Raw genomic sequence first — 112,424 nt, forward strand, 5'->3', positions numbered from 1 at the left:
TTTCAGGTTTCAGGTTTCAGGTTTCAGGTTTCAGGTTTCAGGTTTCAGGTTTCAGGTTTCAGGCGGCGCTTCAGCGCGCTGCGGGCCGGCTTTGCCGGGGTACGCTCGGTGGAGCTTCGGAGTGCACGGCGAACAGCTTGTCGGCAACGAGACACCGGCTTCGCCAGGCGCTCCTGAAACCTGAAACCTGAACCCTGAAACCTCTTCCCATTCAGCCCAATCCGTGACGCGCTTCACGGAAACGGCGGGGCGCTTTCGGCTAGAGTAATGGCTCGCATCCGGATTGCCGCTTATGGACAGCAATGCCGGGGGGACCATGCGCGACGCCGTTCAGGGGAGCGGTGATCGCATCTTTTCCGACCGCTTCGAGGACGGCTCGAGCGCAGCTTCCGATTTTGCGCTGCGCGTGCTCGAGCGCGCCACCTACGGCGCGCGGCCCGGAGACCTCGAGCATTTCCTGTCCCTGGGGTCCAACGACCAGCAGCGCCTGGGCGCCTGGCTGGACGAGCAGCTGGACTGGCAGGCCCTCGACGACAGCGAGCTCGAGCAGCGCCTGGCTGCCGCCGGCTACCTGACCCTGGGCAAGTCGATTACCGAGCTGTGGGCCGACCACGTCCAGGGTGACGGGGATCGCTACCTGCCCGTCGCCGAGACCGAGGCCGCGCGCATCCTGCGGGCCGTGTATTCGCGTCGTCAGGTCTACGAGGTGATGACCGAGTTCTGGCACGATCACTTCAGCGTCGCCGGCTGGGACTTCAGCATCGCCCCGGTGTTCGTGCAGTACGATCGGGATGTGATCCGGCCGCATGCGCTGGGCAACTTCCGCGAGATGCTCGAAGCGGTGGCGCGCTCGACGGCAATGCTCATCTACCTGGACAACAAGGACAACCGTGCCGGGGGGTACAACGAGAACTGGGCGCGGGAACTGATGGAATTGCACACGCTCGGCTCCGATGCCTACTACCCGGGCGCTGCGCACGGCGAAATTCCGATCGGCGACGACGACCTTGCGATCGGCTACAGCGATGCGGACGTCTACGACGTGGCGCGCTGCTTCACCGGGTGGACCATTCGGAACGGGCACTGGGAGTTTCCCGACACGCCTGACTACGACAACGGGGATTTCCTCTTCTTCATCAACTGGCACGAGGGCGGCAACAAGTACGTCCTGGGCAACTTCATCTTCGGTCCGACCGACCAGATGGAGGCCGAGCTCGCCATGGACTACCTGTGCATGCACCGGCAGACGGCCAGGCACCTGTGCGAGAAGATCTGCCGTCGTCTGATCGACGACGAGCCGCCCCGGTCCCTGGTCGATTCGGCGGCCCAGGTCTGGCACGACAACTGGCAGGCCGACGACCAGATCGCGCAGGTCGTGCGGCATATTCTCTCCTCGGAAGACTTCGTCGCCGGGACCGGGGCGAAGGTTCGCCGTCCCTTCGAATTGATGTGTGCCGCGTTTCGCAAGACCGCGGCCGAGATCGAGCCTCAGCCGATCGGCGGCTGGGATCCCTGGGGCGATTTGCTCTACCGCTTTCGCCAGACCGGCCACGGCTGTTTTCGCTGGCCCTCGCCGGATGGCTATCCCGACACGGCCGATCGCTGGACCTCGGCCTCGGTGATGGGCCAGACCTGGCGATTGCTCAGCCGCATGGTCGAGCTGCGAGACGACAGCGATCAGTTCCTGCTGCGCATCCAGCAGGAGACGGTCGCCGGACTGCCCGATCCCGCCCAGCGCAGCGCCGAAGGCCTGGTGGATTTCTGGCTCCAACGCCTGGTGGGCCGACCCGTGGCGTCGGGTCGTCGCTCCGAATTGATCGACTTCATGCGGCAGAACGCCGCGGCCGGCACGCCGCTCGACATCACCAGCGGGCTACCCCACGGCAAATGGAAATCGGGCAATCTCAGCGCCCACTACACGCCGTCGCGGCTGCGCGCGGCCGTGGCGCTGATCATGATGCTGCCGGAGTTCTACCAGCGATGAGGCGCAGAGCCTTTCTCCAGGGATGCTGCGCCGCGGCGCTGGCCGGGGCAGTGCCGCTGACCACCTTCTGGCGTCCCGCGGCCGCGGCGGGGCGCACCAGCAACGACGTGATCGTCTATGTCTTCCTGCGCGGCGGGATCGACGGGCTGCATCTTGTCGTGCCTTATGCCGGCGTGGAGCGCGGCCACTACGAGCTGCTGCGCGACAACATGGCCATACCGGAGTCCAACCTGCGTGCTCTCGCGGGCACGAATTGGGCCTTGCACCCGCGCGCCGGCGGTGGGCCCGGCGACGGCGTCGGCAGCCCGCCGAAGTGGCTGCACCGGCTGTGGGACGAAGGCCGCCTGGCCATCGTCCAGGGTTCGGGCATGCCCCAGCACCTCTCGCGCAGCCACTTCGACGCCCAGGCCTGGATCGACCTCGGCACGCCCGGCGACAAGAGCACGCCCGACGGCTGGCTGACGCGCTACCTGGCCGCCGCCGACGGACTGCCGAGCGCCGACATCGCGCCCGTTTTCGGTTTCTCCGACACGCGTCCGATGTCGCTGATGGGGTCGACCGCGGCGCTCACCGTCGCCTCGCCCGAGTCCTTCCGGATCGACGGGTTCCACTGGTCCTGGAACGAGACCAACCCGGACCTGGCCGGACACCAGGCCGCGCACCGGCGGCTCGACGCGCTGTGGAGCGGCGGGGGCGCCAGCCCGCTGCTGCAGGCGGGTCGCGATACCGCCGACGCCCTGGAGCAGATGCGCGAGATGGATTTCGACGGCTACTTGCCCGAAGGCGGCGCAGCCTATCCCGGCGGGACGCTGGGCGATCAGTTCCGAAGCCTGGCCCAGCTGATCAAACAGGACATGGGCATCGTCGCCGCCACCGTGGATTACGGCGGCTGGGACACGCACGCGGGGCAGGGCATGCCGCAGCCGGGCAATGCCAATCACTACGACTACTACGGCATCCGCGTCGAGGAACTTTCGCGGGCGCTCGACGCGTTCTACACCGACCTTTCGGCCTCGTCCCAGGGCAACCTGATGAACCGCGTCAACGTGGTCGTTCTCAGCGAGTTCGGCCGTAAGGTGCGACCCAACGATGCCGGCGGCACCGATCACGGTCACGGCAACGTGATGCTGGCCCTTGGGGGACGCGTCAACGGCGGCATGCACGGCAACTTCCCCGGGCTGGATGCGGGTTCGCTGTTCGAGGGCCAGGACCTGGCGACCACGACCGATTACCGGCAGGTCCTGGCCGAGGTCCTGGTGCGGCGGATGGGGCTGGCGCCGGGGCAGCTGGAGGCAGTGTTCCCCGAATTCGGCAGCTATTCGCCGCTGGGGGTCTTCTCAACGGCCTGATCGCCTGGAGTCTCCTCTCGGGATGCGCCGGCCAGGCCGCGTGCCTCGATCAGGTACCGAATCTCGGGCGGGCGGCCGCGGAAGGCCCGCCAGGAAGCCATCGGCGCGCGCGAATTGCCGCGTGCCAGGATCTCGGCGCGGAAGCGCTCCGCCAGTTCCCGATCGACTATCCCGTTCTCCTCGAAGGCCGTGAAAGCGTCACTGGCGAGCAGTTCCGACCACAGGGTTCGGAAGTCGCCGCCGTGGCGCCGGCGGGCAAACACGCTGGCCAGGCCGCCGCCGTGGTGGCGGGCCGACACCAGGGCCGGAAGACGGAGTTCGTCGCGAATCCGCTTTTCGGCGTCTTCGAGTTCCGGCACCCGTCCCCGGGGTGCGCCGTGCAGCGCGAGATCGAGCTCGATGGCCGCGATCAGTTCCAGGGTTTCCAGGCCGGGGGTGGGGCGATCCGCCCGGGCGAGACGCTGTGCGGTATCCCGATCGAGCGTCCCGCCGCCGGGGTGGTGGCGCGCATAGTCCAGGACGATCTCGGGCGCCAGCGACCAGCGCTCGAACATCAGGGCCGGGAACTCGACGAAGTCGGTCGGCACGTTGGTGCCAGCCAGCGCCGCGTATTCCACGTCGGAGAGCAGGCCGTGGAGGGCATGCCCGAACTCGTGAAACAGCGTGCGCACCTGGTCGACCGACAGCAGAACGGGCCTGTCGCCCGAGGGGGGCGGCAGGTTGGCGACCACCGCAAGCACCGGCAACGTTCGCCGGCCGTCCTCGACGCCCTGGACCCGGTACTGGGAGGTCCAGGCACCGCCGCGTTTGCCGCGCCGGTGGACCGGATCGAGATAGACGATGCCCAGCGCATCGCCCTTGCCGTCGAGCACCTCGTAGGCCTTCATGTCCGGGTGCCAGGCCGGCAGGTCCTCGCGGGGACGGAAGCGCAGTCCCCAGAGCTCCGACGCCAGGCCGAAGGCGCCTTCGACCGCCGCCTCGAGCGGCAGCCATGGGCCCGGCTCCCCGCCGGGCCCGTCCTCCAGAAGGCGCTGGCGGTAGTACCACCAGTCCCAGGGCTGAAGCTCGCCCTCGATGCCGTCGGCCCGGGCGAGCGACCGGAGTCGTTCCAGCTCGGCCCCGGCGCGGACCCCGGCCGCGGCGGCGAGCCGTTCGAGCAGGTGATCCAGGGCCTGGCGGTCCGGCAGGCTGGCGTCGTCCAGCAACGCGTCCAGGTGGCTGTCGAATCCGAGCAGCGCCGCTCTCTCGGCCCGCAAACGGGCCAGGCGGTCGATGATCCGGCCCAGGTCCTCGTCGCTCCGGAGGACGTCGCGGTAGCGGGTCATCCAGGCCTCGTAGAGCCGCCGGCGTTCGGTGCGCCCCGGAAAGTGACGCATGAATGGATAGAAGCTGTGGGCGTGAAGCGTGAACGCCCAGCCGGAATCATGGCCGCGATCGCGCGCCGTCTGCCGGGCCTGTTCGACGAGCGACGCTGGCAGTCCCGCCAGGCGGTCGGGGTCATCGAACAGCAGTTCGTGGCGGTGCGTGGCGCCCCGCCGCTCCCGCTGATACTGCTCGTCGAGCCGTTCGATTCGCCGGTCGATGTCGGCCAGCGCTTCGAGTTGGTCGTCGTCGAGATGCGCTCCCGCTCGCCGGAAGCGGCGCCAGGTCTCCGCGACGAGACGTCGTTGCTGCGGCGACAGGCCGCGAGCGACTGCTTCGGCGTGGAGCCGGTCGATGCGCTCGAACAGCGCCCGGTCGTGCAGCACCCGCCGTTCGTGCTCGCCGAGCAGTCGAGAGAACGCCTCGCCGACGGCCCTGATTTCCGGACTGTCCTCGATGGCCGCGAGGCCGTACCAGAGCCTGGCGATCCGGGCGACTTCTCCGCCTGACCTGTGCAGGGCGCCAACGGTGTTGTCGAAACTCGGTGGTTGGGGATTGCCGGCGATGTCGGCAATGCGGGCGTCGGCGCGCTCGGTTGCCGCCCGCATGGCGGGCAGGAAGTGGCCGGGTTCGATCCGGTCGAACGGCGGCACGGGATCGTCCGAAATGCAGCCCGGGCCGAGCGGGCCGGTGCAGGCGCTCGAGGCCTCGGGCGCCTCGCCCGTGGTGTCCGTAGCCGGGCCGCAGGCTGACAGCAGGATCGTTGCCAGGGCCAGTCCGATCGGGTTCAGGCAGCTTGCGGCCGGGAAGAAGAAGGCGGGTTTCATCGCGACGCCATTGTATTACAGCAGGCCCGCCGTCCCCGCGTGTCGGCGTTTGCCAGGATTGGTATGCTTTCCCCGGACAGCAACGGAGCGGCTTGCATGAATATCGAGAAACTTCTGGTCTTCGGTGCCACGGGCACGCAGGGTCACCCGGTCGTGGAAGCCGCGCTGGAGGCCGGCCTGGCAGTTCGGGCGGCCACGCGCGATCTCGACGAGGCCGAGGAGAAACTGCCCGGTCGCGTGGAGATGGTTCGCGCCGACCTCACCGATGCAGAAGATGTGCGGGAAGCGGCCGAAGGCGTCGATGCCATCTTCTTTCATCTGACTGCGATGCCCGACGAGCCCGAAGCCACCAGGGCCGTCGATCACGTACTCGCCGCGGCTGCTTCAGCAGGCGTTGCGCGGATCGTTTTCACGACCGGGGGCTATTGCGGCGACGACATGCCGCCGGGCCCCTTCGTCGACGGTCTCAGGCGAATTTCGGACCGGATTCTCTCGGCCGATGTTCCGGCCGTGGTCCTGCGGCCCACGCTCTACCTGGCGAACCTGGTATGGCCGCACATCATTCGCGAGATCCGCGATTACGGGCGACTGGTCTATCCGCCGCTCGACGCCGGCCAGCGACTGAACTGGACTTCGACCGAGGACCAGGGACGGATCGCGGTCGCCTGCATGAGCGCCGACGTGGCCGGAGAGGTGATCGACGTGGCGAGCCCCGAGCCGGTGACCGGTCCCGAACTGTGCCGCCTGCTTGCCGAAGTCTACGGGCGCGAGGTCCATTTCGCGCCGCAGAGCATCGACGGTTTCGCCGACGGCATGAGCCATCTATCGGGCAGCGCCCACGTCGGGCAGCTTCTGGCCGGGCTCTACGAGGGCTACGCGAGCCTCGACGAGGGTCCGCTGGTGGACACCGACGAGCTCGAACGTCGCCTGGACGTGCGACTCACGCCGGTCAGCGGCTGGGTGCGCGATCGACTGGGCTACCTGCTTTCGCTCTACGGTTGATTGCCCGGAATGGTCCGGGCAGCGTGGCATGAAGCCTGCCTAGTCTTCCCAGTCCTCGTCGAGGAAGGACTCGTAGTCGGGCAGGCCGTTCTCGCCGTTGGCGATCGCGTGGGAGCGGCGCTGCATCCAGCCGTCGCGCATGAAGGTGTACGGGTCGTAGGCGGCCCGGATGTCCTCGTCGAGCGGCAGCATGGCGTGGCGGACCTGGATGACGTTGAGCCCGACCAGCCCGTAGGTGGTTTCGTCCAGGGTCCAGCGCCAGACGACATCGGCGTAGCCGTCGGGCACGCGACCGAGGCCGTCGCGCACGGTCGACGGTCCGAGCAGCGGGAGGATGAAGAAACGGCTGTCCTCCCAGCCCCACACCGCCAGGGTCTGGCCGAAATCTTCCTCGTATTCCTCGACGTCCGCCCTTGTGGCCATGTCGAACACCCCGCCCAGACCGAAGGTCGAGTTGACCAGGAAGCGCGTCAGCTCGGTGCCCGCGGCGCCGGGCCGGCCCTGCAGCAGCAGGTTGACCTGGTCGACCGGCGAGCGGATGTTGGTGAAGAAGTTGCGGATGCCGCGACGTGCCGGTGCCGGCGTGATCTTGCCGTAGCCGACCGCCAGCGGCCGGATGACGGCACGATCGACGGCCGTGTTGAACCGGAACATGTTGCGGTTGTACGGCTCCCAGGGATCGCGCGGGTGGCGCTCGTCCGGCGGCGGCGCCGTCGTGGCGCAGCCGGCCAGGAGGGCGGCGGCCAGGAGCGTGCTCATTACTGCCTTCATCGTCGTTCCTTCGCGGGTTCCGCGTTGCTGTCCTCGTCCGCCCAGCCCAGCAGCGGGGCGACGCCGGTCAGACGCGCGATCACGCGCAGGCTTTCCGGCGGTTTTTCGAAGCGAATCCTCTCAGCCGCCCGGGACTGCCATTCCAGCAGCAGGGCCAGGGCGCTGGAGTCGCCGCTTTCGACATCCGCCAGGTCGACCGCTGCCGGCGGATTGGCGCCGTCGAAGCGGTCGCTGTAGCGGCGCTCCAGTTCGGCGACCTCGCGCGCCGTGAGGACGCCCTCGAGCCGGACGATGTCGTCGTCACTCATCGACGCTGACTTCGTACTGGCCGCTTTCAAGGCGCTCGAGCATGTCCTCGAAGCTGGATTGGCGAATCTCCTGGTCGATCTGCGAGCGGAACGTCGCCACATAGGAGATGCCCTCGACGATCACGTCGAAGACCTGCCAGCCGTCGTCGGTCTTGCGCATCACGTAGTCGACCGGTGCGCGCTCGCCGTTGTCGAGCATGACCCGCGTGCGCACGCGCGTTTGCCGTTCCGTGTTCTCGCCGGCCAGGGGCAGGATCTCGACCCGGTCGTTGAGGTCGTAGTCCAGCAGGGCGGTGGCGTATCGATTCAGGAGCTGGTTGGCCAGCGCTTCGGCGAAGGCGTCGATCTGCTCGCCGCTCTTGCCGCGGCCGTGACGCCCCAGGACGAGCCGTGCCGAGTAGGTCTGGTCGATGGTCGGCAGCAGGATCTCCTTGACGTCGGCTCTGAGTGTCTGCGGGTCATCGCGGTAGGTCGATCGTTTCTCGTCGATCAGCTGCGAGAGCTCCTCGGTCGTGGTTTCGATGATGCTCACCGGGTCGTCCGCGGCCACGGCCTGGTTGCCGGCGAGCAGCAGGATTGCCAGTATCACGGTGCGCATTACTCTTCTCCTTGTCCGTCTTCGCTGTTGAACATGTAGCGGCTGATGAGTTGTTCGAGCACCATCGCTGAACTGGTGATCAGGATGCGGTCGCCGTCCTGAAGCACCTCCGGCGATCCGCCGGGTTCGAGCCCGACGTACTGATCCCCCAGGATGCCGCTGGTGAGAATCGACGCCGAGGTGTCGTCGGGCAGGTTGTCGTACGCGCGGCTGATGCGCATCGTCACCCTGGCCTCGAAGGTTTCCGGGTCGAGCTCGATGGCCTCGACCATGCCGATGGCCACACCGCCCATGCTGACCGTCGCGCGCGGCGTCAATCCGCCGACGTTCGAAAAGCGGGCGGTGACTTCGTAGCTCTCCCCGGACACCACGCCCCGGTCGGTGGCGTGCAGGGCCAAAAAGACCAGCGCGGCGATGGCTAGCAGCAGGAAGATGCCCGCGGTCAGTTCGATCTGGTGAGAAGATTTCATGGCGATCCTAGTCTTCAGAGCATGAATGCCGAGAGAATGAAGTCGAGCACGAGCACGGCGATGGCCGTGGCGATCACGGTCTGGGTCGTGGCCAGGGCCACGCCCTCGCTGGTCGGGCGCGCCGACCAGCCGAACCAGACGGCCAGCCAGGCGGCGACGAAGCCGAAGCAGACCGACTTGAACATGCCGCCGCCGAAGTCGCGCATCAATTCGACTGAGGACTGCATGTTCGCCCAGAAGCTGATCGGGTCGCTGCCCATCAGGAAGACGGCGAAGAAGATGCCGCCGACGATGGCCGTGAGGTTGAAGATCAGCACGAGCGCGGGCAGGGCGATCAATCCGGCCAGCAGGCGCGGTTGCACGATGCGCTCCATCGGGTCGATGGCCATCAGGTCGAGCGCGTCGAGCTGCTCGGTCGCGCGCATCAGGCCGATCTCGGCCGTGATCGAGGTGCCGGCCCGTCCGGCGAAAAGCAGCGCGGCCAGTACCGGGCCGAGTTCGCGAAAGAGCGAAAGCGCCAGTACGGTCGATACCGCGTCGGCGGCGCCGAAGCGCGTGAGCGTGTCGTAGGTCTGCAGGGTCAGCACCAGGCCGACGAAAAAACCGCAGATGACGATGATCACCAGCGAGCGCACGCCCGCGAAATAGACCTGGCGCAGGATCTCGGCCAGCTGCCGCGGCCCGAAACGCATGCGCGAGAAGGCGGTGAGCAGGAACAATCCGGCCCGGCCCAGTTCCCTGAGCGGTGCCGTCATCCCGGTGTGCGATGTCGCGTTGCTCATCGGCCTTCTCCCCGCCGCATCAGCTCTTCGTCGAGGGCTCGTGCCGGGTAGTGGAAGGGTACGGGCCCGTCCGGCTCGCCCTGCATGAACTGCCGGACCAGCGGGTCGGCGCTGGCGGCGAGTTCGTCGGGCGTGCCCGTGGCGACCAGCTTGCGATCTGCAATGATGCAGGCGTGGTCGGCCAGCTTCGCGACTTCGCGCACATCGTGGGTGATGACCACGCTTGTGGTGCCCAGCGCGGCGTTGATATCGCGGATCAGGCGCAGCGAAACCCCCAGAGAAATCGGGTCGAGCCCGGCGAAGGGTTCGTCATAGAACATGATGCCGGGGTCCAGTGCCATCGCTCGTGCTGTCGCCACGCGGCGCTTCATGCCGCCCGACAGTTCCGAGGGGTAGAGCTGGGCCGCGCCGCGCAGACCGACCATCTCGAGCTTCATCAGAACAATCCGGCGAATCAGGGATTCCGAAAGCCTGGTGTGCTCGCGCAGGGGCAGGGCGACGTTGTCGAAGCTGGTCAGGTCGGTGAACAGGGCGCCGTTCTGAAGCAGCACGCCGATGTTGCGCCTGAGCCGCCCGAGCGCCTTGCCGCCCAGTTGGTCGACCCGGGTCTCGCCGATCCAGACCTCGCCGGAGTCGGGCTTGAGTTGCCCGGTGACCAGGCGCAGCACGGTGGTCTTTCCCGCGCCGCTGGGGCCCATGACGGCCGTGACCTGCCCGGCGGGGATGTCGAGATCGAGATCCTCGAGAATCGTTCGCCCGCCCAGACGCACGGTCACGCGCTTGAGCGATATGGCTATGTCGGATGATTCGGTCATCTTGTTCGTATTGTCCCGACCCGTCCGTGATCCGACCGCGAAGAGGTCCGTAAGTTTTCCGGCAGTTGCACACAGCCACCGTCGAGTGGCCGGGGCGGGCGCACGGCGCGCCCGCGTCGTCGCTCAACGCCAGGGCCTACAGGATATAACGGCTCAGATCCTCGTTTCCTGCCAGGTCCTTGAGGGAACGATCGACGAAATCGGCGTCGACCACCACCTTTTCGCTCGAGCGATCCGGCGCCGAGTACGAGACATCCTCGAGCAGCCGTTCCATGACGGTGTGCAGGCGGCGTGCCCCGATGTTCTCGGTCGACTCGTTGACCGAGAAGCTGATCTCGGCCAGGCGCGTGATCGCCTCGTCGGTGAACTGGAGGTCGACGCCCTCGGTGGCGAGCAGCGCGGTGTATTGTTCGGTCAGGCAGGCGTCCGGTTCGGTCAGGATGCGCTTGAAGTCATCGACCGCCAGGGCACGCAATTCGACGCGGATGGGCAGGCGGCCCTGGAGTTCCGGCACCAGGTCGGAAGGCTTCGAAACATGGAAGGCGCCCGAGGCGATGAACAGCATGTGATCGGTGCTCACCGGTCCGTAGCGGGTATTGACCGTTGCGCCTTCGACGAGGGGCAGCAGGTCGCGCTGCACGCCCTCGCGCGAGACTTCTCCGGAGCCGCCCCCTTCGGCGCGACGAGCGACCTTGTCGATCTCGTCGATGAACACGATGCCGTGCTGCTCGGCCATGGTGAGTGCCTGCTGCTTGACCTCTTCGTCGTTGATCATGCGGGCGGCCTCTTCTTCCACCAGCAGCGGAATGGCGTCCTTGACCTTCATGCGGCGCTTCTGCTTGCGCTGGCCCGACATGTTGGAAAACATCTGCTGGAGCTGGTTGGTCATTTCCTCCATGCCCGGCGGCGCCATGATTTCGACGCCGAGATTCATGTCGAGGTCGATCTCGATCTCGCGCTCGTTGAAGTCACCGTCGAGCAGCTTGCGCATCATCTTCCGGCGCGTCTCCGAAGAACCGTCGGCCGGCTCCTCCGGCGCGTTGGAGAATCCGGAACTCTGCTGGCGCGGCAGCATGATGTCGAGCACGCGCTCGACCGCGGCGTCCTCGGCGCGCGAGCGCACCTTCGCCATGGCCTCGTCGCGCGCCAGCTTGTAGGCCACTTCGGTGAGGTCACGGACGATGGACTCGACGTCCTTGCCCACGTAGCCCACTTCGGTGAACTTGGTCGCTTCGACCTTGATGAACGGCGCCTTGGCCAGGGTAGCCAGGCGTCGCGCGATCTCCGTCTTGCCCACGCCGGTCGGACCGATCATCAGGATGTTCTTGGGCGTGATTTCCGGCTGCAGCTTCTCGTCCACCTGCATGCGGCGCCAGCGGTTTCTCAGGGCGATGGCCACGGCGCGCTTGGCCTCGGCCTGGCCGATGATGTGGCGGTCCAGTTCCTGGACGATTTCGCGGGGAGTCATCTGCGTCATGGCTTACTGGCCTTCGGCTGTATCGGATTCGAGGGTTTCGACAGTGAAGTTGTGGTTGGTGTAGATGCACACCTCACCGGCAATGGTCAGGGCTTCGCGGCAGATCGTTTCCGCGTCGAGCTCGGTATGGCGCTGAAGGGCACGCGCCGCCGATTGCGCGAACGGCCCGCCGGAGCCGATGGCGATCAGTCCTTCCTCGGGTTCGATCACGTCGCCGTTGCCCGAGATGATCAGCGAGGCTTCATGGTCGGCGACCGCGAGCAGGGCCTCGAGGCGACGCAGCAACCGATCCGTGCGCCAGTCCTTGGCCAGCTCGACGGCCGCGCGCGTGAGGTGGCCGGAGTGCATTTCCAGCTTGCTCTCGAAGCGTTCGAACAGGGTGAAGGCGTCGGCCGTGGCGCCGGCGAAACCGGCCAGGACCCGGCCCTTGTAAAGCCGCCGGACCTTGCGCGCGTTGGATTTCATGATGGTGTTGCCGAGGGTGACCTGGCCGTCGCCGGCAATCACCACCTGGTCGCCGCGCCGCACCGAGACGATGGTCGTGCCGCGATATTGTTCCATGCTTTCTCGCTGCCATTGGGTGAGGGGGAGAACATGGGGTCGGCTTGGCGGGAGGACAATCTTGGGGTCAGGTTTCAGGTTTCAGGTTTCAGGTTTCAGGTTTCAGGGAAACCTGGGGTTCGGGGTTCCGGGTTCGGGGTTCCGGAAAACAAGTGGGTGGGCCATCGGGGGATCGGGGCCGGCTGCGCCGGGCTGGCTTTCCTGAAACCTGAACCCTGAAAACTGAAACCTTTCTTTTCCCGAACCCCGAACCCGACTCTAGGATTTTTTCTTCGCCCGCGGATGCGTCTCGTCATAGACCTTCGCCAGGTGCTGGAAGTCCAGGTGGGTGTAGATCTGGGTGGTGGTCAGGTTGGCATGGCCGAGGAGTTCCTGGACGGCGCGCAGGTCCCCGGAAGACTCCAGGATGTGCGAGGCGAAGCTGTGCCGGAGTTGGTGGGGGTGAACGTTCTGGTCGAGCCCCTGCCGCTGCGACCAGTAGGCGACGCGCTTCTGGATGGCGCGGACGCCCAGCGGGCGTCCCTTGAGGCTGGTGAATATCCCGGCCTGGTCGGTCCCGGCCGTGCTGGCGTGAATGCCGCGCCATCGCTCCAGGGCGCGCACGGCGTGCCGGCCCACCGGCACCACGCGCTCGCGACGACCCTTGCCGAGCACCCGGACGAGTCCCTCGGAGAGGTCGAGACGATCCCAGGTCAGTCCGGCCAGTTCACTAACGCGCAGGCCCGAGGCGTAAAACAGCTCCAGCATGGCGCGATCACGCGTGGCCAGCTCGTCTTCCTCGGGGATGTTGAGCAGGGCCAGCACCTGGTCGATGTCGAGCACTTCGGGAAGCTTGCGTCGGACCTTGGGGGCGCGCACGCCCTGGCTGGGGTCGCCGGCGATGACGCGTTCGCGCCGGAGATAGCGAAAGAAACGGCGCAGGCCCGAGAGGCGGCGCTGGACGCTGCGCGGGCTCAGCCCCCGCCGGTGCTCGCCGGCCGCAAAGCTGCGGACGTCTGCCGTGGACAGTGTTTCGATTTCCTCGACGTCGTGTTCGCCGCACCAGGCTGCAAATCGCTCGAGATCACGCCGGTACGCGTCGATGGTCGCCGGGCTCAAGCCCGCTTCGTCGGCGGCGTGGTCGAGGAAGGCGGTGACGGCCGATTCGATCAGCACCGCCGTTGGCCCCGCCTCATTCAGGCGCGCTTGCGTTCGTCGCCGCGGTCCTGTTCGAGGCGGTGACGAATCGTGGTGCCGAGGAGCTCCAGGAACAGGGTGCCCATCCCGGGGTGGAATCGCTCGGGCGATTCCGAACCGATCGCGAGCAGGCCCACGCCGGCAATCGGCACCAGGGCGGCCGAGCCGATGTCCTCGTGCTGCCTGGGGAACAGGGTTTCGAGTTTCGCCCGGGTGAAGCGGCCGAATTCGATGTTGCCCTGCTCGAGCAGTTTCTCGAACCACTCGGGAACGCCGGTATCGTGTGTGGTGACCGCGGCGACTTCCCCGAGGGCGTCGTGCTTTTCGAGAAGGTGAAGCCGGACGCTTCGAGCGTCGAAGTCGCTCGCGAGGCGCCCGATAAGGCGTTCGATGAATTCTCCTGCCGAGCGCGTGGTCATCACCTCCAGCGTGAGCTGGTGGAGCCGCTGCATCAGTCTTTCGTTCTCGCCGGCGATACCGGCCAGGGTCTCGAGTTGCGCGCGAAGCTGGTGATTCTCCCGTCTCAGGCGCGTCACCTGGACTTCGATGAGCGAATGCGCGCCCGTTTCGTGGGGCAGCTTCAGCCACTCGAGCAGTTCGGGGTGGCGTTCGAAAAAGTCGGCGTTGGACGTCAGCCACTCGATGACGTCTTCTTCGTTCAGCCTGCTTGGGTCCGGCATCGGATGACTCCTTCAAACACGAGGCGGGCGGGCCCGGTGGTGGTCAGCACCTGACCCCTTCCCGGCCAATTTACCACAAGCGTTCCACCCGGCTGAATGACTTCCACGGGCGCTTCGACGCGGCCCAGCCGCAGCAGGATAGCGGCCGCGGCGCTCGCCCCGCTGCCGCAGGCCAGCGTAGGGCCGGCGCCGCGCTCGAACACGCGCAGGCGAACGCGATGCGGCGACTCGACGACTGCCAGTCCCACGTTGGCGCCGTGCGCCAGATCGGCGTGCCCGCCGAGCGTTCTGCCGACGATGTCGAGACGCCGTGGCCCGGGTTCCTCGTCCTCGATCACCAGGAGGTGGGGATTGCCCATGGACGCGCCGTGGACATCCAGTTCTTCGCCGTCGACGGTGAAGCGGCGCGGAAAGGTCGGTGTGTCGGCGAGCCCAACGGCGCGCGGATCGAAGTCCGGCACCCCCAGCGTCGCGCTGATTTCGTCGTCGGAGCGATAGCGGGTCTCGACGCTGCCGCCGGCAGTCTCCAGGTGAAGCTCGTGGCGTGCTCCCTCGTGGCGCGACAGCCAGAGCGCCACGGCCCGCATGCCGTTGCCGCACTGCTCGGCCCGGCTGCCGTCGGCGTTGTGGATTTCGACGCGGCAGTGATGTCCCGGCCGGTCGCTCGGGCGCAGCACCAGCAGTTGATCGAAGCCCACGCCGCGGCGCCGGTCGGCCCACTGCCTGACTTGTCCAGGCCCGGGCTCGAAGTCGCGCTGCCGGGCGTCGACGAGCATGAAGTCGTTGCCCAGGGCCTCGAGCTTGAAGAACGCCAGCGCGTCGTTGCGTTCCTCGGGCATCGGATCAGGCTTCCGAATCTCCGGTCGTGGATTCTTCGCGCTCGTCTTCGTTCGGTTCCGGGGCCGGTGCCGTCGCCTCGTCGCCGGGCAGGTACAGGTCGCCCTTGAGGCCGCAACCGGAAACCGACAGCGCTGCCAGGGACAACAGGACGGCAGCGAGGGCGGTTAAACTTGAGCGCATGAACGACTCCAGTGATCAGAAACTTGAACGCGTGATGCTCGAGACCGGGGACGCCCCGCGGCATGCCGTCATCTGGCTGCACGGGCTCGGCGCCGACGGGCATGACTTCGAACCGATTGTACCGCAGCTGGCCAGCGCCTCTCGGCGTCCGGTGCGCTTCGTATTTCCGCATGCGCCGGTCCGCCCGGTGACCATCAACGGGGGCATGGCCATGCGCGCCTGGTACGACATCCTGGGCGTCGACATCGATCGCGACCAGGACATGGCCGGAATCCGGGCGTCCATCCAGGCCGTCGACGGCCTGATCGACGAGCAGGAAGCCGACGGCATCGCGCCGGGTAACATCGTTCTGGCCGGATTCTCGCAGGGCGGCGCCATCGCGCTTCGCTGCGGCCTGGCCCGATCCGAGCCCCTGGCCGGCCTGATCGGCTTGTCGACCTACCTGGTCGAAGCCGACGGCCTGCCGGACTGGGCCGGCCCTGACGCCCGCGCCATGCCGCTGTTCATCGGCCACGGAACCCAGGACCCGATCGTGCCGGTCGGCCTCGGGGAAGCCAGTGCGCGCCGCCTGCGGTCGGCCGGCTTCGATGTCGAGTGGCAGACCTGGCCCATGCCGCACGCGGTCTGCGCCGAGGAGGTCCAGGCGATCGACGGCTGGCTGGAGAAGCGACTTTCGTGAGCGATCTGCGCGCTCTCATCGTCGATGACGAAAAGCCGGCAGCGGACCGGCTGGCGCGTCTTCTCGAAGACCAGTCCTGCGTCGAATCCTGCGGCGTGGTCATGCAGGCCGATCGCGTGCTCGAGCGATGCCGTGAGCTGTTGCCCGACGTCGTCCTTCTGGACGTGGAGATGCCCGGCCTGGACGGCATCGAAGTGGCGCGGGAGTTGCGTCGACTGGAGAGCGCGCCTGCGGTCATCTTCGTAACGGCCTACGAGCAGTACGCGGTCGATGCCTTCGAGTTGGCTGCCGTGGACTACCTGGTCAAGCCGGTGCGCAGCGATCGGCTGGGGCGCGCACTCGAACGGGCCCGCAACCGGCCGATCGACCCTCGGGCCACGCTGCGCACGCGCCTGGGCGACCGGGTGCTCTCCATCCCGGTGGTCGACATCCGCGCACTGGTCGCCGAAGACAAGTACACCGTCGTGCACTTCGACAAGGGCGAGGCCCTGGTCGATGACTCCCTGGTCAGCCTCGAGCAGCGCTTCGCCCGGCAGTTCATTCGCATCCACCGCAAGGCGCTCGTGGCCCGGCGATATCTCAGGGGACTGTTCCGCGACGAACAGGGGCAGGAGCGCGTCGAGCTCGAGGGCAGCCATTGCCATCCACCGGTCAGCCGGCGCAACCTGGCATTGGTCCGCCAGGTGCTGGACGGCCGAGAACACGGAGATTCCTGAAAGAATGAAGAAGCTCAGAATCGCGACCCGCAAGTCCAAGCTGGCGCTTTGGCAGACCGAGCATGTCGCGCAGCGAATTCGCGACCATCATCCCGACGTGGAGGTCACGCTGGTGCCGCTCAGCACGCGCGGCGACGAAGTGCTGGATCGATCCCTGGCGGAAATCGGCGGAAAGGGCCTGTTCCTGAAGGAACTCGAGCGCGCCATTCTCGACGGCGAGGCCGACATCGCCGTGCACTCGCTCAAGGATGTGCCGGCAGAACCCTCGGAGGACTTCGACCTGGCGGCCTTCCTGCCGCGGGCCGACTGGCGCGACTGGTGGATCACTCGCGACGGGGCCACGCCGGAAGACCTGCCGCCCGGCTCCAGGGTTGGCACCGCCAGCCTCAGGCGCCAGAGTCAGCTGCTCGCCCGCTTTCCCCACCTGGAGGTCGTGACCGTGCGCGGCAACGTGCAGACGCGCCTGGCCAAGCTCGATTCCGGGGAGGTGGATGCCCTGATCCTGGCCGCGGCAGGGCTGCAGCGGCTGGAAATCGATCGTGAGCACACGCTGCCGCTCGAGCCGCCCACGTTCCTGCCCTCGGCAGGGCAGGGCGTGATCGTGGTTCAGTGCCGCGCCGGGGAGTCCCGCACGCTGGAAATGCTCCAGTCGCTCAACTGTCGGGATACCTTCGACATCATGTGCGCAGAGCGGGCGGTCGTGGCCGAGCTGGGCGGCGACTGCCGCATGCCGCTGGCGGCGTTCGCCCGCCTGGACGGGGATCGCATTCTGCTCGAAGCCCGCCTGGCCAGCCCCGACGGCGGCGAGGTGCTCGACGCGCGCGTCGAGGGCGATCGTTCCGAGGCCGAGAATCTGGGGCGAAAAGCGGCGCGCTCGCTCCTTGAACAGGGTGGAACGAGAATCCTGTCACAGATTTGAAGATCGCCTTGATTTTGTGCCTGCTCGGTATGGACATCGAGCGGTAGTTGTGTCAGAGTTGCCCAAAAGGTGGAAACAGGGGCCGAGACGATTTGCTTTCCGGGCGTCACCCACGGTTCAGTTTGCTGAGGTGCGTCCCCCTACTGCCAACGCCAACACGCAAGCCCCCAGCACTTTGGCAAGTTGCGCCAGACGCCCGGAATTTTCTCCAGAAAGCCTGCCTCTCCGGCAGGCTTTTCTTTTTTCAGCGATCGGAGATAGGGTGACCCCATGCCAGAGCAGACACTGGTTCTGATTACGCGGACACGGCCCGCCGCCGAAAAGCTGGCCGAGCGTGTCGGTGAGCTCGGCCTGGAACCCCTCGAGTGTGCGCCGTTCCAGCTCGAGCCACCCGAGAATCCCGCCGCCGTGGCCGACGATCTCGCCACCACGCTACCGGCCGATCGCGTCATCCTCACCAGCCATGAAGCCGTTCGCCAGGCGGTCAGCCTGGTCGGTACCGAGTTGCTCAATCGAGCATTGATCGTCGTTCCGGGAGAGGGGACGGCCTCGATTGCCCGAGAACTGGGTCTCGACAACGTCATCTTTCCAGAGCGCCACGGCACCAGCGAGGCCATGCTGGCGATGCCGGAGTTGCGCGACGTCGAGGGACTGGAGATCCTGATCCTGGCCGCGGCCGGCGGGCGCAGCCTGATGGGCGAAGTGCTCGAACGCCGCGGCGCAGTGGTCGAGCGGATTCACGTCTATCGACGCGTCGCCAGCGACCTGCCGGCGGACGCTGCCGATCGGATCGCCGCGGCCGATTCGCTGGTGACCCTGGGCGCAAGTCTCGAGGCGGTGACCGGCCTGCTCGAAAAGCTGCCGCGACAGGCGGCCGACCGTGTACGCAGCGAACCGTTGATCGTGCCGTCCCGGCGTGTTGCCGAGTATGCGGCCAGGATGGGTTGCCGTCGTTGCGTGGAGGCCGGAGGTGCTTCCGATGAGGTCATGCTGTCGGCGCTCGAGCGACTCTGACACGCCTGACCCTGCGCGTTGCACCAAGCGCAGGGTCAACACCGTGGCGCTGTTTTGCGTTAATCTCGAAAGCCGTTTGCATGCGGGCTGCGTTCCCCCGATTACCCGATGAGCGAGCACAAGGAAGAGCAAGAGAATCAGGAGCCCGGGCCCGAGCCTGAAGAGGCGCCTGCGCAGGAATCCGAGTCCGAAGCCGAGCCGGCTCGGGCCACGTCGGAACCTGCGACGGTCGATCGGTCCGAGCCCCCTGCTCGTGGCGGCAATGCGCTGGCCTGGCTGGCCCTGTTGCTGGCGCTGGCTGCCGGCGGCCTGGCCGGCTGGCAATGGTGGAGCGCCCGGCAGAGTGACGACGCCACTGCGCTCGGTGTGCGAGTCGAAGAGCAGGCGTCCGCCGTCGAATCCCAATCCCGGTCGCTCGGCGATCTCGGGCAGAGAGTCGAGAGCCTGGAATCGAGTCTCGAGGAGCTGGCAAAGCGACTGGACGAGCGCGATTTCGATCCGGCGGCGCTCCGCGAAAGCCTGCAGGACCAGTCCGACGCCATTGCGGATCTGCGGCAGCAGCTCGAAGGCGCTACCGGACGCTTCGAGCGGACCGTTTCCGAGCTCAGGTCGAGCATCGAGGAAGCAGGCGCCGATCGCGCCGACCGGATCGACGAATCCCTGGCCGATGCCCGCTTCCGTCTGGCGCTCGTCGAGGTCGCCGGTCTGCTGCGGATCGGCCAGTCGCGTGCCGAACTCGCGGCCGATTCCGCCGGGGCCGTGGTGGCCTACCGGCAGGCCCGATCAAGGCTCGAGCGTCTGGAAGACGGGCGCGTGGAGCGGCTGCGGCAGCTGGTTGCCCGGGAGCTGGAGTCCCTTCGCGCGGTGGAAACCACCGACTGGGCCGGCCTGACGGGGCGCCTGTCAGCCCTGGAACAACAGTCGGCCGCGTGGCCGCTCGCCGGGCGGGATACGCAGTCTGTCGAGTCGGCCGATTCGTCCGGATCCGGAGACGAGGCCGATGGCGGCTGGTGGTCGGATATCCGGAGAGGTCTGGGCGGGCTGGTCCGAATCTCGTCGCGTGAAGCCGCACCGCTGACCCCCGCTGCGGTCGAGAGCGTGCGCGAGCGGCTCCGGTTGCATCTCGCGGCGGCCCAGTCGGCCGCGGCCCGCCGAAATACCGAAGAGATGAAGTTTCAGCTGGTTGCGGCCGCGCAACTGCTCGAAGACCATTTCGATAACTCCGCGGAGCCGGTCAAGCGGGCCCTGGAAAGCATCGAGTCGGCCGCGTCCGTCGAAGCGCCGTCTCTGCCCGACCTGGGTGACGCCCTGGCCGAAGCCGAGAATCGCCTGGACGCCTCGTGAAGCGACTGCTGGTCATTCTTCTGGTGGTTGCAGCGCTGGTGATCACAGCGCTCGTCGCCCCGTATCTCGCCGAGGATCCCGGCCACGTCCAGCTCGATATCGGGCAGTGGCGCCTGGAGATGTCGGTGCTTGTGCTCGTCGGCGGCATACTGCTCATCTGGATCGCGCTTTCCCTGCTGGTCGGTCTCGTCCGCTTGCCGACACGACTGATCCGAAAGGCGCGCGAACGCCGGTCCCGCCGACAGCTCGAAAAAGGGTTCCTGGCCCTGACCGAGGGCGACTGGCCGGCCGCCGAGCGGGCACTTCAGAAGTCCCTGAGCTACCGCGACTCCACCGCGGGTTACCTGGCCGCGGCCCGCGCGGCGCAGGGCCGGGGCGACCAGCCCGGGCGCGACCGCTGGCTCGAACAGGCCGACAGCCCGTTCGGCCGTCGCCACTTCGTCACCGGCCTGGCGCGCGCCCGGCTGCTGGCAGCCGAGGGCAGGGGCGACGAGGCCACGGCGCTTCTCGAGACGCTGCACCTGAAGAAGCCACGCCACGCCGGCGTATTGCGGCTGCTGCTGGAGAACTACCAGGAGCTGGGTCGCTGGCGCGATCTGCGCCTGCTCACCCCTGCGCTCCGGCGCGCCGGCGTGGTCGACCGCGACCGCGCGACGGAACTGGCCGCGCTCGCAGCGCAGCGTGAGCTGGACGCAAGCTTCGACATCGACCGCCTCGAGTCGGGCTGGAAGGAGTTGCCGCGCAAGATGCGCCAGCGCCGCGAACTTGTCGCCGCGTACGCGCGCCGCGCGTCTGAACTTGGACGGACCGCCCGCGCCTCCGGCCTGCTCGAGCGCCATCTCTCGGGCGAACCGGATGACGAACTGCTTGCCCTCTATGCTGCCGCCGGCGATGAAGGCGAGAGAACGCACCGGATCAGGCAGTGCGAGAAGTGGCTGGAGTCGCATCCCGAACATGTCGGCCTGCAGGAAACGCTGGGCCTGCTCTATCTCGAGGACCGCCAGTACGATCGCGCGCAGGCTTGCCTGGAACGGGTCGTCAGGGAAAGGCCCAACAGTCGGGCCTACGCTGCGCTCGGCCGCGTTCTCGACCGCGCCGGCAAGCTCGAGGCGGCGGCGCAGTGCTACCGTAATGCGCTGCGCCTGCGCGACGGCCGCGGCGCCGAGCCGCTACCTCCCCCCGCGTAACTCGGGACGCGGCGGCTGTCGCTCACGCGCTCCTTCGTTCACTCGTTCCGGCGCGGAAGTTAATGCGGGCCGGCTGCGCCGGGAGGGACTGGTAGCGCAGAAGTTCTCTGGAATGGCCTCACGCAGAGGCGCAAAGGCGCAAGGGTCGCAGAGGAAAAGAAAGGACTTGTAAGAGAGGTCGAGCGCAACGCATCGTCTTCTGTTCTGATTTGTCGAGACCCGCACTGAGACCGGTCGCGCCAATCTCGCGCACGCCCCCGACGCGAGCGGCGCCGGAACCAAAAAACCAAAAAACCAAAGAACCAAAGAACCAAAGAACGAATGAACGAATGAACGATCGCGGCCGCGTCAGCGGCCGCTGATCAACCAGTGCATGGAAAACAACCCGTCGGGGTCGAACCAGACCTTTTCGGAGCGCAGCCCGGCCTGTTCGGCCAGGGACTTGAACGACGCCACCGAATACTTGTGGCTGCTCTCGGTATGGATCGAGTCTCCGGCGGCGAACTCGAAGGACCGGCCGTCGATGACGATCGTGGTGGGGTAGCGGGCGACCAGGTGCATCTCGATACGCTCGAGTGAGTCGTAGTAGCGCGCTTCGTGGACGAAGGCCTCGGCGTCGATCTCGGCGTCGATTTCGCGGCGCATGCGCTCGAGGAGATTGCGGTTGAAGGCCGCCGTGATGCCGCCGGCGTCGTCGTAAGCCGCCAGTAGCCGCTCGAGCGGCTTGACCAGGTCGACGCCGATCAGGACGGCACCCGAGGGGGCGGCGATGCGGCGCAGGCGGTCGAGAAAGGCGACGGCGTCTTCGTGCTCGAAATTGCTGATGGTCGAGCCCGGGAAATACACCACGCGCATTCGCGCGGGCGGATCGAGTGCAAGCGCTTCGGAGGCGATGGGTCGGGTGTAGTCCGCCTGGACGGGGCGAATCTCGATTGCGGGAAATGCGGCTTCGAGATCCCGCGTGGACTGGGCCAACGCGGCCGCTGAGATCTCGATCGGTGTATAGGCGCGCGGCGAATCGAGGCTGGCCAGCAGTACCCGGGTCTTGATGCCGGCGCCCGATCCGAGTTCGATGACGTGGGCGTTGGGGCCGATCATGGACGCGATCTCGTCCATGTGAGTCTCGTGCAGGGCGAGGTCCGCGCGGGTGACGTAGTACTCGGGCGTTTCGCAGATGCGCTCGAACAGGTCCGAGCCCTTGGCGTCGTAGAGATACTTGCAGGGAATCGTCGGTGGGTCGGCCGACAGGCCGGCCAGCACGTCCTCACGAAAGGCTTCGCTCCCGGATGTGTCGCTCATGCACGGCGTGCCAGGCGGATTCCGCTGAACTGCCAGCGGTCGGGCGGATAAAAGAAGTTCCGGTAGGTGGCGCGGACATGGCCTTTCGGCGTGGCGCAACTGCCGCCGCGCAGTACCATCTGGTTGGCCATGAACTTGCCGTTGTACTCGCCCACGGCGCCGCGCGGGGCCTGGAAGCCGGGGTAGGGCGCATAGCTCGAAGCCGTCCACTCCCAGACGTTGCCGAACATGCCGGCGGGCGAGCCGTTGCGGTCTTCGGTCACTGCGGTGGGGTGGAGGCGCCCGTCGTCGGCGAAAGGTCCGTTGCCGTCGGTTGCCGACCCGGCGGCGATTTCCCATTCGGCTTCCGTCGGCAGGCGCGCGCCGGCCCACTGGGCGTAGGCGAAGGCCTCGTAAAAGCTGACGTGGGCCAGGGTTTCGTCTTCATCGACGGGCCGAAGGCCGCCGAGCGTGTACTGCCACCAGCGACCGTCGTCGTCCCGCTGCCAGTACAGGGGGGCATCGATGCGGGTCTCCTGCAGCCAGGCCCAGCCGTCGGACAGCCACAGGTCCGCCTTCCCATAGCCACCGTCTTCCATGAAGGCAAGATATTCGCCGCACGTCACGGGTCGCGAGGCCAGTTGGAAGGACTCGACGACCTCGCGATGGCGCGGCATCTCATTGTCGAAGCAGAAGCGGCCGTCGTCGAAGGCGCCGATTTGAGCGATGCGCTCTTCGAAGCCGATCCAGCGCAGCTCAGCGGCCTCCCTTTCCGCCGCCGCCGGGCGGTCCGTCCACGCCGGATGAAGCGGGTTTTGCGAGAAGCCGTGCTTGAGGTCGGTGGCGATCAGCTCCTGGTGCTGCTGTTCGTGGTTGAGCCCGAGACGCACGATCGCGGCCAGCTCTTGCCAGCGCTCGATCGGTGCGCTCTCGATGAGTTCAACGACGGCCTGGTCGACGGCGCTGCGATAGCGGCCGACCTCCCCGACGTCGGGGCGCGAGATCAGGCCGCGTTGCGGACGCGGGTATTGCTCGCCCACGCCGTTGTAGTAGGAATTGAACAGGTATGCCCAGGCGGGATCGATCTCGCGCCAGTCGGCGTGGTGGGGTTTGAGAACGAAGGTCTCGAAGAACCAGGTGGTATGCGCCCGATGCCACTTGACCGGGCTGGCACCGGGCATCGACTGGATGTTCTGGTCCTCCGCAGTCAGCGTGGCGGCCAGGTTTTCGGTGGCGGCGCGAACGGCCAGAAAGTCGCGCGTGAGCCGTTCGCGGGAAATCGCGTCGACTGCCAGATCGTTGCACGCAGGAACCGGCTCGGCACGCGGTGCCGGTGCAGCACGGAGTTGCGCGCCGGCCTCGGTCATCAGTCGATATCGTACTTCTTGAGCTTGTAGCGCAGGGATCTGAACGAAATGCCCAACTGGCGGGCGGCCTCGGTCTTGTTGTACTTGGCCTCGACCAGGGCTTTTTCCAGGATGCGTCTTTCGATGTCTTCCATGTAATCGTCCAGGCTGCGGTCCTCGGGCGGGCTGACGTCGACGTTGTCCTCGTCGAGCATGCCCTGGTCGATATTGAGATCCTCGACACTGATTTCGTCGCCCTCGCACATGGTGACGGCGCGTTGGAGGATGTTGACCAGTTCCCGAACGTTACCCGAGAACCTGTGATTCTGGAGTGCATCCATGGCCGCGGTGCTGAGCTTGCGCGGCGTCTCGCCCCACTGTTCGCCGATCACGCCCAGGAAGTGTTCGGCCAGCAGCCTGATGTCGCCGCGGCGATCGCGCAGGCTGGGCATGGGCAGGTCGATCACGTTGAGGCGGTAGTACAGGTCGTTGCGGAATTCACCGGACTCCACCAGCGGCTTGAGCGCCTTGTGGGTGGCCGAGAGAATGCGCACATCGATCTTGATTTCCTCGCGCCCCCCGATCGGGCGCACGGTCTTTTCCTGGATGACCCGCAGCAGTTTGACCTGCATGTTCAGCGGCAGGTCGGCGACCTCGTCGAGGAACAGTGTGCCGCCGTTGGCGGCCTGGAACAGGCCTTCCTTGTCGGCGTCGGCACCGGTGAAGCTGCCTTTCATGTGGCCGAAGAACTCGCTTTCCATCAGTTCCGACGGAATGGCCCCGCAGTTGACGGCCACGAAGGGCTGCTCGGCTCGGGGACCGAGGTCGTGGATCAGCTGAGCCGCCAGCTCCTTGCCGGTGCCCGATTCACCGCTGATGAGCACCGGGGCCTGGCTGCGGGCCAGCTTGGTGATTGTCTGGCGAACCCGGTCCATCGCCTGCGACCGTCCCACCAGGCGCTGCCTCAACAGGCTTTCGCCGCCCGGCGTTCCGGCCGAGATTTCCGTTTCCGCCTCGGCTTGCGCCTTGGCCTTGGATTTGTCCTTGCTCGCTTCGGGCTTCGGCGGCGCCATTTCGGCGTCGTCCTGCCTGAGCTTGATGGCCGTGCGCACCATGTTGCGCAGCACTTCCAGGTCGACGGGCTTGGACACGAAGTCGAAAGCGCCGTACTTCAGCGCGGTCACCGCGTCGTCGACCTTGCCGTAGGCGGTGATCATCGCGACCGGCATGTGCGGGTAGTCGCGCGAGATTTCCTTGATCAGGCTCAGCCCGTTGCCGTCGGGCAGCCGCATGTCGGTCAGGCAGAAGGCGTAATCGGTGCCGTTGGCCAGCAGGCGGCGGGCGGTCGAGAGATCCTCGGCGGTCTCGACGTCCAGGCCCATGCGGGTGAGCGTCATGTCGAGCAGCTCCCGCAGGTCCGGTTCGTCGTCCACCACCAAAGCGCGCATTTCGCTCATTGCCATCCTCGAGTTTCAGCGTTCAGTCGAATTCAGCCCGCGGCCCGCTTCGCCCGCGTCGGCTGTTTGCTGATCCGACCGGCGACTTCCCCCGACTCCGGTCGTCGCAGCAGGATACGGAAGCAGGCGCCGCTGTTGGGCACCTGCACGTACTCCAGCGGCGCCTGGTTGGCGTCGCAGAGCTGCCTCGCCAGGTACAGGCCGAGGCCGGACCCCTGCTTGTGCGTCGTGAAGAAGGGCTCGAACACCTGCGAGCGCTTCTCCAGCGGAATGCCCGGTCCATTGTCGATGATATCCAGCGCGATTTCACGATGCCCGCGGATGGGGCTCACGCGCAGCGTGATGACCACTTCCCGGTCTTCGGTGCGTGCGTGCTTGAGCGCGTTTTCCATCAGGTTCCAGACCGCCTGGCTGAGCTGGCTGGCGTCGATCAGGACCATGATGGCGGCCGACGGCACTTCGAGCCTGACACGGCTGGAATCGAGCTTGTGGTAGCGGCGGAAGTCGCCGGCCAGCTTGCGAATCCAGCTGATCAGGTTGACCGACTCGATGCGCGCCCGCTCGCGACGGGAGAGCTTGAGCACGTTTTCGACGATGTCGTTCATGCGCGCTGCGTGATTGAGCATCATGCCGACGAGCTTGCGGTCGGCCTTGTTGAGGTCTTCCGACTCGTCGATTAGCTGGGCGGCGTGGCTGAGTGCGCCCAGCGGGTTCCGGATCTCGTGGGCGATGCTGGCCGACAGCCGGGCCAGGGAGGCCTGGGCCAGGTCGCGAGCGCGCCGGCTGACCACCGAGGTGTCCTCGAGGAAGATGAGCGTGGCCTCGGTCTCGTTAACCCCCGGCATCGTCAGCATCGTCGGCACCACCGCCGACTGGGTCGACTGCAGGAGCAGGCCCTCGTCCTCGGTCTTGCCGGTCTTGCGCCAGCGCTCGAGCCGTTCGGCCAGGGGCGGTGCGATCGTGCGCAGGTTGCGGTCGTTGACCGGCGGATTGCCCAGCAGGTACCAGGCGGCCTCGTTCATCTGCCGGATCCGGTCCTGGGAGTCGACCACCAGCACGCCCGAGCGCAGTTTGTGAATGATGAGCTCGTTGATGTGGCCGAGGTTGGCCAGGTCGAGCCCGCGCCGCTCGGCCAGGAGCTTGTACTCGCGTCCCCAGCGGCCGAGCAGGGAGGCGCCGACGGCGATGCCGAAAGCGCCCACCCCGTAGAGGGCCGCCTGGAACAGAGAACGCGCTTCCAGCGCCCCGCGCTGGCTCAGCCAGGCGTCCAACAGCAGGCCCAGCGTCACCAGCGATGCGAACAGCAGCGTGGTGCGCAGATCGAGGATCAGGCCGGCGATGCCGACGGTGAACAGCAGCAGGATGACCAGCGCGCTCTCGATGCCGCCGAAAGCATGCAGAATCAGCCCGATCAGGATCAGGTCGCTGGCGAGGGAGAAGGAGGCGAGTTCGGAGACGTCGATACTGCGCCGCAGGTGAAACACCAGAAAGCCGATTGCACTGCCGGCATAGGTCAGCGCGGCCGCCTGCGCCAGGAAGATGCGGTAGCCCTGGATCTCCCCGGCCAGCGGGCTGAACACGGCGATGAGCGCGGCAATGGAGACCAGCACCCGGAACGCATTCAGGTAGTGCAGGGCACGGCCTACCACCTCCTCGTCGGCCACCAGTGTGCCGAATGTCTTCAAGCTCCGATCTCCTGGTCCTGCGCCGTTCAGGGTCGTGTATGCCGCCGACGTGGGCGTCTTCTTGCGCCCTTAGGCGGTCCATTCTGCCGACGAGTATACTACCCCCTACGCCGCTGTACCGACACCCGGGGCGGGCGCGATGGCGCCGGCTTTCGACGCTGCGCGGCGGCTAGTGCCTTCGGACGGCGGTGCGGAGCGGCCCCGTTTCCCGGAACAGGGCCGCTCGAGCGGCCGCGGTTTGATAAATGGGCCGGCTTGTTCCAGAATACGCCGGTTTCGGCGAGGCCGGCCACGGGGCCGCGCGCCGATTTTTCGGATCGAATCAATCCAATCATCACCAACGGGTTTTCCAAGCATGAATTTTCACGAGTACCAGGCCAAGGAGCTGTTCGAGCAGTACGGTATTCCCGTGCCGCGCGGAGAGCTGGCAACAACCGTCGATGAGGCCGTCGCGGCGGCCAAGCAGCTCGGCGGCAGCGAGTGGGTGATCAAGGCCCAGGTCCACGCAGGCGGCCGCGGCAAGGCCGGCGGGGTCAAGCTGGTTTCCAGCCTCGACGAAGTGCGCGAGGCCGCGGAAAAGATGCTCGGCATGAACATCGAGACCTACCAGACGGGCGGCCGTGCGCTGCCGGTCAACTCGGTTCTGGTCGCCGAAGCCACCGACATCAAGCAGGAGCTCTACCTGGGCGCCCTGGTCGACCGCGCGCAGAAGTCGGTGGTGTTCATGGGATCGGCCGCCGGTGGCGTCGACATCGAGCAGGTCGCTTCGGAGTCGCCCGAGAAGATCATTACCGCGCCGGTCGACACGGCCGCCGGCTTCATGCCCTACCAGGCGCGCCACATCGGTTTCCGCATGGGCCTCAACGCCAAGCAGGTCAAGCAGCTGGTCAAGATCATGAGCGGTCTCTATCGCCTGTTCATGGAAAAGGACATCAGCCTCATCGAGGTCAACCCGCTGATCATCGACGGTAACGGCGACCTGAGCGCGCTCGACGCCAAGCTCAACGCCGACGACAACGCGCTGTTCCGCCACGCCGACATCGCCGAGATGCGCGACGAATCGCAGGAAGACCCGACCGAGCTGGCCGCGAGCAAGCACGATCTCAACTACGTCACGCTCGACGGCAATATCGCCTGCATGGTCAACGGCGCCGGGCTCGCGATGGCGACCATGGACGTGATCAAGCTCGCCGGCGGCGAGCCGGCCAACTTCCTCGACGTCGGCGGCGGCACCAACGCCGAACGCGTCAAGGAGGCCTTCAAGCTGATTCTCTCCGGCGACAACGTCAAGGCCATCCTGGTCAACATCTTCGGCGGCATCGTCCGTTGCGACGCGATTGCCGAGGGCATCATCGAAGCGGTCAAGGATGTCGAGATGGACGTTCCGCTGGTTGTGCGCCTGGAAGGCACCAACGTGGACAAGGGCAAGGAAATGCTTGCCAACAGCGACTTCGACATCATCCCCGCCGACGATCTCAATGACGGTGCGCGCAAGGCCGTGGAAGCGGCGGGCGCCTGAAGGAATTAGCAATGAGTGTATTGATCGACAGCAAGACCAAGGTCATCTGCCAGGGCTTCACGGGTAGCCAGGGCACCTTCCATTCCGAGCAGGCCATCGCCTACGGCACGCGCATGGTCGGCGGCGTCACGCCGGGCAAGGGCGGCCAGGAGCATCTGGGCCTGCCGGTGTTCAACACCGTCGACGAAGCCGTCGAGGAAACCGCCGCGGACGCGTCGATGATCTTCGTGCCGCCGCCGTTTGCGGCCGATGCCATTCTCGAGGCCGCCGACGCCGGCGTGCGCGTGATCGTGTGCATCACCGAGGGCATTCCGGTACTCGACATGATGCGCGTCAAGGCCGCGCTCAACAACTACGACGACGTGACCCTGATCGGGCCGAACTGCCCGGGCATCATCACGCCCGACGAGTGCAAGATCGGCATCATGCCGGGCCAGATCCACAAGAAGGGCAGGATCGGCGTCGTGTCCCGTTCGGGCACGCTGACCTACGAGGCGGTCTACCAGACCACCCAGGTGGGCCTGGGTCAGTCGACCTGCATCGGCATCGGCGGCGATCCCATCCAGGGCATGAACTTCGTCGATTGTCTATCGCTGTTCCAGGAAGATCCCGAGACCGAAGGGATCATCATGGTCGGCGAGATCGGCGGTTCGGCCGAGGAAGAGGCCGCCGAGTTCATCGCCGACCACGTCACCAAGCCCGTAGCCGCCTATATCGCCGGCGTTACCGCGCCTCCCGGCAAGCGCATGGGCCATGCCGGCGCCATCATCGCCGGGGGCAAGGGCACGGCCGAGGCCAAGTACGCGGCGCTCGAGGAGGCCGGTGTCACCACGGTGCGCTCGCCGGTCGAGCTCGGCGACGCGATCGCCGGCCGGTTGAAGTAACGATAAAGGGTTCGGGTTTCAGGTTTCAGGTTTCAGGACGAGCGGGGCTCGGGTTTCCTGAAACCTGAACACTGAACCCTGAAACCTGGAGCCTTTATGCTTCGAATTGCACTCGCGCAGGACGACTTCCGGGTCGGCCACATCACGGGGAATGCCGGGAGAATCCTGGCGCAGATCGCGAGGGCGAGGGACGAGCTCGGCGCCGACCTGATCGTCTTTCCGGAGCTGGCGCTGACGGGTTATCCGCCCGAGGACCTGGTGCTCAGACCGGGTTTCATGCGGTCGGCCGCTTCGGCCCTGAGTGAACTGGCAGGGCAGGTTCACGGCATCGACGCCGTCATTGGTCATCCCCGTGCCGAAGGCGACAAGCGATTCAATTCCGTCTCCTGGCTTCGCGACGGCGAAGTCATCGGCACCTACGACAAGTGGGATCTGCCGAACTACGCGGTTTTCGATGAGCGGCGATACTTCGTTCCGGGCGAGGCACCGCTGGTCGTCGAGGTCGACGGCGTGAAAGTCGGGGTGATCATCTGCGAAGACACCTGGACGCCCGAGGCTGCCCGCGCCGCGCGCGAAGCCGGCGCCGAGATCATCGTGTCGGCCAATGCCTCGCCCTTTTACGAGGGCAAGCACGCCGATCGCGCCCGTATCCTCTCCGAACGGCATGCCGAGACCGGCCTGCCGCTGATCTACCTCAACTGCGTCGGCGGCCAGGACGAGCTCGTTTTCGACGGCCATTCGATGGCGATCGATCGCCACGGTGCGCTCTCCGAGCCGGCGCCATTGTGTGCGGAAGCAATGCTGTGCGTCGGTTTCGACCGGGAATCCGGACGCTTCGACTATCGCCACTGGCCGGCGGGCAAAACCGAGCGACTTCCGGTCGTCTGGGAAGTGCTCAAGCGGGGCCTGCGCGACTACACCCTCAAGAACGGCTTCGAGTCGGTCGTTTTCGGCCTGTCGGGCGGCATCGATTCCGCGCTGACCATGGCCATCGCGGTCGATGCCCTGGGTGCCGAGCGCGTCCTGCCGGTGATGATGCCCTCCAGGCACACCTCCGAGTTGTCGCTGATTCTCGCAAGCGAGCAGATCGAGATGCTCGGCACGCGTTTCGAGAACATCTCGATCGAGCCGATCTACCAGGCGCAGCTCAAGCAGTTGGCCGAGGTCTTCGAAGGCACGCGCGAGAACTTCACCGAAGAGAACCTGCAGGCGCGCGCTCGCGGCAACGTCGTCATGGCCCTGTCCAACAAGTTCGGTCATCTGCCGCTGGCGACCAGCAACAAGAGCGAACTGGCGGTGGGCTATTCGACGATCTACGGCGACATGTGCGGTGGGTACAGTCCGATCAAGGACGTTCTCAAGACGCTGGTCTACGAGCTAGCCGAGTGGCGCAACACGGTCTCGGAGGCCATCCCGCGCGGCGTGATCGAAAGGCCGCCCTCGGCCGAATTGCGCCCGGACCAGACCGACCAGGACAAGCTGCCGCCCTACGACGTGCTCGACGACATCATCACGCGCTACGTCGAGCAGGACCAGTCGATCGCCGAGATCGCCGAGGCCGATGCCGACGAGAAGATCGTCAGGCGCATCGCCGGGATGGTGCTCGCCTCGGAGTTCAAGCGTCGGCAGGGCGCCCCCGGGCCGCGCATAACCCGCAAGGCCTTCGGGCGTGATCGCCGTTATCCCATCACATCGGGCTGGCGGGACAGCGGCTGAGAGGCCGCCACGAAGTGCCCAAGGGGGGGGCACGTGACGAGGCCCGCGTAGGTCGGAGTCGTATCCACGACGGTCGGAGTATCCGGTCTGTACGCGAATGGCTGCGCGTGTCCCGGCCATCCGGGTCGCCCGAATGCAATCCGCGTTGAAGCCGGGGTAATATGTGATGGAGATCACAGAGCCTCGCCGCCTCGATGCCTGTACCGCATGCGCGAATGCCCACGATTCCGGCTGTCGGTTTCCGCGCCGGGATGCCTATCGACGGCTTCGAGCCGGTCCGGGTGCGCGTTGAGCGTTATGCGACCGGATCATTCGAGCGACGATGACCGCCGCGACGAAAATGCCGGATAGCCCCAGGGTTGCCCATTCTCGACTCCATGCCAGGCTATTCGGCGCGTTCAAGCTGACCGCGGCCGATGGTCGGGAAATCGGCGTAACCGGGAAACGTGCTCGGGCCCTGTTGGCGATCCTGTGCCTGGAGCCGGGCGTCGCCATCGAACGCGACCGGGTGTGCGAGTTGTTGTGGCGAGGAGGGTTCAGGGCGCAGGGCCGTGCCAGCCTGAGGCAGACACTGCTGGGCTTGAAGAAGCAGTTGTCGCCGATCATGCCGGATCTGCTCATCGCCACCCGCGAGCGTGTCGCCGTCAACGCCGCGATTGTGGGATCCGACCTGGCTGAACTGGAATCGGCCCTCACCCACGGCCCGAATCCGCGGGCCAGCGAGCTGCTGCTGGAAATCGGCGGCCGGCCGCTGCTCGGTCGACTGGATTTTGGGGAACCATTCCGGCAATGGCTCGAAGTTCGCCGCGCGCAGGTCGAGCAACGCCTGCAACGCGCCGTCGAGGACGCGCTCTCGGATTGGGAGCGTCGCGGAAATGATCGCGAGCGCGCGAGGCTTCTGGATGCCTGGAGGCTGCGGGATCCGGCCACCGGGGCCGCCCAATCCGAAACCAGAATCAGGGTTGCGGTGCTACCGTTCAAGTCCATCGATGCAGCCGATGAACAGGGTCATTTCGCCCAGGGTCTTTGCGAGGAACTGATCACCACCCTGGGGCAATCGCCCCAACTGCTGCTTGCCGGTCGCGGATCCTCGTTCAACTCGAAGGACTCCGAGCGGCCGCTGCCGGAAATCGCCCGTGCGCTCCATGTCTCTCACCTCATCCTGGGATCGGTCAGGCGTCGGGACAGCGAGCTGCGTGTTCATGTCAGCCTGGTGGAAGGCAGCAGCGGCTTCGAGTGCTGGTCGCAAGGCTATCGCGGGAATACGGGCAATCTATTCGGCCTGCAGGAAGACATCGCCCGGAGCGTGAGCCGTGAGCTTGCCCGAGCGCTCGGGCTGGAGATCGGACTGCCGGGGCCGCGTCCGACGACGCCGAACAAGGCAGCCTACGAGCTCTATCTCCAGGGTCGTGCGCTGACCGCGCGCGCGATCGGAGACGGCGTGCTGGACAAGGCCGTAGAACTGCTGGAGGCGTCCCTCGCTATCGACCCGGGGTTTGCCGCGTGCTGGACGGCACTGGCCGAGGCGCATGTCTACACGGCGGTCTACACGCCATGTCTTGACCGGCTCGAGAAGTCGGCCCGCATGGCCGAGTGCGCACGAAGGGCGATCGAACTGGATCAGGCTCAAGGTCACGCGCGCGCCATGCTGGGGATTCACTGCTGGACCCGGAACGATCCGATCGGCGCGCTCGATCTTGCGCACGAGGCCTACCGACTCGAGCCCGACAACCCTGATGTTGCGTTACGCCTGGGCTCGTTCCTGCTTTATATCGGGCGAACGCGCGAGGCGCTGCCCTACATCGAGGGCGCGATCGACCAGGACCCGGTCAACGGCCGCAACTTCGCGATGCTCTGTGTCGCCCAGTTCAATCTCGGCAATCTCGATGAAGCCGCCGCAGCCGGCCAGCGTATGGTCGATCTTGGCCTGCCCTCGATGTGGCTGGCGGTGGTCACCGCGGCATCGGGAAATCGCGAGCTCGCCGTGGAGCAGTACTGGCAGACAAGATTGTTGATGAACACCGTGATCTTTCCACCGGCCGGCACCAGGCCGCTCACCGGATCGACCCTCGACACCTACTGGCGAATGGCCGCCAGGGGCGTTTGCAGTGGACGGGCGGTCCACCGGAAGGTGTACTGCGCCATGCTCGATTACCTCCACGCAACCCTGCCGGATCCCTGCGATACCAGCATCGTCGCCCCGGCCATCTGGATGGGCTATGCCAGGATGGTATTCAAGACCCTGGGAACCCAGATCACCCCGGCCAACATGTATTGCCTGATGTCGCTCTGGGCCGATGTCGAACCCATCCGCCGGGTCCGTCGTCACCCGGAATTTCTCGCATTCGCCCAGCGCATCGGGCTGGTTGCGGCCTGGGACAAGTACGGCTGGCCGGACCTGCTTCCAGCACCGGACCGTGCCGGAAAGTCCCCTTGAAGCACACCCCGGTCAACGCCCATTGACGCAAAAATGACGCAAATTTGACGTTGGCGCCGTTGCTTCGGTGCCGACAGCGGTGCAGGCTAATGTGTGATGAATATCACATTAATTTGCACCGGCAGGGCACCATGAGCAATCTGGCCCCGATCGCAAGCGCTGAACGCCACGAGGCTCTGGACGCACTCAGGGGCTTTGCCCTGTTCGGCATCTTTCTGGCCAATATCCGCTTTTTCGCCGGTTGGGAGTTTCTCGGCGCGGAGCAGCGCAACGCCCTGGCCGGCCGCTCACACGAGCTGCTCGATTTCCTGCACCTGGCCGTCATCGACGGCAAGTTCTATACCCTGTTTTCCTTGCTCTTCGGGCTGGGCTTCGCGCTTCAGCTGCAGCGGCTGGAAGGGCGTGGTGCGGCCGCAAGCCGGATCTACCTGCGCCGCACGAGCATTCTGCTGGGCTTTGGCTTGATCCACCTGTTCGTGTTCTGGGTGGGCGACATTCTCACGCCTTATGCGCTGCTCGGTTTCGCGCTGCTCGCCATCCGTCACTGGACCGACCGGACCCTGCTGATCGTCGCGGGCCTTGCGTTGTTCGCGCCCATCGCCGGTTACGCCCTGTTCTGGGCGTTTGGCGTCGACCAGAGCCTGGGCTTGTACAACCTGGCCTACGCCATCATGCCGCCGGGCGCCCAGGATCCGTTGGTCGATCTTCGTCTCACGGACTGGAGCGAGCGGCTGCAATCCTCCTTTGCGCTTGGTGTGCTTCGCTTTGGCTATTTGTTCGATACCTGGCGCTGGCCAAAGCTGTTCGCGATCATGCTGCTCGGCCTGTGGGCCGGCCGCAGACTGATGCGTGGTGAACTGCTCGGCAATACCCGGCTGCTGGTCGGCGTGCTGGTCGTCGGCGGATTGTCGGGTGTCACCGCCGGCCCGATACTGGCTGCACTCGATGGCATCGGCTTTGACCGGCCGCATTCCCTGAACGGCTTGTATGCCGTGATCGCCTACACCTTTGCCGTGATCCCGCTCGGCCTGGCCTATGCGGCCGGGTTCGTGCTGCTGTGGCGCAGTGCTTCGAATAGCCTGCGGCTGCTCGCCGCGCCCGGGCGAATGGCGCTGACCAATTATCTGGGCCAGACCCTGGTCGGACTGACCGTCTTCTACGGCGTTGGCCTGGATCAGGCTGGGCAATGGTCGCTGCAGGCCCTGATCGGGTTTGCCTGCGCGGTCTACGCCGTTCAGGTCGCCCTCTCCAATCTGTGGCTCAAGTTCTATCAGTACGGACCGATGGAATGGCTGTGGCGAGCACTGACATACGGCACAGCGCCGACGCTGCGGCGAGCGATAGCGTCATGAAAGCGGGTCCTGACCACTTCGGAATGATTTCGTGCAGGAAAGAGGCTTGTCTACAAACAGCCGAGAAACACGGAAACGCAGTATGCAACTTCAACACTGTCAAACCAATAGAAGGACCTGATATGAAACGTTCAAGTCTCTTGCGCACATGCGCAATCACTTTCTCCATCTTTCTGGGTGTATTGATCGCCGCACCCGCTGCCGCACAGCTCGAGGCCTGGGAAGACTATGAAGTCTCGGACGCAGCCTGGAGCGTAACGATGATCAAGCTCGATCCGGGCACCCAGGACATCTACCTTGAAGGCCTGAAGTCGACCTGGGTGGCGGCCAACGACGTGGCCAAGTCGCTGGGTCATGTCGAAGATTACGCGATCTACGCCAACCAGGCGGTTGCGCAAGGCGCATTCGATCTTCTACTCGTCATCAAGTTTCCGAGTACCGAAATGATGGCGCCGAGTCGAGAACGATACAACGCGTTCATGGAAGCCTGGGGGCAGGAGAACATGGATGCGAGCAACGAAAAGGTGCTCGAACTTTACAACGAGATCCGTGAGATCCAGGGCGAGTATCTGCTTCGGGAGATCACGCTGAAGTGAGCTTGACGAACGCTGCGCTGCGAGGGATTCATCTCCTTGCAGCGCAGTGATCGCTCTCCCGGTGAGGAATGCAAGAACCCGGTCCATGCTGGGCATTCATGACCGCGCTTTCAAGGTAGTCCAGTCATGCGCAGTGACAATCCGCCACCGCCGCGCGAAGTCGTCTCGGTCGCCAGGGATTTCAAGGCGCTGTGGCTTGCCGGCGAACTCCACGCCGCCGGCGAAAAGTACTGGGACGACCATGTGGTCAGCATCGAGCCGCACGCGCTACCGGACGGCGGCGACCGGGTTTGCCGGGGTATCGAGGCGGTTCGTGCCAGAAACCTTTGCTGGCTTGCGACTCACGGCATCGAGGACTTGAGTATCGACGGTCCCTTCGTGACCGGCGATCACTTCGCATTGTTCGCCGACATGCTGATCGCCCATGCCGGCCGGCGCACGCCGCACAGTCGAATCGCTGTTTTCGTGGTGCGCAATGGCCGGATCATCGAGCAGCGCTTCTTCTATGAACAAGAAAAACCGAATGGCCGTGGCGCACCCTGACCTACGGGGCCCGGCCTGGATTCATCCGCACCGCAGCGCAAGCAAAGTCCACCTGAACGAGGAGAGAAGCCGATGGACAATCCTGTCCCCGAAGAAGACCTTCATCAGATCGAGCGGTTGATGGAAACCTACGTCGAAGGCGGCCGAACCGGCAGCGTCGAAATGCTACGCCCGATTTTCCACGAACTGGCCTCGATCTGCGGCTACGTCGGCCCGGATCTCTTCGCCCAGCCCATCGAGCAGTTCTACGACTGGCACCGGGAGAACGGCCCGGCCGCGGAACTCGCAACCGGCGACACCCGGATCGATGTGGAGGGTACGGCGGCGACGGTGCGCATCGAGCTCCATAACTGGACCGGCCACCGCTTTACCGACTTCTTTACGCTGGCCAGGATCGACGGCCGCTGGCAGATCATGAGCAAGGTTTTCTACCTGCATCCGGAGTGAAGAGAACGCCATGAGCCTCATCCCATCAACCCTGGAATTCCACAATGACAAGAATCTGCCTGGCCTTCGCTGCTCTGGTCTCTTCCGTAAGCGCCCATCCCGAACCCGAGAACGCGTCGCAGACCCGGGCGGTTGTTGAAACCGCCTATGCGGCATTCGCCCTGGGCGACACGGAGACCTTCGCCGGCCTGATGGCGCCGGAGATCGTCTGGGAAGAGGCCGAGGGCAACCCCTACGCCGATCTGAACCCCTACATCGGGCCTGAGGCCGTCATGTCGGGTTTGATGTCGCGCTTGCTCGACGACTGGGCGGGCATCAGCGTTACTCCCCGGGAGTTCGTCGTCGAGGGTGATCGAGTCGTCGCCTTCGGTCGCTACACCCAGGCATGGAAGGCCACCGGCAAGATGCTCGACATTCCGTTCGTGCATTCATGGACGGTGCAGGACGGCAAGATTGTCGCGTTCCGGCAGTACACCGACACAGCCGCGTTGGTGGCGACGATGAACGAGCCGTCGCCCGCGGGCGGTGTCAGGCAGTCGCATGTCGGTGGATTCGAGCAGGTCGCGCTGCTGCCGGCCAATCGTTCGTTGGTGCGGCCCGAAGACGGCGTGATGCTCGCCGACGGCACCCTGCTGGTCGCCGACCAGGTGCATGGTCTCGTCGCGCTGGGCCTCGATGGCGCCAAACGCGCGTTCGGCGATTTCGAAGCCGCAGGATACGTACACGAACCGCCGGATCGAAGCGCCGGCCCGAACGGCGTCGCGCTGGAGCCCGACGGGGTCCACGTGCTGGTCGCCGATGTTCTGACCGGGGCCATCTACCGCGTCAACAGTCGAACCGAGCAGGTCGTGCGGATTCATCAGCACGAGTTCGGCGTCAATTCGGCCCGGCGCGACCGCAGTGGCGCGGTCTGGTTTACCCAATCGACCGAGAACAACGGCCCGGATTCGGAAGCCCGGATGTTCGCGGCCGTTGATACGAAACCCATGGACGGCGCGCTCTTTCGCCTCTCGCCGACCAATGACCACGAGCCCTATCCCGAGCTCCAGCGCAAGGATCAAGGGCTGGATTTCGCCAACGGCCTGGCGATCGACGAGGAGCGCGGGTACCTGTACGTGGCAGAAACGATGGCCGATCGCATTCTTGGTTACCGATTGTCGGTGCTCACAGGCAAACTCTCGAACCGCCGTGTGATCGCAAGGGTTCCGACCCCGGACAACATCGAACTGGATGCCGCCGGTCGGCTCTGGGTTGCATCACCGATCGGGAACGCCCTGCTGATCGTCGAGCCGGAAACAGGTGAGTGGTCGACGGTTTTTCACCCTCGAACCCGGGCGCACGACCGCCTCATGCTCGAATGGCGGCGCCGGACGGAAGGCGGCGAGCCCAGGCTGGAACTGTTCGGGCCGGAGATGTGGGCGCCGCTGCCAGGGCTGCTTACCGGCGTGATCCTTACAAGCGACGACGGCCCGGTCTACCTGACCGGTTTGGGCAACGCCCTGGTCCAACTGACAAGGCCGCGTTAGCAGCCGCCGGCCTGGAGCTTGCTGCCCATTTGGTGCAGGCAGCCCGGGTTGCCTGTCCGGGATGCGACTTCGGCTTGAAGGGCGTTGGCGGACGAAAGGGCGCTACAATCCCTGCATGACACGCGTCGTCGACAGTCAGCGGCAGGATCGTCGTCATCGTGAGTTGGTTCGCGAGGCCTGCGCTCTGGTGGTGGCCGGTTTCGACGACTACAACGCCAGTTTCTCGGATATCACGCGCCGCGGGAAGCGGCGCTTCGAGCAGGGTGACCGGGCCGGCATGCGGGCCGATGTGGTTTCGCGCCTTGAGCTCTACGACCAGATCGTCGACGAGACCATTTCCCGTCTCGAGGGCCTGTTGGCCAACCGGCTGTTCTCGCGCAGCATCTGGCGCGACATGCGGGTGGCCTTCGCGAAGATGATCGAGCGAAAGCTGGACGCCGAACTCTACAAGACCTTCTTCAACACCATCACGCGGCGGTTGTTCAAGACGCGCGGCGTTGACCCCGCCATCGAGTTCGTGGCGTTCGATTTCCAGCCCAGCGACCGCATCACGCACCCGGTGGCGCGCTACACCTACATCGTCGGTGAGCGCCTGGCCGAGGTGTTCGCCCGGATTCTCGACGACTACCGTTTCTCGCTCCCATGGCTGGATGCCGAGCGCGATGCAGCGCGCCTGGCCGAGCGCATGGACCAGGTGCTCGAAGGCGACGAAGCGCTCTCGATCGAGCTGCTCGAGACGGTCTTCTACCGGGAGGGGCGCGCCTACCTCGTTGGCCGCGCCCTTGGGCGCACCCGCCATGTTCCCTGCGTGATTGCGCTGTGCCGCGAAGACAACGCCATCGTGGTTGACGCCCTGCTGACGCGTCGCCTGCAGCTGAGCATCCTGTTCGGCTATACCTACAGCTACTTCCTGGCCGACCTGCCGACGGTGGCCGATGCCGTTGTCTTTCTCCGCAGCCTGTTGCCCGACAAACCCGTCGACGAGCTCTACTCGGTGCTGGGACGCGCCAAGCAGGGCAAGACGGAACGCTATCGGGCCTTCCGCCGCCAGATGAGCGACCGTCCCGGGGAGCGTTTCGAGGTCGCCGCGGGCAAGCGGGGCATGGTCATGGCGGTATTCACGCTGCCGTCCTATCCGCTGGTCTTCAAGCTCCTGCGCGACAAGTTCGCGCCCGAGAAGACGATCAAGCGCCGCGAAGTGATCGAGCGCTACCAGCTGGTCCACCGTCACGACCGGGTGGGGCGGCTGCTCGACGTGCAGGAGTTCAAGTCGCTGCGCTTCGAGCGCGATCGCTTTTCGCCCGAGTTGCTCGAGGAACTGCTCGAAGAGTGTTCGCGGGTGGTTCGGGTCGACGGCGACGACCTGGTTATCCGGCACTGCTACGTCGAGCGTCGCGTGCGGCCGCTCGATCTGTATCTGTCCGAAGTGGAAGAAGCGAGCGCGCGCCAGGTGATGATCGACATGGGCCAGGCGCTCAAGGACCTGGCGCGCTCGAACATCTTCGCCGGCGACCTGCTGCCCAAGAACTTCGGGGTCACGCGCTCGGGCCGCGTCGTGTTCTACGACTACGACGAACTGGCGCTTCTGACCGACTGCCGTTTCCGCAAGATGCCCAGGGCCGAAGACGACATCGACGTCTACAACGACGAGACCTGGTTCCACGTGGCCGAAAATGACATCTTTCCGGAAGAGTTCCCGCGTTTCATGGCCCTCAAACGCGATTACCTGAAGGTGCTCGAAGAGGCCCACGGCGAACTGTTCGACGCCGGGTGGTGGCAGGATGTCCAGCAGCGGATCGCTTCCGGCGAAGCGCTGGATGTCGCGCCGTACGGGAATGAAGCGAGGTTGGTTCCATAAAGGGGTTCAGGGTTCAGTGTTCAGGTTTCAGGAAAATCAGCGTGGGGCTTCCGTCGCAGGTGGCGGGCGCTTCCGGTCGTGGGGGCGTGGATAGGTCTTTTGGGGTTCCGGGTTCGGGGTTCCGGAACGGCCCCGGTTTATTGCAGAGTCATCCGCTCGCACGGCGAACGGGTTGTCGGCACCGCACCATCGGCTTCGCCAAGCGCTCCTGAAACCTGAACACTGAAACCTGAAACCTCTCCTAATCGAGCTTGATACCGATCGCATCGCGCGCAGCCGTCGCCTTGCGTCGGGCCTCGTCGATGTCCTTGCCGAGTGCGAGCGTGACGCCCATGCGGCGGCGGCCGGCGACTTCGGGTTTGCCGAACAGGCGCAGGTCGGTGTCGGGTCGGGCCAGGGCGCGGTCGACGTTCTCGAACACGACCTGCTTAGACTCGCCCTCGACGAGCAGGGCCGCCGAGGCGCTCGGGCCGCGCTGGACGATGTGCGGGATCGGCAAGCCGAGTATGGCGCGGGCGTGCAGGGCGAATTCCGACAGATCCTGCGAGATCAGCGTCACCAGGCCGGTGTCGTGCGGTCGCGGCGAGACCTCGCTGAACCAGACCTCGTCGCCCTTGACGAAGAGTTCCACGCCGAAGACGCCGTGGCCGCCCAGGGCGTCGGTGACCGCGCCCGCGATCGCCTCGGCTTCCAGCCGGGCCATTTCGCTCATCGGCTGCGGCTGCCAGGATTCGCGATAGTCCCCGTCTTCCTGGGTGTGGCCGATGGGTTCGCAGAACAGGGTGCCGTCGGCGTGGCGTACCGTCAGCAGGGTGATCTCGTAGTCGAACTCAATGAGGCCCTCGACGATGACCTTGTCCTGTCGCTTGCGTCCGCCCGACTGGGCGTAGTCCCAGGCCGGACCGATCCCGGACTCGTCGCGGACCAGGCTCTGCCCTTTACCCGAAGACGACATGATCGGCTTGACCACGCAGGGCAGGCCGATCTCGGCCACGGCTTGTTCGAATTCCTCGCGCGTCTCGGCGAAGCGATAGGGCGAGGTCGGCAGTTCCAGTTCCTCGGCGGCCAGGCGCCGGATGCCCTCGCGGTTCATGGTCAGGTGGGCGGCACGAGCCGTCGGGATGACGTTGTAACCTTCCTTTTCGAGCAGCAACAGGGCATCGGTGGCGATGGCCTCGATTTCCGGCACGATCAGGTGCGGCCGGTCGAGCTCGACGATGCTGAGCACAGCCTGGGGGTCGAGCATGTCGATGACGTGGTGGCGGTGGGCGACGGCCATCGCAGGGGCATGGTCGTAACGATCGACGGCGATCACCTCGCAGCCCAGGCGCTGCAACTCGATGACCACTTCCTTGCCCAGCTCGCCGCTGCCGAGCAGCATCACGCGCTTTGCCGTGGGGGCGTGTGGTGTGCCGATGTCGGTCATGGTGTTCCCTCGCCCAAGAGCAAGTGGCGATCGAGAAATGCGGTGATGGTGCGGTAGACGTGCAGGCGCGGGCCCTCGCCGGCGATGGCGTGCTTCTCGCCGGGATAGGTCATCAGTTCGAAGGGAAAGGCGCGCGCCTGCAGGTCGTGCATCAATTTGGTCGAATGGGTGAACAGCACGTTGTCGTCGGCCATGCCGTGGATGAGCAGCAGGGGGTCGGTCATGGCCTCGGCGTAGTGCATCACGTTGCCCTGCTCGTAGACTTGCGGATGATCCTGCGGCCGGCCCATGTAGCGTTCCGTGTAGTGCGTGTCGTAGAGCGTCCAGTCGGTCACCGGCGCGACCGACACGCCGGCTGCGAAATCGCCGGGGTACTGAGCCAGCGCCAACAGGCTCATGTAGCCGCCGTAGCTCCAGCCGAAGATGCCGATGCGATCGGGATCGACGAAATCCTGCGATCGCAGCCAGTCGACGCCCACCATCTGATCGGGCATTTCCACCTGGCCGAGCTTGAGGTAGGCGGCGTCCTGGAAGGCCTTGCCCTGGCGCTCGACGCCGCGATTGTCCAGCGAAAAAACCACGTAGCCGCGCCTGGCCATGTACTGGTCGATGAGCAAGCGCCGCGACCAGCTGTCGGTGACCATTCGGTGCGTCGGGCCGCCGTAGACATGGACGAACACCGGGTAACGCCTTTCGGGATCGAAGCCGGCCGGGCGGATCAGGCGATAGTGAAGCTTGTGGCCCTGCGGCGCCACGATCGAGCCGAACTCGGTCGGCTGGTGACCATCCCGGTAGGGACCGTAGGGATGGTCGTCGTCGAGACGGTTCTCGACCAGCCAGGCCAGGCGCTCTCCGTCGACGGTGTGCAGCGACAGCTGCGGCGGCTGCCGGCTGCTTGAGAAGGTGTCGACGTAGACCCGGGCGTCAGCGTCCATGCCGACTTCGTGCCACCCCGAGCGGCGCGAGACGCGGTTGACGACTTCCGGCGACTGGGTCACCAGGGACTGCCGGTAGAGATGTTTTTCCGTTGTCGAGACTTCGGAGCCGGTGAAATACACCATCCCCATTTCCTCGTCGACACCGGCCAGGGCATCGACCTGCCAGGGGCCGTCGGTCAGCCGGCGGATGACCTCGCCTTCGTAGTCGTACAGATAGAGATGACGATAGCCGTCGCGTTCGGACGACCAGATGAACGCCGGCATCTCGGTCAGGAAACGCAGATCGTCGTGCAGGTTGACCCAGGTATCGCTGGTTTCGGTCAGCAAGGTGCGTGTCTCGCCGCTGTCGATGTTGGCGACCACCAGTTCCAGGGTCTGCTGGTCGCGACTCTGGCGCTGGAAACTCAGTTGCTCGGAGTTGGGCAACCACTTCACGCGCGGGATGTAGATATCGGTCTCGTCGCCAAGATCCATCCAGGAGATGTCTCCCGAGGCGATCTGGACGACGCCGAGCCGGTAGGTGACGTTGTCGGTTCCCGCATACGGATAGCGCTGCTCGACCATTTCGATGGTGTCGGCTTGCACTTCGTAGCGCCGGGTGACGGCCACCGGCGACTCGTCGATCTGCAGGAAAGCGATGTGCTCGCCCGACGGCGACCACCAGAAGCCGGTCGAGCGGCCCATCTCTTCCTGGGCGATGAATTCGGCCACGCCGTTGGCGATCGTGTCGGTGGCGCTGTCGGTCAGCGGCCGGGTTTCGCCGCTATCGACGTCTGCGAGCCAGAGCTCGCGCTCGCGCACGAAGGCCACGTGGCGGCCGTCCGGAGCAATCTGGGGGTCGGTGTCGAACGCGTCGGAGTCGGTCAGCTGGCGGACCTCGCCGTCCGCCGACTGCATGTCCCGCACGAACACGTTGCCGCCGATGGGAAAGAGCAGGAAGCGCCCGTCGGCCGACCAGCGGTAGTCGACGATGCCGCGCAGGTCGGCGATGCGCGCGCGTTCGCGCCTGGCTTGCTCTTCTTCCGACAGTTCGACGTCGCCGTCCATGAGCTCGTCGGCAGCGACCAGCACCCGGGTCGTGTCCTCGGCCACGTTGTACTCCCACAGGTCGAGCAGGCTGCGGTCGTCTTCGCGCCCCTTCAGGAAAGTGACGCGGTCGCCCGCCGGAGAGAGTTCGGCGCGCCTCAGCGTCGGTCCTGCCAGGTCGGGACTGGCGAAGATCCGCTCCAGGTCGAGCGTTTCGGCATCCGCCGCCTGGGAGATCAGGGCGAGGAACAGGATCAGGAGGACGATCGGTCGCATGGGCATGGCAAGGCTCGGGTTGAATTGGACTTCGGACAACCGCCGTATTGTCGAACGATGCCCCCGTCAAGGCAAATCGCGCCGGGCGGCGACCCTGGTCTCAGGCTATTGAGTAGCCCAGCGCGGCGGCGTGCTTTTCCAGCGTCGGCATGAAAGGCTCCAGATGGCGCCGGTAGCGGCGCCAGCGCCCGGCAGCACGCTGATAGACGTCTTCGCTGACCTGCTGGTAGCTGGGCGTGCGGATGCGGCCGCGGTTTTCGATGCGTTTGCGCGTTTCCACCAGCGATGGATCCCAGGGCAGTTCCAGGAATTCGCACATCCGGCGCAGTTCGGCTTCCGGGTCGGCGACCAGGTCTTCGTAGCGCAGCCGCGCCAGGCGCCCGTCCACCAGCGGCTCGATCGACCGCCAGGCGGTCATGACCGCATCGTAGAGGCGCACGGTGCCCTCGAGCGTGGTGGTGTGGATCAGGGTCTCGGTGGCGTCGAAGAGCTGCATGTAGTTGCTCACCACCAGGTCGCAGGGGTGGCGAAGCGCCAGGATGAAGCGGGCGCGCGGCAGCAGACGGCGGATGAACGCCGCATCCAGGATGCGCAGCGGCATCTTGTCGATCACGATGCGCGCGCCGTGATCCCGCGGCAAGAAGCGCGCCAGGTTGGCGCGATAGGCCTCCCTGAGCGACGCCAGTTCCCCGGCGGTCAGCCGGTCGGTTCCCTCGGGGTAGCCGTGGCGCTCCGCCACCCGGTCGATGATCGGTTCGAGGGTCGGTTTTTCCTCGATGCTCACCGCCTGCTCGTGGGCGTCGAGCATCGTGTCGAGCAGCGTGGTGCCCGAGCGCGGGAATCCGATGATGAAACACACGTCCTCGCCGGCCCAGCCTTCCGGATCATCGCGGGATAGGGCAGCGTTCGCGGCCCAGCGCCCGATGCGCTCGATGCGCTCGAAGGCGGCGTTGCGGTCGATGCCGGTCGCGCGGGGCTCTCCGGCCTTGATGCGATTGGCCACGGCGATGGTCTGCATGGCCTGGTCCGCTTCGCCGATCCGGTCGAGCGACAGGGCGGCTTCGTGGAAGAACTGCTGGGCGGCCCTGGGTGGCAGGCCATTGGGATCGATGCGCTGGAGTTGCTGCAGGGCTGCCTGTGGATTGCCGCGGCGCCGCTCGAGTCGCGCCGACTCGATCACGAGCTGGGGATGCTGCGGGGCGAGCTGCAGTCCGCGGGCGAGCACGCGGCCCATCTCGTCGAGACGATTGGACAGTTCGTGGATGCCGGCCAGTTCGGCGTGCAGGTCGGGATCGTTCGGTGCCAGGGCCAGCGCGCTCTCAAGGTGCACGACGGCGGCTTCGTCATCGCCTTCCTCGCTGCAGACGGCCGCCAGGTAACGATGCCCGAGCGGATGATCGGGGTCGGCAGCTACCGCCGTCTCGAGTCGCGATCTGGCCGCCGCGAGATCCCCGGCCAGCTGCAGGGTGAGGCCGGAATGGACCAGCGCTTCGATGTCGTCCGGGCGACGGGCCAGCAGATCCTCGAAGCAGGCCAGGGCGCCGTGGGCGTCGTCCATATTGAACCGGGTGATGCCCAGGTTCAGGCGCGCCTGCCGCATCCCCGGAGAAAGCGCCAGGGCCTTCTCGTAGGCGCCGACGGCGTCCTCGAGCTCGCCGCCGGCGCGTTGGGCGTGGGCGAGCGCGTACCATCCCTCGGCATAGTCGGGGCGCAGGGCGACGGCGCGCTTCAGGGAATCGACTGCCGTTCTCTGGTCGCCCAGATTGTGCACCGCGCGCGCCAGGTAGAGCAGGGCGGCTGCGTCTTCCGGGTCGTTTGCGAGCACCTGGCGGCACAATTGGGCAGCGCGGCCGAAATCGCCGGCGGCATGCGCGGCCAGCGCCCGGTCGACGGCTTCTTCCGAGTCGCCGACGAGATCGAGCGCTTCGGGGATCCGTTGCTCGGCCACCAGGAAGTCGCGCAGGGCCGACCGGCAGGCCGGATTCCGTTGCATGCACTCGCGCAGGAGGGTTTCGGCCTCCGATGGTTTTCCCGCCGCAAAGAGCCGGCTTGCCTCGGCAACAGGTGATTGGTCGTGATCGGAACTCATGGTCGGGACGGTTCGGGCCAGGTGAAGGGGCATTCTACCGGCTCCACGCTTGCTTCAAGGTGCACTTGGAAATTGACGGTGCGCACTCCAAATCAGGGATCAGGCGAGTACCATAGCGCCCTTCCGGTCAACCGAATCTGCCCCGAAGATGTCCCTTTCGAACAACCAGCCCCTGCCTTCCGCCGATGCGCTCGTCTACGACGAGGGCGTCCGCGAGCGAACCGACATTCTCCATGAGCGCGTGCGCGACGTCGTGCCGGAGGCGGAATGGCCCCTGCACGCACCCCTGATCGACGCCATCAACCGGCTCAAGGCCGAGCGCAATGCAGTCATCCTGGCGCACAACTACATGACGCCGGAAATCTTCAACTGCGTCGGCGACATCACCGGCGACTCGCTCCGCCTGGCGCAGGTGGCCGCCGAGGCCGAACAGGACGTCATCGTGCAGGCTGGCGTGCATTTCATGGCCGAGACCGCCAAGATCCTGTCGCCGGAGAAGACGGTGCTGATTCCCGACCTGGAGGCCGGCTGTTCGCTGGCAGCCTCGATTACTGGCGAGGATGTGCGCCGGATACGCGCTGCTTACCCCGACTACCCGATCGTCACCTACGTCAACACCTCCGCCGAGGTAAAGGCCGAGTCCGATATCTGTTGCACGTCGTCCAACGCCGTGCCGGTGGTCGAGGCCATCGCGCGCCAGTGGGGAAGCGACACGGTGATCATGATTCCCGACGAGTACCTGGCGAAGAACGTCGCCAGCCAGACCGAGCTTCGCATCCTGACCTGGAAGGGTGATTGCGAGGTGCACGAGAAATTCACCCGGGCCGAAATCGAGCAACTTCGGGCCGAGCACCCGGACGCCATGATCATCACCCATCCCGAGTGCCCGCCCGAGGTGTTGCGAGCTGCCGACTTTGCCGGCTCCACGGGCGCGATGTCGGCATTCGTTGCCGAGCACCACCCGAAAAAGGCCATTCTCATCACCGAGTGCTCGATGAGCGACAACGTGGCGGTGGCCAATCCCGGCACGCGGTTCATCCGGCCGTGCAACCTCTGTCCGCACATGAAGCGCATCACGCTCGCGAAAATCTACGAATCGCTGCGCGGCATGCGCTTCGAGATCGAAGTGCCCTCAGACGTGGCCGTTCGCGCCCGCGCCAGCCTGCAGGCCATGCTCGACCTGTCCGGCGGCGGCAGGCCGCCGGCCTTCGACACGTCGAAGCCCGAGCGGCGGGCCGACTACGTCAGCGTCTGAGTCCGGTGTCTTCGCGGCCGATCATCGTGGTCGGCTCCGGCATCGCCGGCCTCTGGACGGCGCTGCACGCCGCCCCTGCACCCGTTCTGATGCTCACTTCCGGGGCTTTCGGACGCCAGTCCGCAACGGAGTGGGCCCAGGGCGGGATTGCCGCCGCACTCGGTGAGGATGACGACCCCGGGCAGCACGCGGCCGACACGGTCGCTGCCGGTGCCGGTCTGGTCGATGCGGCCGTGGCCCGCCGGCTGGCCACCGGTTCGGTCGACCAGGTCCGCGCGCTCGAGCGCCTGGGCGTTGGCTTCGAGCATCACGAAGACGGTCGCTGGGCCCTCTCGCGCGAGGCCGCTCACAGTCGCGCGCGCGTCGCCCGCGTGGGCGGCGACCGGGCCGGGACGGCGATCATCAATGCCCTGATCTCCGCCGTCGAGCGTGCCGATCACGTGACCGTTCGGGAGCATGCGTCGGTACTCGGCCTGGTGCCCGCAGCAGGCGGAGGATGTGCCGGTGTTGTCGTCGACGCCGGCGGCGGCCGGTGCGAGAAGCTTTCCGCGCGCGCCACGGTGCTGGCAACCGGCGGCCTGGGCGGTCTCTACGCCCTGACCACGAATCCGCCCGGCAACCAGGGTCAGGGTCTGGCCTGGGCGACCCGCCTGGGGGCGGTCGTGCGCGACGCGGAGTTCGTCCAGTTCCACCCCACCGCCATCGACATCGGCCGCAATCCCGCCCCGTTGGCTACCGAAGCCTTGCGCGGCGAAGGCGCGGTGCTGATCGATCGCCGGGGGAAGCGCTTCATGCCGGCGCTGCATCCCGACGCCGAACTGGCTCCGCGGGACGTCGTGGCCCGCGCCGTCCACCGCCAGGTGCAGTCGGGAGCGGGCGCCTACCTGGATGCCCGGGAAGCGGTGGGCGCCGCCTTTCCCGAGACGTTCCAGGCGGTTTTCCGGGCCTGCATGGCGGCGGGCATCGATCCGCGCCGCGAGCCCATTCCCGTTGCGCCGGCGGCGCACTACCACATGGGCGGAATCGCCGCCGATCTCGACGGCAGCACCGGCATTCGCGGCCTGTTCGCTGTCGGTGAAGTCAGCTGCACCGGCGCCCACGGAGCCAACCGCCTGGCTTCGAACTCGTTGGCCGAGGCCCTGGTCATGGGTGCCCGGGCGGGGCAGGTGCTGGCGAATGCCACAGACCAGGCGTTGCGGTCGGCCGAGCCGGGGCGTTCGGTCGCTCTGCCGCGCGAGTCGCTCGATCGGTTGCGGTCGGCGATGAATGCCCATGCCGGTGTCGAGCGGGACGAGAATGGGCTGGTACGCCTGCTCGACGTCATCGAGGACCTGGAGCGCAAGGATGGCCTCTCCGATGCGCTCGTCGCCGCCAGGCTGATCGCCCTGGCGGCCCTCAAGCGGAGGGAGAGCCGCGGCGCGCACTTTCGAACCGATTATCCTGAACCGGCCGCGGAGGCCCGAAGCAGCCGCCTGACTCTGGAGGACGCCGCCTCGGCCCGCACCGAACGCACCACGGGAAGTGAACGATCATGAACAACGCACTGCCGCGATACCTGATTCGCGACGTTGTCGCCCGCGCCCTTGCCGAGGACCTCGGCGGCCGCGGCGACATCACGACCCTGGCTACGGTGCCGGAGGCGGCCGAAGGCCGGTTCCGGATCGTTGCAAGGCACGCCGGCGTCCTGGCCGGTGTCGAACCCGCGGCCGAGACCTTCTTCCAGATCGATCCGCACATCGAAATCGAATGGCGCGAGGTTGACGGTGACCCGCTCGAACCCGGGTCGGTGATCGCGGAACTCGCCGGGCCGGCGGGCGCGATCCTCGGCGCGGAGCGCACGGCGCTGAATTTTCTCGGGCGGCTGAGCGGGATTGCCAGCCTGACGCGTCGATACGTCGATGCCGTGGCGGGAAGCGGGGCGGGCGTCGCCCACACCCGAAAGACGACCCCCGGCCTGCGCGCACTCGAGCTGCAGGCCGTCGCTGCCGGGGGCGGGGTCCGCCACCGATTCGGACTCGACGACGCCATCCTCATCAAGGACAACCATGTGGCTGTGGCCGGCAGCGTCGGCGAAGCGGTGCGTCGGGCACGTGCCTATGCCGGTCACATGGTACGCGTCGCCACGGAGATCGACCGCCTCGAACAACTCGACGAAGCGCTCGACGCCGGCGCCGACGGCATCCTGCTCGATAATTTCGGCAACGCCGACCTCAGGCAGGCCGTGATGCGCTGCAAGGGGCGCGGCGTGACGCTCGAGGCCTCCGGCAACGTTTCGCTCGATACCATCGGCGCAATCGCCGCGACCGGCGTCGACATCATCTCGATCGGGGCGTTGACGCATTCGGCAAACTGCCTGGACCTGGGTCTGGACGAGCACATTTCCTGACAGGCGGCGTGATATCTTCATGCTGAACTCTCAGGGAACGGGGACAGCATGAGCGAGCGCGAATTCGACATCGTCCTGATGGGGGCGACCGGCTTTACCGGCCGCCTCGTGGCCGAGCATCTGGTGCGGCGCCACGGCGTGGGCGGGCAGCTCAAGTGGGCTCTGGCCGGGCGCAGTCGGGAAAAGCTCGAGAAGATCCGCATCGAGCTCGGCGAGACGGCCGCCGGCCTGCCGCTGATCGTGGCCGACAGCCACGACCGGGGCTCGCTGGACGAAATGGTGAATCGCACCCGCGTGGTCTGCACCACGGTGGGGCCGTACGCGCTGCACGGGTCGGACCTGGTGGCCGCCTGCGCGGCCAACGGCACCGATTACTGCGACCTTTCCGGCGAAGTGCCCTGGATGCGCCGGATGCTCGACCAGCATGGCGATGCCGCCGCGAAGAGCGGGGCGCGCATCGTCCATTGCTGCGGCTTCGACTCGATTCCCTCTGACATGGGCGTTTGGTTCCTGCAGCGGGAGGCGCAAGAACGCCTCGGTCAGTCGCTCGAACGGGTTCGCATGCGTGTGAAGGCGGCAAAGGGCGGCCTCAGCGGCGGTACCTACGCCTCGATGCTCAACATCGTCGAAGAAGCGCGCCGCGACAAGGAAGTCGCCCGGGTACTGAAGAACCCGTACGCACTGTGTCCGCCCGATGCGCGCGAGGGCGAGCGCCAGCCCTACGTCTCCTCAGCCCTGTACGACCCGGTATTCGAAGTCTGGACCGCACCGTTCGTGATGGCCGCCATCAACACCCGGGTCGTGTTCAAGGCCAACGCCCTTTCCGGGTTTTCCTACGGCCGGGAGTTTCGCTACGACGAGGCCGTGATGACCGGTCGGGGTTTCTCCGGGCGCATGAAGGCGACGATGGTGTCGCTGGGCATGGGCGCCTTCGCCTTGGGGGCCGCACTGGGTCCGACGCGGGCGCTGCTGAAGAAGATGGTGCTGCCCAAGCCCGGCGAAGGACCTTCGGCCGAAGCGCGCGAAGCGGGATTCTTCAAGATCGTCATCGACGGTCGCAATGACGGCGGCGACCAATCGCTGCGGGTGGCCGTCAGCGGTGACCGCGATCCGGGCTACGGCTCGACTTCGAAGATGCTCGGCGAGACGGCGCTTGCCCTGGCCCTGGATCTCGGCGCTGACGAACGGCCGGGCGGCATGTGGACTCCTTCCACGGCGCTCGGCGAAAAGCTGCTAAAGCGTCTGCGTGAGCATGCCGGTTTGAAGTTCGAGGTGCTTGAGGGCTGACGCCCTTTCGTTCGTTCGCTGCTTCGTTCATTCGTTCATTCGTTCTTTGGTTCTTTCGTTCCGGCGCGTCTAGCGTTGGGGGCACGGGGTCGGTTGGTGCTGTCGGGTGTCTTGGGGGTCCCGCGGCACCAACCTGACCCAAGCCCCAAATCCCGAACCCGGGTTCACGTCCAGCGATCGGACCGCGCGCTCTTCCAGGCCTCGCTGAACAGGCCGTGGCCGTTGCCCTCGTCGAGCAATTGTCCTGGCTCGAGAAATTCGTAGAGCTCGGCAAAACTGGCGACTTTCAGGTCGCCCGATCGGCGATAGATGTGGTGGGGCATGACTTCGTCGGGATGATTCAGTCCCATCGCCGAGAGCATCTTGATGAGCGCCTCGATGGTGCGCTGGTGGTAGCGCTGCACGCGCGGAATCTTCTCTTCCACGACCAGGCCGCGCCGCAGCGCCGGATCCTGTGTGGTCACGCCGGTGGGGCAGGTGTTGCTGTTGCACCTCAGCGACTGGATGCAACCCAGGGCGAACATCATGGCTCGCGCACTGTTGCAGCCGTCGGCGCCGAGCGCGAACGAGCGGATCATGTGGAAGGCGCTGAGGATCTTTCCGCTGCAGATGATGCGGATGTCGTCCCTGAGATTGGTGCCGGTGAGAATGTCGTGGACCACGACGAGCGCATCGCGCTTGGGCATGCCCAGGGAGTTGGAGAACTCCAGCGGAGCCGCACCCGTGCCGCCTTCGCCGCCGTCGACGGTGATGAAGTCCGGCCGGATGCCGGTATCCAGCATGGCCCGGCAGATGGCCAGGAAATCGCTGATGCGCCCCATGCAGAATTTCATGCCCACCGGCTTGCCGCCGGACAGTTCGCGCAGCTTGCCGATGAACTCCATCAGCTCCACCGGCGTGGAAAACGCGCTGTGGGCCGGCGGTGAGATGCAGGCTTCTCCCACCGCTACCTCGCGTGCCTCGGCGATCTCGCGGTTGACCTTGGGCGCGGGCAGGATGCCTCCGGCGCCGGGCTTGGCGCCCTGTGAGAGCTTGACTTCGATCATCCGGATGCTCTCGCCGGCAGCGACCTCCTCGAAGCGCTCCGGGTTGAACCGGCCCTCCGGCGTGCGGCAGCCGAAGTAGCCGCTCCCGATCTGCCAGATCAGGTCGCCGCCGTGCTCGAGGTGGTAGCGCGACACGCCGCCCTCGCCGGTGTTGTGCGCGAAGCCGCCGGCCCTGGCGCCGCCGTTGAGGGCGAGAATGGCGTTGGACGAAAGCGACCCGAAACTCATCGCCGAGATGTTGAGCAGCGAGGACGAGTAAGGCTGCTTGCAGTCCTTGCCGCCGATGTCGATGCGGGGCTCTTCGTCCAGCTGCGGCGCGGGAACGGTGCAGTGCGCGGCCCACTCGTAGCCGGGTCGGTAGACGTCGCGGTGCGTCCCGAAGGGCCGCGTTTCCAGGTCTCCCTTGGCGCGTTGATAGATCAGCGAACGGTACTCCCGCTCCACCGGGTAGGCATCCAGGTTGCTCTCGACCAGGTATTGCTGGATCTCGGGCCGGATGTGCTCGATCAGGTAGCGAAAGTGCCCGATGATCGGGAAATTGCGCAGCACGGTGTGCCTGGTCTGCATGGCATCACGGATACCGAGCGCCAGCAGCGGCGCGATCACGAGCAGCGACCACCAGACCGGCGGCCACAGCAGCCCGACCAGGCCGATCACCGCGAAAGCGATCAGCAGGATGACGAAGGTGTACTGTCTGGCCATGCGCGCAGACTAGCCCGGATCGCGCCCGAATTGAAGGGGAAGGCCGTTGACCGGTTTCGGGGACTTCAGGGTTCGAGCACCAGCCGGCTGGCGGCTTGCCGCTCGACCGCGTCCCGCGACCAGGGCACCGTCCAGGGCTCGCCGGTCAGGAAATCCGAGAAGAAGTCATCGAAATGCGGGCTGAAGGGGTTGCCCGACTGGCCGAAGGTGAGGTTGAGCGTGAACGCGTCGGGATCGGCCCAGTCCATCACGTAGCGCATCGACGCGCCGGCCCGCACGCGCAGGCTGCCGGCTTCCGGGTCGAAGCTGACATAGCTGACGTTGAGCGAGCCGGCGTCACCGCCGCGCGCTACCGGGCCACGGGAGAGATCCAGCCAGGTATCGAGCAGCGGATTGTTCGCCATGGGATGGGCGATGGACAGCGCCTGGATGCGTCCGAGCGGGTGGATGCCGATCATCAGGGCGTCCTCGAGTGCCTGCAAGGCCGCGCGATCGCGATCGATGCCGGCCGGAAAGGCCTCCTCGGGAGCCGAGTGCGTCCAGTTGTCGAGCAGGGGGCGCATTTCCCACCACTCGGCGACGCGATCGTCCTGTTCCGCCTCGAAGACGGCGCGCGCCAGGTAGTGCCACCAGAGCTGGAACAGGCCCGCCATGTCGCTATCGGCGCGCATCGTGCCGTCCCAGCGCCGCAGTTCCGAGGCGATTGCCCTGCGGCCGGAGTCTTCGGCGACCTCGGCCAGCCAGTCGCGCCAGCTCAGTGCCCGGTCGGAGGTCTGGCTGAGCTGGAAGCGACGCATGTCTTCTCGATCGAAACTGGCTTGCCCCGACAGGTAGTCGCTGATGCGGCGCATGCGCAAATGCTTGTAGAAGCCCGGGATGGGATAGGGCCAGTCGTTGCCGGCGGCGTGGTTGTTGGAGTTGGCCAGCCAGCCCTGGTCCGGGTTGAGTGCCCAGGGACGGTCCTCGGGCGGATGGAAGCCGTCCCAGTCATTGATCGGGTCGGTTGCGTCGAGCACGCTGAAGAACCGCTGGTGCCGGCGAACCGGGATCGGCGTCGACTGGACGTAGCCGATATTGCCGCCGCGGTCGGAGTAACTCCAGTTGACCGACAGCGCTCCCATCCGGGTCGCGGCGTGACGAAACGTCTCGAAGTCGCCGGCGCGGTTGAGCGCCAGACCGTTGGAGACGACGTCGGCCAGCGGCAGTTCGAAACCGGCCCAGCGCATGACCAGCACATGGCCGTCTTCCTTGTCGATGACGCGCCCCATCGGGGTGTAGAAGAACTCGCGCTCGAGCGGCTTCTCGCGGCCGCGAATCTCGATGGACTCCTCGCGGGCGATCATCTTCTGCCAGCCGTTCGGGCCGCGCACCCGCTGTGGATCGTCCGGGTGCCGCGGCTGGCGGTAGGTTTCGAACACGTCCACCGGCGCCACTGTGAAGGCCCAGGCAATCCGGCCGTTGTGGCCCATGGCGACGAAGGGCAGGCCCGGGGCGGTCACGCCGACGACATCGAGCGTCTCGGCCGAATGCAGGCCCACCGCGTACCACATGCCCGGTGCGCGGTCGATGTCCAGGTGAGGGTCGGAGGCGTGCAGGGCCGCGCCGCTTTCCGACTTCGAGGGCGCGACGACCCAGGTGTTCGAGGCCTGGGTGATCGATTGCCGGGGCAGCGTCGCCCGCGTCCAGTCGGGCAGCTCGCTGAGCCAGTCGGCGGCGGGTTGGCCGTGGCGGTCGGTCAGCGCATGCCAGGCTTCGCTGAGGCGTTGCACCAGGGTGGTCGGGTAGAAGGTCTGGTAATAGGCGATGGTCAGGACATCCTCGCGGCTCCAGGGCTCGGGTTCGACGCCGAGCATGAGCAGGCCGGGCGGCAGGCGGTCGGCCGCGTCGATGTGTCGGTTGATGCCGTCGACGTAGGCGTCGAGGAGGGCGGCCGTTTCGGCGTCGAGCTCGGGGCGCTCCTCCGCGACGCGGCGGGCGAAGCCGTAGGAGCGGTGCAGGATGTCGAGCTCGACGGCCGCTTCCCCGATCATTGCCGAGAGTTCGCCGCGGGCCATGCGGCGGATCAGTTCGAGTTGGAAGAGTCGCTCGCCGGCGTGCAGCCAGCCGAGGGCGCGCATGGCGTCGGCGTCCGTCCGGGCATAGACGCGCGGAATGCCGCGATCGTCGAACAGGATTTCCACGGGCTCGTCGAGGCCCGGAAACCCGACCTTGCCCTCGTAGGGCATGACCGAATCGTCCAGCCAGCTCGGTCCGCCGAACCAGGCTGCCGCCGCCACGCCAAGGACCGTCACCAGGCTGACGACCAGGCTGCGCTTGAGAATTCCGCGGTTGCTTGACACGAGCCTCTCCCGGCGTATCGGACTAGGAGTCGCTTCCCGTGAGCGACAGGGTATCGTCATCGTCGCCGGAGCCGTCGGCGGGGATGCTTACGACCTGGTTGCGTCCCTGGGACTTGGCCCGATAGACGGCCCGGTCGGCCAGGCGGATCACCGCGTCCAGCTCGATGTTCTGCCGCGGTCCGACCGCGCTGACGCCCATGCTGGCCGTGACGTGCAGACCCGCCGGCTCGAGGACCTCGAGCGCGAGGCGGAGTTCTTCCGCGCGCCGCGTTGCCGCTTCGAGGGGGCAGCCCGGCAGGACCAGGAGGAGCTCTTCTCCGCCGAAGCGAACGGCGAAGTCCTCGTCGCGGCAGGACTTGGTCAGCAGGTCGCCGACCTGGCTCAGCACCTCGTCGCCAACCAGGTGGCCGTGGCGGTCGTTGATCTGCTTGAAGTGATCGATGTCGATCAGGATCAGTCCCAGGCCGTCGGAGTCGCCGCACTGGCTGTCTTGCTGGCGCGTGAAATCGCTCAGCGCATTGCGGTTGTGCAGGCCGGTCAACGGATCGGTCATGGCCAGGTCGTAGAGTTGCCGGCGCTGCTGCTGCACCTGGTCGAACAGCTGCTTGTTGACGATCAGGTTGCTGATACGCGCCCGAGCTTCCTCGATGATGACCGGTTTGTTGATGAAGTCGTTGACGCCGAGCCGGAACAGTTCGACCCGACGCACGGGATCCTCCATGCCTGACATTGCCAGGATGGGCAGGCGAGTCTTGTCCGGATAGCGTTCGCGAAGGCGATTGACCAGCGCAATCCCGCTCATCTCGCCCTCGACCAGGATGTCGCTGATGACCAGGTCGTGGCGCTCTTCGTCGAAGGCTTCCCAGGCGTCGGATGCGCTGCGGAAATGATCGACTTCCAGGTTCATCTTGGCGAGGAGGTGGATCATGATGCGGCTGACTGTCCGGCTGTCCTCGACGTACAACACACAACCGGACGGTGGATCCGAATCGGTCTCGCCGTCGCGGATGAAGCGCCTGGCGCGGTTGAACAACTGCTGGATGTCGGTCTTGGCGTGGATGTCGGTCACGCCTGCCTCGAAGGCCCTGCGGCGAACCTGCTTGTCTTCGACCGAAGTCAGGAGGATGACGGGCACATCGTGGCCGTGCGCCATCCTGCGAACTTGCCGGGTGAATTCGATACCGTCGGTGTCCGGAAGGGAAAGGGAAACGCAGATCATGTCGACGCGTTCGCGCTCGATGCGCGCCAGCCCCGATTCGCCGTCGTCGCACATCAGGGGTTCGTGTCCGGCACGCTTCATCAGGCGCTGCCAGATCGCGCGAAACACCTTCGAGTGATCGACGACGAGAATCTTCAACCTGTTGTCCCTTGACTTGCCGGCCGGAGCCGACCCTCCCCGTAGACCGTGCAACATAGCACAGGCGCGGACGGCGGGCACCGGCTCGGGCGCTCGCGCCGTGCCGACGGCGGCCTTGCCCCGACAGACGGCATTTGCAGTATGCTTTGCGGCCGATTGCCGGCAAAAAGATCACTTGGAGGCAGAATGCCCAGGGTCAATGAAATCAAGCGCGGTCAGGTCGTCGAGCACGACGGCGGCGTGTTCGCGGTCCGAAACATCGAACGTTCGGCGCCCACCGCTCGCGGCGGCGGCACGCTCTACCGCTTCAAGCTGCAGGCCATTCCGGGCGGCGACCGCAAGGAAGTCACCCTGAAGGGCGACGACGTCCTCAAGGACGCTGACCTCGTGCGCCGCCAGAGCGAGTTTTCCTATCGCGACGGCAACCAGTTCGTGTTCATGGACAGCGAGGACTTCAGCCAGTACCTGGTGGATGCCGAAGCCGTGGGCGAAGCCGCCGACTACATCACCGACGGCCTCGACGGCATCTACGTGCTGATCATCGACGACACGCCGGTGGCCATCCAGTTGCCCCAGTCGGTGGTTCTGGACGTGACCGACACGGCGCCGGTGATGAAGGGTGCGACGGCGACCAAATCGAACAAGCCGGCCACGCTGGAGACCGGCCTGGAGATCCAGGTGCCCGACTACATCACGCCGGGCGAGAAGGTTCGCGTCAATACCGAAAGCGGCGAGTTCATGGGCCGCGCCTGATCGGTGGACGAGCGCGAACTCCAGGCCCGTCTCGCGGCCCTGCGCAAGGAGCTCGACGGCGTCGATGCCGACTTGATCGAGCTGGCCGGCCGGCGCCAGGAGCTGGTTTCCGACATCGGCCGGCTCAAGAAGTGCCATGGCCGGCAACTGCGCGACTTCAAGCGAGAGCGTGAGGTCCTCGATGGCGTGCGCAGGGCGGCCGAATCCAGGGGGCTGGATCCCGCGCTGGCCGAGGACCTGTTCCAGCGCCTGATCGAAGCCTCGTTGACCCGCCAGGAAAGGGAACGACTGCAGCTGGCCCGGCACGGGCACGGCAAGCGGGCGCTGGTTATCGGCGGCGCGGGGCGGATGGGTCGCTGGCTGGCCGCCTTCCTGGACGGCCAGGGCTTCGACGTGATTGTCGCCGACCCGGCGGTGGAGACCGATGGCGCATCCCGCTTCGCCGACTGGCGCGAGGCGCCCGCCGACGTGGCGATCATCGCCGTCACCGCACCGCTGAGGGTCTCAGCCGCGATTCTCGGCGAACTCGCCCAGCGCACGTCGAACGCGCTGGTCTTCGACATCGGCTCGCTCAAAAGCCCGCTTGCGCCGGCGCTCAGGTCGGCTGCCGAGGCGGGCCTGCGGGTCTGCTCGGTGCACCCGATGTTCGGACCCGATACCCAGCTTTTGTCCGAGAAACACGTCCTGCTGATGGATGTCGGCAATGCGGAAGCCGTCGAGGCGGCGCGCTCGCTTTTCGCCGACACCCTGGCGGAGGTAGTCGTCATCGACCTGGACGAGCACGATCAACTGATGGCGCCGGTACTGGGCCTGTCGCACGCGCTGAGCATCGTTTTCTTCACCGCCCTGGCCGACAGCGGCGTACCGGCCGAGCGCCTGGCACGGTTGTCGAGCACCACCTTCGACCGCCAGCTCGCCATCGCCCGCGGTGTTGCCGGTGAGAGCCCCGACCTCTACTTCGAGATCCAGTCGCTGAACCGCCACGGCGACGGCGTCCGGGAGGTGCTGCTACAGGCCGTTCAGACCCTGATCCACGCCATCGAAAGCGACGACGCCGATGCGTTCCGGCATTTGATGGCTCGGGGAAAGACGTATCTTTCCGAGTTGGAGTAGGAGCGCAGCCGCGCACATCAGGCGAAGTGTTCGTCCAGATAGCGGTTGATTTCCTTCTCCACGGCCGGCTGAAGGTAGGTGAACAGGAAGGCCAGCTTGGCCCGGACGTGGACGGCTTCTTCGTCCACGTCGATTTCGCCGTGCACGCCGGGGCGCTCGAATACGATGGTGTCTCCGTCCCATCCGTACTCGATGCTGAACTTATCGGCAAGATCGGAAGCCAGGTCGTCGGCGACCTGTTGCGCGTCCTCGAGGCTCATCGAGTGCGGCTTTCGGATGTCGATGCTCATTCTTTGTCGTTATTGTCCTTGCTGTAGTCGGCAAACCAGCGGGCGAAGTCTTCGGCCGGAAGCGGTTTGCTGTAGAAGAAACCCTGCACCAGGTCGCAACCGGCCCGGGAAAGATAGTCGCGCTGGGATTCAGTTTCAACGCCCTCGGCCACCGTTCCGAGCCCCAGGCTCCGGGCCAGGCGGATGATCGCGATCACGATGGCCTCGCTTTCGTTGTGCCGCCCGAGCTCCTGGATGAACGAGCGGTCGATCTTGAACTGATCGATCGGGAATCGCCGCAGATAGGCGAGGGAGGAGTAACCTGTTCCGAAGTCGTCGATGGAAATTTCCAGCCCCAGAGACTGCAGTTTTCCCAGAATGCGCGCGGCTTCCTCAGCGCTGTCCATCACCACCGACTCGGTGATCTCCAGGCGCAGGCGGTCGGCCGGGGCGCCTGAGCGGTCAAGGGCATGGACAATATGCTCGCCCAGTTGCGGGTCGCGGAACTGGCGGGCAGAGAGGTTGATGGCGACTCGGAGGTCGATGCCATCATCCAGCCAGGTTCGAACTTGCCGGGTCGCTTCCTCGAGTACCCATTTACCCAGGGGAATGATCAGCCCCGTTTCCTCGGCCAGGGGGATGAAGTCGTCGGGTCCGATCCATTTCTCGTTATCGTGCCATCGCAGCAGGGCTTCGGCGCCCACCACCCGGTTGGTTTCGAGCGAGATGACGGGCTGGTAGAACAGCTGCATGTCCCGGTTTTCCACGGCCCGACGCAGGCGCGACTCCATGTCGATTCGCCTCAGGGCCGAGGCGTTCATGTCTTCGGTGTAGTAGCGGAACTGGTTGGCGCCCATCTGCTTGGCACGGTACATGGCGATGTCGGCGTTGCGCAGCAGGGTGTCGTAGTCTTCGCCATTGTCGGGAAATACGCTGATCCCGATGCTGGCCGAGATGTTCATCTCCCGGCCGGCGACGTGGAACGGTTTCTCCAGTGATTCGAGAATCGATCGGGCGGCGCCGGGCAGGTCGCCGGCGTCCTCGATGTCCTGCACCATCACGACGAATTCATCGCCGCTGAGCCTGGCGGCCGTCTCGCGCGGCCCGATGGCGGACCGGAGGCGGTTCCCGGCCTCGCGCAACACTTCGTCGCCCGCCGAACGACCCAGGCTGTCGTTGATCCGTTTGAACTGATCGAGGTCGATGAACAGCAGCGCGACGCGGCTCTTGTCGTAACGCGCCGCCGTGATGGCCTGTTCGGTCCGGTCCCGAAGCAAGTTGCGGCTGGCCAGTTCGGTGAGCGTGTCCTGGCTGTACTGTTTCTCGAGCTGCTCTTCGTACTGCTTTCTCTCGGTGATGTCGTTGATGATGCTCACGAAGTGAGTAACGACCCCCTCTTCGTCAAGTACGGGCGCGAGAGTCAGCTCGTTCCAGAACAGTGTGCCGTCCTTGCGGTAGTAGCGGATGACGGCTTCGCCTTCACGTTGATTCCTTATGGCGCTTCGGATCGCGCTCAGGCCGCGCTGATCCCGGTCTTCGCCATAGAGGAAGCGCGGATTGCGCCCCATCGCCTCTTCCCGGCTGAAGCCTGTAATCCTTTCGAAGGCGGCGTTGACGTAGATGATCGGTGCCTCGGGCGTTGCCGCAGTGATCATCACGCCGTTGGGAGACGCTTCGATTGCGCGTCGGCTTAGCCGATTGAACTCCTCGGCCGACTTCAGGCTTGCTTCGGCCGCCTGGTGCAGCGACTCGCGGTGGTAGTTGTCCATCGCATAGGAGATGTCGCTGCTGACCTCCCCGATGAGATCGGTCAGGGGAGCGTCGAAGAAGCCGGTCTCGGCGGCGTACAGGCACAGGGCGCCGCGCAGTTGGCCGTTGGCATGGAGCGGGCAGGCGGCCGCGGACTTCAGCTGAAACCGCTCGAAAACGGGATGGAGTTCGGCCAGCCTGGCCTCGGCGAGCAGGTCATTGCTGAGGAAGACCCGGTTCTCCCCGACGGCGATCTCCACCGGCGTCCTGAAGGGTTGTTCGAGCGTGAAGGTGCCGACCTGGTCGAAAATGCCCTCGTCGCCACCGTGCCGGGCAGCCACTTCGATGGTCCGGCCGTCTGCTGTCAGCAGGCCCACCCAGGCGAGCGTGAAACCACCGCGCTCGACCGCGATGCGGCAGGCTCCCTCCAGCAAGTCCTGCTGGTGGCGCGTGTGCACGATCAACTGGTTGATGGCGCTCAGGGCGGAGTAGAGTCGGTTGAGTCGCTCGATCTGGGCCTTGGCCGACTGCAGTTCCTCGACGCGACGGGCCAGCTCTGCGCTGCGGTCCTCCAGCTTTCGAACCAGCGCCTGGCTGTAGCGCCGCTCGGCTTCCGGGCCGCTCGTTCGCGGCTCCCGGACCTTGACCGATTGACTTCCCGCCTGATCGAGCACGGCCTCGATCCGCTTCAGGAATACCTCGGGTTCGGTCGGTTTGATCAGGAAAGCGTCGGCGCCCAGGTCGCGCGCCAGCCGTTCGTCCTCCGACTGGGTGTAGGTGGCCGTGTAGACGATAAACGGAATGGCCGAGAGGTTGCGATCCGCCTTCCATTCCCGAAGCAGGGTGTAGCCGTCCATGGTCGGCATCAGCAGGTCGCTGATGACGATGTCGGGCGGTTCTCGCCTGGCACGATCCAGCGCAAGTGCTCCGTTCTCGGCTTCGCTGATCTCGAAGCCGTTGGCGCTCAGCAGCGACCGCAGCAAGTAGCGGTTCTCTTCGTGATCGTCGACGATCAGGGCCCGTCTCATTCAGATTTCTCCAGAAACTGCTCGACTTCGTCGGCAAATCTCGCGGGATCGATGGGCTTCTCGATGTAGCCGGTGCATCCGGCCGCCAGGCAATTCTCTCGATCGCCCGGCATGGCATAGGAGGTAACCGCGACGATGGGCGTGTCAGCGAGGGCCTGCCTGGACTTCAACCGGCGAGCCACTTCGTAGCCGTCCATGCCCGGCAATTGAATGTCGAGCAGGATCAGGTCCGGTGCTTCCTCGTCCGCGAGCCTCAGTCCGGATGGTCCGTCGGACGCCGATATGACCTGCCACTGCCGTGCGCCCAGCAGGTAGTTGACCAGGTAGGCGTTCTGTTCGTTGTCCTCGATGAGCAGGATCTTTCCCCTCATGCTGGTTCTCCGGTCCTGGCTTCTTCCAGCGGCAGCCGCAGGACGAATGTCGTCCCCACTCCCCAGCGACTCGATACTTCGATGTCGCCGTTCATCAGCTCGGTCAGGCGCTTGCAGATTACCAGTCCGAGCCCGGTGCCTTCATGCTTGCGCGAAAGCGTGGAATCGATCTGGCGAAAGGGAAGAAACAGATTGCGCATGTCTTCTTCGCGAATGCCGACGCCGGAATCTCGAATCGTGACGATTACCGGATTCTGCTCTCCTTCCTGCGCCATGTCGATTCCGACATCCACCGAGCCCGATTCGGTGAACTTCACGGCGTTACCGATGAGGTTGAACAGGATCTGCTCGAATCGGCGCGCATCGCCCAGTCGCCGGCCGGGATCAGCGCGGTGCTCGACGTCGAGAGAGATGCCCTTGCGCTCCGCCAGCGGGCGAACGATGTCCACCACCTTCTCCACTGAGGCGCTGACGTCGAAGGCCTCCACGGCCAGGGTCATCTCTCCGGCCTCGATTCGCGAGATGTCGAGCACGTCGTTGATGAGCGTGAGCAGGTGCTGAGAGCTGTTTCGCACCATCTCGAGCTGCTTGGTCTGCTCCCCGTTGAGCGGACCGGCCAGTTCCTGCAGCAGGATGCCCGTGAACCCGATGATGGAGTTGAGCGGCGTACGCAACTCATGGCTCATGGTTGCCAGGAACGCCGACTTGACGCGATCGGCGGCCTCGGCCCGGTCACGTGCGACGGCCAGTTCGGCCTCGACGCGCTTTTGCACCGTGATGTCGACCAGCAGTCCGACGATCCCCAGTGGTGACTGTTCGGGTCCCTGGATGCGGGCGGCAGAGTAGAGCATCTGGTGGCGTGTGCCATCGGCGAAATCCAGCGTGATCTCCCGATTGATCGATCCGCCCAGTTCGAGCAGGCGGCGCTGCTCCAGCTCGAAGTCCTCGCGTTGCGAACGGGGCAGGTAGTCGAGTTCGGTCACGCACTTGCCGGCAATGTCGTCACGGCTGAGACCGAAGGCGCGTTCGTAAGCCCGGTTGCAGCCGGTGAAACGCAACTCGGTGTCCTTGTAATAGATGAGGCTGGGAATATGGTCGATCAGGGACTGGAAGAACGCCGAGGTCTCGCGCAGCTCCCGGGTGCGCGAATTCACGCGGCGTTCGAGCTCACGCGTGTGATGCCGCGCCTGTTCATAGACCTGCCGTGTACGTGCGCGCACCTGGTTGCGCAAGACGAGCACTAGCACGAGGCCACCAGTGAGCATGACGAACACGGCGGCGGCCGCCCAGGGCAGCCAGTCGGGCCAGGTGGTCATTGGCGGGCCGCTGGTCCAGCGTTCCAGGCTGCGATACCAGGGTGATTGGGGATCCTGCTTGAATTCGACCAGGTGACGGTCGATGGCGTCGAGCAAACCCTGGCGGCCGACTAACGGCGCGGCGAAGTACAGTCGCGAGGGAGAGAAGATCACCGAGGTATCTTCAAGGCCAAATTTCGCTGCGTTGTGTTCCCCGAAAAAGCGGTTGGTGATCACTGCGTCGGCGCGACCGGCGCGCACCGCCTCGAAGGCGGCAGCGAAGTCGGGGTAGGGCATCGTATCCAGCGTGATGCCGAAGCCGCTGACCATGTTGTCGAGTTGGCTTTGCTGGATCGAACCCTCGAGCACGGCGACGCGTTTTCGGTCCAGGTCCAGGATGGAGCGGATGGCGCTGCCTACCGGGGCGTAGACCTGGTGCCAGCTGGAAAGTGCGGGTTCCTCATGGAAAGCGAACAGTCCGGCGCGCTCTGCGGTGAGGGCCACATCCGGCATCAGGTCGATGCTGCCGGTGGTCAGCCGGTCCAGCCCTTGCTGCCAGGTGCCCGGGACGTATTCGAGTTGCCAGCCTTCGCGTTCGGCGATCGCTTCGACCAGGTCGATGAAAATGCCCTGCGGTTGGCCGCTTGGACCGAGACCGACCTTGGGGCTGTTCTGATAGATGCCGACCCGGACCGTGTCCGAATCAAGCGGGAGCGTGGGCGACTGGGCCGGAAGCGGGGTGCTCAACAGCGCGAACGCGCCTGCGAAGGCGATGAAAAGCCCCTTCGTGAATGGAAGAACTGAAACCCCTCTTGGTGCGGGCCGGAAACCCGACTCGCTCTCCTGTCTCGCCACCTGCGCCCTCCCGCGTCTAAGTGGAACCCGAGACTCAGCATACGTAAAACGGGGGCGCCTTGCCATTCCCCCGCGAAGCGAGGCCTAAAGGAGGTTGCGCGGAGGAAGCAGCACGCTGGCCAGAATCATGCCCGTGGTCAGGGCCACGGCGATGATGCCGGCGAGAATGGCCGTTTCGACGCCCGCGACGACGTTGTCCTGCAGGAGCGTCGCCAGGCTCCTCAGGCCGATACTTCCCGGAACCAGCAGGATCAGGCCTGGAATGTGCAGGATCGAGGAGGGGCGGCGGGACAGCAGCACGAAGAGGTTTCCCGCAAGGCCGACGGCAAGCCCGCCGACAAAGGCGCCGACGATGGGCGCTTCGAGCCAGCCGCCCAGGCCGCTGCCCATCCAGGCGATGAATGAAACCATCAGGATCCAGAACCAGTCGCGCATGTGCGCCTGGATGAGCATCATCAGGCCGGCGGCGGCGCTGACGAGTCCGACCAGCGGTAGCCAGGCGGGTCGAAAAGACGCCTCGGTCAAAGCGACCGGTCCGACCACGGCCTGGCCGGCCATGCCGCCCAGCACCAGGCCAAAGGCCAGCAGGGCAAAGACGGTCACCGAGAAGGAAAGTCGTGATGATCCCGATACCAGGTGACCGGTCGAAAGCTCGCGGGCGGCCGTGGTGAGATCCATGCCGGGAAGCAGGGGGATCATGGCGGCGAGGATCGCCGGCATCAAGGCGGTGCGGCCGTCGAAGCCGCACCAGAGCGAACCCAGGAAGGTGATGAGCATGGCGACCATCGGCATGATCAGGCGAGAGCGCTCGACGTGTTGCTGCATCCACCAGATGCTCCCGCCGGCCACCGCGCCCAGCGGTGCGGCCATCAGGGACTCGCGCCAGCCGCCGCCCAGCAGCGAAGCGACGCCGCCGCCGATGAGAACGAAGGCCAGCACCTGCAGCCAGGCCCCATACAGCGGCGGGGCCGCGTCGATGGCGCGCACTCGCTCGTCGGCCTGCTGCGGGTCGATGCGGCCCTCGTTGAGATCCTCCATGACCTCGGTGAGGTCGGCCAGCTTCGAGAGATTGGCCGATCCCGGATCGGAGCGTGCGAGAAAGGTCTGCTGCTTGTCGCCGTCGCCCAGGGAAACGATCAGCGCGGTGGGCGTGGAGAAGAACTCTGCCTGCAGGCCCAGGCGCTCGGCCATGATCTGCATCGACGACTCCAGGCGATGCGCCGGCGAGCCGACGTGAAGCAGTGCACGGCCCAGGTTGAGCACCAGGCGTGCATAGCGGTCGGACGAGTAGGGTTGTTCGTCGCTGAGCGCTTCGTCGGTGGCGTCGTTCACCGCTGTCCTCACGGATGTCGTTGCAGTAAGTCGAAGTGTCGCATAATGCAGGGCCCACTTCCCCAAGCGAGGATGAACCCGCCACATGAAGCTCCGGTTATTCCAGGTGGATGCGTTCGCCGAGAAAGTCTTCGAGGGCAACCCCGCGGCGGTCGTGCCGTTGGACGAGTGGCTCGACGACGCTGTGCTGCTGGCGATCGCCAGCGAGAACAACCTCTCCGAGACGGCCTTCTTCGTGCCCGAAGGGTCCGGCTACTCGCTGCGATGGTTCACGCCCGAGGCGGAGGTCGACCTGTGCGGCCATGCCACGCTGGCCACCGCCCATGTGCTTTTCGAGCACCTCGGCTACGGCGGTGACGAGGTGGTGTTCGACAGCCGCAGCGGGGAACTGAAGGTGCGTCGATGCGACGCGGGCCTTGAACTGGATTTTCCGGCCGCGGCCAGCCGTGAGATCGGCATTCCCTCGGACATGGCCGAGGCGCTGGGTGCAAAGCCGCGCCAGGTCTTCGAGGGCGGCGATTGCATGGTGGTCTTCGGCAGCGAAGCCGAGATCCGTTCCCTGTCCCCGGACTTCCGGGCGCTCGCGCGCATGCCCGGCCGCGGCGTTATCGCCACGGCCCCCGGCGACGAGGTGGACTTTGTCAGCCGCTGCTTCTATCCCAGGCTGCGCGTGGACGAGGACCCGGTGACCGGGTCCGCCCATTGCCAGATGGTGCCCTACTGGGCCGAGCGGCTTGGCCGCGATGAGTTGCTCGCCCGCCAGGTATCCGCCCGCGGCGGTACCGTTCGCTGCCGGTTGGCCGGCGAGCGCGTGAAGCTCGCCGGCCCCGCGGTGGACTTCCTGGTCGGGACGATCCGGCTCTAGCGCCGGACTTCACTGACCCGGCGCCCCTCGATGACGGTGCCGGTGACGTTCGTGGTGTACTCGAACGGGTCGCCGTCGAACAGCGCGACGTCGCCGTCCTTGCCGACTTCCAGCGAGCCGACTTCGTCGGACAGGCCCAGGATTCTGGCCGGCGCCATGGTGACCATCTCCAGCGCCTGGTCGAAGCTGGCGCCGTAGGGAATCGTCATGGCCGCTTCGAACAGCACCACGCGCGTCTTGGGTACGTAGCCTTCGAAGCCCGACTGCATCGCGACTTCGATGCCGGCGTCCATCAGCTCGGCGGCGGTGGTGAAGGCCATGTGCTGGGTGTCGCCGCCGGCGCGGGCGCGCGCCATGGTCGGGTGGATGATCACCGGCACGTCGGCGGCCCTGATCTCGTCGATGAGCAGGTGGGCGTCGCTGGCGCCGGCCAGGATCAGCCGGAAGTCGAACTCGTCGGCCAGCCTGAGCGCGGTCATGATGTCGCTGTGGCGGTGTGCCTCGATGATCAGCGGCACCTCGCCGGAGAGCACGTCGACCAGCGCGTCCATTGCCAGGTCGCGCGCCGGCGACTTGCCTTCCTCGGCCGATTCGAGTTTGTCGCGGTATTCCTGCGCGGCGATCAGTTTGCCGCGCAGCATGGCGACGGCCTTGGAACGATTGCCCGGCGAGGAGCGCTCGTGGCGCGTGGCGCCTTCGCCCAGGGTGGCGGCCAGGGCCGAATAGGGCCGCACCACGGCCTCGTCGACAGTGTCGCCGGTGCTCTTGGCGATCAGCATCTGACCGGAGATCACCTCGCCCGGCCCGTGGCCGGTGTGCAGGGTGGTCACGCCGTGCTCGCGTTGCCAGCTCACCAGCTTCTCGAGCGGGTTGTAGGCGTCGATGGCGCGCAGCTCCGGCTGGATGGCGGCCGAGCGCTCGAGCTGGTCCTGGTCGTGGGGCTGGTTGAGGTAGCCCGACAGGCCCACGGTCGAGCGTGCGTCGATCAGGCCGGGCGTGGCCACGGCGGCATCGAGCACCAGCATGCCCTCGGGGATGTCGGTCGAGTCGGCGGGGCCGACGGCCGCGATCTTGCCGTCCTCGATGACCACCACGCCGTCTTCGATCATCTCGCCGGGTGCGGTGTAGAGCTTGCCGGCGCGCACGGCGATGTCCTGCGCCAGGGCGGGCCCGGCGGCGGCCAGCAGGGCCAGTACGGTCAGGGTCTTCTTCATCGTTTTCATTCCGTACCTCCATGGCCGTGGATGTGGCCGTTGCCGTCGTCGTCGCTCAGCGCGTTAAAGCCGCCCTCGGCGACCAGGCGGTCGTCTTCGTCGTCCAGGTCGAAGCGGCGCTCGCCCTCCACCCAGGTTTCGAGCACGCGGGTGTAGACGCTGAACGGGTCGCCGGAGAGGATCACGAAGTCGGCATCCTTGCCCGGAGTCAGTGTGCCCACTTGGTCGGCGATGTCGAGCATCTCAGCGCCGCGGATGGTCAGGGCTTCGAGCGCGGCTTCGCGCGACAGGCCCGCGCGGATGGCCATGCCGGCCATGCGCAGGAAATAGCGCGAGTCGGTCACCCAATCGTCGGTGTGCAGGGCCACGTCGGCGCCGGCGCGCTCCAGGGCGGGAGCGGACCGCGCCAGCATGTTCTTCGCTTCGAGCTTGCCGCCCGGGCTGTCGATCAGGATCAGCGACACCGGCACGTCGGCCGCGGCAATCTCGTCGGCAACGCGCCAGGCTTCGCTGGTGTGGTGCAGCACCATGCGGAAGTCGAACTCTTCCTTCAGGCGCATGGCGGTCATCAGGTCGTCGTGGCGATGGCTGTGGAAGTGGACCATGCGCTTGCCGCTCAGGACCTCGGCCAGGGCTTCGAGCCCCAGGTCGCGCGGCGGCGCTTCGCCTGCTTCGGCACTGGCCACTTTCTCAGCGTACTCCTGCGCCTTGATGTATTCGGCGCGCACCAGGGCGGCGGACTTCGCACGGGTGCCCGGGAAGGGCGGCTGGCGCATCGGGTTGGTCCCGTTGGCCATCTTCATGCCGCCGGCGATGCCGCCATCTTCGAAGCGGTAGGCCAGGTCGGTGATGGCGTTGCCCTCGCGCAGCTTGAGATAGACCGTCTGCCCGCTGATCAGGTGACCCGAGCCGGGCATGATGTTGACGCTGGTGATGCCGCCCGACAGCGCGCGCTTCATGCCCGAGCTGAGCACGTTGACCGAGTCCATGGCCCGCGCTTCGGGCTGGATCGGGCCGGAGCGGTCGCCGCCCGAAACGTCGCCGACGTGGCTGTGCGTATCCACGATGCCGGGCATGATCACCGAATCCGATTCGAGCTCGACGACTTCCGCGCCTTCGGGAATGCTTATGTCGTCGCGGGCGCCGACGGCTTCGATTGCGCCATCGACGACAACCAGTGCACCGTTGTTGATCGGATCGCCGTCGATCGGGATGATCCTTGCGCCGACGAAGGCGCGAGTCTGCGCCGTCACGGCAGACGGAATTGCGACCAGCAGCAGGATTGCTGCCAGTCCGTGTGAAAGGCTTCTCAAGAGCGTCTCCTTCAATGTAGCCAGCGGGCGCTAGAAGATGTCAGAGCGCGCCGTGCAATGCAATCGACAACAGCGAACGCCGCGATTCGATTTGCTTATGATCGACGCGCTCAGGCCTGCCTGAGCGTCTTCATGTCGATGACGAAGCGATAGCGCACGTCGCCCTTCTTCATCCGTTCGTAGGCTTCGTTGATGTTCCGGATGTCGAGCATCTCGATATCGCAGCTGATGTCGTTGTCGGCACAGAAGTCGAGCACTTCCTGCGTTTCGGGCAGGCCGCCGATCAGCGAACCGATCAGCGCCCGGCGCGTGAAGATCATCTGGCCGACATCCAGCGGCGGGTTGACCGGCGTGAGCTGGCCCACCAGCAGGTAGGCGCCGTCGACGTCCAGGCAGCTCATGTAGGGATTGAGGTCGTGTTCGACCGGAACGGTGTCGAGGATGTAGTCGAGCGACCCGGCGGCCGCCGCCATCTGTTCGTCGTCGGCGCTGATGACGACGTTGTGCGCGCCGTTGCGCCTGGCTTCTTCAACCTTGGCTTCAGAGCGGGTGAACAGCGTGACTTCCGCGCCCATCGCCTTGGCGAACTTGATGCCCATATGGCCCAGGCCGCCCATGCCGACCACGCCGACGCGGTCGCCGGGCTGGACGTCGACGTAGCGCAACGGCGAATAAGTGGTGATGCCGGCGCACAGGATCGGTGCGGCGGCGGCCGGGTCGAGCTTTTCGGGGATGCGTACGACGAAGCGTTCGGCGACCCGGATGTGTTCGGAATATCCGCCGTAGGTCGTCGAGCCGTCATAGCGGTCCTTGCCGTTGTAGGTCGGCACGTTGCCCCCGGTACAGTACTGCTCCAGGCCGTCCTCGCAGCAGGCGCACTCGCGGCAGGAATCGACCAGGCAGCCCACACCGACCAGGTCGCCTTCCTTGTAGTTCTTCACGTCGCGGCCAACGCCGGTCACGCGGCCGACGATCTCGTGGCCGGGTACGACGGGATATTCGGTCATGCCCCAGTCGTTCTCGACGAAATGGATGTCGGTATGGCAGACGCCGCAGTAGAGAATCTCGATGGAGACGTCGTCCGGGCGCGGGGCGCGCGGTTCGTACTGCCAGGGCGCCAGCCCCGAATCGGGTGCCTGGGCGGCGTATGCGCGGGTCTGATCGCTCATGGGTCGAAGCCTCTCGTTGGATTAGAAATCGCTGAAATGGAAGAATAACGTATGGTGCAGCTCAAGCGTTAAAGCACCGTCAATTCGCGCCAACAGGGTGCTAATCCTCTATTTTCGGCGGTTTGCGGGCCCGCTTGATCTCCTTGCGGCGCTGCTTTTTCTTCTTCCAGCGTTTCTTGGCGGATCGCGAGGGCTTCGTCGGAATCCGCTTCTTCGGTTTGTGGTGCGCCTTCTCGATCAGCTCGGCCAGGCGTTCGCGGGCTTCTTCACGGTTGCGGTGCTGGCTGCGATGGCTCTTGGCCTCGATGGTGATGACGCCGTCGGTGTCGGCGCGCCGCCCGGCCAGTTCCAGCAGCCGAATCTTGACCGCCTGCGCCAGGAAGTCGGAATTGAGAACGTCGTAGCGCAGTTGCACGGCGGTCTCGGTACGATTGACATGCTGCCCGCCGGGGCCTCCGGCCAGGATGAACTGTTCATCCAGTTCGCTTTCCGGGGGCAGGAATCGGTTGGGCGTTGCAGGCATCGGTGATTTCCTTTAGATTCTGGCGCCAGTGTAAGGGGAACCCGCCCATGGACTGGAGCGGCAACCCGCTTCTTAGCGTTCGCCGGGTTGATCATGCTGCCAGCCAGAAATCGTTTCGTCATTGCGCTGCTAGCCCTGCTGGGCTCGGGCTTCCTCCTGACCAGCGTGCTCAGCTACTTCGTGGCCGAGCATTCGATGGACGAGCGCATTGCCGGCGAAATCCTGCCGCTGACCAGCGACAACGTCTACTCCGAGATCGAGCGTGATCTCCTGCGGTCGATCCTCATTTCCTCCCTGATGGCCAACGACACCTTCGTCCGGGACTGGATCACGGCCGGGGAAGAAGACCCCCAAGCCATCGTTCGCTACCTGCGCGAGATTCAGCGAGAATACGGCACGACGACGGCCTTCTTCGTCTCCGAAGACACGCACAACTACTACCACCCCACCGGCATCATCAAGCAGGTCGCTCCCGACGATCCGGCCGACGGCTGGTATTTCCGGGCGCGAAGGATGACCGACGATTACGAGATCAACATCGACCACGACACGGCAGACCGCTCTCGCCTGAGTATCTTCGTCAACTACCGCGTCGTCGACGGTCAGGGTCGCTTCCTGGGGCTGACCGGCATCGGTCTGGCCGTAGAGCAGGTCGTAGAGTTGATCGAGTCCTACGAGCGGCGATACAGCCGCGACATCTACTTTGTCGACCGGGATGGCGCGGTCACCCTGGCCAGCGATGAGGACGACTCGCATCCGGACCTGCAGCAGCGTCCCGGGCTGGCCCAGTTCGCCACGCGCATCCTGACCAACCCGAGCACGTCCCTGACGTATCAAAACGAGCAGGGTGAGACTGTATTCCTCAACAGCCGGCTGGTGCCGGAGTTCGGCTGGTATCTGCTCGTCGAGCAGAGCAAGAACGAAGCCGAGGGTCAGCTTCTGCGTGCGCTCGGGGTCAACATCATCCTGGCCCTGACGATCACCGGTCTGATTCTCGGCCTGGTCTATGTCACCCTCAACCGCTACCAGCGCCGCCTCGAGCAGATGGCGACCACCGACAAGCTCACCGGTGCTGCCAACCGTCACGTGTTTCAGATGCTGTTCGGCCAGGTGGTCGGCAATGCACGTCGGCGCAACGAGGCCGTTGCCTTGATGTGCATCGATCTCGATGGTTTCAAGACCATCAACGATCGCTACGGCCATCAGGCAGGAGACGGCGTTCTGCGCCAATTTGCCGATGTTGCCAACAGCATCATCCGCGAGTCCGATACCCTGTGTCGCTGGGGCGGTGATGAGTTCCTGGTCCTGATGGCCGGCTGCAATGCCAGCCAGGCTGCGCAGGTTGCCGAGAAGATTCGCAAGGTCGTGGACGAACGCAGCTTCACTTTCAGCGGCAAGAGTGTCGAGCTGACCATCAGCATCGGTGTGACTGAAGTCGCCATGGAAGACGCCATGGAGTCGGTTGTTGCCCGTGCCGACCAGGCGCTCTATCAGGCCAAGGAAGCCGGGCGCAATCGCGTGGCCAGTCTTTAGGGCTTTAGGGCTGTTGAATCATGGACAAACGGCGGAGATCCAGCAGTACCGGGACGGCGAGTATCCGGAAATCGGCACGCCTTCAGCCAAGATCGGGCAGCTGGAGGTCAACGGCTATTCAACGATCGGCTATTTCGCCTTGCCGGAGCATTGCTGGATTGACGACTTCTATGGGCCCCTCCAGGCCGATTTTTGGGCTTTACTTGAACGCCACGGCCGCAGTGAGGAGGCGCGCGCCATTGTCGAAGCCGAACGCCGAGAGATCGAATTGTATTCAGAATACAAGGCGTATCTCAGTCACGGCGTGTATATCGCGAGGAAGCATTGGGCATGATCCATATCGCCCTGCATTTCATGGTGCCGCTGCTGGTGGCTTTCACTTTCTACCGCAATCGATGGCAAGGCGCGGTGCTGATCATGGTCGCCACCATGTTGGTCGATGCCGACCATCTGCTGGCTGTTCCGATCTACGATCCCGAGCGTTGCTCCATCGGCTTCCATCCGCTGCACACCATGCCCGCGATCGCCGTCTACGCCGCGCTGTTCTTGTTTCCGCTGCTTCGGCGCCGGAAGGGCCCTGCCAAGGATCTGCAGCCGACCGCCCGCGTGCTTCACTTGGTCGGACTGGGCCTTCTGATCCATATGGCGCTGGACTGGATGGACTGCCTTCTGTGAATAGGCCTCACTACGGCTTTGAGGAGGCGATGCTGCCTGGTTGACGTCAATCAAAGGGTTGTAGCGGATGCGGCCCATACTGGGTTGGGATACCGAACTCAGGGAGAATGTGAGCATGGATTACGCTGCGAAAGCCGATGCCATTCGCCGCCCCGGCCCGATCAACGAGGCAAGCAGGGATTACCGCACGCTGGTCCACTACGCCACGCTGGCCGCGTCCAGCCACAACACCCAGCCCTGGCTGTTCAGGCTGTACGAGAGCGCCATCGAAATTCTGCCGGACCTGGAACGGCGCTGTCCGGCGGTGGATCCGGATGATCATCACCTCTACGCCAGCCTGGGCTGTGCCGCCGAGAACCTGCTGATCGCTGCCCGTGCCGCCGGGCTGGAAGGACATTGCACCTATGACCCGAAGACATCGGGTCTGCATATCCGCTTCGGGGCGGCCGCACCAAAACGCTCGGCGCTGTTCGATGCGATCGCAGAACGCCAGTGCAGCCGATCGGAATACGATGGTTCCCGGTTGACCGAAGACGAACTGCACAAGCTCGAGGCGGCCGGGCAGGGGGACGGCGTGTCGATCCTGCTCATCACCGACCGGCGTCGGATGAACGAGGTCGCCGAGTACGTGGCTCGCGGCAACAGCCTGCAGTTCGACGACGAGGCCTGGGCGCGGGAGCTGAAGTCCTGGATTCGCTTCAACGCCGGTGAAGCTGCCGATACCGGGGACGGACTCTACGGCCCGGTCATGGGCAGCCCGGCGGTGCCCCGCTGGCTGGGCCGACTTGCGATGCGCTTCGGTTTTTCCGCCGCCAAGCAGAATGCCAAGGATCGCCAGCACATCCTGAGTGCCTCGGCTGTCGCCGTCATCCATTCGGAATCGAATGACAAACCGCATTGGATCGAGGCCGGTCGCTGCTATCAGCGCGTGGCACTGCAAGCGACGGCGCTGGGTCTGAAGACCGCGTTCATCAATCAGCCGGTCGAGGTCGCCGAGCTGCGGCCGGACTTCGCGCGATTCCTGGAGTTGGGCGATCGCCGACCCGACCTGGTTGTTCGTATCGGCCGCGGGCCGGAGATGCCCGGATCACTCAGGCGGCCGGTTGACGACGTCATCGTGCAGGGGAGCAAAAGCCCATGATCGAATATCTGCTGTGCTGGTTCCTGCTGGCCGCGGTGGGTGTTGCAAACGGCACGCTTCGCCAGTACACCTACGGTCGACGTCTATCCGAGCTGGCTGCCCACCAGGTTTCCACGTTCACGGCCATTGTCTTGACCGGGTTACTTGTCTGGGGTGTCAGCAGCCTCTGGCCTCTTGCTTCGATCGGGCAGGCCTGGTTGGTGGGCGCAGTCTGGCTCGCCGCCACCATGGCCTTCGAATTCGGTTTTGGTCACTATGTCGTCGGCCACTCGTGGGAGAAGCTGTTGCGCGACTACAATCTGCGCCAAGGGCGACTCTGGCTGCTGGTGCTCGTCTGGACGCTTGTCATGCCGCCGCTGTTCCACACGCTTTCCTGAACCGCTACCTGATGCGTTGCGCGCCACAGGCCACGCGCGCTGCTTCGGCCCGGCAGGGTTGTCGTCGGTGACCTTCAGGAATCGCTTTTAAGTCGCAAACTCCGACCAGCGCCGCCTCGTCCTCGGTCTGCACGATGGTCGTGTGCGGCAGCGCCGACAGCGGGCTGTTCTGCAGCGGCCGCGTGAGCCGCGGTACTGCGCCAAGTCGCCGGCCCAGGTCGGCGTCATGAGGCTGATGGTCGGTCAATGGGTCATTTCACGCTCGAATCGGGTATTGGCGTCCGGATCACCGTCGCTAACCGGTGAGCGCTGCGACTTCGATTGCCGATTTCAATGGGACAGGCGCGACAGTCGGATCCGGTGGAGCACCGCGACCGTGGGCTTCCGCACGGACGCCCCCCGGAAGCGGGGGTACAAGGCTCTACTGTTGGCTGGAGATGATTGTCATGAAGAAGTTCGTGAACGCGGTTTCCGGATGTTGCCTGCTCTTTGCAATTGCAGGTTGCGACTCCGCCAGTGAAACGCCCGATTCCGGGATGGACCTCTTTGCCGGCAGCAAGGGATCGAGATCCTACCTCCCCGAGGTGGCCCCGGTTGGCGCGACGATGCTCGAGGGCCTTGGCAACTACAGCCTGAGCATCGACGCGTCCAGTCCGGAGGTCCAGCAGTGGTTCGACCAGGGACTGGCGCTGACCTACGGCTTCAATCACCAGGCCGCCGAGCGGTCGTTCCTGCAAGCGGTCGAACTCGATCCGCAGTGCGCTCTGTGCTGGTGGGGCGCCGCTCTGGTGCTGTGAACGCTGGCATGGATCCGGTCAACAACGCGGCTGCCTGGGAGCGAATACGGGCGGCACAGTCCCTGGCCGATAAAGCGCCATCCTGGCAGCAGGCCTATATCGAGGCTCTGTCGGCGCGCTACGCCGAGAACCCGCCCGAAGACCGCAGCGGCCTCGACCGCGCCTATGCCGACGCCATGGCCGAACTGGTCGCCGCCCGCCCCGACGATCTGGACGCCGCCACGCTCTACGCCGAATCGCTGATGAACCTGCAACCCTGGGACTACTGGACCATGAACGGCCAGCCCGTCGGGCGCATCGATGAGATCGTGTCCGTCCTGGAAAGCGTGATCGAGCGCGATTCCGAGCACGCCGGCGCGCTGCACCTCTACATCCACGCCGTCGAGGCCTCGGAACACCCTGAGCGGGGCGTAGCCGCCGCCGACCGCCTGCGCACCCTGATTCCCGGCTCCGGCCACCTGGTGCACATGCCCGCGCATATCTACGCCCGGGTGGGCCGCTACCACGACGCCGTCATCGCCAATCAACTGGCCATCGAATCCGATAACGCCTACCTGGCCGCCTGCCGGCCGGGTCCCGGGGTGTATCCGCTGGGCTACGTGCCCCACAACCACCATTTCCTGTGGTTTGCCGCCAGCATGGAAGGCGCACGCGACATCGCCCTGGCCGCCGCCGAGGAAACTCACGCACGCACCAGCGACCCTGACCTGATGCGCACGCCGGGCTTCGAGGGCATGCAGAACTTCGCGCTCACGCCGCTGTTCGCCAAGGTCCGCTTCGGCCTGTGGGACGACATCGTCGACGATCCGAAACCGGCCGACGACTTGCCGTACATGCGGGCCATCTGGCACTACGCGCAGGGCATGGCGGCTGTGCGCAGCGGACGCCAGAACGACGCACAGGCACACTATCAGGCCCTGCTGCAGGCCAGTACCGACCCGGAAATCGAGAAACTCATGATGTGGCAGCGTTACTCACTGATCCGTGGCGTGCGCGTGGCCGAGCGCGTGCTGGCCGCCGAGCTCGCTCACGCCAGCGGCAACCTGGAGACGGCCCTGACGGCCCTCGAGGCCGCTCGTGACATCGAAGACGACCTGCCGTACGACGAACCACCGGGCTGGCACGCACCGGTGCGCCACACCCTGGGCGCCATGCTGCTCGAAGCAGGCCGCGCCGAGGAAGCCGAGGCCGCCTACCGCGCCGAGTTGCGCCGCAATCCGGAAAACGGCTGGTCGCTCTATGGGCTGAGCCAGGCACTGCGCGCCCAGGGCCGCAATGGCGAATCCGACCGGGTTCTGCTCCGCTTCGAAACGGCCTGGGCCCAGGCCGACGTCGCGCTGGAGAGCTCCCGCTTCTGAGTCAGCCAGGGGCCGGGCCGCCTTGCAGCGCCCGGTTCTTGCTCGAACCCATCGGCGAGGGCATGGCCAGGCCAGCCGATGAGTGCAACGAGCAACTGGACCGGTGAGTGGTTGCCCCCGGTTTCAATACGCGAATGAGGGTTCGGCTCACGTGCAAACGACGCCACGCCCGGCCGGGGTGACCTCAACAGGGCCTATTCATATACGCGCTCGAAGCCTTTCACGCTGAAGCCGTTGATGCGCGTATCGCCGACCAGGATCACCGGCACCCCGGTGGCATCCATCGCCTCGTAGCGGCGTCGGGCCGCCGGATCCTCGTCGATATCATACTCGGTGTAGCGGATGCCGTTGTCGGCGAAGTACTGCCTGGCCTTGGCGCAGTAAGGACACCAGTCGGTGGCATACATGATGACCCGCGGCCGATGGCCTTCGTCGGTCGGTTGGGGCGCCGGCTGGATCTCCACCGCCGTGTAGCTGTTGATCGGCTCGATATCAAGCTCTTCAGAGCTCTCTTCTACCGGCTTGCGGTCGCTGAAATGGAGATTGCCATCCTCGTCCACCCACCGATAGACCTGCGCATCAGCCAGACTGCAGGCCAGCACCACCCATACTGCAAGCAACTTGTACACCGATCCGATACCTCCCTCCCGCTTGTGCGCGACCATGGTACCGCAAAGTCCAATCCCGACAGCAGTGGCTCTGAGCGCTACCTGATTAGCCGCATGGCCCACTAGCGCGTATCCGCACCGACGGGTTCGAAGCGAAGTTGCGTCGCGCCATCCCCACCTTCAGCGCCCGGCCCGGGCGATCTTCCCCAGGTCCTCGGCCAGTTCCGCGGCATTCAACGGCGCGGCAAAGTAACCACGCATCCGCCCCTCCGGATCGATCAGCGCCAGCGCCGTTGAATGATCCATGGTGTACTCCCCGTTCCCCATCGGCACGCGCACGTAGGCCATCTCCAGACTGCCCAGCAGGCGATCGATCACCGCCTTCTCGCCGGTCAGCGCCTTCCATTCGGGATTGAAGTGGCCCATGTATTCGGCCAGGTGCCCCGGCGTATCCCGCTCCGGATCCACACTCACGAAAATCGTTCGCAGCCGATCCGGCGCGATACCCGCACGCTTCTGAGCCGAGGCCAGTAGCGACAGGGTGGCGGGGCAGATATCCGGGCAGTGCGTGAAGCCCACGAACAGCACGCTCCAGGTCCCGCGCAACTGCGTATCCTCGAATACCTGCCCATGTTGGTCGGCAAGCCGGAATGCGGCGACCGGGCGGGGCTCGTCGAGAGCGCGGGCATGTTCCAGTGAGGTCATGGGATCCGACCCAACGCCGGAGCAGCCGCACACCAGTACGGCGGGGAGTCCAAGGAGGAGCAGGGCGAACAGGCGGTTCACTGTGGAAGCCTCTCGCGGAAGGGTCGCCAATGGATTGTACGCCCCACTGACACCACCGTCGCTGAGCGACAGCTCCTGGCCGGCATCAGCGCTGGCCGTGTTGACCAGCTATCCGAACCTGGTGTCGGACGAACTTGCACTGCCCGACCTATGCAAGGCAGTACTTGTCTGTACGCAACTTGGGCTGTGCAGGTCATGCGGCAAGAAGGGCAGGCTGGTTCCTGGTTATGCGATTTAGAACACGTAAATGAATCCGACGCCGACCTCGGCTTCGTAGTTGTTGCGTGTGATTGGGCTATCGGCAACGTCGCTACCATAATGTTCATAGAGCGCCTCGCCGAAAATCTGCCAATTCTCGCTGATATAGTTGCGATAGCTGTAATTGACCCCGATCGATCGGAATCCGCCACTCAGATCGGTCTCATTGAGTCCTGATGCGGCTGACTGCAACGCGTTGATGCCGAAATCCCTGTTGGCGCGCTCGCTATCGTGAAAGACTGCAACGAGACCAATTTCAGAACCGCTTCCGTCCTTTCGTTCGCCGAAGCGGCGCCCTACGCCGAAGATCCCCAGGTTTCCGTTTTCGCCGGTGACGACTCGACCATCCAGCCAATAACGCCAATCGGCATTGAAAGCGCGGCGCGCTTGCAGCACGACTTCAATGCCCTCATCCGTATCGCCCAGCCCATCCAGGCGGCCGTCATCGGAATCACTTTCTTCCCGGCCTTCATCGAAGGCCACGGCGGCGTCGAACAGCCACGTATCAGCACGAAGGCCACGCCAGCCCAGCGCCTCACCGGCCCAGTAGAAAATGTCATCACCCCTGCGCCACTGTGCTGCGCCGGCAGGCTGGACTTCGAAGCCGAACTCATCCGATCCTTCGTAGGCCGATTCGTATTCAACGCCCAGGCCCAGCCCGAAGCCCCAGCCGTCCTCACCCTTCGTGAAGTCGTCGAGCGAGGGCAAGGGCACCAAAGCTGCTTCTTGTTCCTGGGCGAGGGCTGTCTGGAAGAAGAGGGCCTGTATGAACACCACCAACAGCAAACCTGAAATCGTTTTCATTTGAAGAGCGCGCCAGCATGAGAGAGGCGATAATTTCGCTGAGCGCGTGTGAGGCTCTTGTGATTGGGCCACGCACTACCGCGTCGTGATCTACATGATTGATTGTGAATGCGTTTCGCTGACTCTCCTGGTCTGGCCGCTGCTGCGAGGCGTTATCGAACAATCAGCGCGAGGCCGGTAACGATCAACATCAGGTAAACCACCTGCCTGAAGCGCCGCTCATCGAGTCGGTGGTGGAGGAACTCCCCCAGGAAATAGCCCGCTGCCAGCACCGGCAAGTACGTCGCCACCCTCGGCAATGCGGGGATCAGCGTGCCGTCGATCAGAAATGCCACGGTCAGCCCGAGATTCAGGCTGAACCAGACGGTGACCAGCGTCGCCCTGAGACTGCCCTTGTCGAGATGCTTGCCCGCCATGGCGTAGACCAGCAGCGGGCCGCCCGAGGCGAACAGGCCGTGGGTGATACCGGCGGCGAAGGTCAGGACCCGGCTCAACCATGCCGGGTGGCGGTGGCTTGGGACGTGTTTGATCAGGCGCCAGAGTTCGCGGGATGCAAACCAGATGATCAGAACGCCGAGCAGCATCTTGAGCAGGCTCTCCCCCAGCCAGGGCCGCAGGAAATACCCGGCCAGCGTTCCGGCGGCCATCAGGGGAAGGACGAGTTTCAGCAGAAATGCCTTGTCGATATGGTGGCGGTTCTTCCAGGCGATGGTGCCGGTCATGAAGATGTTCAGTGGCACCAGCACGGGGAGCATGCTGGCAATCGGCAGCAGCAGGGCGCCCAGGGACAGGGCGATGACGATCGAGCCGAAGCCGGTGATGGCTTCGATGGTCGACGAGAGCAGGATGCAGACGCCCAGCCAGATCCACGGCAGCATCAGCGCAGGTCTCCTTCGAATTTCCGGCGGATCAGCTTCAGGTACAGGCTCGGGGCGATTCGCCACAGCAGGCTTCCGATTCTCGACAGGCGGTCGGGGTAGAGCCAGGGTTTGCGCTTCTCGGCGGTGCGCACGATGCGTTCGGCCATCCAGTGGGCGTCCTTCGGTTTGCCGATGCGGCTCTGGGCGTGGCGGGCCGGCTGGCCGTCGGCGCCGAGGGCGTTGGCTTCGATATCGGTCTTGAGGAAGCTGGGGTAGACCATCAGGACGTCGACGTCGTCGTCGGCCAGTTCCATGCGCAGCACTTCGAAGAACTGCGTCAGCGCCGACTTGGCCGCGCCGTAGGCCGCGCGGCCGGGCAGGGGCATCCAGCCGGCCATGGAGCCGATGTTGACGATCTGGCCCTTCGACTCGCGCAGCAGGGGCAGGGCGGCCAGGGTGAGTTCGACCGGTGCCTGCCAGTCGACGGCCATGACCTTTTCGAATACTGCCGGGTCGGTGCGGTGCGCGGGCGAGCGGTGGGTGATGCCGGCGTTGTTGACCAGGATGTCGAGGCGGCCGAAGCGCTCGCGGGTGGCTTCGAGCAGGTCGGCGGTGGCTTGCTGGTCGGTGACATCCAGGGTTCGTGTCAGGACGCGATCCGCGGCGTCCAGCTCGCGCTCGAATGTTTCGAGCTCTGCCTTATCGAGATCCGCGAGAACCAGGCTGCAGCCTTCATCGAACCAGCGCCTGGCCATCGCGCGGCCCAGACCCGCCGCCGCGCCGGTAATCAGGACGATTTTCATTGGGTCGTCCTCGTCAGGTGGCGGGCGATCCGGTACCCGCGGGGTGTGCCGCCGGCATCCGTTGGTTCGAATTGCATCCTCTCTCCCGTGGGCGCGGACGTTGGAAGGCAGTCATTCGTGTTGCTGCGCCGTGGGTCAACCCGCCTTTGGGTTGGTCCAGCAGCAGATTGCGCGCCGGGCAGCGACCGACTTGGCCCAGTGTGCCACGACTATTCCTGATCCTGTTCAAGTCGCTGCGCGGTGACCCAGTAGAGATCGCCGTCACGCGAGAACAGCAGCCATCGGCCGTCCGGGGTGACGTATGGCGTGATCTCTTGGCCGATCCTGGTCAGTCCGTCGAGGCGTTCTGCGGCTACTGGCAGCTATTGCGGAAGGCATTCATGACCGTCTCGGAGGGGTCGGGTTGGCCGAAGACGCTGGGTCGGATCCTCATCGAGCGGGCCCAGCGGAGTAGCCATGAGGGGCCGTAGCGCTTGCTGGGGCCCGCCATCGTGGCGTACGCGGGGTCCTCGAGGGCCTCTTTGAGCGTGACGAATTCGTAACCGCGGCTTTTGAACAGTTCGAGCGAATCGGACAGGGTGGCGGCGTTGATCCGGTTGGCGTGGATCAGCCAGATCTGCGGGATCGGCCGGCCGAAGAGATCATCGCTCATGGTCTCGAATGCGTCGATGGCGTCGCCGAGGTGCTGCATGTATTCGGCAACGAGCGCCGTCCGATCCATCCCGGGGTCTTCGCCGGCTGCCAGGTGGTCGTAGATGCAGGAAAACAGGTAGTCGGTGTGTTCGATGGTGAAGGGCGCCACGGTGTAGCCGTGCGCGGCCAGGAAGCTCTCGAAGGCGAACTGTTCCTCGATCGAATCGCCGGTTTGCGTGAAAGGGTGCCGGAAGTAGCGATAGGGGCGATCTGCCCGTTCCGACAGCCAGCGTGAGATCGGCTCCCCTTTCAAGACCGCCGCCTTCATGGCGGACAACTCGGTCTCGTGCATGCCGACGTGCCCGAAGGTGTGGTTGCCGAGCTCCATGCCGTCGTCCAGCCACGCTTCGAGCAGGGCGACGTTGGCGTCGATACCGCCGTCCTCGAGCAGCTTGTCCTCATTGACGAACCCGACCGCCTGCGCGTCACGGTCGCGCAGCGCCGACAATATCTTTTCGGTGATTTCCCGCTTCTCGTCGACAGAGACCGGCGTCGCGCTGGCCACGGGCAGGTCGTCGATGGTGATGGCCAGCTTCTTGCCTTCGGCGCAGTAGGCGGCGATCGGCATGAGGCAGAAGAGAATGATTGAAAGAGTGCGGTTCATCGGATCGGTCACCTTCGTTGTTCTGATTCGGGGTGGTCGAGATTGCCGTCAATTTGTCCCATGTCAGTTTACGAGTTGCCGGCGGGATGGTTGTCGGCTCGTGATCGGGCGGCATCAAGAAGGTCGTCCAGCGTCACGCGATTCAGTAGTTTTCCATTGAATATCACCGAATCGATCGAGCGGGTATTGGAGATGTTCTCCAGCGGATTGGCATCCAGCAGCAACAGGTCGGCTCGCTTGCCGACCGCGATCCCCCCCAGCAGGTCGGATTGGTCGAGGTATGCCGCGGGTGTTGTCGTCGCAGCACGAAGTACGTCCATCGGCGGGAGGCCGGCCCGGGAAAGATGCAGCAGTTCGTCGTGCAGGCTGAAGCCCGGGAAGGATATCGTGTCGTTGGCATCCGTGCCGGCCATGATCTGCACGCCCGACTGGAAGGCCAGTCGCGTGATCATCAGCCCGTGTTCGAAGAACGCCGCATAGGCGGCCACGTCCTCTGCCGAGGACGAGTTGGCAGTCGATTGCAGGTCCTGCTGCCAGAAGCCGCGCAGCATCGTCGGCACATAGGCGAGCCGGGGATCCTCGCGGTAGTCGGCGTTCCCGGCGCGGGCATCCATCTCCCGCGTCTCGTGCGTCGGCACGTAGTAAGTGCCGTTGTCTACAAGCTCGGCCAGCAGCCGGCGACATAGCGCCGGATCGAACGAGGTGACGATTGCATTCAGTTGCTCGGCAACTTCAGGCATTTCCACATCGACGTCGCCTGCCAGCCGGCGCTGCCACATCGAGCGCAGCTCCGATCCGGTCCGACTGCAGTCGCGGGGGATGACCCGCGCATGCTCGATGGTTCGGTGACCGCGTTCCGACGCTTCCAGCACCAAGACCGGATGCGGCACATGGCCGCTGACTTCGTGTCCGGCCGCCTTCGCCTCTTCGAGCAGCGCGAAGTAGGCGCCCCGGGGCAATCCGCTGTAGGTCTTGATGAAGTCGACGTCGCGCGCCCGGATGTGCCCGACGAGCGTGGTCGCCTGGGCGGCATCGGTCGGGGTCACGAAATCCGGCGCGCCCTCGGGCACGTGGGGCGGCCGACGTTCGGACGGCCCTCGCACGATGGCGCTCGACAGCCTTTCGATATGCGGCCCGGGCCTGAGTCCGGCCTCGATTTCGGCCTGCAGTTCGCGGTAGTCGTCGATGCAGGCGAAGATCTCCCCCCTCGGTTCCCAGCAGTCTCCGCTCATCTCTCTGACGCTCGTCACGCCGTTGGCCAGAAGCAATTCCAGCGTGCTGTCGGAGAACATCGGGTGGGCCAGGTGCACGTGCATGTCCATGAGGCCGGGTATCAGGAACTTGCCCTCGGCGTCGATATAGCCGGGGCGTTCGTGGTTGTCGGCTCCCGTGTGTCGAATGGTCGCGATCCGGCCATCGACGATGTGCACATCGCGGCCTTCGAGGACGCGCCGTGACTCCGGGTCGATCACCGTGACGTTACCGATCATGATCGTGTCTGAATCTCGGCCGGGCAGGGCGCAGCCGTGAAGCAATAGCGCGACGATCAGGCATAAGGCGGGCTTGAGGTTCTGGTTTGCCATGTTCACTTGTCCTTCCGCTCCATGCCGGGGGTCAGATGTCCTGCAATGCGTTCAGCCAGGCCTCAGCGGCGTCGGAATCGAAACCGGTGACGAGCCGCTTCACTTCGCCGTCGACGACCAGAAGTCGCTCGACAAGCCGCTCGACCTGCTCGATTTCCATCTTGCCTTCGAGAACGGCGAATACATAGGGGTCGACGGCCCGTGAAGCGACAGCCTTGTCGGAGGCTGACAGCCCGGATTGCTGAACCAGTGCCGTATCGACGGCATGGAGCAGCTTCGACAGGAAGCTCGGCGAGCGAGAGATGCCCCGGCTCATAGGCTCCAGTGCCTGCGGCGGCAGGTGTTCAAGGTAGCGCCAGACGAGCCGGTCCATGCTCTGGACAATTCGCTCACCGTTGTCGAGCGCGGCCTTGATCAGGGGGCGATAGACGAGTTCGCCGTTGGAGCTGCTGGTGAGTATGACCAGCCCTTCTCCCGTTTCAGGATGGACAATGGCGAGTGTGCGAACCCCGGGCTCGCGGCCGTCGTGCATCAGGGCCTGCGAATTGCCCAGGGGAATCAGCTTCCAGCCCAGTCCGAAGTGTTCGGCAGGATCGTCGTGCAGGGCCTGGGGCGACTGCATCTCCTCGACGAGCTCTTGGGAGAGCTCCGCTCCTTCGGCGACCCAGGCGAGGAAGCTTGCGTAGTCGCCGACGGTCGTCATCAGGTGCGCGGCGGCGTTGGGCCGGCGTTCGTCGAGACTGGTGTCGATCGGCTCTCCCGCCTCATTGTAGCCTCGTGCCACATTGTCCCCGATGGTGTCGGTCCAGCCCATCGTGGTGCGGGTCATACTGGCGGGTTCGAAGACGTACTCGGCGGTCAGTGCACTGATCGACGCTTCCGTGCTGCGCTCGATGGCGCGGCGCAGGTATTCGAAACCTTCGCCCGAATATTCGTGCCGGGTGCCCGGGGGGAACATGAACTGCAGTTGCCGGTTGCCCCGCCAGTTCGGAAGTCCAGACTGATGGCTCAAAAGGATGCGCGGCGTGAGCTGTTCATGACGGGGATCGTCGGCCAGGTCAGGGTCGACCCAGAGATCTCCCAGCGACTGATCGAGCGTCATCTCGCCTTCATCGACCAGGTGCAGGGCGGTGACCGCGAACACCGGTTTGGTCAGGCTTGCGGCATTGAACACGGTATCGGTGTTCAGGGCCTTGCCCGGTGCACGCTCGCCGAATGCGGCCTGCCAGGCGACGCGGCCGTTCTCGATGCTGGCGATGGCCAGGCCCGGTACTCGGGCTCGTTCCATCTGGCCGGCAATCTGCTGCTGGAGCGCTTCCGGTGGCAATGCGTTCTCCGGGCGCGCCTCCTGCATGGCACAGAGGCCGAAGATGACGGCAAGGCCGGTCAGCAGGATGGACTTTCTCATGGTAGCTTCCTCTTGGTCTGGTGCTCCCCAATGGAGCGTGTCTGGACATTCGCTTTCGTGGGGATTGATACGGCGAGGCCGGAATCGGTTGCACCCGGAATGAAATTAATTCGGAATTTTGTGCAGCCGAATCCTGTTGTGTTGTATCTAATCGTGTTGAGGAACGAATTTTCCGGGAGACGACCATGTTCGACATCATCGCTTTGCTGATCCCCATCGTCGGGTTCATATGCCTGGTCGCGATCGTGCGCGCGGTCATCGACGGGCGAGTGAAAAGGCGGCTGGCCGAAATGCAGGCCAGCGAGGGCATGGTTCGTGCGCTCGCGCAGGCCGACGAGGCCAGGCGCAAGCATGAAGTGCTCAAGTGGGGGCTCGTGCTGGGGTTGACCGGCTTCGCCCTGGTCTTGATCGAATTGTTCAATCTCGGCAGTGAGGATCCGGGCGCTTACGGGCTGTTGCTCGCCGCGGCGGGCGTCGGCCTGCTGCTGAACAGGGTTCTCCAGGGGCGCGATGCCTGAGACCACGATTCGTGGAACGGAAAGACGACAGGACTGGCCGGGATCGCGCGCTGGTCGAGGCCGTGCGCTCCGGCCGGGAAGGGGCGTTCGCGGCACTGGTCGAGCGGCACCAGCGCCTGGTTTGGCACCTGGTCTACCGCATGGTGCGCCATCCGGAAGACTGCCGCGAGCTTTGCCAGGAAGTCTTCATTCGCGTTCATGCGAAGCTGGGTCAGTTCCGCTTCGACAGCTCTTTGGCGACCTGGATCGGCAAAATCGCGTTCAGCATCTGCGCGAGGCACCTGCAGCGCAAACGACTGCCGCTGCTCGAGTCGGGCGAAGACGACACGCCTCCCGTGGAGACGGCGGCCGACGATTTCGACCTGGCTGCCGCCTGCGCCGACCAGCAGTTGCTGGGTTACTTGCAGGAGGCACTGGAAGAACTGCCTCCGATCTCGCGAACGGTTCTAACGCTGTACTACCTCGAGGAGATGAGCGTGGGCGAGGTCTCCGAGATCATGGACAAGCCGGAAGGCACGATCAAGAATCTGCTCTTTCGCGCGCGCAACCGTTTGCGCTCTGAATTCAACCGATACCTGGAGCCATCCGATGAGTGAACATCACAGGGACAGTGACCCGTTCGAGGCCTTGTTGCGGCATTCGATTCGAACGGCGCCGATGGCCGAGCCGCCGCCGGGGTTCGCCGGGTCGATGGAGAGCCTGGTCGCCGGCCGTGCCGAGGCTGCGAGTCTGGAAGCCTGGCTGACACGAATCGCCATCTGGATCACGGCGATCGCGACCGTCGGCTTTCTCGTGTCTTTCATCGGCCGGCTGGTCGGCTATCTGGGCGAGGTCATGGGCGATGCGCCCTGGCCGCTGTTGGCTGCGACTCTGGCGATTCTGGGGATGATCAAGTTGATGGAGTTCGTACCGCGTTGGGGGCACGGTACTCGCGCAGAGCCGCACGGCGGCGGTGATCTGAGCTGATTGCGAGCTTCGTCAGGGTATCCGTTTCTCGAGGTGTTCTGCGAAGTAGTCGAAGGTCTCGGCCGAGGTCTTCTTCGGGGTGTAGCCGAATTCCTCCTTGAGGCGGCGGTTGGAGAGAACGGGGCGGTAGCGCAGGAAGTCGATCTGCTCCGGGCCGGTGGGTTTGCCCAGCCACTTGGCGATGCGCAGCCCGAGCTTGACCAGGCCGACGGGCAGGCTGAGCGTGGGCTTGCCCAGGCGGCGCGCGATTTCGCGCATGTTCAGGGCGCCGTCGCCGGCCAGGTTGTAGACGCCCTCGGCGTCTTCGCGGATGCCTTTCTCGAGAATGTCGAGCACGTCCTCGTCCCAGATGAAGACGAACGGAGAGTCGTGGCCCTTGAGCACCAGGATGCGCCTGGCGGTGAACAGGGCGGTGATCTGGTTGCGGGTTTCGGTACCCAGCACGGTGCCGGGGCGCAGCACGAGTTGTTTCAGTTCCGGGTGCAGCTTGCGGTAGCGCGCCAGCATTTCCTCGATGCGGCGCTTGTGGTCGGAATAGGCGAAGGTCTCGTTGCCCCTGAGTGCGTCGTTCTCGTCGATCCAGTCCGGGTTGTCGGCGTGGTAGCCGTAGGCCGCGCCCGAGCTGGTGACGGTGAGGTGCGTCACGCCGGTGTCCAGGCAGGCCTGCAGCACGTTGCGGGTGCCGCCGACGTCGATGTCGAAATCGCGCTGGCGGTCCTTCGAGGCCTGCAGCACGGAAGCCAGGTGGACGACGTGGGTGATTGCATGGGCGCGCATGACTTCGGTCAGGCTTCTTGATCGGATATCAAGCACTTGCAGCGGAAAGCTCAGGTCGTCGCGCTTGCGGATATCGGTGCCGAAGACCTCGAAATCGTGGGCCAGGCGGTTGCCGAGCTTGTGGCCGATGTAACCGGCTGCGCCGGTGATGAGGATGCGTTTGCTCATGCTGCTTCCTCCGCGGGTTGCGTCGGCTGTTCAGACGGCTCGGGCGGCGGGCGCCGCGCCCAGATCTGCGCCAGGGTAATGCCGGCGATCAGGTGCCACACGCCCCAGAAGCCGGCGATGAGCAGCATGCCGCCGGCTTCGGGGAAGAAGGTGAACAGGATGACCAGGCCCAGGCCGGAGTTCTGGATGCCGACCTCCATGGTGACTGCGCGCCGGTCGGCGACGGGCAGCCGGAAGGCGCTGGCCATGCCGAATCCGAGGCAGAAGGCGAGCAGGTTGTGGCCCACTACCAGCCACACGAAGGTGTGGAATTTCGCCAGGAAGGTGCTGAAATTCATGGCGAAAGCGATGCCGGCAAACGCCAGCAGCACCAGCAGGGAAAAGATCCGCAGCGGCGTCTCGCTCTTCTCGGCCAGCCTGGGCCAGTGCCGGCCGGTGAGCATGCCCAGCACCAGTGGAATGCCGAGCACCAGGACGACCAGTATCAGGATGTTGCCGGGGTCGAGGCTGATCTCGGTGAGGTACCCGCGCGTGTAGGGATTGAGCCAGCCGTAGAAGGCGAAGTTCAGCGGCGTGAGCACAATGGCCGCCAGGCTCGAGACCGCCGTCATCGACACCGACACGGCCACCGAACCCCGGGCCATGAAGGTCATGATGTTGGAGAAGTTGCCGCCGGGGCAGGCGGCGATCAGGATCATGCCCAACGCGATTTCCGGATCCAGCTTCAAGGCCCAGGTTACCGCGCAGGTCGCCGCCGGCAGCAGCAGGAACTGCGCCACCAGCCCCGCGGCCGGCGCGACGGGCGTCCTGATGATCCGGGTGAAGTCGGCCGGACGCAGGCTCAGCGCCACGCCGAACATCATCAGCGCCAGGATGACGTTGAGCAGGATCAGGCTGTCTGGATCGAAACGCACCGGATTGTCTTCCCCTTGTTCCTACCCTTTGGGTTCCTCATGCATCTTCTTGAAATGGATGAGGCCCGGCGCCCACATGTGCTTGACCGGATCCACATCCACGTGGATGACCGCGCAGCCGCCGTGGTCCAGTGCCCGCCTCAGTGCAGGCTCGAGTTCTCTGGCATCGGAGACGCGTTCGCCGTGCGCACCCATCGCCTCGGCCACCTTGTCGAAGGCGATCTCGCCGAGATCGGCCTTGATGGTCTCCTCGGGTTTGAGCGACTTGAACATGAGGGTTTTCAACGGCTTGAGCGCAAATTGCTGATTCATTTTCACCATGCCCCACTGCTTGTCGCACAGCACCAGGTAAATGACTTTCAGTTTGTTGCGCACGGCCGTTTCGATTTCCTGCGGATGGAAACCGAAGGCGCCGTCGCCGATGATGCAGCAAACCGGCTTGTCGGGCCGGGCCACGGCCGCGCCGATGGCCTGGGCTGCGCCCGCGCCGAGCATGCCGAACTTGAAGGTCGACAGCACGCGGTTGGGCACGCGGGCGCGGTGGTAGAACATCGCCCAGATGGCGGTGTTGCCGCCGTCGGCCACGATGGGCGAGTCGGCGTCGAAGACCTCGTTGCAGACGCTGGCCACGTGCGCCGGGTGCATGGGCACCGAGTCGTCCTCCAGCGCCTTGTTCCAGTCGGCTCGGTCCTTCTCGATCTGCTTGCCGTACTCGGCAACCCGATTGCGGCGTGAATCGATATTGGCCGACTGGCGCTCGGACAGCGCGCGGGCCAGGGCGTCGAGAAACTTGCCGACGTCGGCCTGGATGGCCAGGTCGGCGGGTTTGTTCAGGCCCAGCATGCCGGCGTCGAGGTCGACCTGGATGGTGGTCTGCTCGGAGGCCTTGCGCCAGTAGGGCGGCTTGCCCCACCAGTCGGTCTCGCCGACTCGCGAGCCCAGGATCAGCACCGTGTCGGCGTCGTTGCGCACCTTGTGGTTGAGCTTGACGTGCGGCATGGGCATGGCCAGGGGCGAGTCTTCGGTGATCACGCCCCGGGCGGCCCAGCTGGTGGTGACCGGTGCCTGGAGCTGCTCGGCCACGCGCTCGAGGGCGTCGAAGGCTTGCGCATGGATCACGCCGCTGCCGGCGTGGATCATCGGGGCGTCGGCCCGGGTAAGCAGCTCGGCGGCCTGCTCCACCTGCTCGGGCGTGGGAGAGGTCGGTTCGGTGTTGCGGTATTGCTTCGGCGCCCAGAGCGAAGGCAGGGACTTGAACTTGCCGTTCATGATCGTCTCCGGCACGTCGACGTGAACCACGCCCGGACGCCCGTCCCAGCTTGCGCGGAAGGCCTTGCGCATCAGTTCCGGCACGCGCTCGAAGGAGGAGGCAGCATGCGAGAACTTACCGATCTGGCCGATCACGCCGGCCTGGTTGAAGCACTGGTAGGCACCGCCGCGGTCGGGATACATGATCTCGGGCCGGCGCGCGCTGGTAATCGCCAGCACGCGGTTGCCCTCGGCCTGTTCGACGACCAGGCCGGGCAGCAGGTTGGCCACGCCGGGACCGTTGGAGGCCATGCACACGCCCAGGCGCCCGGTCAGGCGCGCGTAGGCACCGGCCATGTGCGCCGCGCTGGTTTCGTGGCGCGGCGTGACGATCTCGATGCCCAGCCGGTCGAGCGCCGAGTAGAAACCGAAATAGGTGCCGTCGATGATGCCGAAGACCTTCTCGACGCCTTCGGCCTGAAGCATGCGGGCGAGCAGTTCGCCGCCGGGGTAGTCCGCCATTTCAGCCTCTTGTGTTTATGTGCTTGTTCGAATGTTCGATGAGTGACTGTACACGTCCGTACGGACGAAGTCATGGCGCGATCTCGTTGCGTCGCCACTTTGGCTCGTGAAATCAATGCGTTAAAGCGATTCTTAAGGGCGCTTTCGGATCGTTTCCGGATGTTTCGGCAAGGCTTCAGGACTGGTCGGGCGGCGGCGGGAATGATGGAGCTCACATTCATTTCGCCCGCTACGGAATCGCGCCATGAACCTGTTCAAGCTATCCCACGCCAACCCGGTCGCCACCGTCGTCGTGTTCCTGATCGTCGGCATCATGGGCGCGGCCGCCCTGGTCAAGCTGCCGGTGCAGCTCACGCCCAACCTCGAGCGGCCGCAGATCACCATCCTCAATTTCTGGCGCGCCGCCGCGCCGGCCGAGATGGAGGCCGAGCTCGTCGAGCCGCAGGAAGCCGTGCTCGAAACCATCGTCGGGCTCGAGAGCATTCGGTCTTCGGTGCGCGCGGGCATGAGCATCACCACGCTGGAGTTTGCGGTCGGCACGGAGATGCAGGGAAAACTCATGGACGTGATCAACGCCATGAACCAGGCCCCACCGCGGCCGCGCGATGCCGAGGAGCCGATGATCAGCCTCGGTGGCCTCGATCAACCCCTGGCGACGCTGCTGATCCGCAAGACCCGGGAAGGTTCCGACGGTGATTTCACCGCCGACCAGGAATTGATTCGCCAGACCGTCGCGCCGGCGCTTCGCACGATTCCGGGTGTGACCAAGGTGGGGCTCAACAGCTTCCGCGAACCGCAGCTCGAGATCGTGTTCGACCCTTACCGCATGGCAGCACTCGGCCTGCAGCTCGACAGCCTGCTGGCGCGCATTCAGAGCGCCGGTGATGTCTCCGGCGGTTTTGCCTCGGTCGGTCGGCGCGAGTACACCGTGCGCTTCGCCGGGCAGTATGTTTCCGACGAGTGGGCGCAGATGATCGTCGCCTACAACGACGGCCGGCCGGTGCGCCTGGGCGAGGTCGCCGAGATTCGCCAGGGGCACGAAACGCTTCGCGGCTTTGCCTACCGTGACGGCTACCCGGCCTTCTACATCCAGCTGTTCGCCGCCACCAACGCCAACACCGTCGACATCATGACCGCGTTGAAGGCGCGCGTTGCCGAGGTCAACGAGAGCCACCTGCTCGACAACGAGCTGGAACTGATCCTCAGCTTCGATTCTTCCGAACACATCAAGCGCGCCGTGGCGCTGGTGCAGGGCAACCTGGGCCTGGGCATCGCGCTGGCGATGGGGCTTCTCTACCTGATGCTGCGCGGCTGGCGCGCGACGCTGCTGATCGCGCTGACCATTCCGGTCTCGCTCCTGTCCGCGCTGCTGGTGCTCGACCTGCTGGGGCGCAGCCTCAACATCATTTCCCTGGCGGGCCTGGCGTTCTCGGTCGGCCTGGTGCTCGACGCCGCCATCGTGGTGCAGGAGAACATCGTCCGATTGCTGCAGCACGGCGAGTCGCTGAAGAAGGCAGTCGTGAGGGGCACGGTCGAGGTGGCGCCGGCGCTGTTCGCCTCCACGCTGACCACGGTGGCGATCTTCACGCCGATCGTTTTCATGGAAGGCGTGGAAGGCCAGCTGTTCTTCGACCTGGCGGTGAGCATGGCCGTGGCCGTGTGCGCGTCTATGCTGGCTGCCTTCTTCCTGGTGCCGGTGATTGCCGGGGTGTTCCTGAAGCCTGATGCCGACGGCGGCCAGCCGCCGCGCTTCTGGCACCGCCTGGCGCGCCGTTACCTGGCCGTGGCCGGCACCGACCGCCGCGCGCTGCTGTGGCTCCTGGTGCTCGGCCCCGGCGCGGCGGCGGTGATCTGGGCGCTCACACCCGACACCGACTTCCTGCCCGAGGCCAAGTGGGAAGGCATCATGACGGTCTTTTCCGTGCCGCCGGGCGCCAGCTACGAGACGCTGGAGAATGAGATCGGCCGCACGCTGATGCGCCGGCTCGAGCCGTATCGCAATGGCGAGAAGACGCCGGCCATCCGCGCCTACAACCTGGCCATGAGCGAGGGGGGCAAGATCCTGTTCGTCTATCCGGAGAACCCGCGCGAGGTGCAGGACATGCTGCACCTCCTGCGTACAGAAATCCTCGCCGGGCTGCCGGACACGCGTGCCTTTCCGTTCCAGTCATCGCTGCTGAGCCTCAACGTGGGCGGCAACCGTTCGGTCTACCTGAACTTCAACGGCGAGCTCGACGACGCCTCGCGCCAGGTCGCCGCACAGACCATGCAGCGGATTCAAAGCGAGATTCCGGGCGCCGGCCTGCGTCCCTTGCCGAGCCTGAATGCCGCGCAGCCGCAGCTCGTACTGCGCCCCGACGACCATGCCGTGGCGCAGGCGGGGCTGGATCGAGGCCAGGTGGCGAGGATGGTGCGCGCGGCCACCGGCGGGCTCTACGTCGGCGAGCAGTTCGACGGCAACCAGCGCCAGGACATCATTCTCAAGGCGCCGCGCTGGGCGAGCCCCGAGCAGCTCCAGGCCGTGCCAATGGCCACGCCGCTGTCGGGCGTGCAGACGCTGGGGCAGCTCACCCGTGCCGACCGCCAGGCCGGGCCGACCCAGCTGCGCCGCTACAACGGTGAGCGCACCTTTACCCTGGCGATCACGCCGCCTTCGGACATGTCGCTGGAAACCGCGCTGGAGAAGCTCGAGCCGATCATGGCCGACGCCCAGGCGCAGGTCAGCCCAGGCATCCACCTGATGCTCTCGGGTGGCTCCGACGACCTGGCCGACACCATCGACACCATGATCTGGAACTTCGCCTTCGCCGTGCTGGTGTTGTTCCTGCTCATGACCGCCTTGTTCCGCTCCGCGCTCGACAGCGCGGTGGTGCTGGCATCCATGCCGATGGCGCTGGCCGGCGGCGTGCTCGGGCTTCGCGCGCTCAATCTGTTCGCCTTCCAGTCGCTGGACCTGCTGACCATGATCGGCTTCGTGATCCTGATGGGCCTGGTTGTCAACAACGCCATCCTGCTCATCGACCGCGCGCGCCGCGGCCGTGCTGGCGGGCTGTGTGCCGAAGAGTCAGTCCGCATGGCTGTCGAGACGCGCGTGCGCCCCATCTACATGAGCACGCTCACCTCGGTGGTCGGCATGCTGCCGCTGGTACTCGTGCCCGGCGTGGGCAGCGAGATCTACCGGGGGCTGGCCGTGGTGATCGTCGGCGGCATGCTGACCAGCACGCTTTTCACCGTGGTCTTCATGGCCTCGGCGCTGCGGCTGATGGCGCGGCTGCGCGAGCGCCGCTGGGCCGCCGACAGTGATTCCGAATCCGCAATCCAGACGTCCTGATCCAGTCATCCTGATACGGGAGTACGCAAAATGAACATCACCCAAACCATCAAGCACATCGCTTCTTCCGCCGTTCTGGCCGGCGCCCTGTTGGCCGCGCCGGCCCTGGCCGCGAACCAGCCCGTGGTTTCCGTCGTGCCGGTCGAGTCCGACCGGGTCAGCCCGACCCTGATGGTCACCGGAACGGTGCAGAGCCGCTTCGACTCGGCCGTGTCGGCCGGCATTGCCGGTTCGATCACCTGGGTTGCCGAGCCGGGCACGCGGGTGGCGCAGGGCGAGGCAGTTGCCCGTCTCGACGATCGATCCTTCGAGCTGGCTGTGCGCGAACTCGAAGCCCGGCTGAAGAAGAAGGAAATCGAGATCGGTCGCCTCGAACGAGATCTCGAGCGCTACCGGCGCCTGCAGGCGCAGCAGTCGATTTCCGCGCGTGACGTCGACGCGCTCGAGGCCGACCTGGGCATGGCGCGCTCGGACGCTGAACTGCTGGCCGTCGAGATCGACCGCGCCCGCGAAGACCTGGCGAAGACGCAGATCGTCGCGCCCTTCGACGGCATGGTGACCAAACGCTTCCAGCAGCAGGGCGAGAGCGTGTCGGCCACGCAGCCGGTGGCGCAGCTGGTCAGCACCGACGCGCTCGAGATCCGCTTCCACGGACCGCTGGCGCACAGCGAATTGCCGTCGGCCGTCGGGACCTTGCGCGTGCACTGGGGTTCGGGCAGCGCCGAGATGGCGGTGCGCGCCACGGTACCGGTCAGCGACGAACAGTCGCAGAGTTTCGTGGGCTACCTGACGGTGCCGGCGGACATGGCCTCGCGCTTTCGAATCGGCCAGTTGATCAGCGTGGCCGTGCCCACGGCGCTGCCTTCAGAGCAATTCATCGTGCCGCGCGACGCGCTGGTGCTTGGCGAAAAGCAGATCCGGGTGTTCGTGCTCGACGAGGACGGCAAGGCGCTGGCGATTCCCGTCGAAGTCGGCGCGGACCACGGCGATTTCGTGGCCGTCGAGGGTTCGCTGGCCGCCGGCCAGCAGGTGATCGTGCGCGGCGCGGAGTCGATCCGCAGCGGCGACCAGGTGACCGTGCTTTCGTCGGAAGAGTTTCCGGTGACGACGCTCAACAGCTAGGCGCGCTGCGCTCCGTTCCTCAGTTGGTGGACTTCGGATCGCCTGCCCGCTGCGGCAGGCGATCGAGCAGTTCGGCAAAGCGGGGGTCGTTTCTGAGGGGCAGGTAGTGGGGGTCGACGTTGACCAGCAGGATCTGGGGCTGGCGCTCCTCGACGGCCTCGTCGAGCCATCGAAAGGCTTCATCGGGCCGGCCGGCGACGACCGCGTAGCGTGCCCAGGCGATGGGCGGACGGTAGTGGCCGACATTCGCTTCCAGACGGTCATCGAGCATTCGGCCGAACAGGGCCTCGATGCCCTGCTGCCGGTACAGCTCGCTGTACTCGGTGACCTGATCTTCTGCGACGCTTTCCTCGCGCATCAGCAGAACAAGCTGTTCGAACGCCAGCTCGTCGTCATCGAGCAGCAGCCCGAGGCGGTGGAGCATCCGGCCGAAATGCTCGGAGTCGGGCTCGGAACTCATCAGCCGCCGGGTCTCGGCCAGCGCGCGTTCGAGCTCGCCGCGCATGGTGTAGACGAAGCTCATGTTGAGAAAGCGATACCAGGCCGGATCGGCCTCGCGCAGGCGCTGGAGAACCTCCTCGGAACGCTCGAATTCGCCGAGTGACAGCAGGAACTCGCTGTAGGGCAGGTAATTCTGCGGATCGTCCGGTGCCAGTTCGATCGCGTGCCTGTAGGCCTGTTCGGCCGCCGGCAGGTCCCAGTCGGCCAGCCAGTAGAGCTCGGCCTTGCGCAGCCAGGCACGGGCGTTGCCCGGATCGAGTTCCAGGACGCGATCGAGCAGGGCATGGACCTCAGCGGCGTAGAGCTCGATATCGAGGTGGCCGGTCAACCCGCTCAGGTCCAGCTTGGCCTCGGCGATGCCCAGGTAGGCCGCCGCAGTGCCGGGATGCTGCTCCAGCACGGAGCGGAAATCGGCGATGGCCTGTCGCAGGGCCTCGGGCCGATCGCTGCCGAGTCGCTCTCTGGCCTCTTCGAGCAGCCGGCCCACTTCGCCGCTCGGCTGGCTGGCGGCGGACGATTGATCGGTGGTCGGTGCCGAAGGAGGCGCACCGTCGCGAGTTACCCACCAGCCGCCGATAGCGGCCACCAGCAGGCCAACGGCGACAATGCCGGATGACAGCCACCATCCCATTCGGGAACCGGCGGCAGAATACGGGCGCGCCGTCTCTTCGGTCAGATGCCGGGTCTCCGGCAGCCAGATGTAGCCCGTGCCGGTGACCGTACGGATGTACCTGGGCGCGGCGGCGCGGTCGCCCAGCACCCGGCGAAGCTTGCTGACTGCGACCGAGAGGCTGTCTTCGTTGACGATGCGGCCCGGCCAGATCTCTTCCATCAGCCAGGTCTTGGTCAGCACCTGCCCGGGGCGTCGGCAGAGGGCGTGCAGCAGGTCAGACACTTTCTGCTCCAGGATCAGGTCGTCCTCGCCCATGCGCAGCCGGCCCTCGCGTGGAAAGAACCTGGCGTTGTCGAAGACGTAGTGAACTGGGGGCTCCATGATCCGGGTTTCGCGATTTCTTCGACAGATTGGCAGACGCGTAATGATAGTCCAGCCGTGCAATGGAGTCGGAGTGGCGCGATCCGGGCGCGGGGTCTTCTCCAAGTGCTTGTGATTGAAGGCGTATACTCTGGCCGTGTCATTTGCCGTATTCACCAATCGGCTCGAAACTGCTTGAATTGCGGCTGCGGGGGCAATTCCTGCGCTTGCGTGAATGAAACTTCTCGCTGCATTCAGCATTTCATTTGCTGACTGTCCAATATATTTCGCGCGCTCCCTCAATCCAGGCCGCTGCAGCGGCAGGCCCGACAGTCACCCAAGAATGCACGGAGCCCATGGACGTATCCATCATCATTCCAGCCCGAGACGAGAGCGGCAATCTTCCCGGCCTTCTCGACGAGATCGACGCGGCGATGAAGCCGCTGGGGCTGCAACACGAAATCCTGGTCGTGGACGACGGCTCCGAGGACGACACCTGGTCGGTGCTTTCCGAACGCGCAGCGGTGGATTCCTCACTGCATCCGATCAGGCACCGCAAGAGCGCCGGGCAGAGCACCTCACTATGGCAGGCGGCGCAGTTGGCGAAGGGGCGCTGGCTGGCCACCCTCGACGGCGACGGGCAGAACGATCCGGCCGATCTGCCGCGCTTGCTGCAGCACGCAACTGAAGGGAAGCTGGAGATGGTTGCGGGCCACCGCACCACGCGGCGGGATACGTGGTTCAAACGCCTGTCGTCGAAGATCGCCAACGGCGTGCGCTCGCGACTGCTGCGCGACAATACGCCCGACACCGGCTGCGGGCTGAAGGTCATCAGGCGGGACGCTTTCCTGCGCTTGCCGTATTTCGATCACATGCACCGCTACCTGCCGGCTCTGATCCAGTTCCAGGGCGGTCGCTGTGAGTCGGTTCCGGTCAATCACCGGCCCCGCGGAGCCGGCGAATCCCACTACGGACTGAACAACCGGCTTTGGGCAGGGTTGCTGGACCTGATGGGCGTGATGTGGCTTCGCAAGCGCTGCCGGCTGCCCGCCGAATGCGAGACAATGGACGGCACGGCAGACAAGGAGGAACAGTCATGAGCTCACCGTGGATCTGGCTGGCCGTGGGTTTTCTCGGCCAGGCACTCTTTTCGGCCCGTTTCCTGGTGCAGTGGGTGGTCAGCGAGCGCGCTCGCCGCAGCGTCGTGCCGCTGGCGTTCTGGCTGTTCAGTCTCGGCGGGGGGGTCACGCTGCTGGTCTATGCCATTCACCGCCAGGATCCGGTCTTCATCGTCGGGCAGGCTTCGGGTCTGCTGATCTACACCCGAAACCTGATGCTGATTCGCGGCGAGCGACGTCGGGAGGCCAATGTCAGTGGCGTGACGGACTGATGCGCGGTCCGGCAAGCGATGTGCGCCGGCTCTCGGAGAGCCGGCTGGCCTGGCTGTTCCTGGTCGCGCTGGTGATCTTCGCGGCGGGCGTGGGCCTGCGCGATCCCTGGCCGGCCGACGAGCCGCGTTTCGTGCTCAACGCGCTGGAGATGATCGAAACGGGCAACTGGCTGATTCCGCATCGCGGCGGGGAGGCTTACCCGGACAAGCCGCCGATTTTCATGTGGGCCTCGGCGGTTTCGATCCTGGCAACCGGCTCTGTGCGGCTGGGGTTCCTTCTGCCGTCGATCCTGGCTGCGCTGGGCACGCTCTGGCTGGTGGTGGACATCACGCGCCGGCTGCACGGCCGACGCATTGCCATGCTGGCCGGGCTGGCGCTGATCGCCACGGTGCAGTTCGCGTTGCAGGCCAAGTTGGCCCAGATCGACATGCTGGTCACGTTCTGGATCACCCTGGGTGCCTACGGCATGATGCGACATGCGCTGCTGGGCCCGGCCCGGCATTGGTGGTTGATCGGCTGTGCGGCGATGGGCTTCGGCGTGATCACCAAGGGCGTTGGGTTCCTGCCGCTGTTGATGGTGCCCGTCTGGACGGCGCTGGCGCGGCGCGGCGATGCGCAGCCGCTTCCGGCCTGGGAGTTGCTGGCGGGCTTCGGTGTGGTACTGGCCGCCATCGCGGTATGGGTGGTGCCGATGGCAATGTACACGACAGCCAGCGGTGACCCGGCGTTGCTCGCTTATCGAGACAACATCCTGCTGCGCCAGACGGCCGAGCGTTATGCCGATTCATGGGGACACCTCCAGCCCTGGTACTACTTCGTTGTCGAAGTGGCGCCCTGGGCCTGGCTGCCGCTGTGGCTGGCGATTCCCTGGGCGGTACCGAACTGGTGGCGGCGCCTGCGCCGCGGCGATGCGCGCACCATCCTGCCGCTGTCGGGCGTCATTCTCATCCTGATCTTCTTCAGCCTGTCGCCAGGTAAACGCGGGGTCTACCTTCTACCCACGGTGCCGCTGCTGGTCCTCGCCCTCGCTCCCATGCTGCCGGGCCTGCTCGACAAGCGCGGACCGAACTGGCTGGCCACGGGCTTCCTGGTGTTCCTGGGCGGGCTACTGGGCACGGCAGCCGTAATGGGCTGGACGGGTTTCGAGCCGTTGATGGAATTGTCCGAAAAGCACGATGCAACGCCCTGGCCATGGCTGGCCTTCCTGGCTGCGGCGATGATCGGCTTGCTGGCCCGGCTGAAACCGCGCCGCGGCGCCATGGCTCTTGCGTTGTGGCTGGGCATTCTGTGGCCCACTGTCGGCCTGTTTGCCTGGCCCGACATGAACGACAGCCGTTCGCCGCGCGACCTGATGCGGCACGTCGTGGAGATCACCGGCGAGGATGCCTGGCTGGCGGTTCACGACTTCGGCGAGGAGTTCCTGCTTCAGACGAGGCAGCCGACGGTGCACTTCAGCTATCACGCTCAGGATGGACAAGAGGCGCTGCGAGCTTTCGACTGGCTGCAGCAGGCGCCGACGAAACGCTGGTTGCTGATCGCCCAAGAACACGACGGCCTGATCGATTGCATGGACCGGAGCGAAGCGCATGACCTGGGCTTCCAGAACAGCCAGCACTGGTGGCTGTTTCCCGGGACCGCGGCCGCGGGTTGTGAGGGCGACCCGGATGCTGCGCCGGTCTTTGTGGCACCGACCTCGCTTCGCCGTTCGCCGTACCTGTGAGACATTGAAGGAATGAATGCGCGGGTTGTGATCGCCTTTTTCTCTGTGGGAGTGCTTTCGGCTTCCGCCTTCCTGCTGGTAACCGCCTCGCCGCTGCTGAGTCGTGGGGTACCCGGCATCGAGTCGATGCCCATGGGTACACTGATCGCCTGGCTCGGCATCGTGGCGCTGCCCCTGGGGATTTATTCCGCGCTTGGCGGCCTGCATCCGCCCAGGAGAGCGGTCGATCGCGCGACGAGCGCGATCATGAAAGCGCTGCTCACGCTGGCCGTGGCCTGGGTTCCCATCAGCTACGGCCTTTCGGGCAACCTGGCGTTCACCTTCGAGCGCAATGCCGGTTTCCGGGGCAGCGAGAATGCGCTTTTCTGCTTCTTCTACGGCACGATCGGTCTGGTCCTGGCGCCGCTCGTGGTGATGCTGCTCTATGGCGCGGCCAGCTGGCTCAGCCGCGGAAAGGACGCCCGGCCATGACCTCGCGGCGGCATTTCCGCGGGCCGCCTTGGGGATTTCTGCGGATCATGGCGTTTCGAGCCGCAAGTTGTAGTAGATGAAGCCGGCGGCGAGCGCGGCCAGGATCACGATCCAAAGCACCATGAAGACGGTTGCCGAGCGCTTGGCGCGGCTCTTCTCCCACCACTTCCTCGGCGTCAGGCCGCGGCTGAGAAAGACCGTCATGGCAGCGAGGTTCACCGCGGCGATGTTCGTGCTGTAGAGCAGGGCGGCGCCGACCGCGCCTTGCCAATGCCCGGCGCCGGCGAGCAGCGCGGCCACGAGCAACGGAGGCAAGAGGGCGACGGCAACCATCACGCCCACGAGTGCCCCGGCGATGCCGCTGGTCGTTGCCAGTGCGCCGGCGCCCCCGGCGGCCAGTGCGAGGATCAGGTCGAGGTGGTTGATGCGCGTGCGCATCGCGATTTCCGGCAGCGAGGGGTCGACCTTGAAGTACCACCCGCAGATGACGCCGAGAACGACGGCGAGCGCGACGCCGCTCATGCCGGTTTTCACGGCGCGGATGCCCAGCTCGGTATCGGCCAGGGTGGTGGCCAGGGCCAGCGCCATGTTGGGGCCGAGCAGGGGGGCGATGACCATGGCACCCACGATGACCGCGACGTTGCCCTGGACCAGGCCGACGGCGGCGACCACCGAGGAGAAGAGCACCATCCAGAGGTACTCGGCGTTGAGCTTCGCATTGCGGCCGATCTTGGCGTGCAATTCGATACGGCTCAGCCTGTTCGATTCCTCGCGCTCTTCCTCGCTGGTTCGACCGGCCTCGTCGTCCTCATCGGGTTCGGGAGGAACCGGCAGCGTGGCCTCGACGGCATAGACGGTCATGCGGATCTCGTCGTATCGCTCGCTGAGGGACTCGAACCTGTCGAGAAAGCTCTCCACCTGCCCCTGACGGACCAGCACACGGAGAACCGCGCGGCGGTCCTCGTCGCTGTCGAGACTTTCGATCGCGATGGGATCGAGCTGCTCGACGCGTTCGCGAAGTCCGGCCAGGCGGTCGGCGGGCAGGGTCAGTTCGATCAGGCGCGTTTCCATGTCTGTCCCTCGATGAAAACGCCTGCATTATGCCTCAGCAACGCTCGGTTGCCTTGAGCCGGCGTACTTGAGTCGAATAACTCGTTTGTATGGGTGAAGGGATCGCTCTATGAGAGGAAAACGAGGATGACAACGATTCGGTCGATATTCATGGCCTGTTCGGCCGGGCTGCTACTTGCTGCCTGCGGTGGCTCGGACGGCACGGAGGACAAGGTGGACGGCCAGGTCAGCGCGACGCTGGACGGTACCACTTACACACTGCCTGCTCGCTGCCGCGAGCACGAAGGCGAGATCAGTATCTTTTCGGTCGACGACGGCAGCGGTGTCGAGATTGCGGCCCGACAGATGGGCGAGAAGCTCAATCTCGATATCTTCGTCGGCGAGTCGGACTACAGCACGCCCAACCTGGATCAGTGGGAACGCACTTCGGAAGGCCTGGAAGGTAGCGGTCGGCTCTGGCTCGACAATGCCGACAACTACCGGGAGTATCCGGTGACAGTCCAAGCGAGTTGCGGTTGATGCGCGGGTTGCGCTGAGTGTCACCGGATGCGGGTGGCGCACGGCGTCGCCCCATTCTTGTCGGGCTCGGCGGTGATCTCCTTGCGCATGGCGAGCCAGGACAGCGCTCCGGCGTAGGCGTCGATGACGACGTGCAGGAGGATCGGCCAGAGCAGACTGCCGGTGAGCACGAACAGCCCCGCCATCACGAGCCCGAGACCGACGGTGCGCAGGATGCCGCCCGGACCCTGGTAGGCGTGCATCAGCCCGAAAACCGCGCTGCTCAGGAGCATCGCGGCCCACACCGGAATGAAACCCGCCAGCCACTGCATCAGATAGCCCCGATAGAGCAGCTCCTCGCAGATACCGGCCGTGAGCGAAACGGGCCCGATGAACCAGATCGCCTCGCGACGGTCGTTGGGCAGCATCCAGGCCAGCGGCTGCATGGCTTCGGCGGTCTGTTTTCGCACGGCCGGATCCCCGGCGACCGAGCGCAGGGACCAGGCCAGGTAGAGCGCCAACGGAACCAGGGTCGCCGCGACGAGCGGTGCGCCGAACCATGGTGCTTCCCGGACAGCCAGCGCCGCGATCGACAGACCGCTCGAGGCATGGAGAGCCAGCAAGACTAGCGTCAGGCTCCAGAGCTGGATGCAGGTGGTCCGGTAGGCGGCGACCTTGAGGGCGGGATCGGCCATGAGGCGGGCGCGCAGGACCGGTCCGCGCCAGAACTCCCAGGCGGGAAAGAGAACGACCAGAACGGCCACAAGAAGAAGGTCAGCAAGGTTCATCGGCGTCATCTCCGAGATAGGCGAGCAACGCTCGTTTGAGTTCATGGGTGAAGGCCGCGCCGGACAGCTCGATCGAACGCGCCCCGAAGAGCAGGCGCGTCTGCGCCTGCGTGACCAGGCCGGTCAATCCGATGGGCACCGCGACCTCCGGCCGGGGATGGCGAATTTCGTCTCGGCAGGCCAGCAGCCAGGCGGTGTAGTAGTGCAGGATGCGTTCCGCACTCTCGATCTGCTCGGTCGACTGTGCGTTGTCGGTCGAGTACTGGCGTGCGACCAGGGCCTTCATCAGGTGGTGGTGCTGCCGGTAGGACTCGACCAGGCTCTCTACGAATGCGTCCACCCGCCCGGACAGGCCGATGCCCTGCCACTTCGATTCGTCGACGAAGGACTCGATGGCCTTGAACTGCTGCCGGTGGATCCAGTCGAGCAGCACGGGCAACAGCGCGTCCTTGCTCGAGAATCGCTTGTAGAAGGCGCCGACCGAGGTGTGTGCTCCGGAGACGATATCCGCGACCGAAAGGGCTTCGAACGGCCGGTCCGCCAGCAGGCGGACGGTGGCCTCGAAAATCCGCTCGACGGTGGCGCGTGCGCGCGCCTGGCGGGGTGGCTGGTAGGTGCTCATGGCCGCAATTCTGCGGCGCTAAAAAGAGAATGGCAATCTACAAACAGCGTAATGGCAGGCGGTTTGGCGATAAGCCTGCTACCAGCCCCGGCAACGCTCCAGCTTCCGAACGGGCCGGCCTTCCGGGTCTGCCAACCAGAAATGCTCGAACTGACCGGCGGTGGCGCAGGCGTGGTTGGGCAGGATGCGCAGGCGGCGGCCGATCGGGAAGTCCTCGAGCTTCAGTGCTTCGCGGTCGCGGCGGGCGAGAATGCCGTGCTCCTGGTTGGTGGCGCACACGATCACTTCCGGGCAGAGAACCCGACCGGTTTCGTCGCAGACCACGCCGTAGCCGCGGTCGACTGCCTGGTCGGCCGTGCCGCCGTCGCGGGACAGTGACATCCAGCCGGCATCGACCAGGACCTGGCCGTGCTCGCCCCGGTGCCCGATGACTTCGGTCAGCACCGAGACGGCGATCTCGTCGAGTTCGCACACGCCCAGTCCGGCCATGACGAGGTCCATGAATGCGTAGACGCCGGCGCGGACCTCGGTGACGCCGGTCAGGTCTTGCGCGAACGTTGCCGTCGGTGTGGAACCGACGCTGACCACAGGCGCTTCGAATCCCGCTTCGCGCAGCGCTTCGGTGGCCGAGACGGCGGCCAGGCGCTCTTGCTCGGCCGCACGCACCAGGCAGTCGCGGTCGCGGCAGGCATAGGACCCGCCCGCGTGAACCATGACGCCGGCCGGTGTTGCGCCGCCGTTTGCCAGGATCCGGGCAGATTCGACGAGGGCAGGGTCGTCGGGCTGGAAGCCCGCGCGATGCCCGTCGGCGTCGACTTCGAGCAGCACGCGGAAGTTCGTGTCCAGCCGCTGCGCGGCATCGGCCACGGCGCGGGCGGCGTCGGGATGATCGAGGATCAGCGTCAACTGCATGCCGTCGGCGATGCGCCTTGCGGCCGCTTCGAGCTTGCCCGGGGCGATGCCGACGGCGTAGAGCAGGTCGGCAATGCCGTCGGCAAAGAAGTAGTCGGCTTCGGCGAGCGTGGAAACCGTAGCGCCGCCGGGTTGGCCGGCGAGCATGCGGCGCGCCAGTTCGACGTTCTTGACGGTCTTGAGATGCGGCCGCAGGGGCACGCCGAGCCGCTCCAGGCGCTGATTCAGGCGCGCGAGGTTTCGCTCGAAGCGTTGCTCGTCAATCAGTAGGGCCGGTGTGTTCGGTCTGTGCTGGCTCATGATGGTTCACGTCTTGATTGTGAGTCCTTACGCCCATTATCGCCGCCCGGTTCGTCTGCCGGTCGCCGGGTTGGAGGGTCGGCGCTTGTCGTGGAGCATGGTGCTGGCATATGGTGCAATCTGGCCCAATTGTTAGCGGACCGGAGAAGGGGATGTCGTTGGAACCCCGGCTGCTTGTGAGCGCACTGGAGCACTCACCCAGCGCCGTTACGATTTTCGAGCGCCGGCCGGGTCCCGGCGCGCCTGCGATCGTTTATGTCAACCGGGCATTCGAGGTAATGACGGGGTACGCGCGCGATGAGGTGCTCGGCCGTGAATTGGGTTTCCTGCGGGGTGAACTAACCGATCCGGATGCAGTGGCATCTATCGGTGCTGCCATCGCCGACGGTCGTTCATACGAGGGTGAGACCTGGTTCTACCGCAAGAGCGGCGAAGCGTATCTGATGCGCCTGGCGATGACGCCGGATTTCGACGATTCGGGCGTGTCGAGTCATTTCATTGCGGTTCAGCGAGACGTGACCGAGCGGCGGAAACGGCAGCGTCGACGGCAGGATCTCGAGCTGATCGTTCATCTCCAAAGAGAGATCGTTACGGGAGGGCTGGATCTGCAACGTGTCAGGCAGAAGGTCGTCGACGCCGCGCTGCAGATCAGCGGCGCGGATGCTGCAGTGGTTGAAGAAGCTGAAGACGACGAGATGGTCTACCGGGCGGTGGCCGGCCGCGCGCAGGGCTCCCTGGGTCTGAGGCTCCCGGTCGAGGGAAGCCTCACGGGCTTGTGCTTTCGCAGCCGTGAACTGATCAAGACCGACGACACGGAAGCTGACCCGCGCGTGCACCGGGAGGCCGCCCGCAAGGTGGGTTTCGTGTCGGGAATCCTGGTCCCCCTGATTCATGATCAGCGATGCTACGGTGTGCTGAAGGTCTACTCTTCTCGACCTTCTGCGTTTTCCAGCGATGAAGTGCAGTTGCTCGAAATCGCCTCCGGTATTCTCGCGGCCGCGCTGTTCAATGCGGCCAGTTTCGAAGCGGAGGTCAATCGCAGAAGTCTGCTGGTCGATTCCATCCCGATACTGGTTTCCTTCATCGACAAAGAGCGTCGTTACCGGGAGGTCAACGCAGCTTACGAAGATTGGTTCTGCGTGAAGGCCAGCGATATCCGCGGTCAGTTCATGTGGGAGGTTCTCGGCGATCAAGCCTACGAGCGGATTCGATCCTACGTCGATGCGGCGCTCGAAGGGGAGGAAGTCAGCTACGAGGCCGAGATCCCCTACAAGGAAGGGGGAAAGCGGGTCGTCCTCGCCCAGTACCAGCCCAGTCGCGGCCACGATGGAGAGGTCACGGGCATGTACGCCGTGGTGAGGGATCTGACCCAGGTCAAGCAGGCCGAGTTGGACTTTCTGACCGGGCTGTGGAATCGTCGCAAGTGCGAGGAAAAGGCGACCGAGTTGCTGCGCCAGGCGGATCGTTACGACCAGCCCTTGGCCCTCATGCTTCTTGACGTCGACAACTTCAAAAGCATCAATGATCGCTTCGGGCACGCCCACGGCGACGAGGTGCTGAAGGGGGTGGGCCATCACCTGGGCAATACCGTTCGCGGCGTAGATGTCGTGGGGCGATGGGGCGGCGAGGAGTTCATTATCCTGGCGCCGGAGACGGGTCTGGATGAAGCAAAGTTGCTGGCGGAGAGAATCTGCGCGGAGCTGCGCCGGCAGTCATTTGCCGGATCGCAAGCCGTCACCGTCAGTATCGGGGTCACCCGGGTGAGCAAGGGCGAGCGGCTCGAGCAGGCGCTGGAACGAGCGGATGAGGCCCTGTATCGCGCCAAGCGGGAAGGGCGCGATCGCGTGGCGGTATCGGAACCCGGCGATCCCTGACACCCGCCCCTTCACGGCCCTTGGGCTAGTCTCAGGTCGTGTATACGCGCCTCAGCTCTTCCTGGACCCCGCGACCTGCCTTGAATGGCGGATTCAAGCTCACGCTTGTGCTGGCAGTCTGGCTCTTCTCCGCTCCTGTATTTGCCGACGATATGGTTGACACTCACTTGTTGTTCGATTTCACCAGCGGGCGTTCGGATTCCTGGAGCGTGGTCAACGACGGTGTGATGGGCGGCCGTTCGAAGGGGTACTTCCAGATCGAGCGCGGCGTGCTGCGCTTCAGCGGCACTCTCGTGACCCGGGGCGGCGGCTTCACTTCCGTCCGGACTTTCCAGTCCTTCGATCTTGCCGGGTTCGAGGGCCTGGAGCTGAAGGTGCGGGGAAACGGCCGCAGCTTCGAGGTCGAAGTCAACGACGGGCAACGAGTCGGCTGGCGAGGGGTCTCCCGCCGTGCCCCTTTCGAAACGCAGAGCGACTGGCAGACGGTGCGCGTGCCGTTCTCGGCACTGCGGGCGACGATCTTCGGACGCCGCGTCGATGCGCCACCGGTCGATCTGTCGGAAATCGAGCGGATCGGTTTCTACATCCTCGACGGCCGGGACGGCCCGTTCGAACTCGAAGTCGAATTCATTCGCGCCTACCGCGCGCAGTAGGTTTCGGCGCCTCATTTGGGCCGATTGCGGGTATTCACCCGGCCGGGCGTTTACTATTGCGGCCCATGCCCACACAAGCACCTTACACGCCATGAAACGCCAGGACATCGATTTTCCCGCCGAACATCAGCCGCTTCGCGACGACGTCAGTCTGCTCGGCGGCATGATCGGAGAGTTGCTTCGCGAGCAGTGCGGCGATGCGCTGTTCGAACGCGTAGAGACGTCCCGTTCAGCGGCCATTGCCCGGCGTGTGGGCGAGGATGACGGCTCGGGCCTGCTGGAGCAGTGCCGTATCGAAGACGCCGGTGAGGCCAGCGCCTTCGTACGCGCCTTTGCCGCCTGGTTCCGCATGGTGAACCTGGCCGAACAGGTCCACCGCATCCGGCGGCGGCGCGAGTACATGGCGGCGGGAGAGGATGTGCAGCCGGATTCCCTGGCCGACGTGTTCGAAAAGCTGGCCGACGAGGGCAGGGATTGGGAAGAGGTGCGCTCGAGCCTGGACGATCTGCTGGTTGAGCCTGTGTTCACCGCGCATCCAACCGAGGCCACGCGCCGTTCGATGCTGGAGAAAGAGCAGCGCATGGCGCGCTACCTGGTCGAGCGCCTTGACCCGGGCCTTTCGGAGAACGCGGCCAATCGCCTCATCGATCGTGTTCGCATGGAGCAGACCATTGCCTGGCAGACCGCCGAGCAGTCGCGCACGCGGCCCAGCGTGGCAGACGAGGCGGAGCACGCGCACTACTACCTGGCCAACGTGCTCTACCGTGTCGCACCTGTCGTGCACGAGAACCTGGCCGAAGCCGCCACCCGTGCCTGGGGCAAGGAACTGTGGCCGGGCGACCTGCCTTCGGTGCTGCGCTTCGGCTCCTGGGTGGGCGGCGACATGGACGGCAATCCCAACGTCACCGGCGAGACGGTGATGGAGACGCTGACCGAACAGCGCCGCCAGGTGATCGGCAACTACCTCGGAGAAGTGCGCCGGCTCAATCGCCTGCTCAGCCAGACGGACGGGCGCGTGGAAGTCAGCGCACCAGTGCGCGAGCGCGTCTCCGAGTACCGCCGTCTCCTGCCGCAGGAGGCCGAGGCCATCCCGGCGCGCCATGCGGAGATGCCCTACCGTGTTCTGCTCAGCCTGGTCGAGGCCCGCCTCAAAGCCACCGTCGACGACAGCGAATGTGCCTATGGGCACGTCGATGAATTCGCCGCGGACCTCAAGCTCATCGCCGAGAGCCTTCAGGCCAATCGCGGCCGCCGCGCCGGCCTGTTCCCCGTCGAGCGCCTGCTGCGCCGGATCGATATCTTCGGTTTCCACCTGGCGGCGCTGGACCTGCGTATCGACTCCGGCGACTTGCACGAGGCGGTGGCCGAACTGATCGACGATCCCGAATGGCCCGACCGGGCGCCTGAAGAAAGAACCGCCTATCTCGAGGACGCCGTCGGTCAGGGCGGCGTTCCGGACGGTGCGGACGCCGGCGCCACGCATCCGGTGTTCAAGCTCCTGGCGGCCGCGGGCCGGGCCCACGACAAGTTCGGCGGCCGGGCGATCACCACGCTGATCATCTCGATGAGCCGCAATGCCGACGACATCCTGGCCGCCTGGTTCATGGCGCGAGCCGCCGGCGTGGACCGCAACGGCCTGGACATCGTGCCCCTTTTCGAGACCGTCGACGATCTGATCGCGGCCGAAGGCGTGATGGAAGGCCTGCTCGCCCTGGAGGTCTGGCGCGAACTGCTCGCGCAGCGCGGCGACCGCCAGACGGTGATGCTCGGCTACTCCGATTCCAACAAGGACGGCGGCATGGTCGCCTCGCGCTGGTCCCTCCAGGACGCCCAGCGCAAGCTTCTGGCGCTTTTCGAGCAGCACGGCGTGAAGGTCACGTTCTTCCACGGCCGCGGCGGCACGGTGGGGCGCGGCGGCGGCAAGACGCCGCGCGCCGTCCTGGCCGCGCCCGTCGGCTCGGTGGGCGGTCGTCTGCGCATGACCGAACAGGGTGAGGTCATCCATCGCAAGTACGGGCTGCGAACGATCGCCGTGCGCAATCTCGAACAGACCACCGGCGCGGTGATCAAGGCCGGCTTCCTCGACCGCGATCCCGACAGCGAGGAAGGGCCCTGGCGCCGCGCCATGGCGCGCCTGGCCGACCACTCGCGCAGCGCCTACCGCGAGCTCGTCTACGGCGACGAGAGCTTCGGTGAGTATTTTCGCCTGGCCACGCCCATCGACGTGATCGAGCGCATGCGCATCGGCTCGCGCCCGGCGTCTCGCGCCAAGAAGACCGGCATTTCGGGCCTTCGCGCCATTCCCTGGGTGTTTGCCTGGGGCCAGTCGAGGCAGGGGCTTCCGGGCTGGTACGGCCTGGGCACCGGCCTGGAACGCCTGATCGACGACATCGGATTCGACCAGGTCGAGGAGATGGCGCGCGAATGGCTGTTTTTCTCCAACCTGCTCTCCGATGCCGAAATGGCCATGTCCAAGGCCGACATCGGCATCGGTCGCCACTACGCCGCGCTGGCCGGCGAGCTGGGCGAGCGCTACTTTCCGACCATCGAGCGGGAGTTCGCCCGAACCCGCGAGATGATCTGCCGGATCCGCGGCCAGGACGAACTACTCGACAAGGACCCGACGCTGAAACGCTCGATCCTCCTGCGCAACCCTTATGTCGACCCGATGAGCTTCACCCAGGTCGAACTGCTCGAGCGCTGGCGCGCCGGCGGCTCGAAGGACGAGGCCCTGGAACTGGCCCTGATCGACAGCGTTCACGGCATCGCCCAGGGGTTGCAGAACACAGGCTGATCGACCGGTCACCGGGGTGACACAGGCACCCCGGAATGGGTATAATCCCGCGCTTGCCGGCGCCGGTGTAGCTCAGTTGGTAGAGCAACGCATTCGTAATGCGTGGGTCAGCGGTTCGAATCCGTTCACCGGCACCACTAGATCGAAAGGAGCCCCGTCACTCGACGGGGCTTTTTCGTATCTACCGACGGATTCGAACCGCTGACCATCAAAATCGGTTCGAGATTCGCGCGCCAGCGCGAATTCGCTGGCGCGGAGCGCCAGTCCGAAGGACAAGCGGCCGCAGGCCGCGCAGCCATCCGTTCACCGGCACCATAATTTTGGAGAAGCCTCGCACCTTTGCGGGGCTTTTTCAGTTCTAGGGCTTCGATTCGAACCGCTGACCAAACAATCGGTTCGACCCACTACTCCCTGATCGCCTCGAACTCGAAAATCAGATCCACCTCGTCGCCGACGAGGTTCCGCTCGACGCCGTAGGTCATGCCCCATTCGCTCCTGCGGATGGTGGTCCGGGCGGACACGCCCAGCGTGTATTCGCCGTGGCCGAACGGATACTCGGCGGCCTTGTTGAGGGTCACGTCCAGCGAAACGGGGCGGGTTTCCCCGAGGAGGGTGAGCTTTCCTTCGAGCGTGCCGCGCCTGGGGTCGTCGTCTTCGGGCTGCCAGTCAGTCGCTTCGAAACGGATTGTTGCGTGCTCGTCGGCGTCCAGGAAATCATCGTTGCGGAGATGCTCGTCGCGACGGTCATGGTTGGTGAAGACGCTGTCGGCTTGCACGAGCACTTCGCCCTCGCGCAGTTCGTTGGCTGCCTCGTCGTAGACGAAGCTTCCCTCCGCCTCCAGGAACTGACCGAGCGTGTCGGCATAGCCGATGTGCTCGACCAGGAAACCGATCGAGAAATGATCTTCATCGATCCGGTACTGCGCGTTTTCGGCCAGGGCGGGAAGTGACGAGGCGAGGATGAGTGTCGCCAGGGTGGTGCGGACCTTGGAAAGGAGTTTCATGGCATCCTCCATTGCGTAGGTTGGGAAGCCCGGCGATGACGAAACAGCCAGGCCGTATCCAGGGCGAAGGAGATAGTCAGCGCCAGCAGCGCGCCGGCAAGCAGGGTCGCCCTGAGCGCTTCGGGCAGGAAAGGCAGCAGGGCCGTCGGCAATGCACCGACCTGGACGACGCACACGAGCTTGCGGCGGAAGCGATCGGGGAGGGGGCGTGACAGCCAGGGCAGCAGCAGGCCGGCCAGGACGAAGACCGGGCGCATCAGGCCGATCGCCAGCACCCAGGCCGGCGCCAGGCCGGAAAGCCATAGAGCGGCGCACAACACCAGGATCAGTGCGGCGTCCGTTTCCATATCGAAGCGTGCCCCGAATGCGCTGGATTCGTCGAAGCGGCGGGCCAGCCAGCCGTCGAGGCCGTCGAGCGCCAGGGCGGCGAGGGTCAGCGCGATGACCGCCCCGGCCCTTTCCCGAAAGAGGTCCGGCTCGATCAATGCGCCGGCCAGGGAGCAGACAATCACGGCGCGCAGCAGGGTCACCCGGTTGGCCCAACCCGACAGCGTCCGGTCCGGCCGGATGTGCGCCAGGATCGCGGCAAGCAACGTGTAGGCCGCCACTCCGCCGAGGACGGGCCAGCCGTTTCCCCGCCAGGCTTCGGCCAGCCAGGCCGACAGGCCGGCGGTGAGGATCGCGCCGGCGCCCAGGTCGAACCCGATGCCTTTGCCTTTCATGCTTGCATCGTGCCACATCGCGCTGGGCCGGTGCGTCAACGTCGCTCTCACTGGGTTATCGTGATGATTGGCGTGCCATTGCAAGGGAAACCCGATCGATGACCGAAATCGCCCGTGCCTTCTGGATCGTTGCGCCCGGTCGCGGCGAGATCCGCGAAGAGGCCTTGCCCCGGCCGAAGAAGCGGGAAGTGGCTGTTCGTACACTGCATTCCGGTATCAGCCGGGGCACCGAGTCGCTGGTTTTCAACGGTCGTGTGCCCGAATCGGAACATGAGCGGATGCGCGCGCCGTTCCAGCAGGGTGACTTTCCCGCCCCCGTGAAGTACGGCTACTGCGCGGTGGGCCGCGTCGAAGCGGGCGAGGAGGGACTCGTGGGGCACAGCGTGTTCTGCCTGCATCCCCATCAGGATCGCTTCGTGGTTCCCGCCGACGCCGTACTGCCCCTGCCCGATGCCGTACCCGCCGACCGGGCCGTGCTGGCGGCCAATATGGAGACGGCGCTCAACGGCGTGTGGGACGCCCGCGTCGGTCCCGGCGACCGGGTGACGGTGGTGGGCGCCGGGGTGGTCGGTGCCCTGGTCGCCTGGCTGGTCGGCCGCGTGCCGGGCACCGAAGTCACGCTGGTCGACGTGGCCCCGGGGCGGCAGGCCCTGGCCGAGGCCCTGGGCGTGGCATTCGCCGCGCCGGAGGGCGCCGCGGGTGAGCAGGACGTGGTCGTCCACGCCAGCGGAACCGAGGCCGGACTGGTGACCGCCCTGGGCCTGGCCGGCAACCAGGCTCGTGTCGTGGAAATGAGCTGGTACGGCGATCGGCGGCCGGCCGTACCGCTGGGCGAGGCGTTTCACTCGCGCCGACTGTCGCTGGTGGGCAGCCAGGTGGGGCAACTGCCGCCCGATCGCCAGCCGCGCTGGGATCATCGACGGCGGCTCTCACTGGCGCTTCGCCTGCTCGCCGATCCAGGGCTGGATGCCCTGATATCCGGGACGAGCGAATTCGAACACCTGCCCGAGGATATGCCCGGCCTGCTGGCCGGCGCGGGCGAAGTCCTCTGCCACCGCGTCGACTACGACTGAAATCCAATCACTGCAATCCAGGAACCAGGATGTTTTCACTCACCGTTCGTGACCATTTCATGATCGCCCACAGTTTCACCGGCGAGATCTTCGGGCCTGCGCAGAAGCTTCACGGCGCCACCTATGTCGTCGAGGCCAGTTTCATGCGCCCCGAGCTCGACGATGACGATCTCGTCGTCGACATCGGCCTGGCCGGCGAGGTGCTGGGCAAGATACTGGGGGAGTTCAATTTCCGAAACCTCGATGAGCTCGAGCAATTCGAGGGACGCAACACGACGACCGAGTTCATGGCCCGGGTGGTTTTCGACCGGCTCGCTGAAGCGATCGAAAACGGCCGGCTGGGGCCGACCGGCCAGGGGCTCACTCGCCTGCGCGTGGAGCTGCACGAGTCCCACGTCGCCCGGGCCGCCTACGAGGCGAGTATTTGAGTCTCTCGGCGACTTTCATCGTGCCCGGTGACCCGGGCCAGCGCACGGGCGGCTATCTCTACGATGCCCGCATCGTTGACCAGCTGCGCGCGCTGGGATGGTCGGTCGAGGTAATTGGGCTCGAGGGGCGTTTCCCCGATGCCGACGGGACGGCCCGAAGGTCCATGGAGCAGGCTCTGGCCGCCGTCCCGGACGGCCAGGCCGTGGTCATCGACGGATTGGCGCTCGGCGGCGTCCCCGAGGCCGTTACCGCACAGTCAGGCCGCCTGGATCTCACTGCGCTGGTGCATCACCCACTGGCCGATGAAACCGGGTTGAGCCCTGCCTTGCGCACGCGGCTGCTCGCGAGCGAGGCGCGCGCGCTGGCGGCCTGCCGCCGTGTCATCGTGACCAGCCCGTTCACTGCGCGGCGCCTGGGCGTGCTGGGGCTGGATCCACGCCCGCCGGCGGTGATCGAGCCGGGCGTCGAGCCAGCCGCACTGGCCGGGCCGGTCGCCGACCGCCTGGCCGGTCGCGAGTCCGGCGGATGCGAAAGGCTGCTTTGCGTGGCCAGCCTGACGCCGCGCAAGGGCCAGGACATTCTGGTGCAGGCGCTGGCTGCGCTGGTCGACCGCGACTGGCACTGCGTGCTGGTCGGCTCGACCCGACGCGACGCTGAATTCGCCGCGCGTGTGCGCCGCGCCATCGACGAGGCCGGCCTGGGTGCGCGGATCGAATGCGTCGGGGAGTGCGGGCACCAGGCCCTGTCGGCCGAGTATCACCGCGCGAGCCTGTGCCTGTTGCCCTCGCACTACGAGGGCTACGGCATGGTCGTGGCCGAATCCCTGGCCCGCGGCCTGCCGCTGATCTCGACCACCGGCGGCGCGCTGGCCGATACCGCGCCCGCCGACTGCTGCCTTCGGTGCGCGCCGGGCGACGTCGAAGGTTTTCGTTCGGCCCTGCAGCGCTGGTTCGATGATGGCGCGCTTCGTCACCGCCTTGTGCGCGCGGCGGTCGGCAGGCGCAATGGGTTGCGCGACTGGCCTGCGGCGGGAAGCGCGTTCTCGGCGGCGTTGCGGGAGGTGCCGGCATGATGCCGGGCGCGGATTCACGATTCGACGGCGATTGGCTGGCG

Annotated in this window: 102 protein-coding genes and 1 tRNA gene (1 of these 103 running past the window's edge); 52 read left to right on the forward strand and 51 right to left on the reverse strand. The window is 65.6% G+C overall.

Annotated features, from left to right (window positions below; genetic code table 11):
- The 3 genes from DZC52_RS15640 to DZC52_RS12355 all read left to right on the forward strand — a co-directional run.
- Nucleotides 1-184 (forward strand): hypothetical protein (locus DZC52_RS15640; protein WP_220338367.1); only part of this gene is annotated, 184 nt, incomplete at its 5' end.
- A gap of 108 nt (nucleotides 185-292) precedes the next feature.
- The gene (locus DZC52_RS12350) at nucleotides 293-1,984 is read left to right on the forward strand and encodes a DUF1800 domain-containing protein (RefSeq protein WP_116651458.1); all 1,692 of its coding nucleotides are present in this window, start codon (nucleotides 293-295) and stop codon (nucleotides 1,982-1,984) included.
- Nucleotides 1,981-3,333: a DUF1501 domain-containing protein gene (locus tag DZC52_RS12355; RefSeq protein ID WP_181918937.1), complete on the forward strand. Its 1,353-nt coding sequence runs from the start codon at nucleotides 1,981-1,983 to the stop codon at nucleotides 3,331-3,333. The genes DZC52_RS12350 and DZC52_RS12355 overlap by 4 nt, the downstream gene beginning before the upstream one ends.
- On the opposite strand, the gene DZC52_RS12360 is transcribed toward DZC52_RS12355, so the two are convergent.
- Complete coding sequence (locus DZC52_RS12360) at nucleotides 3,300-5,522, reverse strand: M3 family metallopeptidase (protein ID WP_116651460.1); 2,223 nt, start codon at nucleotides 5,520-5,522, stop codon at nucleotides 3,300-3,302. The genes DZC52_RS12355 and DZC52_RS12360 overlap by 34 nt on opposite strands.
- 96 nt (nucleotides 5,523-5,618) lie before the next feature.
- Here DZC52_RS12360 and DZC52_RS12365 point away from each other — a divergent pair, with 96 nt between their 5' ends.
- Nucleotides 5,619-6,524, forward strand: coding sequence for an SDR family oxidoreductase (locus DZC52_RS12365; protein WP_181918938.1), 906 nt, complete (start codon nucleotides 5,619-5,621; stop codon nucleotides 6,522-6,524).
- Nucleotides 6,525-6,563: 39 nt separating this feature from the next.
- On the opposite strand, the gene DZC52_RS12370 is transcribed toward DZC52_RS12365, so the two are convergent.
- From DZC52_RS12370 to lptM, 12 genes are all read right to left on the reverse strand, one after another.
- A complete protein-coding gene (locus DZC52_RS12370) occupies nucleotides 6,564-7,295 on the reverse strand; it encodes an MlaA family lipoprotein (RefSeq protein WP_116651462.1) in 732 nt (243 codons plus the stop codon).
- Entirely contained in the window at nucleotides 7,292-7,603 is a 312-nt protein-coding gene (locus DZC52_RS12375) for an STAS domain-containing protein (protein ID WP_181918939.1), read from the reverse strand. Before DZC52_RS12375 ends, DZC52_RS12370 begins: the two co-directional genes overlap by 4 nt.
- Nucleotides 7,596-8,201, reverse strand: coding sequence for an MlaC/ttg2D family ABC transporter substrate-binding protein (locus DZC52_RS12380; RefSeq protein ID WP_116651464.1), 606 nt, complete (start codon nucleotides 8,199-8,201; stop codon nucleotides 7,596-7,598). The genes DZC52_RS12375 and DZC52_RS12380 overlap by 8 nt, the downstream gene beginning before the upstream one ends.
- Nucleotides 8,201-8,671, reverse strand: a complete 471-nt coding sequence (gene mlaD, locus DZC52_RS12385; RefSeq protein WP_116651465.1) for an outer membrane lipid asymmetry maintenance protein MlaD — start codon at nucleotides 8,669-8,671, stop codon at nucleotides 8,201-8,203. Before mlaD ends, DZC52_RS12380 begins: the two co-directional genes overlap by 1 nt.
- 14 nt (nucleotides 8,672-8,685) lie before the next feature.
- A complete protein-coding gene (locus DZC52_RS12390) occupies nucleotides 8,686-9,453 on the reverse strand; it encodes an MlaE family lipid ABC transporter permease subunit (protein WP_116651466.1) in 768 nt (255 codons plus the stop codon).
- The gene (locus DZC52_RS12395) at nucleotides 9,450-10,268 is read right to left on the reverse strand and encodes an ABC transporter ATP-binding protein (RefSeq protein ID WP_116651467.1); all 819 of its coding nucleotides are present in this window, start codon (nucleotides 10,266-10,268) and stop codon (nucleotides 9,450-9,452) included. Before DZC52_RS12395 ends, DZC52_RS12390 begins: the two co-directional genes overlap by 4 nt.
- Nucleotides 10,269-10,404: 136 nt before the next feature.
- Nucleotides 10,405-11,745: an ATP-dependent protease ATPase subunit HslU gene (gene hslU / locus DZC52_RS12400; RefSeq protein ID WP_116651468.1), complete on the reverse strand. Its 1,341-nt coding sequence runs from the start codon at nucleotides 11,743-11,745 to the stop codon at nucleotides 10,405-10,407.
- Nucleotides 11,746-11,748: 3 nt separating this feature from the next.
- Nucleotides 11,749-12,306, reverse strand: coding sequence for an ATP-dependent protease subunit HslV (hslV, locus tag DZC52_RS12405; RefSeq protein ID WP_116651469.1), 558 nt, complete (start codon nucleotides 12,304-12,306; stop codon nucleotides 11,749-11,751).
- 258 nt (nucleotides 12,307-12,564) lie between these two features.
- Complete coding sequence (xerC, locus tag DZC52_RS12410) at nucleotides 12,565-13,461, reverse strand: tyrosine recombinase XerC (RefSeq protein ID WP_220338368.1); 897 nt, start codon at nucleotides 13,459-13,461, stop codon at nucleotides 12,565-12,567.
- A 20-nt stretch (nucleotides 13,462-13,481) separates the two neighbouring features.
- Entirely contained in the window at nucleotides 13,482-14,162 is a 681-nt protein-coding gene (locus DZC52_RS12415) for a DUF484 family protein (RefSeq protein ID WP_116651470.1), read from the reverse strand.
- Nucleotides 14,141-15,001 (reverse strand): diaminopimelate epimerase, encoded by an 861-nt coding sequence (gene dapF / locus DZC52_RS12420; RefSeq protein ID WP_116651471.1) that lies wholly within the window; start codon nucleotides 14,999-15,001, stop codon nucleotides 14,141-14,143. Before dapF ends, DZC52_RS12415 begins: the two co-directional genes overlap by 22 nt.
- A 4-nt stretch (nucleotides 15,002-15,005) precedes the next feature.
- The gene (gene lptM, locus DZC52_RS12425) at nucleotides 15,006-15,182 is read right to left on the reverse strand and encodes an LPS translocon maturation chaperone LptM (protein ID WP_116651472.1); all 177 of its coding nucleotides are present in this window, start codon (nucleotides 15,180-15,182) and stop codon (nucleotides 15,006-15,008) included.
- Between lptM and DZC52_RS12430 the strand changes: the two genes are divergently transcribed.
- The 6 genes from DZC52_RS12430 (at nucleotide 15,181) to DZC52_RS12455 (ending at nucleotide 21,041) form a co-directional block, all read left to right on the forward strand.
- Nucleotides 15,181-15,861: an alpha/beta hydrolase gene (locus tag DZC52_RS12430; RefSeq protein WP_116651473.1), complete on the forward strand. Its 681-nt coding sequence runs from the start codon at nucleotides 15,181-15,183 to the stop codon at nucleotides 15,859-15,861. The two genes, lptM and DZC52_RS12430, sit on opposite strands and share 2 nt — an antisense overlap.
- Entirely contained in the window at nucleotides 15,858-16,577 is a 720-nt protein-coding gene (locus DZC52_RS12435; protein WP_116651474.1) for a LytR/AlgR family response regulator transcription factor, read from the forward strand. The genes DZC52_RS12430 and DZC52_RS12435 overlap by 4 nt, the downstream gene beginning before the upstream one ends.
- A 4-nt stretch (nucleotides 16,578-16,581) precedes the next feature.
- Nucleotides 16,582-17,496 (forward strand): hydroxymethylbilane synthase, encoded by a 915-nt coding sequence (gene hemC / locus DZC52_RS12440; protein ID WP_116651475.1) that lies wholly within the window; start codon nucleotides 16,582-16,584, stop codon nucleotides 17,494-17,496.
- Between the two features lie 270 nt (nucleotides 17,497-17,766).
- Entirely contained in the window at nucleotides 17,767-18,510 is a 744-nt protein-coding gene (locus DZC52_RS12445) for a uroporphyrinogen-III synthase (RefSeq protein WP_116651476.1), read from the forward strand.
- 108 nt (nucleotides 18,511-18,618) lie between these two features.
- The gene (locus DZC52_RS12450) at nucleotides 18,619-19,854 is read left to right on the forward strand and encodes a uroporphyrinogen-III C-methyltransferase (RefSeq protein ID WP_116651477.1); all 1,236 of its coding nucleotides are present in this window, start codon (nucleotides 18,619-18,621) and stop codon (nucleotides 19,852-19,854) included.
- Nucleotides 19,851-21,041, forward strand: coding sequence for a heme biosynthesis protein HemY (locus tag DZC52_RS12455; protein WP_116651478.1), 1,191 nt, complete (start codon nucleotides 19,851-19,853; stop codon nucleotides 21,039-21,041). The genes DZC52_RS12450 and DZC52_RS12455 overlap by 4 nt, the downstream gene beginning before the upstream one ends.
- 348 nt (nucleotides 21,042-21,389) lie before the next feature.
- Here DZC52_RS12455 and egtD read toward each other — a convergent pair whose 3' ends face one another.
- Genes egtD through DZC52_RS12475 form a run of 4 tightly spaced genes read right to left on the reverse strand, consistent with a single transcriptional unit; the run spans nucleotide 21,390 to nucleotide 26,807 of the window.
- On the reverse strand, nucleotides 21,390-22,340 hold the full coding sequence (gene egtD / locus DZC52_RS12460) for an L-histidine N(alpha)-methyltransferase (protein ID WP_116651479.1): 951 nt from the start codon (nucleotides 22,338-22,340) through the stop codon (nucleotides 21,390-21,392).
- The gene (gene egtB, locus DZC52_RS12465) at nucleotides 22,337-23,686 is read right to left on the reverse strand and encodes an ergothioneine biosynthesis protein EgtB (protein WP_116651480.1); all 1,350 of its coding nucleotides are present in this window, start codon (nucleotides 23,684-23,686) and stop codon (nucleotides 22,337-22,339) included. The genes egtD and egtB overlap by 4 nt, the downstream gene beginning before the upstream one ends.
- Nucleotides 23,686-25,122 (reverse strand): sigma-54-dependent transcriptional regulator, encoded by a 1,437-nt coding sequence (locus tag DZC52_RS12470; RefSeq protein WP_116651481.1) that lies wholly within the window; start codon nucleotides 25,120-25,122, stop codon nucleotides 23,686-23,688. Before DZC52_RS12470 ends, egtB begins: the two co-directional genes overlap by 1 nt.
- Nucleotides 25,123-25,154: 32 nt before the next feature.
- Nucleotides 25,155-26,807, reverse strand: a complete 1,653-nt coding sequence (locus tag DZC52_RS12475) for a two-component system sensor histidine kinase NtrB (RefSeq protein WP_147307696.1) — start codon at nucleotides 26,805-26,807, stop codon at nucleotides 25,155-25,157.
- A gap of 355 nt (nucleotides 26,808-27,162) precedes the next feature.
- Between DZC52_RS12475 and sucC the strand changes: the two genes are divergently transcribed.
- The 10 genes from sucC to aceK all read left to right on the forward strand — a co-directional run bounded on the left by sucC (nucleotide 27,163) and on the right by aceK (nucleotide 39,685).
- Complete coding sequence (gene sucC, locus DZC52_RS12480) at nucleotides 27,163-28,326, forward strand: ADP-forming succinate--CoA ligase subunit beta (protein ID WP_116651483.1); 1,164 nt, start codon at nucleotides 27,163-27,165, stop codon at nucleotides 28,324-28,326.
- An 11-nt stretch (nucleotides 28,327-28,337) separates the two neighbouring features.
- On the forward strand, nucleotides 28,338-29,210 hold the full coding sequence (gene sucD, locus DZC52_RS12485) for a succinate--CoA ligase subunit alpha (protein ID WP_116651484.1): 873 nt from the start codon (nucleotides 28,338-28,340) through the stop codon (nucleotides 29,208-29,210).
- A gap of 96 nt (nucleotides 29,211-29,306) precedes the next feature.
- Entirely contained in the window at nucleotides 29,307-30,926 is a 1,620-nt protein-coding gene (locus tag DZC52_RS12490) for an NAD+ synthase (protein ID WP_116651485.1), read from the forward strand.
- Between the two features lie 322 nt (nucleotides 30,927-31,248).
- Complete coding sequence (locus tag DZC52_RS12495; protein ID WP_181918940.1) at nucleotides 31,249-33,363, forward strand: hypothetical protein; 2,115 nt, start codon at nucleotides 31,249-31,251, stop codon at nucleotides 33,361-33,363.
- Nucleotides 33,364-33,494: 131 nt separating this feature from the next.
- Nucleotides 33,495-34,715, forward strand: a complete 1,221-nt coding sequence (locus tag DZC52_RS12500) for a DUF418 domain-containing protein (RefSeq protein ID WP_181918941.1) — start codon at nucleotides 33,495-33,497, stop codon at nucleotides 34,713-34,715.
- Nucleotides 34,716-34,837: 122 nt separating this feature from the next.
- The gene (locus DZC52_RS12505; RefSeq protein ID WP_147307698.1) at nucleotides 34,838-35,311 is read left to right on the forward strand and encodes a hypothetical protein; all 474 of its coding nucleotides are present in this window, start codon (nucleotides 34,838-34,840) and stop codon (nucleotides 35,309-35,311) included.
- Between the two features lie 126 nt (nucleotides 35,312-35,437).
- Nucleotides 35,438-35,854, forward strand: coding sequence for a SnoaL-like domain-containing protein (locus tag DZC52_RS12510; protein ID WP_116651489.1), 417 nt, complete (start codon nucleotides 35,438-35,440; stop codon nucleotides 35,852-35,854).
- A 72-nt stretch (nucleotides 35,855-35,926) separates the two neighbouring features.
- Nucleotides 35,927-36,301: a nuclear transport factor 2 family protein gene (locus DZC52_RS12515; protein WP_116651490.1), complete on the forward strand. Its 375-nt coding sequence runs from the start codon at nucleotides 35,927-35,929 to the stop codon at nucleotides 36,299-36,301.
- 44 nt (nucleotides 36,302-36,345) lie between these two features.
- Nucleotides 36,346-37,827, forward strand: a complete 1,482-nt coding sequence (locus DZC52_RS12520; RefSeq protein WP_116651491.1) for an SMP-30/gluconolactonase/LRE family protein — start codon at nucleotides 36,346-36,348, stop codon at nucleotides 37,825-37,827.
- Nucleotides 37,828-37,942: 115 nt separating this feature from the next.
- Nucleotides 37,943-39,685 (forward strand): bifunctional isocitrate dehydrogenase kinase/phosphatase, encoded by a 1,743-nt coding sequence (gene aceK, locus DZC52_RS12525; protein ID WP_116651492.1) that lies wholly within the window; start codon nucleotides 37,943-37,945, stop codon nucleotides 39,683-39,685.
- A 241-nt stretch (nucleotides 39,686-39,926) separates the two neighbouring features.
- Here aceK and purT read toward each other — a convergent pair whose 3' ends face one another.
- From purT to DZC52_RS12540, 3 genes are all read right to left on the reverse strand, one after another.
- Nucleotides 39,927-41,111 (reverse strand): formate-dependent phosphoribosylglycinamide formyltransferase, encoded by a 1,185-nt coding sequence (gene purT, locus DZC52_RS12530; protein WP_116651493.1) that lies wholly within the window; start codon nucleotides 41,109-41,111, stop codon nucleotides 39,927-39,929.
- Nucleotides 41,108-43,357: a S9 family peptidase gene (locus tag DZC52_RS12535; RefSeq protein ID WP_220338369.1), complete on the reverse strand. Its 2,250-nt coding sequence runs from the start codon at nucleotides 43,355-43,357 to the stop codon at nucleotides 41,108-41,110. Before DZC52_RS12535 ends, purT begins: the two co-directional genes overlap by 4 nt.
- A 94-nt stretch (nucleotides 43,358-43,451) precedes the next feature.
- Nucleotides 43,452-45,473, reverse strand: coding sequence for a tetratricopeptide repeat-containing sulfotransferase family protein (locus DZC52_RS12540; RefSeq protein ID WP_116651494.1), 2,022 nt, complete (start codon nucleotides 45,471-45,473; stop codon nucleotides 43,452-43,454).
- Nucleotides 45,474-45,588: 115 nt separating this feature from the next.
- Here DZC52_RS12540 and nadA point away from each other — a divergent pair, with 115 nt between their 5' ends.
- The 4 genes from nadA to DZC52_RS12560 are packed head-to-tail and all read left to right on the forward strand — an operon-like array spanning nucleotide 45,589 to nucleotide 50,368.
- Nucleotides 45,589-46,695, forward strand: a complete 1,107-nt coding sequence (gene nadA / locus DZC52_RS12545; RefSeq protein WP_116651495.1) for a quinolinate synthase NadA — start codon at nucleotides 45,589-45,591, stop codon at nucleotides 46,693-46,695.
- A gap of 5 nt (nucleotides 46,696-46,700) precedes the next feature.
- Nucleotides 46,701-48,230 carry an L-aspartate oxidase gene (locus DZC52_RS12550; RefSeq protein WP_220338370.1) on the forward strand — a complete coding sequence of 510 codons (1,530 nt, stop codon included), beginning with the start codon at nucleotides 46,701-46,703 and terminating at the stop codon, nucleotides 48,228-48,230.
- Nucleotides 48,227-49,081: a carboxylating nicotinate-nucleotide diphosphorylase gene (gene nadC, locus DZC52_RS12555; protein ID WP_116651496.1), complete on the forward strand. Its 855-nt coding sequence runs from the start codon at nucleotides 48,227-48,229 to the stop codon at nucleotides 49,079-49,081. Before DZC52_RS12550 ends, nadC begins: the two co-directional genes overlap by 4 nt.
- A 48-nt stretch (nucleotides 49,082-49,129) precedes the next feature.
- Nucleotides 49,130-50,368, forward strand: a complete 1,239-nt coding sequence (locus DZC52_RS12560; protein ID WP_116651497.1) for a saccharopine dehydrogenase family protein — start codon at nucleotides 49,130-49,132, stop codon at nucleotides 50,366-50,368.
- Between the two features lie 164 nt (nucleotides 50,369-50,532).
- Here DZC52_RS12560 and DZC52_RS12565 read toward each other — a convergent pair whose 3' ends face one another.
- From DZC52_RS12565 to DZC52_RS12575, 3 genes are all read right to left on the reverse strand, one after another.
- Nucleotides 50,533-52,116 (reverse strand): FMN-binding glutamate synthase family protein, encoded by a 1,584-nt coding sequence (locus DZC52_RS12565; protein ID WP_116651498.1) that lies wholly within the window; start codon nucleotides 52,114-52,116, stop codon nucleotides 50,533-50,535.
- 65 nt (nucleotides 52,117-52,181) lie between these two features.
- Complete coding sequence (locus DZC52_RS12570) at nucleotides 52,182-54,455, reverse strand: penicillin acylase family protein (RefSeq protein ID WP_181918942.1); 2,274 nt, start codon at nucleotides 54,453-54,455, stop codon at nucleotides 52,182-52,184.
- A 22-nt stretch (nucleotides 54,456-54,477) separates the two neighbouring features.
- Nucleotides 54,478-55,812: a diguanylate cyclase gene (locus tag DZC52_RS12575; RefSeq protein ID WP_116651500.1), complete on the reverse strand. Its 1,335-nt coding sequence runs from the start codon at nucleotides 55,810-55,812 to the stop codon at nucleotides 54,478-54,480.
- A gap of 186 nt (nucleotides 55,813-55,998) precedes the next feature.
- Here DZC52_RS12575 and efpL point away from each other — a divergent pair, with 186 nt between their 5' ends.
- Both efpL and DZC52_RS12585 read left to right on the forward strand, forming a co-directional pair.
- Nucleotides 55,999-56,565 (forward strand): elongation factor P-like protein EfpL, encoded by a 567-nt coding sequence (gene efpL, locus DZC52_RS12580; RefSeq protein ID WP_116651501.1) that lies wholly within the window; start codon nucleotides 55,999-56,001, stop codon nucleotides 56,563-56,565.
- A 3-nt stretch (nucleotides 56,566-56,568) separates the two neighbouring features.
- On the forward strand, nucleotides 56,569-57,678 hold the full coding sequence (locus DZC52_RS12585) for a prephenate dehydrogenase/arogenate dehydrogenase family protein (RefSeq protein ID WP_116651502.1): 1,110 nt from the start codon (nucleotides 56,569-56,571) through the stop codon (nucleotides 57,676-57,678).
- 17 nt (nucleotides 57,679-57,695) lie between these two features.
- On the opposite strand, the gene DZC52_RS12590 is transcribed toward DZC52_RS12585, so the two are convergent.
- The 5 genes from DZC52_RS12590 to DZC52_RS12610 all read right to left on the reverse strand — a co-directional run bounded on the left by DZC52_RS12590 (nucleotide 57,696) and on the right by DZC52_RS12610 (nucleotide 64,577).
- Nucleotides 57,696-57,968, reverse strand: coding sequence for a polyhydroxyalkanoic acid system family protein (locus DZC52_RS12590; RefSeq protein WP_116651503.1), 273 nt, complete (start codon nucleotides 57,966-57,968; stop codon nucleotides 57,696-57,698).
- The gene (locus DZC52_RS12595; RefSeq protein ID WP_116651504.1) at nucleotides 57,965-60,724 is read right to left on the reverse strand and encodes an EAL domain-containing protein; all 2,760 of its coding nucleotides are present in this window, start codon (nucleotides 60,722-60,724) and stop codon (nucleotides 57,965-57,967) included. Before DZC52_RS12595 ends, DZC52_RS12590 begins: the two co-directional genes overlap by 4 nt.
- Nucleotides 60,721-61,095 (reverse strand): response regulator, encoded by a 375-nt coding sequence (locus tag DZC52_RS12600; RefSeq protein ID WP_116651505.1) that lies wholly within the window; start codon nucleotides 61,093-61,095, stop codon nucleotides 60,721-60,723. The genes DZC52_RS12595 and DZC52_RS12600 overlap by 4 nt, the downstream gene beginning before the upstream one ends.
- Nucleotides 61,092-63,137 carry a hybrid sensor histidine kinase/response regulator gene (locus DZC52_RS12605; protein WP_181918943.1) on the reverse strand — a complete coding sequence of 682 codons (2,046 nt, stop codon included), beginning with the start codon at nucleotides 63,135-63,137 and terminating at the stop codon, nucleotides 61,092-61,094. Before DZC52_RS12605 ends, DZC52_RS12600 begins: the two co-directional genes overlap by 4 nt.
- Nucleotides 63,138-63,329: 192 nt before the next feature.
- Complete coding sequence (locus DZC52_RS12610; protein ID WP_181918944.1) at nucleotides 63,330-64,577, reverse strand: threonine/serine exporter family protein; 1,248 nt, start codon at nucleotides 64,575-64,577, stop codon at nucleotides 63,330-63,332.
- An 85-nt stretch (nucleotides 64,578-64,662) separates the two neighbouring features.
- On the opposite strand from DZC52_RS12610, the gene DZC52_RS12615 reads away from it, so the two are divergent.
- Nucleotides 64,663-65,442, forward strand: coding sequence for a PhzF family phenazine biosynthesis protein (locus DZC52_RS12615; protein ID WP_116651508.1), 780 nt, complete (start codon nucleotides 64,663-64,665; stop codon nucleotides 65,440-65,442).
- Here the strand turns inward: DZC52_RS12615 and DZC52_RS12620 are convergent.
- From DZC52_RS12620 to arfB, 4 genes are all read right to left on the reverse strand, one after another.
- Entirely contained in the window at nucleotides 65,439-66,665 is a 1,227-nt protein-coding gene (locus DZC52_RS12620) for an amidohydrolase family protein (protein ID WP_116651509.1), read from the reverse strand. The genes DZC52_RS12615 and DZC52_RS12620 overlap by 4 nt on opposite strands.
- Complete coding sequence (locus DZC52_RS12625; protein ID WP_116651568.1) at nucleotides 66,662-67,969, reverse strand: amidohydrolase family protein; 1,308 nt, start codon at nucleotides 67,967-67,969, stop codon at nucleotides 66,662-66,664. The genes DZC52_RS12620 and DZC52_RS12625 overlap by 4 nt, the downstream gene beginning before the upstream one ends.
- A 110-nt stretch (nucleotides 67,970-68,079) precedes the next feature.
- Nucleotides 68,080-69,138, reverse strand: a complete 1,059-nt coding sequence (locus DZC52_RS12630; RefSeq protein WP_116651510.1) for an NAD(P)-dependent alcohol dehydrogenase — start codon at nucleotides 69,136-69,138, stop codon at nucleotides 68,080-68,082.
- A gap of 100 nt (nucleotides 69,139-69,238) precedes the next feature.
- Nucleotides 69,239-69,661 (reverse strand): alternative ribosome rescue aminoacyl-tRNA hydrolase ArfB, encoded by a 423-nt coding sequence (gene arfB / locus DZC52_RS12635; RefSeq protein WP_116651511.1) that lies wholly within the window; start codon nucleotides 69,659-69,661, stop codon nucleotides 69,239-69,241.
- A gap of 93 nt (nucleotides 69,662-69,754) precedes the next feature.
- Between arfB and DZC52_RS12640 the strand changes: the two genes are divergently transcribed.
- From DZC52_RS12640 to DZC52_RS12660, 5 genes are all read left to right on the forward strand, one after another.
- On the forward strand, nucleotides 69,755-71,194 hold the full coding sequence (locus DZC52_RS12640) for a sensor domain-containing diguanylate cyclase (protein WP_116651569.1): 1,440 nt from the start codon (nucleotides 69,755-69,757) through the stop codon (nucleotides 71,192-71,194).
- A 13-nt stretch (nucleotides 71,195-71,207) separates the two neighbouring features.
- On the forward strand, nucleotides 71,208-71,528 hold the full coding sequence (locus DZC52_RS12645) for a hypothetical protein (RefSeq protein ID WP_116651512.1): 321 nt from the start codon (nucleotides 71,208-71,210) through the stop codon (nucleotides 71,526-71,528).
- Nucleotides 71,525-71,869 (forward strand): DUF6122 family protein, encoded by a 345-nt coding sequence (locus DZC52_RS12650; protein ID WP_116651513.1) that lies wholly within the window; start codon nucleotides 71,525-71,527, stop codon nucleotides 71,867-71,869. Before DZC52_RS12645 ends, DZC52_RS12650 begins: the two co-directional genes overlap by 4 nt.
- 115 nt (nucleotides 71,870-71,984) lie before the next feature.
- Nucleotides 71,985-73,010 (forward strand): Acg family FMN-binding oxidoreductase, encoded by a 1,026-nt coding sequence (locus tag DZC52_RS12655; protein WP_116651570.1) that lies wholly within the window; start codon nucleotides 71,985-71,987, stop codon nucleotides 73,008-73,010.
- A complete protein-coding gene (locus tag DZC52_RS12660; RefSeq protein ID WP_116651514.1) occupies nucleotides 73,007-73,387 on the forward strand; it encodes a hypothetical protein in 381 nt (126 codons plus the stop codon). The genes DZC52_RS12655 and DZC52_RS12660 overlap by 4 nt, the downstream gene beginning before the upstream one ends.
- 4 nt (nucleotides 73,388-73,391) lie before the next feature.
- On the opposite strand, the gene DZC52_RS15405 is transcribed toward DZC52_RS12660, so the two are convergent.
- Nucleotides 73,392-73,634, reverse strand: a complete 243-nt coding sequence (locus DZC52_RS15405) for a hypothetical protein (protein WP_147307699.1) — start codon at nucleotides 73,632-73,634, stop codon at nucleotides 73,392-73,394.
- A gap of 199 nt (nucleotides 73,635-73,833) precedes the next feature.
- Here DZC52_RS15405 and DZC52_RS12665 point away from each other — a divergent pair, with 199 nt between their 5' ends.
- The gene (locus DZC52_RS12665; protein ID WP_147307700.1) at nucleotides 73,834-74,184 is read left to right on the forward strand and encodes a hypothetical protein; all 351 of its coding nucleotides are present in this window, start codon (nucleotides 73,834-73,836) and stop codon (nucleotides 74,182-74,184) included.
- An 8-nt stretch (nucleotides 74,185-74,192) separates the two neighbouring features.
- Nucleotides 74,193-75,542, forward strand: a complete 1,350-nt coding sequence (locus tag DZC52_RS12670) for a hypothetical protein (RefSeq protein ID WP_116651516.1) — start codon at nucleotides 74,193-74,195, stop codon at nucleotides 75,540-75,542.
- Between the two features lie 194 nt (nucleotides 75,543-75,736).
- Here DZC52_RS12670 and DZC52_RS12675 read toward each other — a convergent pair whose 3' ends face one another.
- From DZC52_RS12675 to DZC52_RS12715, 8 genes are all read right to left on the reverse strand, one after another.
- Nucleotides 75,737-76,171, reverse strand: a complete 435-nt coding sequence (locus tag DZC52_RS12675) for a glutaredoxin family protein (protein ID WP_220338371.1) — start codon at nucleotides 76,169-76,171, stop codon at nucleotides 75,737-75,739.
- Between the two features lie 159 nt (nucleotides 76,172-76,330).
- Entirely contained in the window at nucleotides 76,331-76,855 is a 525-nt protein-coding gene (locus DZC52_RS12680) for an SCO family protein (protein WP_147307701.1), read from the reverse strand.
- Nucleotides 76,856-77,170: 315 nt separating this feature from the next.
- Nucleotides 77,171-77,998, reverse strand: a complete 828-nt coding sequence (locus DZC52_RS12685; protein ID WP_116651519.1) for a MipA/OmpV family protein — start codon at nucleotides 77,996-77,998, stop codon at nucleotides 77,171-77,173.
- Nucleotides 77,999-78,150: 152 nt separating this feature from the next.
- Entirely contained in the window at nucleotides 78,151-78,876 is a 726-nt protein-coding gene (locus DZC52_RS12690) for a sulfite exporter TauE/SafE family protein (RefSeq protein ID WP_116651520.1), read from the reverse strand.
- Complete coding sequence (locus DZC52_RS12695; RefSeq protein ID WP_116651521.1) at nucleotides 78,876-79,661, reverse strand: SDR family oxidoreductase; 786 nt, start codon at nucleotides 79,659-79,661, stop codon at nucleotides 78,876-78,878. Before DZC52_RS12695 ends, DZC52_RS12690 begins: the two co-directional genes overlap by 1 nt.
- Nucleotides 79,662-80,013: 352 nt before the next feature.
- Complete coding sequence (locus DZC52_RS12705; protein WP_147307702.1) at nucleotides 80,014-80,958, reverse strand: polysaccharide deacetylase family protein; 945 nt, start codon at nucleotides 80,956-80,958, stop codon at nucleotides 80,014-80,016.
- A gap of 68 nt (nucleotides 80,959-81,026) precedes the next feature.
- Nucleotides 81,027-82,541, reverse strand: coding sequence for an amidohydrolase family protein (locus tag DZC52_RS12710; protein WP_116651523.1), 1,515 nt, complete (start codon nucleotides 82,539-82,541; stop codon nucleotides 81,027-81,029).
- A gap of 31 nt (nucleotides 82,542-82,572) precedes the next feature.
- The gene (locus DZC52_RS12715; protein ID WP_116651524.1) at nucleotides 82,573-83,949 is read right to left on the reverse strand and encodes a serine hydrolase domain-containing protein; all 1,377 of its coding nucleotides are present in this window, start codon (nucleotides 83,947-83,949) and stop codon (nucleotides 82,573-82,575) included.
- 185 nt (nucleotides 83,950-84,134) lie between these two features.
- Between DZC52_RS12715 and DZC52_RS12720 the strand changes: the two genes are divergently transcribed.
- Genes DZC52_RS12720 through DZC52_RS12730 form a run of 3 tightly spaced genes read left to right on the forward strand, consistent with a single transcriptional unit; the run spans nucleotide 84,135 to nucleotide 85,433 of the window.
- Nucleotides 84,135-84,467 (forward strand): hypothetical protein, encoded by a 333-nt coding sequence (locus tag DZC52_RS12720; RefSeq protein WP_116651525.1) that lies wholly within the window; start codon nucleotides 84,135-84,137, stop codon nucleotides 84,465-84,467.
- An 11-nt stretch (nucleotides 84,468-84,478) separates the two neighbouring features.
- Nucleotides 84,479-85,063 (forward strand): RNA polymerase sigma factor, encoded by a 585-nt coding sequence (locus DZC52_RS12725; RefSeq protein ID WP_116651526.1) that lies wholly within the window; start codon nucleotides 84,479-84,481, stop codon nucleotides 85,061-85,063.
- Complete coding sequence (locus tag DZC52_RS12730; protein ID WP_147307703.1) at nucleotides 85,056-85,433, forward strand: hypothetical protein; 378 nt, start codon at nucleotides 85,056-85,058, stop codon at nucleotides 85,431-85,433. Before DZC52_RS12725 ends, DZC52_RS12730 begins: the two co-directional genes overlap by 8 nt.
- Nucleotides 85,434-85,445: 12 nt before the next feature.
- Here the strand turns inward: DZC52_RS12730 and DZC52_RS12735 are convergent, their stop codons facing one another.
- From DZC52_RS12735 to DZC52_RS12745, 3 genes are read right to left on the reverse strand one after another with little or no spacing between them, the layout of a single operon-like run.
- Entirely contained in the window at nucleotides 85,446-86,378 is a 933-nt protein-coding gene (locus tag DZC52_RS12735; protein WP_116651528.1) for an SDR family oxidoreductase, read from the reverse strand.
- Entirely contained in the window at nucleotides 86,375-87,292 is a 918-nt protein-coding gene (locus DZC52_RS12740) for a bile acid:sodium symporter family protein (protein ID WP_220338372.1), read from the reverse strand. Before DZC52_RS12740 ends, DZC52_RS12735 begins: the two co-directional genes overlap by 4 nt.
- 21 nt (nucleotides 87,293-87,313) lie before the next feature.
- Complete coding sequence (locus DZC52_RS12745; RefSeq protein WP_116651529.1) at nucleotides 87,314-89,062, reverse strand: thiamine pyrophosphate-binding protein; 1,749 nt, start codon at nucleotides 89,060-89,062, stop codon at nucleotides 87,314-87,316.
- 244 nt (nucleotides 89,063-89,306) lie between these two features.
- Between DZC52_RS12745 and DZC52_RS12750 the strand changes: the two genes are divergently transcribed.
- A complete protein-coding gene (locus tag DZC52_RS12750) occupies nucleotides 89,307-92,393 on the forward strand; it encodes an efflux RND transporter permease subunit (RefSeq protein ID WP_116651530.1) in 3,087 nt (1,028 codons plus the stop codon).
- A 30-nt stretch (nucleotides 92,394-92,423) separates the two neighbouring features.
- Nucleotides 92,424-93,515 (forward strand): efflux RND transporter periplasmic adaptor subunit, encoded by a 1,092-nt coding sequence (locus tag DZC52_RS12755; RefSeq protein WP_116651531.1) that lies wholly within the window; start codon nucleotides 92,424-92,426, stop codon nucleotides 93,513-93,515.
- Nucleotides 93,516-93,534: 19 nt separating this feature from the next.
- Here the strand turns inward: DZC52_RS12755 and DZC52_RS12760 are convergent, their stop codons facing one another.
- Complete coding sequence (locus tag DZC52_RS12760; protein ID WP_181918945.1) at nucleotides 93,535-95,010, reverse strand: winged helix-turn-helix domain-containing protein; 1,476 nt, start codon at nucleotides 95,008-95,010, stop codon at nucleotides 93,535-93,537.
- A gap of 335 nt (nucleotides 95,011-95,345) precedes the next feature.
- Here DZC52_RS12760 and DZC52_RS12765 point away from each other — a divergent pair, with 335 nt between their 5' ends.
- Genes DZC52_RS12765 through DZC52_RS12780 form a run of 4 tightly spaced genes read left to right on the forward strand, consistent with a single transcriptional unit; the run spans nucleotide 95,346 to nucleotide 98,571 of the window.
- Nucleotides 95,346-96,089 carry a glycosyltransferase family 2 protein gene (locus DZC52_RS12765; protein ID WP_116651533.1) on the forward strand — a complete coding sequence of 248 codons (744 nt, stop codon included), beginning with the start codon at nucleotides 95,346-95,348 and terminating at the stop codon, nucleotides 96,087-96,089.
- Nucleotides 96,086-96,379: a lipid-A-disaccharide synthase N-terminal domain-containing protein gene (locus DZC52_RS12770; protein WP_116651534.1), complete on the forward strand. Its 294-nt coding sequence runs from the start codon at nucleotides 96,086-96,088 to the stop codon at nucleotides 96,377-96,379. The genes DZC52_RS12765 and DZC52_RS12770 overlap by 4 nt, the downstream gene beginning before the upstream one ends.
- A complete protein-coding gene (locus DZC52_RS12775; RefSeq protein WP_116651535.1) occupies nucleotides 96,379-98,100 on the forward strand; it encodes an ArnT family glycosyltransferase in 1,722 nt (573 codons plus the stop codon). Before DZC52_RS12770 ends, DZC52_RS12775 begins: the two co-directional genes overlap by 1 nt.
- Before the next feature lie 12 nt (nucleotides 98,101-98,112).
- Complete coding sequence (locus tag DZC52_RS12780; protein WP_116651536.1) at nucleotides 98,113-98,571, forward strand: hypothetical protein; 459 nt, start codon at nucleotides 98,113-98,115, stop codon at nucleotides 98,569-98,571.
- A gap of 45 nt (nucleotides 98,572-98,616) precedes the next feature.
- Here DZC52_RS12780 and DZC52_RS12785 read toward each other — a convergent pair whose 3' ends face one another.
- Nucleotides 98,617-99,642, reverse strand: a complete 1,026-nt coding sequence (locus tag DZC52_RS12785) for a TIGR00341 family protein (RefSeq protein ID WP_116651537.1) — start codon at nucleotides 99,640-99,642, stop codon at nucleotides 98,617-98,619.
- Nucleotides 99,643-99,768: 126 nt separating this feature from the next.
- Between DZC52_RS12785 and DZC52_RS12790 the strand changes: the two genes are divergently transcribed.
- Nucleotides 99,769-100,161, forward strand: coding sequence for a hypothetical protein (locus DZC52_RS12790; RefSeq protein WP_147307704.1), 393 nt, complete (start codon nucleotides 99,769-99,771; stop codon nucleotides 100,159-100,161).
- 20 nt (nucleotides 100,162-100,181) lie between these two features.
- On the opposite strand, the gene DZC52_RS12795 is transcribed toward DZC52_RS12790, so the two are convergent.
- The 3 genes from DZC52_RS12795 to DZC52_RS12805 all read right to left on the reverse strand — a co-directional run bounded on the left by DZC52_RS12795 (nucleotide 100,182) and on the right by DZC52_RS12805 (nucleotide 102,762).
- Nucleotides 100,182-100,928 carry a CPBP family intramembrane glutamic endopeptidase gene (locus DZC52_RS12795; protein ID WP_181918946.1) on the reverse strand — a complete coding sequence of 249 codons (747 nt, stop codon included), beginning with the start codon at nucleotides 100,926-100,928 and terminating at the stop codon, nucleotides 100,182-100,184.
- The gene (locus DZC52_RS12800; protein WP_116651540.1) at nucleotides 100,915-101,550 is read right to left on the reverse strand and encodes a TetR/AcrR family transcriptional regulator; all 636 of its coding nucleotides are present in this window, start codon (nucleotides 101,548-101,550) and stop codon (nucleotides 100,915-100,917) included. Before DZC52_RS12800 ends, DZC52_RS12795 begins: the two co-directional genes overlap by 14 nt.
- A 78-nt stretch (nucleotides 101,551-101,628) precedes the next feature.
- On the reverse strand, nucleotides 101,629-102,762 hold the full coding sequence (locus tag DZC52_RS12805) for an alanine racemase (protein ID WP_220338373.1): 1,134 nt from the start codon (nucleotides 102,760-102,762) through the stop codon (nucleotides 101,629-101,631).
- A gap of 158 nt (nucleotides 102,763-102,920) precedes the next feature.
- On the opposite strand from DZC52_RS12805, the gene DZC52_RS12810 reads away from it, so the two are divergent.
- From DZC52_RS12810 to DZC52_RS12825, 4 genes are all read left to right on the forward strand, one after another.
- Nucleotides 102,921-104,636: a diguanylate cyclase gene (locus DZC52_RS12810; RefSeq protein WP_181918947.1), complete on the forward strand. Its 1,716-nt coding sequence runs from the start codon at nucleotides 102,921-102,923 to the stop codon at nucleotides 104,634-104,636.
- A 152-nt stretch (nucleotides 104,637-104,788) separates the two neighbouring features.
- Complete coding sequence (locus DZC52_RS12815) at nucleotides 104,789-105,289, forward strand: CIA30 family protein (protein WP_147307705.1); 501 nt, start codon at nucleotides 104,789-104,791, stop codon at nucleotides 105,287-105,289.
- Between the two features lie 91 nt (nucleotides 105,290-105,380).
- Nucleotides 105,381-108,083, forward strand: a complete 2,703-nt coding sequence (ppc, locus tag DZC52_RS12820) for a phosphoenolpyruvate carboxylase (RefSeq protein ID WP_116651544.1) — start codon at nucleotides 105,381-105,383, stop codon at nucleotides 108,081-108,083.
- 61 nt (nucleotides 108,084-108,144) lie between these two features.
- Nucleotides 108,145-108,220: transfer RNA gene (locus DZC52_RS12825), tRNA-Thr, on the forward strand.
- Between the two features lie 267 nt (nucleotides 108,221-108,487).
- Here the strand turns inward: DZC52_RS12825 and DZC52_RS12830 are convergent.
- Together DZC52_RS12830 and DZC52_RS12835 are read right to left on the reverse strand one after the other, a co-directional pair.
- Nucleotides 108,488-109,087, reverse strand: a complete 600-nt coding sequence (locus tag DZC52_RS12830; RefSeq protein WP_116651573.1) for a YceI family protein — start codon at nucleotides 109,085-109,087, stop codon at nucleotides 108,488-108,490.
- Nucleotides 109,084-109,809 (reverse strand): CDP-alcohol phosphatidyltransferase family protein, encoded by a 726-nt coding sequence (locus DZC52_RS12835; protein WP_181918948.1) that lies wholly within the window; start codon nucleotides 109,807-109,809, stop codon nucleotides 109,084-109,086. Before DZC52_RS12835 ends, DZC52_RS12830 begins: the two co-directional genes overlap by 4 nt.
- Nucleotides 109,810-109,907: 98 nt before the next feature.
- Here DZC52_RS12835 and DZC52_RS12840 point away from each other — a divergent pair, with 98 nt between their 5' ends.
- The 4 genes in view from DZC52_RS12840 to DZC52_RS12855 are tightly spaced (at most 29 nt apart) and all read left to right on the forward strand, a layout consistent with a single transcriptional unit that may run on beyond the window.
- A complete protein-coding gene (locus DZC52_RS12840) occupies nucleotides 109,908-110,882 on the forward strand; it encodes a zinc-dependent alcohol dehydrogenase (RefSeq protein WP_116651546.1) in 975 nt (324 codons plus the stop codon).
- A 29-nt stretch (nucleotides 110,883-110,911) separates the two neighbouring features.
- The gene (locus tag DZC52_RS12845) at nucleotides 110,912-111,310 is read left to right on the forward strand and encodes a 6-pyruvoyl trahydropterin synthase family protein (RefSeq protein ID WP_116651547.1); all 399 of its coding nucleotides are present in this window, start codon (nucleotides 110,912-110,914) and stop codon (nucleotides 111,308-111,310) included.
- Entirely contained in the window at nucleotides 111,307-112,383 is a 1,077-nt protein-coding gene (locus DZC52_RS12850) for a glycosyltransferase family 4 protein (RefSeq protein WP_116651548.1), read from the forward strand. The genes DZC52_RS12845 and DZC52_RS12850 overlap by 4 nt, the downstream gene beginning before the upstream one ends.
- On the forward strand, nucleotides 112,380-112,424 hold the 5' end (the start) of the coding sequence (locus DZC52_RS12855) for a class I SAM-dependent methyltransferase (RefSeq protein WP_116651549.1). 816 nt of this gene lie beyond the right edge of the window; 45 of the gene's 861 nt are visible here — the first part of the coding sequence; it begins with the start codon at nucleotides 112,380-112,382; its stop codon lies beyond the right edge, outside the window. The genes DZC52_RS12850 and DZC52_RS12855 overlap by 4 nt, the downstream gene beginning before the upstream one ends.

Source organism: Wenzhouxiangella sediminis (assembly GCF_003410055.1).
In the GTDB taxonomy this organism is placed as follows: Bacteria; Pseudomonadota; Gammaproteobacteria; order Xanthomonadales; family Wenzhouxiangellaceae; genus Wenzhouxiangella; species Wenzhouxiangella sediminis.

What these genes read in the sequence shown, in the direction of transcription:
- DZC52_RS12830 (WP_116651573.1), bottom strand. Translation starts at nt 109,087, where the DNA reads ATGAAACTCCTTTCCAAGGTCCGCACCACCCTGGCGACACTCATCCTC.
- hslV (WP_116651469.1), bottom strand. Translation starts at nt 12,306, where the DNA reads ATGGAACAATATCGCGGCACGACCATCGTCTCGGTGCGGCGCGGCGAC.
- DZC52_RS12760 (WP_181918945.1), bottom strand. Translation starts at nt 95,010, where the DNA reads ATGGAGCCCCCAGTTCACTACGTCTTCGACAACGCCAGGTTCTTTCCA.
- DZC52_RS12765 (WP_116651533.1), top strand. Translation starts at nt 95,346, where the DNA reads ATGGACGTATCCATCATCATTCCAGCCCGAGACGAGAGCGGCAATCTT.
- dapF (WP_116651471.1), bottom strand. Translation starts at nt 15,001, where the DNA reads ATGCCCGAGGAACGCAACGACGCGCTGGCGTTCTTCAAGCTCGAGGCC.
- DZC52_RS12370 (WP_116651462.1), bottom strand. Translation starts at nt 7,295, where the DNA reads ATGAAGGCAGTAATGAGCACGCTCCTGGCCGCCGCCCTCCTGGCCGGC.
- DZC52_RS12755 (WP_116651531.1), top strand. Translation starts at nt 92,424, where the DNA reads ATGAACATCACCCAAACCATCAAGCACATCGCTTCTTCCGCCGTTCTG.
- DZC52_RS12450 (WP_116651477.1), top strand. Translation starts at nt 18,619, where the DNA reads ATGAGCGAGCACAAGGAAGAGCAAGAGAATCAGGAGCCCGGGCCCGAG.
- DZC52_RS12510 (WP_116651489.1), top strand. Translation starts at nt 35,438, where the DNA reads ATGCGCAGTGACAATCCGCCACCGCCGCGCGAAGTCGTCTCGGTCGCC.
- DZC52_RS12685 (WP_116651519.1), bottom strand. Translation starts at nt 77,998, where the DNA reads ATGAAAACGATTTCAGGTTTGCTGTTGGTGGTGTTCATACAGGCCCTC.
- DZC52_RS12640 (WP_116651569.1), top strand. Translation starts at nt 69,755, where the DNA reads ATGCTGCCAGCCAGAAATCGTTTCGTCATTGCGCTGCTAGCCCTGCTG.
- efpL (WP_116651501.1), top strand. Translation starts at nt 55,999, where the DNA reads ATGCCCAGGGTCAATGAAATCAAGCGCGGTCAGGTCGTCGAGCACGAC.
- DZC52_RS12835 (WP_181918948.1), bottom strand. Translation starts at nt 109,809, where the DNA reads ATGAAAGGCAAAGGCATCGGGTTCGACCTGGGCGCCGGCGCGATCCTC.
- purT (WP_116651493.1), bottom strand. Translation starts at nt 41,111, where the DNA reads ATGACCGACATCGGCACACCACACGCCCCCACGGCAAAGCGCGTGATG.
- egtD (WP_116651479.1), bottom strand. Translation starts at nt 22,340, where the DNA reads ATGAGCGACACATCCGGGAGCGAAGCCTTTCGTGAGGACGTGCTGGCC.
- arfB (WP_116651511.1), bottom strand. Translation starts at nt 69,661, where the DNA reads ATGCCTGCAACGCCCAACCGATTCCTGCCCCCGGAAAGCGAACTGGAT.
- DZC52_RS12390 (WP_116651466.1), bottom strand. Translation starts at nt 9,453, where the DNA reads ATGAGCAACGCGACATCGCACACCGGGATGACGGCACCGCTCAGGGAA.
- DZC52_RS12515 (WP_116651490.1), top strand. Translation starts at nt 35,927, where the DNA reads ATGGACAATCCTGTCCCCGAAGAAGACCTTCATCAGATCGAGCGGTTG.
- DZC52_RS12750 (WP_116651530.1), top strand. Translation starts at nt 89,307, where the DNA reads ATGAACCTGTTCAAGCTATCCCACGCCAACCCGGTCGCCACCGTCGTC.
- DZC52_RS12780 (WP_116651536.1), top strand. Translation starts at nt 98,113, where the DNA reads ATGAATGCGCGGGTTGTGATCGCCTTTTTCTCTGTGGGAGTGCTTTCG.
- DZC52_RS12495 (WP_181918940.1), top strand. Translation starts at nt 31,249, where the DNA reads ATGACCGCCGCGACGAAAATGCCGGATAGCCCCAGGGTTGCCCATTCT.
- DZC52_RS12840 (WP_116651546.1), top strand. Translation starts at nt 109,908, where the DNA reads ATGACCGAAATCGCCCGTGCCTTCTGGATCGTTGCGCCCGGTCGCGGC.
- sucD (WP_116651484.1), top strand. Translation starts at nt 28,338, where the DNA reads ATGAGTGTATTGATCGACAGCAAGACCAAGGTCATCTGCCAGGGCTTC.
- ppc (WP_116651544.1), top strand. Translation starts at nt 105,381, where the DNA reads ATGAAACGCCAGGACATCGATTTTCCCGCCGAACATCAGCCGCTTCGC.
- DZC52_RS12500 (WP_181918941.1), top strand. Translation starts at nt 33,495, where the DNA reads ATGAGCAATCTGGCCCCGATCGCAAGCGCTGAACGCCACGAGGCTCTG.
- DZC52_RS12720 (WP_116651525.1), top strand. Translation starts at nt 84,135, where the DNA reads ATGTTCGACATCATCGCTTTGCTGATCCCCATCGTCGGGTTCATATGC.
- DZC52_RS12560 (WP_116651497.1), top strand. Translation starts at nt 49,130, where the DNA reads ATGAGCGAGCGCGAATTCGACATCGTCCTGATGGGGGCGACCGGCTTT.
- nadC (WP_116651496.1), top strand. Translation starts at nt 48,227, where the DNA reads ATGAACAACGCACTGCCGCGATACCTGATTCGCGACGTTGTCGCCCGC.
- nadA (WP_116651495.1), top strand. Translation starts at nt 45,589, where the DNA reads ATGTCCCTTTCGAACAACCAGCCCCTGCCTTCCGCCGATGCGCTCGTC.
- DZC52_RS12665 (WP_147307700.1), top strand. Translation starts at nt 73,834, where the DNA reads ATGAAGAAGTTCGTGAACGCGGTTTCCGGATGTTGCCTGCTCTTTGCA.
- DZC52_RS12430 (WP_116651473.1), top strand. Translation starts at nt 15,181, where the DNA reads ATGAACGACTCCAGTGATCAGAAACTTGAACGCGTGATGCTCGAGACC.
- DZC52_RS12600 (WP_116651505.1), bottom strand. Translation starts at nt 61,095, where the DNA reads ATGAGGGGAAAGATCCTGCTCATCGAGGACAACGAACAGAACGCCTAC.
- DZC52_RS12415 (WP_116651470.1), bottom strand. Translation starts at nt 14,162, where the DNA reads ATGCCGGACCCAAGCAGGCTGAACGAAGAAGACGTCATCGAGTGGCTG.
- DZC52_RS12650 (WP_116651513.1), top strand. Translation starts at nt 71,525, where the DNA reads ATGATCCATATCGCCCTGCATTTCATGGTGCCGCTGCTGGTGGCTTTC.
- sucC (WP_116651483.1), top strand. Translation starts at nt 27,163, where the DNA reads ATGAATTTTCACGAGTACCAGGCCAAGGAGCTGTTCGAGCAGTACGGT.
- DZC52_RS12615 (WP_116651508.1), top strand. Translation starts at nt 64,663, where the DNA reads ATGAAGCTCCGGTTATTCCAGGTGGATGCGTTCGCCGAGAAAGTCTTC.
- DZC52_RS12445 (WP_116651476.1), top strand. Translation starts at nt 17,767, where the DNA reads ATGCCAGAGCAGACACTGGTTCTGATTACGCGGACACGGCCCGCCGCC.
- DZC52_RS12735 (WP_116651528.1), bottom strand. Translation starts at nt 86,378, where the DNA reads ATGAGCAAACGCATCCTCATCACCGGCGCAGCCGGTTACATCGGCCAC.
- DZC52_RS12770 (WP_116651534.1), top strand. Translation starts at nt 96,086, where the DNA reads ATGAGCTCACCGTGGATCTGGCTGGCCGTGGGTTTTCTCGGCCAGGCA.
- DZC52_RS12375 (WP_181918939.1), bottom strand. Translation starts at nt 7,603, where the DNA reads ATGAGTGACGACGACATCGTCCGGCTCGAGGGCGTCCTCACGGCGCGC.
- hemC (WP_116651475.1), top strand. Translation starts at nt 16,582, where the DNA reads ATGAAGAAGCTCAGAATCGCGACCCGCAAGTCCAAGCTGGCGCTTTGG.
- DZC52_RS12660 (WP_116651514.1), top strand. Translation starts at nt 73,007, where the DNA reads ATGATCGAATATCTGCTGTGCTGGTTCCTGCTGGCCGCGGTGGGTGTT.
- DZC52_RS12535 (WP_220338369.1), bottom strand. Translation starts at nt 43,357, where the DNA reads ATGCCCATGCGACCGATCGTCCTCCTGATCCTGTTCCTCGCCCTGATC.
- DZC52_RS12590 (WP_116651503.1), bottom strand. Translation starts at nt 57,968, where the DNA reads ATGAGCATCGACATCCGAAAGCCGCACTCGATGAGCCTCGAGGACGCG.
- DZC52_RS12380 (WP_116651464.1), bottom strand. Translation starts at nt 8,201, where the DNA reads ATGCGCACCGTGATACTGGCAATCCTGCTGCTCGCCGGCAACCAGGCC.
- DZC52_RS12520 (WP_116651491.1), top strand. Translation starts at nt 36,346, where the DNA reads ATGACAAGAATCTGCCTGGCCTTCGCTGCTCTGGTCTCTTCCGTAAGC.
- DZC52_RS12470 (WP_116651481.1), bottom strand. Translation starts at nt 25,122, where the DNA reads ATGAGCGAAATGCGCGCTTTGGTGGTGGACGACGAACCGGACCTGCGG.
- DZC52_RS12620 (WP_116651509.1), bottom strand. Translation starts at nt 66,665, where the DNA reads ATGAAAACGATGAAGAAGACCCTGACCGTACTGGCCCTGCTGGCCGCC.
- DZC52_RS12490 (WP_116651485.1), top strand. Translation starts at nt 29,307, where the DNA reads ATGCTTCGAATTGCACTCGCGCAGGACGACTTCCGGGTCGGCCACATC.
- DZC52_RS12800 (WP_116651540.1), bottom strand. Translation starts at nt 101,550, where the DNA reads ATGAGCACCTACCAGCCACCCCGCCAGGCGCGCGCACGCGCCACCGTC.
- DZC52_RS12715 (WP_116651524.1), bottom strand. Translation starts at nt 83,949, where the DNA reads ATGAGAAAGTCCATCCTGCTGACCGGCCTTGCCGTCATCTTCGGCCTC.
- hslU (WP_116651468.1), bottom strand. Translation starts at nt 11,745, where the DNA reads ATGACGCAGATGACTCCCCGCGAAATCGTCCAGGAACTGGACCGCCAC.
- DZC52_RS12595 (WP_116651504.1), bottom strand. Translation starts at nt 60,724, where the DNA reads ATGAGACGGGCCCTGATCGTCGACGATCACGAAGAGAACCGCTACTTG.
- aceK (WP_116651492.1), top strand. Translation starts at nt 37,943, where the DNA reads ATGACACGCGTCGTCGACAGTCAGCGGCAGGATCGTCGTCATCGTGAG.
- DZC52_RS12630 (WP_116651510.1), bottom strand. Translation starts at nt 69,138, where the DNA reads ATGAGCGATCAGACCCGCGCATACGCCGCCCAGGCACCCGATTCGGGG.
- DZC52_RS12540 (WP_116651494.1), bottom strand. Translation starts at nt 45,473, where the DNA reads ATGCCCCTTCACCTGGCCCGAACCGTCCCGACCATGAGTTCCGATCAC.
- DZC52_RS12710 (WP_116651523.1), bottom strand. Translation starts at nt 82,541, where the DNA reads ATGGCAAACCAGAACCTCAAGCCCGCCTTATGCCTGATCGTCGCGCTA.
- DZC52_RS12815 (WP_147307705.1), top strand. Translation starts at nt 104,789, where the DNA reads ATGGTTGACACTCACTTGTTGTTCGATTTCACCAGCGGGCGTTCGGAT.
- DZC52_RS12775 (WP_116651535.1), top strand. Translation starts at nt 96,379, where the DNA reads ATGCGCGGTCCGGCAAGCGATGTGCGCCGGCTCTCGGAGAGCCGGCTG.
- DZC52_RS12360 (WP_116651460.1), bottom strand. Translation starts at nt 5,522, where the DNA reads ATGAAACCCGCCTTCTTCTTCCCGGCCGCAAGCTGCCTGAACCCGATC.
- DZC52_RS12695 (WP_116651521.1), bottom strand. Translation starts at nt 79,661, where the DNA reads ATGAAAATCGTCCTGATTACCGGCGCGGCGGCGGGTCTGGGCCGCGCG.
- lptM (WP_116651472.1), bottom strand. Translation starts at nt 15,182, where the DNA reads ATGCGCTCAAGTTTAACCGCCCTCGCTGCCGTCCTGTTGTCCCTGGCA.
- DZC52_RS12670 (WP_116651516.1), top strand. Translation starts at nt 74,193, where the DNA reads ATGGATCCGGTCAACAACGCGGCTGCCTGGGAGCGAATACGGGCGGCA.
- DZC52_RS12505 (WP_147307698.1), top strand. Translation starts at nt 34,838, where the DNA reads ATGAAACGTTCAAGTCTCTTGCGCACATGCGCAATCACTTTCTCCATC.
- DZC52_RS12680 (WP_147307701.1), bottom strand. Translation starts at nt 76,855, where the DNA reads ATGACCTCACTGGAACATGCCCGCGCTCTCGACGAGCCCCGCCCGGTC.
- DZC52_RS12705 (WP_147307702.1), bottom strand. Translation starts at nt 80,958, where the DNA reads ATGAACCGCACTCTTTCAATCATTCTCTTCTGCCTCATGCCGATCGCC.
- DZC52_RS12795 (WP_181918946.1), bottom strand. Translation starts at nt 100,928, where the DNA reads ATGAACCTTGCTGACCTTCTTCTTGTGGCCGTTCTGGTCGTTCTCTTT.
- DZC52_RS12365 (WP_181918938.1), top strand. Translation starts at nt 5,619, where the DNA reads ATGAATATCGAGAAACTTCTGGTCTTCGGTGCCACGGGCACGCAGGGT.
- DZC52_RS12790 (WP_147307704.1), top strand. Translation starts at nt 99,769, where the DNA reads ATGACAACGATTCGGTCGATATTCATGGCCTGTTCGGCCGGGCTGCTA.
- DZC52_RS12565 (WP_116651498.1), bottom strand. Translation starts at nt 52,116, where the DNA reads ATGGCCAGACAGTACACCTTCGTCATCCTGCTGATCGCTTTCGCGGTG.
- DZC52_RS12845 (WP_116651547.1), top strand. Translation starts at nt 110,912, where the DNA reads ATGTTTTCACTCACCGTTCGTGACCATTTCATGATCGCCCACAGTTTC.
- DZC52_RS12805 (WP_220338373.1), bottom strand. Translation starts at nt 102,762, where the DNA reads ATGAGCCAGCACAGACCGAACACACCGGCCCTACTGATTGACGAGCAA.
- DZC52_RS12350 (WP_116651458.1), top strand. Translation starts at nt 293, where the DNA reads ATGGACAGCAATGCCGGGGGGACCATGCGCGACGCCGTTCAGGGGAGC.
- DZC52_RS12655 (WP_116651570.1), top strand. Translation starts at nt 71,985, where the DNA reads ATGGATTACGCTGCGAAAGCCGATGCCATTCGCCGCCCCGGCCCGATC.
- egtB (WP_116651480.1), bottom strand. Translation starts at nt 23,686, where the DNA reads ATGACCGAGGCCGGCGCGCAACTCCGTGCTGCACCGGCACCGCGTGCC.
- DZC52_RS12690 (WP_116651520.1), bottom strand. Translation starts at nt 78,876, where the DNA reads ATGCTGCCGTGGATCTGGCTGGGCGTCTGCATCCTGCTCTCGTCGACC.
- DZC52_RS12785 (WP_116651537.1), bottom strand. Translation starts at nt 99,642, where the DNA reads ATGGAAACGCGCCTGATCGAACTGACCCTGCCCGCCGACCGCCTGGCC.
- mlaD (WP_116651465.1), bottom strand. Translation starts at nt 8,671, where the DNA reads ATGAAATCTTCTCACCAGATCGAACTGACCGCGGGCATCTTCCTGCTG.
- DZC52_RS12745 (WP_116651529.1), bottom strand. Translation starts at nt 89,062, where the DNA reads ATGGCGGACTACCCCGGCGGCGAACTGCTCGCCCGCATGCTTCAGGCC.
- DZC52_RS12730 (WP_147307703.1), top strand. Translation starts at nt 85,056, where the DNA reads ATGAGTGAACATCACAGGGACAGTGACCCGTTCGAGGCCTTGTTGCGG.
- DZC52_RS12355 (WP_181918937.1), top strand. Translation starts at nt 1,981, where the DNA reads ATGAGGCGCAGAGCCTTTCTCCAGGGATGCTGCGCCGCGGCGCTGGCC.
- DZC52_RS12395 (WP_116651467.1), bottom strand. Translation starts at nt 10,268, where the DNA reads ATGACCGAATCATCCGACATAGCCATATCGCTCAAGCGCGTGACCGTG.